This window comes from Mesorhizobium sp. WSM2240 (genome assembly GCF_040438645.1).
Classification (GTDB): domain Bacteria; phylum Pseudomonadota; class Alphaproteobacteria; order Rhizobiales; family Rhizobiaceae; genus Allomesorhizobium.
Map to the genome: position 1 here is coordinate 4,776,697 of NZ_CP159253.1, position 109,764 is coordinate 4,886,460.

116 protein-coding genes, 1 tRNA gene and 2 pseudogenes (2 of these 119 cut by a window edge) are annotated in these 109,764 nt (G+C 62.1%); 58 read left to right on the plus strand and 61 right to left on the minus strand.

The window, feature by feature from the left end; genetic code table 11:
• The 4 genes from ABVK50_RS23675 to obgE all read right to left on the minus strand — a co-directional run.
• Window positions 1-524, minus strand: partial view of a nicotinate-nucleotide adenylyltransferase gene (locus ABVK50_RS23675; protein WP_353644258.1) — the 5' portion only. 79 nt of this gene lie to the left of the window's left edge; only the first 524 of its 603 coding nucleotides appear in the window; the start codon lies at window positions 522-524; its stop codon lies off the left edge, out of view.
• A 121-nt stretch (window positions 525-645) separates the two neighbouring features.
• The gene (locus ABVK50_RS23680; protein ID WP_353644257.1) at window positions 646-1,932 is read right to left on the minus strand and encodes a glutamate-5-semialdehyde dehydrogenase; all 1,287 of its coding nucleotides are present in this window, start codon (window positions 1,930-1,932) and stop codon (window positions 646-648) included.
• Between the two features lie 3 nt (window positions 1,933-1,935).
• Window positions 1,936-3,081: a glutamate 5-kinase gene (gene proB, locus ABVK50_RS23685; protein ID WP_353644256.1), complete on the minus strand. Its 1,146-nt coding sequence runs from the start codon at window positions 3,079-3,081 to the stop codon at window positions 1,936-1,938.
• A 7-nt stretch (window positions 3,082-3,088) separates the two neighbouring features.
• Complete coding sequence (gene obgE, locus ABVK50_RS23690) at window positions 3,089-4,123, minus strand: GTPase ObgE (RefSeq protein WP_353644255.1); 1,035 nt, start codon at window positions 4,121-4,123, stop codon at window positions 3,089-3,091.
• Window positions 4,124-4,230: 107 nt separating this feature from the next.
• On the opposite strand from obgE, the gene ABVK50_RS23695 reads away from it, so the two are divergent.
• Complete coding sequence (locus ABVK50_RS23695; protein WP_353644254.1) at window positions 4,231-5,097, plus strand: endonuclease/exonuclease/phosphatase family protein; 867 nt, start codon at window positions 4,231-4,233, stop codon at window positions 5,095-5,097.
• A gap of 34 nt (window positions 5,098-5,131) precedes the next feature.
• Here the strand turns inward: ABVK50_RS23695 and ABVK50_RS23700 are convergent, their stop codons facing one another.
• From ABVK50_RS23700 to rplU, 3 genes are all read right to left on the minus strand, one after another.
• On the minus strand, window positions 5,132-5,719 hold the full coding sequence (locus tag ABVK50_RS23700) for a GNAT family N-acetyltransferase (RefSeq protein WP_353644253.1): 588 nt from the start codon (window positions 5,717-5,719) through the stop codon (window positions 5,132-5,134).
• A 123-nt stretch (window positions 5,720-5,842) separates the two neighbouring features.
• Window positions 5,843-6,112 carry a 50S ribosomal protein L27 gene (rpmA, locus tag ABVK50_RS23705; protein ID WP_165021958.1) on the minus strand — a complete coding sequence of 90 codons (270 nt, stop codon included), beginning with the start codon at window positions 6,110-6,112 and terminating at the stop codon, window positions 5,843-5,845.
• Between the two features lie 24 nt (window positions 6,113-6,136).
• Complete coding sequence (rplU, locus tag ABVK50_RS23710) at window positions 6,137-6,571, minus strand: 50S ribosomal protein L21 (RefSeq protein ID WP_353644252.1); 435 nt, start codon at window positions 6,569-6,571, stop codon at window positions 6,137-6,139.
• Between the two features lie 245 nt (window positions 6,572-6,816).
• Here rplU and ABVK50_RS23715 point away from each other — a divergent pair.
• Window positions 6,817-6,906 (plus strand) — tRNA-Ser (locus ABVK50_RS23715).
• Between the two features lie 797 nt (window positions 6,907-7,703).
• Here ABVK50_RS23715 and ABVK50_RS23720 read toward each other — a convergent pair.
• The 3 genes from ABVK50_RS23720 to ABVK50_RS23730 all read right to left on the minus strand — a co-directional run bounded on the left by ABVK50_RS23720 (window position 7,704) and on the right by ABVK50_RS23730 (window position 11,757).
• Window positions 7,704-8,525: a hypothetical protein gene (locus tag ABVK50_RS23720; RefSeq protein ID WP_353644251.1), complete on the minus strand. Its 822-nt coding sequence runs from the start codon at window positions 8,523-8,525 to the stop codon at window positions 7,704-7,706.
• Window positions 8,526-9,068: 543 nt separating this feature from the next.
• Window positions 9,069-11,147 carry an acyltransferase family protein gene (locus ABVK50_RS23725; protein ID WP_353644250.1) on the minus strand — a complete coding sequence of 693 codons (2,079 nt, stop codon included), beginning with the start codon at window positions 11,145-11,147 and terminating at the stop codon, window positions 9,069-9,071.
• Window positions 11,148-11,379: 232 nt separating this feature from the next.
• Window positions 11,380-11,757, minus strand: coding sequence for a DUF1515 family protein (locus ABVK50_RS23730; RefSeq protein WP_353644249.1), 378 nt, complete (start codon window positions 11,755-11,757; stop codon window positions 11,380-11,382).
• A 173-nt stretch (window positions 11,758-11,930) separates the two neighbouring features.
• Here ABVK50_RS23730 and ABVK50_RS23735 point away from each other — a divergent pair, with 173 nt between their 5' ends.
• The 4 genes from ABVK50_RS23735 (at window position 11,931) to ABVK50_RS23750 (ending at window position 14,068) form a co-directional block, all read left to right on the plus strand.
• A complete protein-coding gene (locus ABVK50_RS23735) occupies window positions 11,931-12,200 on the plus strand; it encodes an SPOR domain-containing protein (RefSeq protein WP_353645835.1) in 270 nt (89 codons plus the stop codon).
• 544 nt (window positions 12,201-12,744) lie between these two features.
• Window positions 12,745-13,224 (plus strand): DUF982 domain-containing protein, encoded by a 480-nt coding sequence (locus ABVK50_RS23740; RefSeq protein ID WP_353644248.1) that lies wholly within the window; start codon window positions 12,745-12,747, stop codon window positions 13,222-13,224.
• Between the two features lie 260 nt (window positions 13,225-13,484).
• Window positions 13,485-13,703 (plus strand): hypothetical protein, encoded by a 219-nt coding sequence (locus ABVK50_RS23745; RefSeq protein WP_353644247.1) that lies wholly within the window; start codon window positions 13,485-13,487, stop codon window positions 13,701-13,703.
• Window positions 13,704-13,831: 128 nt separating this feature from the next.
• On the plus strand, window positions 13,832-14,068 hold the full coding sequence (locus ABVK50_RS23750) for a hypothetical protein (protein WP_353644246.1): 237 nt from the start codon (window positions 13,832-13,834) through the stop codon (window positions 14,066-14,068).
• Between the two features lie 65 nt (window positions 14,069-14,133).
• On the opposite strand, the gene ABVK50_RS23755 is transcribed toward ABVK50_RS23750, so the two are convergent.
• On the minus strand, window positions 14,134-14,871 hold the full coding sequence (locus ABVK50_RS23755) for a hypothetical protein (protein WP_353644245.1): 738 nt from the start codon (window positions 14,869-14,871) through the stop codon (window positions 14,134-14,136).
• A 284-nt stretch (window positions 14,872-15,155) separates the two neighbouring features.
• Between ABVK50_RS23755 and ABVK50_RS23760 the strand changes: the two genes are divergently transcribed.
• From ABVK50_RS23760 to ABVK50_RS23775, 4 genes are all read left to right on the plus strand, one after another.
• Window positions 15,156-15,605: a hypothetical protein gene (locus ABVK50_RS23760; protein WP_353644244.1), complete on the plus strand. Its 450-nt coding sequence runs from the start codon at window positions 15,156-15,158 to the stop codon at window positions 15,603-15,605.
• An 18-nt stretch (window positions 15,606-15,623) separates the two neighbouring features.
• Window positions 15,624-15,809, plus strand: a complete 186-nt coding sequence (locus ABVK50_RS23765; RefSeq protein ID WP_353644243.1) for a hypothetical protein — start codon at window positions 15,624-15,626, stop codon at window positions 15,807-15,809.
• Window positions 15,810-15,812: 3 nt separating this feature from the next.
• Complete coding sequence (locus ABVK50_RS23770) at window positions 15,813-16,118, plus strand: hypothetical protein (RefSeq protein WP_353644242.1); 306 nt, start codon at window positions 15,813-15,815, stop codon at window positions 16,116-16,118.
• 1,059 nt (window positions 16,119-17,177) lie between these two features.
• Entirely contained in the window at window positions 17,178-17,495 is a 318-nt protein-coding gene (locus ABVK50_RS23775) for a hypothetical protein (protein ID WP_353644241.1), read from the plus strand.
• Window positions 17,496-17,597: 102 nt separating this feature from the next.
• On the opposite strand, the gene ABVK50_RS23780 is transcribed toward ABVK50_RS23775, so the two are convergent.
• From ABVK50_RS23780 to ABVK50_RS23795, 4 genes are all read right to left on the minus strand, one after another.
• Window positions 17,598-18,491 carry an ATP-dependent DNA ligase gene (locus ABVK50_RS23780; RefSeq protein ID WP_353644240.1) on the minus strand — a complete coding sequence of 298 codons (894 nt, stop codon included), beginning with the start codon at window positions 18,489-18,491 and terminating at the stop codon, window positions 17,598-17,600.
• A gap of 166 nt (window positions 18,492-18,657) precedes the next feature.
• Window positions 18,658-19,143, minus strand: coding sequence for a hypothetical protein (locus ABVK50_RS23785; protein WP_353644239.1), 486 nt, complete (start codon window positions 19,141-19,143; stop codon window positions 18,658-18,660).
• Between the two features lie 43 nt (window positions 19,144-19,186).
• Window positions 19,187-19,483 carry a DUF982 domain-containing protein gene (locus tag ABVK50_RS23790; RefSeq protein WP_353644238.1) on the minus strand — a complete coding sequence of 99 codons (297 nt, stop codon included), beginning with the start codon at window positions 19,481-19,483 and terminating at the stop codon, window positions 19,187-19,189.
• 154 nt (window positions 19,484-19,637) lie between these two features.
• Window positions 19,638-19,949: a DUF982 domain-containing protein gene (locus tag ABVK50_RS23795; protein ID WP_353644237.1), complete on the minus strand. Its 312-nt coding sequence runs from the start codon at window positions 19,947-19,949 to the stop codon at window positions 19,638-19,640.
• Window positions 19,950-20,273: 324 nt separating this feature from the next.
• Between ABVK50_RS23795 and ABVK50_RS23800 the strand changes: the two genes are divergently transcribed.
• A complete protein-coding gene (locus ABVK50_RS23800) occupies window positions 20,274-20,465 on the plus strand; it encodes a hypothetical protein (protein ID WP_353644236.1) in 192 nt (63 codons plus the stop codon).
• A 970-nt stretch (window positions 20,466-21,435) separates the two neighbouring features.
• Here ABVK50_RS23800 and ABVK50_RS23805 read toward each other — a convergent pair.
• The 5 genes from ABVK50_RS23805 to ABVK50_RS23825 all read right to left on the minus strand — a co-directional run bounded on the left by ABVK50_RS23805 (window position 21,436) and on the right by ABVK50_RS23825 (window position 23,311).
• Window positions 21,436-21,888, minus strand: a complete 453-nt coding sequence (locus ABVK50_RS23805) for a hypothetical protein (protein ID WP_353644235.1) — start codon at window positions 21,886-21,888, stop codon at window positions 21,436-21,438.
• A complete protein-coding gene (locus ABVK50_RS23810) occupies window positions 21,885-22,082 on the minus strand; it encodes a hypothetical protein (RefSeq protein ID WP_353644234.1) in 198 nt (65 codons plus the stop codon). Before ABVK50_RS23810 ends, ABVK50_RS23805 begins: the two co-directional genes overlap by 4 nt.
• A gap of 71 nt (window positions 22,083-22,153) precedes the next feature.
• The gene (locus ABVK50_RS23815; protein WP_353646973.1) at window positions 22,154-22,414 is read right to left on the minus strand and encodes a hypothetical protein; all 261 of its coding nucleotides are present in this window, start codon (window positions 22,412-22,414) and stop codon (window positions 22,154-22,156) included.
• Window positions 22,395-23,018 carry a hypothetical protein gene (locus ABVK50_RS23820; RefSeq protein WP_353644233.1) on the minus strand — a complete coding sequence of 208 codons (624 nt, stop codon included), beginning with the start codon at window positions 23,016-23,018 and terminating at the stop codon, window positions 22,395-22,397. Before ABVK50_RS23820 ends, ABVK50_RS23815 begins: the two co-directional genes overlap by 20 nt.
• Window positions 23,018-23,311, minus strand: a complete 294-nt coding sequence (locus ABVK50_RS23825; protein ID WP_353644232.1) for a hypothetical protein — start codon at window positions 23,309-23,311, stop codon at window positions 23,018-23,020. Before ABVK50_RS23825 ends, ABVK50_RS23820 begins: the two co-directional genes overlap by 1 nt.
• Window positions 23,312-23,487: 176 nt before the next feature.
• Between ABVK50_RS23825 and ABVK50_RS23830 the strand changes: the two genes are divergently transcribed.
• Complete coding sequence (locus tag ABVK50_RS23830) at window positions 23,488-23,637, plus strand: hypothetical protein (RefSeq protein WP_353644231.1); 150 nt, start codon at window positions 23,488-23,490, stop codon at window positions 23,635-23,637.
• Here ABVK50_RS23830 and ABVK50_RS23835 read toward each other — a convergent pair.
• From ABVK50_RS23835 to ABVK50_RS23915, 17 genes and pseudogenes are all read right to left on the minus strand, one after another.
• Window positions 23,634-25,838 (minus strand): hypothetical protein, encoded by a 2,205-nt coding sequence (locus tag ABVK50_RS23835; protein WP_353644230.1) that lies wholly within the window; start codon window positions 25,836-25,838, stop codon window positions 23,634-23,636. The genes ABVK50_RS23830 and ABVK50_RS23835 overlap by 4 nt on opposite strands.
• A complete protein-coding gene (locus ABVK50_RS23840; protein WP_353644229.1) occupies window positions 25,805-27,214 on the minus strand; it encodes a hypothetical protein in 1,410 nt (469 codons plus the stop codon). Before ABVK50_RS23840 ends, ABVK50_RS23835 begins: the two co-directional genes overlap by 34 nt.
• A 14-nt stretch (window positions 27,215-27,228) precedes the next feature.
• The gene (locus ABVK50_RS23845) at window positions 27,229-27,468 is read right to left on the minus strand and encodes a hypothetical protein (protein ID WP_353644228.1); all 240 of its coding nucleotides are present in this window, start codon (window positions 27,466-27,468) and stop codon (window positions 27,229-27,231) included.
• 196 nt (window positions 27,469-27,664) lie between these two features.
• A complete protein-coding gene (locus ABVK50_RS23850) occupies window positions 27,665-27,820 on the minus strand; it encodes a DUF1778 domain-containing protein (protein WP_353644227.1) in 156 nt (51 codons plus the stop codon).
• Between the two features lie 501 nt (window positions 27,821-28,321).
• Window positions 28,322-29,932, minus strand: a complete 1,611-nt coding sequence (locus tag ABVK50_RS23855; RefSeq protein ID WP_353644226.1) for a hypothetical protein — start codon at window positions 29,930-29,932, stop codon at window positions 28,322-28,324.
• 45 nt (window positions 29,933-29,977) lie between these two features.
• The gene (locus ABVK50_RS23860; protein WP_353644225.1) at window positions 29,978-30,151 is read right to left on the minus strand and encodes a hypothetical protein; all 174 of its coding nucleotides are present in this window, start codon (window positions 30,149-30,151) and stop codon (window positions 29,978-29,980) included.
• A gap of 203 nt (window positions 30,152-30,354) precedes the next feature.
• Window positions 30,355-30,465, minus strand: a pseudogene (locus tag ABVK50_RS23865) (SAM-dependent methyltransferase); the annotation flags it as partial.
• A 405-nt stretch (window positions 30,466-30,870) separates the two neighbouring features.
• Window positions 30,871-31,353 carry a hypothetical protein gene (locus ABVK50_RS23870; protein ID WP_353644224.1) on the minus strand — a complete coding sequence of 161 codons (483 nt, stop codon included), beginning with the start codon at window positions 31,351-31,353 and terminating at the stop codon, window positions 30,871-30,873.
• Window positions 31,350-31,874 carry an HNH endonuclease signature motif containing protein gene (locus tag ABVK50_RS23875; RefSeq protein ID WP_353644223.1) on the minus strand — a complete coding sequence of 175 codons (525 nt, stop codon included), beginning with the start codon at window positions 31,872-31,874 and terminating at the stop codon, window positions 31,350-31,352. Before ABVK50_RS23875 ends, ABVK50_RS23870 begins: the two co-directional genes overlap by 4 nt.
• A complete protein-coding gene (locus ABVK50_RS23880; RefSeq protein WP_353644222.1) occupies window positions 31,871-32,086 on the minus strand; it encodes a hypothetical protein in 216 nt (71 codons plus the stop codon). The genes ABVK50_RS23875 and ABVK50_RS23880 overlap by 4 nt, the downstream gene beginning before the upstream one ends.
• Window positions 32,087-32,089: 3 nt before the next feature.
• Window positions 32,090-32,278, minus strand: a complete 189-nt coding sequence (locus ABVK50_RS23885) for a helix-turn-helix domain-containing protein (protein WP_353644221.1) — start codon at window positions 32,276-32,278, stop codon at window positions 32,090-32,092.
• A gap of 110 nt (window positions 32,279-32,388) precedes the next feature.
• Window positions 32,389-33,066 carry a hypothetical protein gene (locus tag ABVK50_RS23890; protein WP_353644220.1) on the minus strand — a complete coding sequence of 226 codons (678 nt, stop codon included), beginning with the start codon at window positions 33,064-33,066 and terminating at the stop codon, window positions 32,389-32,391.
• 93 nt (window positions 33,067-33,159) lie between these two features.
• Complete coding sequence (locus ABVK50_RS23895) at window positions 33,160-34,365, minus strand: integrase arm-type DNA-binding domain-containing protein (RefSeq protein ID WP_353644219.1); 1,206 nt, start codon at window positions 34,363-34,365, stop codon at window positions 33,160-33,162.
• Window positions 34,366-34,573: 208 nt separating this feature from the next.
• The gene (locus tag ABVK50_RS23900; protein WP_353644218.1) at window positions 34,574-35,536 is read right to left on the minus strand and encodes an ABC transporter permease; all 963 of its coding nucleotides are present in this window, start codon (window positions 35,534-35,536) and stop codon (window positions 34,574-34,576) included.
• Window positions 35,533-37,086 (minus strand): sugar ABC transporter ATP-binding protein, encoded by a 1,554-nt coding sequence (locus tag ABVK50_RS23905; protein WP_353644217.1) that lies wholly within the window; start codon window positions 37,084-37,086, stop codon window positions 35,533-35,535. The genes ABVK50_RS23900 and ABVK50_RS23905 overlap by 4 nt, the downstream gene beginning before the upstream one ends.
• Window positions 37,087-37,143: 57 nt before the next feature.
• Window positions 37,144-38,094: a sugar-binding protein gene (locus tag ABVK50_RS23910; protein ID WP_353644216.1), complete on the minus strand. Its 951-nt coding sequence runs from the start codon at window positions 38,092-38,094 to the stop codon at window positions 37,144-37,146.
• Between the two features lie 77 nt (window positions 38,095-38,171).
• The gene (locus ABVK50_RS23915) at window positions 38,172-39,164 is read right to left on the minus strand and encodes a substrate-binding domain-containing protein (protein WP_353644215.1); all 993 of its coding nucleotides are present in this window, start codon (window positions 39,162-39,164) and stop codon (window positions 38,172-38,174) included.
• Between the two features lie 351 nt (window positions 39,165-39,515).
• Here ABVK50_RS23915 and ABVK50_RS23920 point away from each other — a divergent pair, with 351 nt between their 5' ends.
• The 3 genes from ABVK50_RS23920 to ABVK50_RS23930 are packed head-to-tail and all read left to right on the plus strand — an operon-like array spanning window position 39,516 to window position 42,087.
• Window positions 39,516-40,256 carry an ATP-binding cassette domain-containing protein gene (locus ABVK50_RS23920; RefSeq protein ID WP_353644214.1) on the plus strand — a complete coding sequence of 247 codons (741 nt, stop codon included), beginning with the start codon at window positions 39,516-39,518 and terminating at the stop codon, window positions 40,254-40,256.
• Window positions 40,257-40,286: 30 nt separating this feature from the next.
• Window positions 40,287-41,285 carry an ABC transporter permease gene (locus ABVK50_RS23925; protein WP_353644213.1) on the plus strand — a complete coding sequence of 333 codons (999 nt, stop codon included), beginning with the start codon at window positions 40,287-40,289 and terminating at the stop codon, window positions 41,283-41,285.
• A gap of 40 nt (window positions 41,286-41,325) precedes the next feature.
• Window positions 41,326-42,087 (plus strand): FadR/GntR family transcriptional regulator, encoded by a 762-nt coding sequence (locus ABVK50_RS23930; protein WP_353645834.1) that lies wholly within the window; start codon window positions 41,326-41,328, stop codon window positions 42,085-42,087.
• A gap of 36 nt (window positions 42,088-42,123) precedes the next feature.
• Here the strand turns inward: ABVK50_RS23930 and ABVK50_RS23935 are convergent, their stop codons facing one another.
• The 6 genes from ABVK50_RS23935 to chvE form a co-directional block, all read right to left on the minus strand.
• Entirely contained in the window at window positions 42,124-43,560 is a 1,437-nt protein-coding gene (locus ABVK50_RS23935) for an aldehyde dehydrogenase family protein (protein WP_353644212.1), read from the minus strand.
• Between the two features lie 139 nt (window positions 43,561-43,699).
• Complete coding sequence (locus tag ABVK50_RS23940; protein WP_353644211.1) at window positions 43,700-44,476, minus strand: SDR family oxidoreductase; 777 nt, start codon at window positions 44,474-44,476, stop codon at window positions 43,700-43,702.
• Between the two features lie 10 nt (window positions 44,477-44,486).
• Complete coding sequence (gene araD1 / locus ABVK50_RS23945) at window positions 44,487-45,473, minus strand: AraD1 family protein (protein ID WP_353644210.1); 987 nt, start codon at window positions 45,471-45,473, stop codon at window positions 44,487-44,489.
• A gap of 185 nt (window positions 45,474-45,658) precedes the next feature.
• The gene (gene mmsB / locus ABVK50_RS23950; RefSeq protein ID WP_353644209.1) at window positions 45,659-46,873 is read right to left on the minus strand and encodes a multiple monosaccharide ABC transporter permease; all 1,215 of its coding nucleotides are present in this window, start codon (window positions 46,871-46,873) and stop codon (window positions 45,659-45,661) included.
• Window positions 46,870-48,402, minus strand: coding sequence for a multiple monosaccharide ABC transporter ATP-binding protein (mmsA, locus tag ABVK50_RS23955; protein WP_353644208.1), 1,533 nt, complete (start codon window positions 48,400-48,402; stop codon window positions 46,870-46,872). The genes mmsB and mmsA overlap by 4 nt, the downstream gene beginning before the upstream one ends.
• A 224-nt stretch (window positions 48,403-48,626) precedes the next feature.
• Entirely contained in the window at window positions 48,627-49,643 is a 1,017-nt protein-coding gene (gene chvE / locus ABVK50_RS23960; protein WP_353645833.1) for a multiple monosaccharide ABC transporter substrate-binding protein, read from the minus strand.
• Between the two features lie 312 nt (window positions 49,644-49,955).
• On the opposite strand from chvE, the gene ABVK50_RS23965 reads away from it, so the two are divergent.
• Window positions 49,956-50,945: a LysR family transcriptional regulator gene (locus ABVK50_RS23965; protein WP_353644207.1), complete on the plus strand. Its 990-nt coding sequence runs from the start codon at window positions 49,956-49,958 to the stop codon at window positions 50,943-50,945.
• Window positions 50,946-51,077: 132 nt separating this feature from the next.
• On the plus strand, window positions 51,078-52,385 hold the full coding sequence (locus tag ABVK50_RS23970; RefSeq protein ID WP_353644206.1) for an adenylate/guanylate cyclase domain-containing protein: 1,308 nt from the start codon (window positions 51,078-51,080) through the stop codon (window positions 52,383-52,385).
• 6 nt (window positions 52,386-52,391) lie between these two features.
• On the opposite strand, the gene lepB is transcribed toward ABVK50_RS23970, so the two are convergent.
• The 3 genes from lepB to htpX all read right to left on the minus strand — a co-directional run bounded on the left by lepB (window position 52,392) and on the right by htpX (window position 55,893).
• Window positions 52,392-53,072 (minus strand): signal peptidase I, encoded by a 681-nt coding sequence (gene lepB / locus ABVK50_RS23975; RefSeq protein WP_353645832.1) that lies wholly within the window; start codon window positions 53,070-53,072, stop codon window positions 52,392-52,394.
• A 455-nt stretch (window positions 53,073-53,527) separates the two neighbouring features.
• Window positions 53,528-54,898, minus strand: coding sequence for an RsmB/NOP family class I SAM-dependent RNA methyltransferase (locus ABVK50_RS23980; protein WP_353645831.1), 1,371 nt, complete (start codon window positions 54,896-54,898; stop codon window positions 53,528-53,530).
• A gap of 14 nt (window positions 54,899-54,912) precedes the next feature.
• Window positions 54,913-55,893 (minus strand): zinc metalloprotease HtpX, encoded by a 981-nt coding sequence (gene htpX / locus ABVK50_RS23985; protein WP_353644205.1) that lies wholly within the window; start codon window positions 55,891-55,893, stop codon window positions 54,913-54,915.
• Between the two features lie 112 nt (window positions 55,894-56,005).
• Here htpX and ABVK50_RS23990 point away from each other — a divergent pair, with 112 nt between their 5' ends.
• The 5 genes from ABVK50_RS23990 to ABVK50_RS24010 all read left to right on the plus strand — a co-directional run bounded on the left by ABVK50_RS23990 (window position 56,006) and on the right by ABVK50_RS24010 (window position 61,062).
• A complete protein-coding gene (locus tag ABVK50_RS23990; protein WP_353645830.1) occupies window positions 56,006-56,236 on the plus strand; it encodes a DUF1674 domain-containing protein in 231 nt (76 codons plus the stop codon).
• Window positions 56,237-56,360: 124 nt separating this feature from the next.
• Window positions 56,361-57,230, plus strand: coding sequence for a transglutaminase family protein (locus tag ABVK50_RS23995; RefSeq protein ID WP_353644204.1), 870 nt, complete (start codon window positions 56,361-56,363; stop codon window positions 57,228-57,230).
• Window positions 57,231-57,329: 99 nt separating this feature from the next.
• A complete protein-coding gene (locus ABVK50_RS24000) occupies window positions 57,330-57,749 on the plus strand; it encodes a thermonuclease family protein (protein WP_353644203.1) in 420 nt (139 codons plus the stop codon).
• The gene (locus tag ABVK50_RS24005; RefSeq protein WP_353646974.1) at window positions 57,697-59,367 is read left to right on the plus strand and encodes a TadE/TadG family type IV pilus assembly protein; all 1,671 of its coding nucleotides are present in this window, start codon (window positions 57,697-57,699) and stop codon (window positions 59,365-59,367) included. Before ABVK50_RS24000 ends, ABVK50_RS24005 begins: the two co-directional genes overlap by 53 nt.
• Before the next feature lie 426 nt (window positions 59,368-59,793).
• The gene (locus tag ABVK50_RS24010) at window positions 59,794-61,062 is read left to right on the plus strand and encodes a cyclopropane-fatty-acyl-phospholipid synthase family protein (protein ID WP_353644201.1); all 1,269 of its coding nucleotides are present in this window, start codon (window positions 59,794-59,796) and stop codon (window positions 61,060-61,062) included.
• A gap of 18 nt (window positions 61,063-61,080) precedes the next feature.
• On the opposite strand, the gene ABVK50_RS24015 is transcribed toward ABVK50_RS24010, so the two are convergent.
• Together ABVK50_RS24015 and acs are read right to left on the minus strand one after the other, a co-directional pair.
• The gene (locus tag ABVK50_RS24015; protein WP_353644200.1) at window positions 61,081-61,248 is read right to left on the minus strand and encodes a hypothetical protein; all 168 of its coding nucleotides are present in this window, start codon (window positions 61,246-61,248) and stop codon (window positions 61,081-61,083) included.
• Window positions 61,249-61,360: 112 nt separating this feature from the next.
• Window positions 61,361-63,328, minus strand: coding sequence for an acetate--CoA ligase (gene acs / locus ABVK50_RS24020; RefSeq protein ID WP_353644199.1), 1,968 nt, complete (start codon window positions 63,326-63,328; stop codon window positions 61,361-61,363).
• Between the two features lie 301 nt (window positions 63,329-63,629).
• Here acs and ABVK50_RS24025 point away from each other — a divergent pair, with 301 nt between their 5' ends.
• The gene (locus tag ABVK50_RS24025) at window positions 63,630-63,902 is read left to right on the plus strand and encodes an aspartate-semialdehyde dehydrogenase (protein WP_353644198.1); all 273 of its coding nucleotides are present in this window, start codon (window positions 63,630-63,632) and stop codon (window positions 63,900-63,902) included.
• 10 nt (window positions 63,903-63,912) lie between these two features.
• On the opposite strand, the gene ABVK50_RS24030 is transcribed toward ABVK50_RS24025, so the two are convergent.
• Window positions 63,913-64,575 carry a YggS family pyridoxal phosphate-dependent enzyme gene (locus ABVK50_RS24030; protein ID WP_353644197.1) on the minus strand — a complete coding sequence of 221 codons (663 nt, stop codon included), beginning with the start codon at window positions 64,573-64,575 and terminating at the stop codon, window positions 63,913-63,915.
• A 115-nt stretch (window positions 64,576-64,690) separates the two neighbouring features.
• Here ABVK50_RS24030 and leuS point away from each other — a divergent pair, with 115 nt between their 5' ends.
• Window positions 64,691-67,318, plus strand: a complete 2,628-nt coding sequence (gene leuS / locus ABVK50_RS24035; RefSeq protein WP_353644196.1) for a leucine--tRNA ligase — start codon at window positions 64,691-64,693, stop codon at window positions 67,316-67,318.
• Window positions 67,305-67,865 carry an LPS assembly lipoprotein LptE gene (gene lptE, locus ABVK50_RS24040; RefSeq protein ID WP_353644195.1) on the plus strand — a complete coding sequence of 187 codons (561 nt, stop codon included), beginning with the start codon at window positions 67,305-67,307 and terminating at the stop codon, window positions 67,863-67,865. Before leuS ends, lptE begins: the two co-directional genes overlap by 14 nt.
• A gap of 12 nt (window positions 67,866-67,877) precedes the next feature.
• Here the strand turns inward: lptE and fsa are convergent, their stop codons facing one another.
• Window positions 67,878-68,531: a fructose-6-phosphate aldolase gene (gene fsa / locus ABVK50_RS24045; RefSeq protein WP_353644194.1), complete on the minus strand. Its 654-nt coding sequence runs from the start codon at window positions 68,529-68,531 to the stop codon at window positions 67,878-67,880.
• 93 nt (window positions 68,532-68,624) lie between these two features.
• Here fsa and ABVK50_RS24050 point away from each other — a divergent pair, with 93 nt between their 5' ends.
• On the plus strand, window positions 68,625-70,808 hold the full coding sequence (locus ABVK50_RS24050) for a primosomal protein N' (protein WP_353644193.1): 2,184 nt from the start codon (window positions 68,625-68,627) through the stop codon (window positions 70,806-70,808).
• A 1-nt stretch (window position 70,809) separates the two neighbouring features.
• Here ABVK50_RS24050 and ABVK50_RS24055 read toward each other — a convergent pair whose 3' ends face one another.
• Window positions 70,810-71,343 (minus strand): class I SAM-dependent methyltransferase, encoded by a 534-nt coding sequence (locus ABVK50_RS24055; protein ID WP_353644192.1) that lies wholly within the window; start codon window positions 71,341-71,343, stop codon window positions 70,810-70,812.
• Window positions 71,344-71,431: 88 nt separating this feature from the next.
• Here ABVK50_RS24055 and ABVK50_RS24060 point away from each other — a divergent pair, with 88 nt between their 5' ends.
• The 7 genes from ABVK50_RS24060 to ABVK50_RS24090 all read left to right on the plus strand — a co-directional run bounded on the left by ABVK50_RS24060 (window position 71,432) and on the right by ABVK50_RS24090 (window position 79,181).
• Complete coding sequence (locus ABVK50_RS24060; protein ID WP_353644191.1) at window positions 71,432-71,830, plus strand: DUF4345 family protein; 399 nt, start codon at window positions 71,432-71,434, stop codon at window positions 71,828-71,830.
• A 224-nt stretch (window positions 71,831-72,054) separates the two neighbouring features.
• Entirely contained in the window at window positions 72,055-72,615 is a 561-nt protein-coding gene (locus tag ABVK50_RS24065) for a F0F1 ATP synthase subunit delta (RefSeq protein ID WP_353644190.1), read from the plus strand.
• Complete coding sequence (gene atpA, locus ABVK50_RS24070; RefSeq protein ID WP_353644189.1) at window positions 72,615-74,144, plus strand: F0F1 ATP synthase subunit alpha; 1,530 nt, start codon at window positions 72,615-72,617, stop codon at window positions 74,142-74,144. Before ABVK50_RS24065 ends, atpA begins: the two co-directional genes overlap by 1 nt.
• A 15-nt stretch (window positions 74,145-74,159) precedes the next feature.
• Window positions 74,160-75,053, plus strand: a complete 894-nt coding sequence (locus ABVK50_RS24075; protein WP_353644188.1) for a F0F1 ATP synthase subunit gamma — start codon at window positions 74,160-74,162, stop codon at window positions 75,051-75,053.
• 77 nt (window positions 75,054-75,130) lie between these two features.
• Entirely contained in the window at window positions 75,131-76,744 is a 1,614-nt protein-coding gene (gene atpD, locus ABVK50_RS24080; RefSeq protein ID WP_353644187.1) for a F0F1 ATP synthase subunit beta, read from the plus strand.
• 102 nt (window positions 76,745-76,846) lie between these two features.
• Entirely contained in the window at window positions 76,847-77,245 is a 399-nt protein-coding gene (locus ABVK50_RS24085) for a F0F1 ATP synthase subunit epsilon (protein WP_353644186.1), read from the plus strand.
• Between the two features lie 226 nt (window positions 77,246-77,471).
• Complete coding sequence (locus ABVK50_RS24090; RefSeq protein ID WP_353644185.1) at window positions 77,472-79,181, plus strand: heparinase II/III family protein; 1,710 nt, start codon at window positions 77,472-77,474, stop codon at window positions 79,179-79,181.
• Between the two features lie 9 nt (window positions 79,182-79,190).
• Here ABVK50_RS24090 and ABVK50_RS24095 read toward each other — a convergent pair whose 3' ends face one another.
• Window positions 79,191-80,675 (minus strand): carboxypeptidase M32, encoded by a 1,485-nt coding sequence (locus tag ABVK50_RS24095; protein ID WP_353644184.1) that lies wholly within the window; start codon window positions 80,673-80,675, stop codon window positions 79,191-79,193.
• Between the two features lie 834 nt (window positions 80,676-81,509).
• Between ABVK50_RS24095 and ABVK50_RS24100 the strand changes: the two genes are divergently transcribed.
• Window positions 81,510-81,863 carry a DUF1304 domain-containing protein gene (locus ABVK50_RS24100; RefSeq protein WP_353644183.1) on the plus strand — a complete coding sequence of 118 codons (354 nt, stop codon included), beginning with the start codon at window positions 81,510-81,512 and terminating at the stop codon, window positions 81,861-81,863.
• Between the two features lie 67 nt (window positions 81,864-81,930).
• Here the strand turns inward: ABVK50_RS24100 and ABVK50_RS24105 are convergent, their stop codons facing one another.
• From ABVK50_RS24105 to ABVK50_RS24135, 7 genes are all read right to left on the minus strand, one after another.
• The gene (locus tag ABVK50_RS24105) at window positions 81,931-82,959 is read right to left on the minus strand and encodes a peptidoglycan -binding protein (protein WP_353644182.1); all 1,029 of its coding nucleotides are present in this window, start codon (window positions 82,957-82,959) and stop codon (window positions 81,931-81,933) included.
• Window position 82,960: 1 nt separating this feature from the next.
• Window positions 82,961-83,983, minus strand: a complete 1,023-nt coding sequence (locus ABVK50_RS24110) for a MotA/TolQ/ExbB proton channel family protein (RefSeq protein ID WP_353644181.1) — start codon at window positions 83,981-83,983, stop codon at window positions 82,961-82,963.
• 131 nt (window positions 83,984-84,114) lie between these two features.
• Window positions 84,115-84,804, minus strand: coding sequence for a hemolysin III family protein (locus tag ABVK50_RS24115; RefSeq protein ID WP_353644180.1), 690 nt, complete (start codon window positions 84,802-84,804; stop codon window positions 84,115-84,117).
• 64 nt (window positions 84,805-84,868) lie between these two features.
• Window positions 84,869-85,669, minus strand: a complete 801-nt coding sequence (locus tag ABVK50_RS24120) for an inositol monophosphatase family protein (protein WP_353644179.1) — start codon at window positions 85,667-85,669, stop codon at window positions 84,869-84,871.
• Between the two features lie 109 nt (window positions 85,670-85,778).
• The gene (efp, locus tag ABVK50_RS24125; protein ID WP_008834647.1) at window positions 85,779-86,345 is read right to left on the minus strand and encodes an elongation factor P; all 567 of its coding nucleotides are present in this window, start codon (window positions 86,343-86,345) and stop codon (window positions 85,779-85,781) included.
• Window positions 86,346-86,453: 108 nt separating this feature from the next.
• Window positions 86,454-87,620: a sel1 repeat family protein gene (locus ABVK50_RS24130; protein WP_353647052.1), complete on the minus strand. Its 1,167-nt coding sequence runs from the start codon at window positions 87,618-87,620 to the stop codon at window positions 86,454-86,456.
• Between the two features lie 12 nt (window positions 87,621-87,632).
• Window positions 87,633-88,289 (minus strand): thiamine phosphate synthase, encoded by a 657-nt coding sequence (locus tag ABVK50_RS24135; RefSeq protein ID WP_353644178.1) that lies wholly within the window; start codon window positions 88,287-88,289, stop codon window positions 87,633-87,635.
• 140 nt (window positions 88,290-88,429) lie between these two features.
• Between ABVK50_RS24135 and ABVK50_RS24140 the strand changes: the two genes are divergently transcribed.
• The 5 genes and pseudogenes from ABVK50_RS24140 to ABVK50_RS24160 all read left to right on the plus strand — a co-directional run bounded on the left by ABVK50_RS24140 (window position 88,430) and on the right by ABVK50_RS24160 (window position 93,629).
• The gene (locus tag ABVK50_RS24140; RefSeq protein ID WP_353644177.1) at window positions 88,430-89,200 is read left to right on the plus strand and encodes a sulfite exporter TauE/SafE family protein; all 771 of its coding nucleotides are present in this window, start codon (window positions 88,430-88,432) and stop codon (window positions 89,198-89,200) included.
• A gap of 131 nt (window positions 89,201-89,331) precedes the next feature.
• Window positions 89,332-90,435 (plus strand): annotated as a pseudogene (gene opgC / locus ABVK50_RS24145) (OpgC domain-containing protein); the annotation flags it as partial.
• Between the two features lie 122 nt (window positions 90,436-90,557).
• Window positions 90,558-92,198, plus strand: coding sequence for an acyl-CoA synthetase (locus tag ABVK50_RS24150; RefSeq protein ID WP_353644176.1), 1,641 nt, complete (start codon window positions 90,558-90,560; stop codon window positions 92,196-92,198).
• 133 nt (window positions 92,199-92,331) lie between these two features.
• Window positions 92,332-92,745: a hypothetical protein gene (locus tag ABVK50_RS24155; protein ID WP_353644175.1), complete on the plus strand. Its 414-nt coding sequence runs from the start codon at window positions 92,332-92,334 to the stop codon at window positions 92,743-92,745.
• Between the two features lie 347 nt (window positions 92,746-93,092).
• On the plus strand, window positions 93,093-93,629 hold the full coding sequence (locus ABVK50_RS24160) for a DUF1465 family protein (RefSeq protein ID WP_353644174.1): 537 nt from the start codon (window positions 93,093-93,095) through the stop codon (window positions 93,627-93,629).
• A gap of 52 nt (window positions 93,630-93,681) precedes the next feature.
• Here ABVK50_RS24160 and ABVK50_RS24165 read toward each other — a convergent pair whose 3' ends face one another.
• Complete coding sequence (locus ABVK50_RS24165) at window positions 93,682-93,960, minus strand: hypothetical protein (RefSeq protein ID WP_353644173.1); 279 nt, start codon at window positions 93,958-93,960, stop codon at window positions 93,682-93,684.
• 264 nt (window positions 93,961-94,224) lie between these two features.
• Here ABVK50_RS24165 and ruvC point away from each other — a divergent pair, with 264 nt between their 5' ends.
• The 9 genes from ruvC (at window position 94,225) to ABVK50_RS24210 (ending at window position 98,421) form a co-directional block, all read left to right on the plus strand.
• A complete protein-coding gene (ruvC, locus tag ABVK50_RS24170) occupies window positions 94,225-94,737 on the plus strand; it encodes a crossover junction endodeoxyribonuclease RuvC (protein WP_353644172.1) in 513 nt (170 codons plus the stop codon).
• A 73-nt stretch (window positions 94,738-94,810) separates the two neighbouring features.
• The gene (locus ABVK50_RS24175; RefSeq protein WP_353644171.1) at window positions 94,811-95,062 is read left to right on the plus strand and encodes an AbrB/MazE/SpoVT family DNA-binding domain-containing protein; all 252 of its coding nucleotides are present in this window, start codon (window positions 94,811-94,813) and stop codon (window positions 95,060-95,062) included.
• A 2-nt stretch (window positions 95,063-95,064) separates the two neighbouring features.
• Window positions 95,065-95,478, plus strand: coding sequence for a type II toxin-antitoxin system VapC family toxin (locus ABVK50_RS24180; protein WP_353644170.1), 414 nt, complete (start codon window positions 95,065-95,067; stop codon window positions 95,476-95,478).
• Window positions 95,479-95,491: 13 nt separating this feature from the next.
• Window positions 95,492-96,112: a Holliday junction branch migration protein RuvA gene (gene ruvA, locus ABVK50_RS24185; RefSeq protein ID WP_353644169.1), complete on the plus strand. Its 621-nt coding sequence runs from the start codon at window positions 95,492-95,494 to the stop codon at window positions 96,110-96,112.
• 67 nt (window positions 96,113-96,179) lie between these two features.
• Window positions 96,180-96,464 (plus strand): AbrB/MazE/SpoVT family DNA-binding domain-containing protein, encoded by a 285-nt coding sequence (locus tag ABVK50_RS24190; RefSeq protein ID WP_353644168.1) that lies wholly within the window; start codon window positions 96,180-96,182, stop codon window positions 96,462-96,464.
• Entirely contained in the window at window positions 96,461-96,868 is a 408-nt protein-coding gene (locus ABVK50_RS24195) for a type II toxin-antitoxin system VapC family toxin (RefSeq protein ID WP_353644167.1), read from the plus strand. The genes ABVK50_RS24190 and ABVK50_RS24195 overlap by 4 nt, the downstream gene beginning before the upstream one ends.
• The gene (ruvB, locus tag ABVK50_RS24200) at window positions 96,865-97,902 is read left to right on the plus strand and encodes a Holliday junction branch migration DNA helicase RuvB (protein WP_353644166.1); all 1,038 of its coding nucleotides are present in this window, start codon (window positions 96,865-96,867) and stop codon (window positions 97,900-97,902) included. Before ABVK50_RS24195 ends, ruvB begins: the two co-directional genes overlap by 4 nt.
• A 19-nt stretch (window positions 97,903-97,921) precedes the next feature.
• Window positions 97,922-98,122: a hypothetical protein gene (locus tag ABVK50_RS24205; protein ID WP_353644165.1), complete on the plus strand. Its 201-nt coding sequence runs from the start codon at window positions 97,922-97,924 to the stop codon at window positions 98,120-98,122.
• Window positions 98,101-98,421, plus strand: coding sequence for a hypothetical protein (locus tag ABVK50_RS24210; protein WP_353644164.1), 321 nt, complete (start codon window positions 98,101-98,103; stop codon window positions 98,419-98,421). The genes ABVK50_RS24205 and ABVK50_RS24210 overlap by 22 nt, the downstream gene beginning before the upstream one ends.
• On the opposite strand, the gene ABVK50_RS24215 is transcribed toward ABVK50_RS24210, so the two are convergent.
• The gene (locus ABVK50_RS24215) at window positions 98,405-99,655 is read right to left on the minus strand and encodes a cellulase family glycosylhydrolase (protein WP_353644163.1); all 1,251 of its coding nucleotides are present in this window, start codon (window positions 99,653-99,655) and stop codon (window positions 98,405-98,407) included. The two genes, ABVK50_RS24210 and ABVK50_RS24215, sit on opposite strands and share 17 nt — an antisense overlap.
• A 229-nt stretch (window positions 99,656-99,884) precedes the next feature.
• On the opposite strand from ABVK50_RS24215, the gene ABVK50_RS24220 reads away from it, so the two are divergent.
• The 10 genes from ABVK50_RS24220 to ftsH form a co-directional block, all read left to right on the plus strand.
• Window positions 99,885-100,622 carry a methyltransferase domain-containing protein gene (locus ABVK50_RS24220; RefSeq protein ID WP_353644162.1) on the plus strand — a complete coding sequence of 246 codons (738 nt, stop codon included), beginning with the start codon at window positions 99,885-99,887 and terminating at the stop codon, window positions 100,620-100,622.
• Between the two features lie 204 nt (window positions 100,623-100,826).
• Entirely contained in the window at window positions 100,827-101,297 is a 471-nt protein-coding gene (ybgC, locus tag ABVK50_RS24225) for a tol-pal system-associated acyl-CoA thioesterase (protein WP_353644161.1), read from the plus strand.
• Window positions 101,298-101,522: 225 nt separating this feature from the next.
• On the plus strand, window positions 101,523-102,233 hold the full coding sequence (tolQ, locus tag ABVK50_RS24230; protein WP_353644160.1) for a protein TolQ: 711 nt from the start codon (window positions 101,523-101,525) through the stop codon (window positions 102,231-102,233).
• A 13-nt stretch (window positions 102,234-102,246) separates the two neighbouring features.
• Window positions 102,247-102,705: a protein TolR gene (gene tolR / locus ABVK50_RS24235; protein ID WP_353644159.1), complete on the plus strand. Its 459-nt coding sequence runs from the start codon at window positions 102,247-102,249 to the stop codon at window positions 102,703-102,705.
• A 6-nt stretch (window positions 102,706-102,711) separates the two neighbouring features.
• On the plus strand, window positions 102,712-103,779 hold the full coding sequence (locus ABVK50_RS24240; RefSeq protein ID WP_353644158.1) for a hypothetical protein: 1,068 nt from the start codon (window positions 102,712-102,714) through the stop codon (window positions 103,777-103,779).
• A 68-nt stretch (window positions 103,780-103,847) separates the two neighbouring features.
• Window positions 103,848-105,134, plus strand: a complete 1,287-nt coding sequence (gene tolB, locus ABVK50_RS24245; RefSeq protein ID WP_353645828.1) for a Tol-Pal system beta propeller repeat protein TolB — start codon at window positions 103,848-103,850, stop codon at window positions 105,132-105,134.
• A gap of 211 nt (window positions 105,135-105,345) precedes the next feature.
• Complete coding sequence (gene pal / locus ABVK50_RS24250; RefSeq protein ID WP_353644157.1) at window positions 105,346-105,849, plus strand: peptidoglycan-associated lipoprotein Pal; 504 nt, start codon at window positions 105,346-105,348, stop codon at window positions 105,847-105,849.
• Window positions 105,850-106,167: 318 nt separating this feature from the next.
• The gene (gene ybgF, locus ABVK50_RS24255) at window positions 106,168-107,034 is read left to right on the plus strand and encodes a tol-pal system protein YbgF (RefSeq protein ID WP_353646975.1); all 867 of its coding nucleotides are present in this window, start codon (window positions 106,168-106,170) and stop codon (window positions 107,032-107,034) included.
• Window positions 107,035-107,072: 38 nt separating this feature from the next.
• Window positions 107,073-108,380 carry a tRNA lysidine(34) synthetase TilS gene (gene tilS / locus ABVK50_RS24260; protein ID WP_353644155.1) on the plus strand — a complete coding sequence of 436 codons (1,308 nt, stop codon included), beginning with the start codon at window positions 107,073-107,075 and terminating at the stop codon, window positions 108,378-108,380.
• A gap of 105 nt (window positions 108,381-108,485) precedes the next feature.
• Window positions 108,486-109,764 carry the 5' portion of an ATP-dependent zinc metalloprotease FtsH gene (gene ftsH / locus ABVK50_RS24265; RefSeq protein WP_353644154.1) on the plus strand. Its footprint extends 668 nt past the window's final position, so the window shows 1,279 of its 1,947 coding nt (coding positions 1-1,279); its start codon is at window positions 108,486-108,488; the stop codon falls past the right edge of the window.

Sequence of the window (109,764 nt, forward strand, 5' to 3'; positions counted from 1 at the left end):
GTCCAGGCAGGCGCTTTCATGCGCGCAAGCCGCGGCGCGTCCGCCTCGTCGATGCGGGCATAGTCGAACGTTTTGGCCACCACGGATGACAAAAATGACAGGGTCGAGCCTGGCCGATCGATGACTGCGATCGGAAAAGTTAGCGCGATCTGCCGCCAGCGCTGCCAATGATGGAAATCGCGCAGATTGTCCGCGCCCATGATCCAGACGAAATCGACGCCGGGATTGCGCGCCTTGATCAGCGCCAGCGTATCGGCTGTGTAGCGGACATTGTGGCGCGCCTCGAAGGCTGTGACCTTGACGCGCGGATCCCGGGCGACCGCTTCGGAAAGCTTCAGGCGCTCGGAGAGCGCCGAAAGCTCGCTGGTTTTCTTCAGCGGGTTGCCGGGTGTGACGATCCACCAGAGCTGGTTGAGGCGCAACCGCCTGAGCGCGATTTCGGCGACCAGCGCATGGCCGCGATGCGGCGGGTTGAACGAGCCGCCGAACAGGCCGACCGCCATGCCCTTTTCGGCATGCGGCATCTTTAGATGCCAGTGCGCGACGCCGGGGTAGAGTGGAGCGTCCCGGTTCAAAGCAGGCAGGTAATGTTGAGATGGGAGTGCTGCCCCTCATCCGCCTGCCGGAAAGGAAGAGCGCCGGATATCACGCCCGCACCTGCCCCGAACCGCGCACCCGGTACTTGAACGAGGTCAGCTGCTCAACGCCGACGGGCCCGCGCGCGTGCATCTTGCCGGTGGCGATGCCGATCTCCGCGCCCATGCCGAATTCTCCGCCGTCGGCGAATTGCGTCGAGGCATTATGCAGCAGGATAGCCGAGTCGATCTCGTTGAAGAACCGTTCGACGGCTCGCTCGTCCTCCGCGATAATCGCCTCGGTGTGGTGCGAGGAATATGTTTCTATATGCTCGATTGCGCCTGAAACGCCGTCGACGAGCTTCACCGCGATGATGGCATCGAGATATTCGGTGAACCAGTCGGCCTCTGTCGCCGGCCTAGCATCCCCAAAGGCAGCAAGCACATCCGTGTCGGCATGGATCTCACAGCCTGCCGCTCTCAGCGCTTCCAGCACCGGAACGAGATGCGTCGACGCGGCTGCCCGGTCGACGAGCAGCGTCTCGGCCGCGCCGCAGATTCCGGTGCGCCGCATCTTGGCGTTGACCGCAATGGCGACCGCCATGTCGAGCTTGGCCGATTTGTCGATGTAGAGGTGACAAATGCCTTCGAGATGAGCGAAGACCGGCACGCGCGCCTCGTTCTGCACGCGCTCGACCAGGCTCCGGCCGCCGCGCGGGACGATCACGTCGAGATTGCCGGAAAGCCCCTTCAGCATCTCGCCGACCGCGGCGCGATCGGTGGTCGGCACAAGCTGGATCGCGTCGGCCGGCAGCCTCGCGGCCTTCAGACCCTCCACTAGACAGGCGTGGATCGCCGCCGACGAGTTCAGCGAATCCGAGCCGCCGCGCAGTATCACCGGATTGCCGGCCTTGAGGCAGAGCGCGCCCGCATCGGCTGTCACATTGGGCCGGCTTTCATAGATCACGCCGACGACACCGAGCGGCGTGCGCACCCGCTCAATGTGCAGACCGTTCGGCCGGTCCCATTCGGCGATAACTTCGCCGACCGGGTCGCGGAGTTCGGCGATAGCCCTTATTCCGTCAGCCATGTCGCGAATGCGGGCCGGCGTCAGCGTCAGCCGATCCATGAACGATGCGCCGAGACGGGCCTTTTCGCCATTTTTCAGATCGATTGCGTTGGCGGCCAGAATCTTGTCCTCGCCGCGCAGAATGGCATCGGCCATTCCGATCAACGCCGCATGCTTGCGCTCCGCACTTGCGATGGCCAATGGCCGCGCTGCCGCTCGCGCCCGGCGGCCGATATCGGCCATCAGGGCGGCGGTGTCCTCGCGAGATTTATCATGCGTCGTCAGCATGGCTCATCCTTCCGCTCGGGCTGCTTCCACCGGTTCGCGCAGGCTCACCACCAGATCGTCGCGATGGATCATCGCCGAGCGCGCCTCGTAGCCCAGCACGGCCTCGATCTCGGCCGTCTTCAACCCGGCAATCCTTACGGCATCGGCGGCGTCGTACGCAACAAGCCCGCGCGCCATCTCGCGGCCTTCGGGCGTGAGGATCGCCACCGTGTCGCCACGCGAAAAATTGCCGCTGACCAGTTTCACGCCGGCCGGCAGCAGCGATTTGCCCGAGAGCAGCGCTCCGACCGCGCCGGCGTCGACCGTCAGCCTTCCCGCCGGCTCGAGCTGCCCCGCGATCCAGCTCTTGTAGCCTTTGACCGGATTGGCGCTCGGCCTGAACCAGGTCGCCCGCTCGCCGCGCTCGATCGCCATCAGCGGCGAGAGCCTTGTGCCCGAGGTGATGATCATCGCGGTGCCCGCGGCCGTCGCGATCTTGCCGGCGTCGAGTTTCGTGCGCATGCCGCCGCGCGACAGCTCAGAGGCCGCCGCGCCCGCCATCGCCTCGATTTCGGGAGTGATGCGCTCGACGACCGGAATGAATTCTGCCGACGGGTCCTGTGCAGGCGGCGCGGTGTAGAGGCCATCGATGTCGGACAGGAGCACCAGAAGGTCAGCGCCCATCATGGTCGCCACGCGCGCCGCCAGCCGGTCATTGTCGCCGTAGCGGATCTCGGACGTCGCAACCGTGTCGTTCTCGTTGATGACCGGCACCGCCTTCATCTTGAGCAGCGTCGAGATCGTCGCGCGCGCGTTCAGATAGCGGCGGCGCTCCTCGGTATCGCCGAGCGTCACCAGCACCTGGCCGGATCTCAGGCCGCAGCGCGCCAGCGCCTCCGACCACGCGCCGGCAAGTTCGATCTGCCCGACAGCGGCCGCCGCCTGGCTTTCCTCCAGTTTCAGCGCCCGCTTGCCGAGGCCGAGTACGGTGCGCCCGAGCGCGATGGCGCCGGAGGAGACGACCAGCACGTCTACCCCGCCTGCGGCGAGTGTGGAAACATCTTCGGCCAGCGAGGCAAGCCACTCGCGCTTCACCCCGGCGGTGCGATCGACGAGCAGCGCCGAGCCGATCTTGACGGTTATGCGCCGGTATTTTTTCAGAGACTGCATTGCCGACCTATTTCTGCCAGCGGGTATCGACTTCGGCGGGAGCTTCCGCTTCGCGGGCACCATGGACTTCGGCCATGAGCGCGCGCAGCACCGGCTCCACACTCTCACCTGTCACCGCTGACATGATGAACGGCGTCTGCCCGCTTGCCCGCTTCAGCGCCGCAAGCTTCTTCTTGCGCGCGTCCGCGTCCAGCGTGTCGGCCTGGCTCAGCGCCACGATCTCCGGCTTGTCGGCCAAGCCTCCGCCATACGCTTCGAGCTCCGCGCGCACCGTCTTGTATGCCCTTGCCGGGCTTTCTTCCTGCGCCGAGACCAGGTGCAGCAGCACCCGCGTTCGCTCGACATGGCCGAGGAAGCGGTCGCCGATGCCGACGCCCTCATGCGCGCCCTCGATCAGGCCGGGGATGTCGGCGATGACGAATTCGCGGGCGTCGACGCGCGCCACGCCGAGATTGGGGTGCAGCGTCGTGAACGGATAGTCGGCGATTTTGGGCTTGGCCGCGGTGACCGCCGCCAGGAAAGTCGACTTGCCGGCATTGGGCAGGCCGACGACGCCGGCATCGGCGATCAGCTTCAGCCTCAGCCAGATGGTCTTTTCCTCGCCCGGCAGGCCAGGGTTGGCGCGGCGCGGCGCCTGGTTGGTCGAGGTCTTGAAGTGCTGGTTGCCGAAGCCGCCATTGCCGCCGGCTGCGAGGCGATAGCGCTGGCCGACCTCGGTCAGGTCGCAGATCAGCGTCTCATTGTCTTCCTCATAGACCTGCGTGCCAGCCGGCACCTTCAGCACCACGTCGGCTCCCTTTGCGCCCGTGCGGTTGCGGCCCATGCCATGCACGCCGGTCTTGGCGCGGAAATGCTGCTGGTAGCGGTAGTCGATCAGCGTGTTCAGCCCGTCGACGGCCTCGATCCAGACGTCGCCGCCGCGGCCGCCATCGCCGCCGTCCGGTCCGCCGAACTCGATGAACTTCTCGCGCCGGAACGAGACGCTGCCCGCGCCGCCGTCGCCGGAGCGTATGTAAACCTTGGCCTGATCGAGAAATTTCATCGGATTGACAGCTTGCGCCTGTTTCTGGTCTTGGAACGGACTGCTCTAGCGCAAGCGGCACCCGAGCGCGAGAGCGGAATTATGGGGAGCGGGCCGAGGAACATGCCATGAAATGCGTGAGCTACAATATCCAGTACGGCATCGGGCTCGACGACCGCTACGACATCGCGCGCATCGCCGACGCCGTGCGCGGCGCCGATGTGATCGCGCTGCAGGAGGTGTCGCGCAACAATCCCAAGAACCAGGGCCACGACATGGTGTTGGAGATCCGCGCCGCCCTGCCCGGCTATTTTTCCGTCTACGGTCCCAATTTCGAGGCCGATATCGGCTCGCATGTGAAGGACGGACAGGCGGTGAACGTCATGTTCCAGTTCGGCAATATGGTGCTGTCGAAATCGCCGATCCGCCTTTCGCGCAATCTGCTCCTGCCGCGCACCCGCTCCTACGGATATACGAACTTCCAACGCGGCGCGCTGGAGGCGCTGATCGACACGCCGCTCGGGCCGGTCCGCTTCTATTCCACCCATCTCGACCACCGCAGCCCCGAAGAACGGCTGGCGCAAACTCGTTTCCTGCGCGAGCGGCTGCTTAGTTACCCGCTGGAAGGCGGAGCGCTGAGCGGGCTCTCGGAAATGGGGTTCCCCGAGCCGCCACATGCCGAAGCCTTTGTCGTCATGGGCGACTTCAACATGCTTGCGGGCTCTTCCGAATATCTGGAGATGACCGGCCGGGCAGATCATGAATTCGGCATGCCGTTGATCGCCACCCGCCCGGCCGACGCGGCCGCCCGGGTCTCGGCGGGCGAGCCGGCGACGACCTGGGTCGACCCGAAATGCCCGGAGGACAAGAGCCGCTGGAAGCGCATAGACTATGCCTTCGTCAGCGCCGGCCTGGTGGGCGGCATGCGCCGCAGCTGGGTGGACCACACTGCGACCGGCTCCGATCATCAGCCGCTGTGGATCGAACTGGAGTGAGCGGCCGGCGCGATCACGCCGGCCGTAACGCCGCTCACCGTCCCCAGGTCCGCAGGCTGACCCAGGTCTTGCGGTCGAGCCGGTAGCGCTCCACCGGTACCTGGCCAGCGACGATCGAGTTCAGCATGCCCTGGCCGGAATACTGGAAGCCGCATTTGTGGATGACGCGGCGCGACGCCGGGTTGATGACCCGGCACGAGACGTGCAGCACGTTGATGCCGGTGGCGCGGAAGGCGAGGTCGACCAGCGCATGCGCGGCCTCTGTCGCATAGCCGCGCTTCCAGTAGGGTTCGCCGATCCAGTAGCCGAGTTCGAGACCGCGCTCGGTGCTGTTCAGGCCGGCGCAGCCGATGAATGCGCCACTGTCGGCGAGCGTCACCGCATAAACGGCTCCCGCCGCCTGCTTTTCGGCCGATCTGGCGATGAAGGCGTGCGCCTCCGCCTCGCCGTAAGGGTGCGGCATGCGCCCCAGCATCTCGGCGACGCGGCGGTTGTCGGCCAGCACGGCGAGTTCGGCCGCGTCGTCGGCGTGCGGCGGGCGCAGCACCAGCCGCTCGGTGACCAGAACCGGGCAGTCTATCGACAGACTTTCGCCTTCGAAGTCTTCACTTTCGGCAACCATTTTAGTCCTCCAGAAAAAACAAAGAAAAAGGGAGATGGCGGCCCATCTCCCCTGATCCTTTTTCTGGACTGTCCAGACACCGGTCCCCGAGATGGGTCGCCGGTGTTCTAGTCGCGGAACCGGCTACTCCGCTGCCTTCGTCATCGGGTTCACCGATACGTACGTGCGGCCATTGGCTTTCTTTCGGAACGCGACTGCGCCGGCTTCGAGCGCAAAAAGGGTGTGGTCCGTGCCAATGCCGACATTCGTGCCGGGATGCCACTTGGTGCCGCGTTGACGAATAATAATGTTGCCCGGAACGACGGCTTCGCCGCCGAACTTCTTCACGCCGAGGCGCTTGGATTCCGAATCGCGACCGTTGCGCGACGAACCGCCAGCTTTCTTATGTGCCATTGCTGTTCTCCTTCAGTCCCGAGCTTATTCTTTTTCCGCCGAAGCTGCAGCCTTTTTCGGCGCAGCCTTCTTGGCGGGCTTTTCGGCGGCTTCCGCTTCCGGAGCCGCTTCCTTCTTGGCGGCGGCCTTCTTGGCCGGCTTGGCGCCACCGGTCAGGATCTCTGCGATCCGGATGGTGGTTTCATGCTGGCGATGGCCGTGCTTGCGGCGCGAATTCTGGCGGCGGCGCTTCTTGAAGGCAATGACGGTCTTGGCGCGGCCCTGCTGGACCACTTCCGCCGTGACGGTCGCGCCTTCGACGAACGGCGCGCCGAACGTCGCATTCTCGCCTTCGCCGAAAGCCAGGACTTCGCCGAATTCGATGATATCGCCGGCTTCGCCGGCAAGTTTCTCGACCTTGATCAGGTCGTTGGCGGCGACGCGATACTGCTTGCCGCCCGTTTTGATGACTGCGAACATTTTTTGCCTTTCGCTGTTCGGTCCGGCTTTCAAACGCGCAAAGGCGATCTGGCCGTCTTTTTGTCAGTCTGCGGGGTTCAAAGTACAACCGGCGCGGAGAGGCCCCCACGCCGGAATGCTGCGTGCGTAGCCGATGGCTTTGGCGAAGTCAAGGCGAACGGCAAATTTGCAGCCGATTGGGCCTTGTATCGGCGGCCTCCAGCCGTTATCTAGTGCGCCGCGCCGGCAACGGCCGACCATCACCCGGAGAGGTGGCAGAGTGGTCGAATGCACCGCACTCGAAATGCGGCATGGGTGCAAGCCCATCGGGGGTTCGAATCCCTCCCTCTCCGCCAGATGAGCGAGCTAAGCAGCTAAAAAACAACCATAAATTTCAGCACGGCTATTATCTCCCCACTTTCAACCCCACTAACGCCTTTCGCTCAGAAGCTTTGAGCGGCTTTGCACGGCAATGTCGGCTAAGAATACAGGGGCCCGTAATCCTCCCCTCACCATTACTTCGCGGCACGATCCGACAGCGCCAAAAGAGGACGCTAACCTTTGCCAGGGGTGAGAGGGCGATACTGCGTCTATCTACGGTGCTCGGGTTGCGTTGGCCGTGTGGATTACCGCCATGGCGGCGGCCAACACATTCTGTTCCGGCGTCTTGGAGAGCGACCGCAGAGGTGAGGCCTACGCCTGACCGCACTTCACAAAGCAGAAGCGTTAATCGATGGTTTAAGAATGAATGTAGCCGCACACGAAATACGTAGAGGTTGCCTGTGAAGCTCGGACTCACAGTTGAACAGCCATCCGCACCGAAACGGGCTCGAACTGGATGCTGCCAGCCGCTAGAAACGTCAGCCGCCCCGTATCAGGGGTGCCGCTTAAGACCGGATTCGGGCAGTGACTTAAAACGGACGACGGTCCGCATTCGGTCGTGCGCAGCAGCGCGTGGAAACGCCGGATGGCCTCCCGGGGGGCAGGCCAGACGCAAGAAACCCGCCGGAGGCATTGCCTGGTGCAACCGGCGGGTTTCATTCCCAAGAGAGGGGGACCCTTGGAGAACTCACGGAACTGCCCAGGCAACAGCTTGTTCCAGCTCAATTGCCGCGGCGACCGAAAGCTTGTTCCCGTGGTTGCTAGTCTCGATTCACCACTTTGCGCCGGCTTCATTCCAAACGCCGAAACGAGAGCAGCCGAGCACGTCGCGGGCTCGAACCGGGTCTACGAGGTCCGGTCTGGCGTACTGCACCGTGGCACAGAGCGGCCAGTTAAAAAGGATCTTATAGCCGGTGGCATCCGCCCGGAGTATCACCGCAGAACCTTTTGGCAGCGTCTTGGGTGATTGTGCCGCCAGTTCTGGCATAGCAGCATTCAGCTTGACAAATTTGGCCCCTGCAAGAGCGGTTAGTTCAGCAGCATCATTCTGCTGCCGGGTTATTACCTCTTCTCGGACTCGCTCCAGGAACGTGGCGGCGGCGGCCACCTGAGGGAGGTGCGCCTCATAGGAAGCTATTAGTGCAGCGGCGGTCTCGTCGTCAGCTGGTGAGGTTGTGATGAGACCAATATCTGGCAAGGCCAACCAGGTTGCAATGGTAAGCGCGACACCCAAAAACGCGCCAATGATGCCGATGATCAGATTGTTCTTCGAGCCCAGACCGCCGGCGCCTACGTCCTGATGGAGCGACCCAATGACAGTTGGCGACGCCGTCTCGCTTGTCTCGACGGGGCGGGGATCGCTCGTTTCCGACTCAGCATTCGCGTGACGCTGGTGATCGGCGATCATTTCCTCAAGCGCTGCGGTCACTTGCGCCGCGGCTTCGGGCCCAAACGAATCCCTATGCTTTTCTAGGAAACGTCCATTCGCGTTGCGGAGCTTGTCGTACGACTTCTCTATATTGTCGGACTCTGGGTCTTCAATCGAAGATACCGCGCGGCGGAGAGTTTCCGTGTATTTTTGTATATCTAACATTTTGGGACAACGTTGAGGGGCCAGTCGATCTCAGGGCTATGCCCCGGCGCTACCTCAGTAGCCTAGCTCTCCCCCAAAGAGAAGCTCGTGGGCTTGGTCCAGTTCGCCATGTGTTCAAGTCTGAAAAGCGCAACACGTTCCGACGCGCTTCGGCCTTTGGATCGCCGTGATGCCGCGTGCACCATACCATTTCCTCCGACCCAATGTCGCCACAACAAGGGAGCACGCGGCGCATTCAATGTCCGACCTTGGCTGGCGCTATCGTAGGACATTTTCGGCCTTTGCGAGCGAATGATGGCATGAATTTCCGGAGAGAACAGTGCCCCGACGAATCAGAGTGGCAGGAATTCACGCCATCGCTAAAGCCGGTTGTCACAATCGAAGGTCAGCGGACCTATGATCCCGTGATGCGCCGCAAAAAGGCTGACGGAACATGGGAGTACCGGCGAATGACCGAAGAGGAAGCCAAGGAATATGCGGCCAGGGAAATTTGGTGATCGGCACTGGGCCTTCGGGAGAATGGAACTACGCCGGGATAGCTGTTCACAGACGCTTAGCAGTCTCGTCAAAAACCACCGGCGTGGCCGACTCTACAGGCCGGATGAATGGAGCTATCTTTTCCAAAGCCGTTGCGAACAATCGTGCGGCACCGTGGCGATTGATATGGTTGTTGTCCACGTAGAGAAGTTGGCCTTCCGGGCTGCTGTGGCCGCACGTGGTGACGTTGCAAAAGGCGTCAGTCGGATCAACGAATAGAACTTGATCGGGAAACTTCAGGGCGATCCCATTAAGCACTGTGTTGGTGAACCGTAAATCGCTATCCACCTGCTCACGCGAGCGGGGTTCGCATTCCGGTAAGAACGGGCCAATGGGTGAGAGCAAGCACCGTTGCAGGTCAAAGCCCACATTCGGCACCTGTCCGATCAGAACGACCTTCTTACCCGCATCAACCAACCTCTTCACGGTGCCGAGCATACGGTATCTGAACACCGTCTCGGAACGTTTGTTGCTTCTCTCGTCATCTGCCGTCGTGCCCAAGAACAAACGGCCTTTGGACGCGCTCTCGCCGAGGCGGATGTTACTGGCATAGAGCGACCATCGTGCAGCCAGTACCACTACCTTCGCATCCTGATCCTCGACAGCAAACTTTAAGGCCCGCGATACTCGCTGGGTGCAGGATTGGAACCATTTGCTGTTTCTTTCGTGGATGACACTGCCACCTAGCATCGGAATGCAGCCATTGATCGAGCGAGCCAACCCCTTTTCTTTGATAGGGTCCAGCATTCGCCAAAGGGGCGTCCTCAGTCTTGTGGAATGGCTGTCGCCGATCAGGAGGAGGTACGGTGTCGCGCGGTTCACATCGCCAAATGCGCAATCGTATCCGCGCGGCAATCCTGACGTCACACATTTTGACCCGACGCCATTGCCGTCAAGGACTTCGCGATGAAGGGCAACGGACTCGCTTTGCAAACGCCACGTCATCCCCCCTGAAGCATACGCTGCGACAGATGGAATCATGGCCGCGCAAAACAATGCTGCAATGGCCGCGTATGGGCGCCGTTTTGAAGTGACGGTTTGGTTTTTCCATCCCGGCCGGCGAAAAGGCACTTCCACGAAGTACCAGAGCAGCCATGCCAGGCAGACAGACGCCAGCAACAAACCGCCTTGCTCGACCGGGGAAAGTTCTTCTCCCGCCACGTATTTGTAGTAAACAACCACTGGCCAGTGCACGAGGTAGAGCGAATAGGAAATTCGCCCGACGAAGCGCATCCCGTTATTCGCCAGAATGACCCGAAAGCGGCTTTCTTTCCCTGCAAAGATCAGCGCACCAGTCGCAGCCGTGACAGGCAATGCCAGTACGCCCGGAAAGCGAAGCGTCTCCGAATACAACAGAACCGACGCAGCCACCCCGGCGAGGCCGAGGAGAAAGATGACGTCGACAGCGGCCCTCGGCAACTTTGGGGCAAACGGCATAAATACGAGGATCAACGCTCCGACGAGAAACTCGAAGAATCGTGGTGGTGATTGATAGTACGCTTCGTTCCGATCGTAGCTGATCCATGCCTCGCTAAGGCCAATGAGCAAAACGAGCACGACAATCAAAACGAAAGGCCATCGACGAAGACCGAAAAGCGCCACGCTGGCAACGATTACGGCTGGCCAGACAAAATAGAACTGCTCCTCGACCGCCAGCGACCAGTAGTGCAGCAGCGGGCGCTCAAGCGCGCTCGGATCGAAATAACCCGCAGCGCCGCTAAAAAAGATGTTGGCCGCAAACAGCAGCGACCAGACAGCCGATTTCCCAAGCTCCTCAAAAAGTGTGGGTGGGAAGATAATTGCGCCGAAAAAAACCGTCACGAGGATAGTGATCAACGATGCCGGCAGAATGCGTCGTACCCGAGCTTTGTAGAATTCAAGGAAGCTGAAATTTCCGGCGCGAAGGTCGCCGATTATCTTTCCGGTGATCAGATAACCGGAGATCACGAAGAAGATATCGACTCCAACAAACCCGCCTTCGAAGATCAGGAAATCGAAATGAAACAGCGTGACAGAGAGAACCGCTACCGCGCGCAGGCCCTCAATATCGCCACGGAAAGGTCCGTCCGGACCACCAGAAATCATTTGGACCCGTCCCCGTTCTCCTCGAAGAATGCGTTATGGGGGAAACATCCCTTTCTCTCAACAATCGGATCTGATCTGCCTGTCGATTATTTGCGGTTGTGGCCAAATTTCATCACACGCCAGACGCACCAAAGCTTTGTTCCGGCTATACACAACAAAGCCCGCAGCCCCTTTCGAAGCAGCGGGCCAGTCGCGGAGTACCGGGGGAACCGCCCATCGGCTTGGAAACGCGCTAAGGCGGTGGCCGCCCGGTGATGTAAGTGTACAACCCGATGACCCACCCGGCCAGACTGACAACGCCGATACCGATCTTGATCAGCCAATGGCCGAGCGTGCCGGCACCCTCGGCCTTGTTCTTCATCGCCTTCACGTCGTCTGTGATCTCGCTGACACTCTCGACTTTGCTTTTGACGCCCGTCAGGTTGGTTTCGATATTGTTGGTGCGCAGCACTACCTCATCGAGCCTGCGGTGCATGTTCGCCCGGCTCTTGGTCGAGGATTCCTCTGAAACCGCGATGTCCTCCTTTAGATCGTCGACCTTTTCATTGACTGCTTTCACCGTTGCCGTGAGTTCGCCGAGAAGGCGATAAATGTCATTTAGTCCCGCCACACCGCCATTCCCCTGCTGCTGTCCAACATTGAGGTACCGCGATCGTGCTGGGCACATTCCGAGGCCGTCCATGCCTTGGCCCCACACATGCCGGCCGCCGTGTCGTCAATCCCAAAAAGAGCTTCAAGAGAGCCTGCCGCGATCTGCCGGTGCTAAGAGCCGCGGTCGTACCGATGGCCAGGGTCCAGGCGAAACCGTGGGGCGTGCAAATAGCCGGCAACTTCAATCGCTCCGCAGCGATCAAACAGTACCAACGGATGCGGTCTCAGTTTTCTCGATTGCTCTCGAATTATGAGCCGATGGTGAGCCACGTCCGTTCCCCCATCGGTCGGCGTGGCATCTATGCAGTGCGCATTGGCGCCGATTCCCGGGCCGACGCGAACAGCATTTGCTCGAAGCTCCGGAATGCCGGTGCGGCCTGTATCGTGATGCGGAATCGCTGACCCACTTAGCCGCAAAAAGCTCGCCGCCCGGTAAATGACGGCGAGCAGTTGCGGCGTTGCCTGATTTGCCTTGGGAGCGCCCCGAAGTCCCTGCGCTGCGACTTTGTTCCTGCAGAAATGGGAAAATCGCCGACGCGGCTCTCGTCAATCGCTGCGAACGATTTTTACCCTGCCAATATGGCTGTGCCACCGCGCCCAAAGACATCTTTTACGGCCTATATGGCGCAACGCTAATATAGATATTGGCCAATGCGATCCCCACCTACCCAATCGCATTGGCTAGGCCCGTTCAAGGAGGGGCACTTGGACGGGCCGCCTGCAAACAAAACAAAAAAGTAAGAGGCCCGCCAGCCCTTTCGAAGCAGCGGGCCAGTCGCGGAGCATCAGGGGACGCTTCTTGGCCTAGTGCACCCCGAAGTCGCTGCGCTGAGCGCCCGGGCCTATCCCTGGGGTCGTCGCGACCGCATCTCGTTTGCAAGCAAATGTTTCAGCTTTGAAACGAAAACGCTTTTCGCTGAAATCGTCCTGAAACATCGGTGGCGCATTGATCCGCCGCCACCGTGCGAAAGGTTCCATGTCGGTGAGTATTCGAGCGAGATTTGCCATGCCAATATTCGATGGAATCGGACGCTTCGGCGCGGCGCCCGGGAAAGCTGGCCGCAACAGCCAGGCGATCCTCGAGATGAATGCGCTGTCGCCGGAACTGCAGAAGATGAAGCTGACCGACGACAAGTCTTTCGGCCAAGCGGTTGCGGTATATGGACATCGAGCCGGTGATGTCTTCAATATCGGCAGTGCGCGCGAGGCCTTGGATTGGATGCTCTACGAATGGTCGGAGGGCACGATTGACAGCCTCAAGGCGCGGCAGGCCTGCGTCGTGGCCCTGGACGGCGGCGATGCGGAGATTGCTCGCCTGGCATTCCGCCGGGCCGTTGAGGAAGCGGGTAACCTCATCGGCGACGTCGACCGCGTCCACAAGCCGGGCTCAAAAGCCGCGCCCAAACCTCTACCCCTTTCAGCGTAGAGCCAGATGCTAGAAACCCGCCGGAAGATGCCGGGGGAAGCATTTACGGCGGGTTTCTCTGTTCCAAAGGGTGGGACCCCATTGGAGAACTCAATACCGCCAAGACAAAGCTTGTTCCAGCCCAAACGCAAAAAGCTTACCGCCCGGTCAGCAATACGGTCAATTCAGCCCGCCTCAAAGAACGGCGGCCACGGACCTTTGTGAAGTGTTCGCAGTTTGGATGCGACAGGTGTTGTCCGACTGCGGGGAAAGGGATCGGATTGGCTGTTCGCTGGATATACGACACTGAGGGGAAGCCCGCTTATTACCAAGAGGGCCAGTACGTCTACACACAGACCGGGACTTGCGAGTTCTTCGAAAACGGCGGCTGGTGGTACCGGATGCACGGCGGCGGGGCCGCTGCTTATTACGTCAGCAATGGTTGGGTTTATACGCCGGATGGCAAGGCAGTCTTCCACTATGGCGACCGCGACGACTAGACGGCCTATTCCACCGCCTCTCACCTAAACCGCTCTTTCAGCCGCTCGGGTTTCCTGCGACAATCCGCAAATCCGTGCGACATTCGCGCGACATGGAGCGAGCGATGGGCGTCTATAGAATATTCGTAATGGCAATCGGCATATCCTCGGTGACGACCATCGGAATTTCCCACGCCGAAGAGAAATATCGCCTGATCCACGCGATTGGCACCGAGGAAGCGCTGATCAAGGCTGACCTCACCGTTGAGGAGTGTCAAAAGCTCAAATCGGATTTGATCGAACAAAACGTTATCGCCGTCGAAAGCGGCGAGGAAGAACTCAACCTCGGAACGCTGGCTTGTCTGCCCGAGAGTGCGTTCCAGTAAAACGACATTTGCCCGCCAGGGCGAACCGAGGCGGGCTCCAAAAACGACACCCAAATTTCCACCCCTTAATTCATCGTGGCGAGCGCCTTGGTAGCCGTCCCAATTGCCCGCCACGGCCACGCCGCAACCGTGTCGTCCTTTATGTCCTTGACAGCATAGTTTATGAGCGCGACTGCCCCGGCGACGGTAGCGGGAACAGTCAGTGACATCCGGTCATGAGCCGCCTTGGACGCCTTGTGGGCATTGTTGACTTTCGCCTTCAGCGAGACGAGGCCCGCCCGTTGGTCCCAATCCCCGCCGGCCGCGATCTGACTCCGATAGCGGGCTTTCGCGTCGAGGTATTCCCGCTCGACTTGCTCCTGATCAAAACCAAGATCCAGGAGGCTCTCCCGACGCTGATCAATCTCGGAACCCCCGATATAATAGTTCCGCCAATGGATGAGGGCTGCCGGACGACTTCCGAACTCTTTTCGCGCCTCCATCTCCGCGTCGTCTTCTTCACGGCAGAGGGCAATCCATCTGCGGTCGAGGCGCTTTGCCTCACGTATTGCGGCAAACACAGGGTCTTTCCACTGGCCGCCGAGTTCCGTCTCACGAAATTGAGAGTGATTGGCGATCATGTTCATCTGGGATTCCTTTCCTACTGAGGAAGCCCCCGCTTCATTCAGTCCACTTGATTCGGCTTTACGGAAAGTAACTGCGGTGACGGCCGCAGTTACACCGAACCCCGCCAGCATGGAGCGGCGGTTGATTTTTTTATTAGGCATGCCTTCGGCGGCTGCCCGAATAGAGGTGTTCGGCATTGGATATCTCCCAAGCAGTGTGTTACAACGTTAGTAGATTGCGCACATTTGCAGTGCATGGTCAACTATCATCTGCTAACATTTGCTAACGGAGGGGCGTTTGGCTAGGACGGCTGCGCTCGGGCTTAGGATTGAACCGATTGTGAAGGACGCTCTGGAGAGTGCCGCGAAGGCTGACCGCAGGACCGTTGCGTCCTATGTGGAAAAGCTTATCGTCGCTGACTTGGAGGCCAAGGGATTTCTTCCGAAGGGCGCTGCCGAATAGATGGGCAATGGGGGGGATAATGAAGAAGAAGATTGCAACATCATGCCTTATGGCACTAGCGCTGGCCGCTTGCGCCACGACTAGCGAGATGCCACTGGCACCAAATATTGTCAGGCTCGACACACAGGCCAGCGGTTTGCTGTTCGTCGGTAGCGCACCTGCTATCACGATGAAGCGGGCGGCAGAAACCACCCTCGCGCGGGGCTACACCCATTTTCGCCTTGAGCAAGCGTCCATGGCACAAGGCCGCCGGTTAGCGGGCATGCAGACCCATGGGAGTGGCTTCGGCACCGCTAATACGTTCGGCGGCACCACGACCGGCACCTTTTCCGGCAGCTCTTTCTCGACGCCCGTTTACGCGCCCACTGCGAGTGTCGGCGTTACGGTAGTGATGTTCCGGGCAGGTGAAGCCGGGGCAAAAGGCGCTTGGGATGCAGCCGATGTGCTTAAGAAACAGGGCAAGGTCTAGGACAGATAAAGGGCCGTCATGAACGACGAACGCCCCACCCCACCGACTACAGACAAGCGCGTGGTCAACGCCCAGGCCACGGTTCGTAAGCTGAAGCGCCTTGGAGTGGAGACGCGCGGCCTTCCCTCCGGCATCGTCAGACAGCGGCAAAAACTGCGTGAGATTTGCAAGTTGCACGGTGTCGAGCCCGAATACGAGGTTTGATAAATGTCCGCCCTGATAGCGATTTTCATTGCGCAACTTCTCGACCCCGTTCGAATCGGGGTTCTGGCGCTCGCCACTTGGCTGTGTAGAAGAACCGGCAGTTCCGTCATTTCATGGATCGGTATCGCCGTTGCCGTCGTGGGCTTGGCATTCTTCATCCCATTCGGCCTCATGGGGCGGAATGACAGCCTTGCAGCGATGTCTGCATTTGTGGGCATCGCCTCACACACGGCCATCGTTGCAATCGTGCTGTTTGTGGCACGGCTGGTAGACCGCAGGAAAAACAGGGACGTTGCACCCACGGGATAGCTGCGCTCAAAGCGGCGGGCTGCGATTTTGTGCTGTACAATCGTGGAATCGAGGCCGCCACCGGCGACAAAGCACCGCTCGGATGAAAACGCCGCCGCATTTCTTACATTCGGGTATCAAGCGGGCTGTCAACGCCCCTCCTCGCAGCAAACGCAGCCGTGGCCACCGCATTATCTGCATTCAGGACCGCATAAAGTAAGACCCGCCGTGCCGTCCCCGCGCCGTCACCCAAGCGACACGGCGAGCCACGCCTCAACTGCCAAGCCAGTGAGACGATTACCGGCGTCAGCCAGCATAATCTGTGACGCAATTCGGGGGCCAGTTGGTGGTGTTTCGAAATGGAAGGGATCGGGCCGCCGCATTCGCGATCACCTCAACCAACGTGCAGTATCGCTTCGATTCCAGCGCGCGCGAATGGGGGCGCAACGTCCCGGATTGCCTGTGGGCGAAAGGGGTGGGTGATCGCCCCCGGGACGCGCGCCGGGGCCATAAAGCTCCCCGTCCCCGACAGTCACGACGCTGCGCCCCAAAAGTTAAACAAGGGTTGCTTCTGTCCCAAAATGAGACAATTTCTGGACCTCGTTTTCGATCTGGCGTATTCTAGGATTTCGATGGTGGCGGAGTTGTCCTCCGTCTGCTCCGTTCTGTCCATTGGTAGAAAGTGCAATGCGAAAACGCCCGCCTCCCCCGGACGGGCTTTTTCGTGCGAACGATGGAAAGCCCGCCGTGAAGGGGCGTAAGCGGCGGGCTTTCTTCGCATCGGACGCTGCGACCGTGGAAGTGGCTACAATAGCGTAGCTGTTGCGTCGGCGGCACGGGTTAGCGGCCGACTGGAGCTGCCGGCATGGGGGATTAAACCCGCGATCATGGGTGTGCGGCTGCGGCGTCATACCGATCCGCTTGCCGCCGCATCCTGAACTCTGGCTAGAGCCGAATTCTACTGAGTTTTGACGTGCCCAGACCGAGCTGTTTTGCAGTGCAATTAGGAACATTCCGCCGGCACGGCTGTTGGACAAGCCGTGAGCGAATGCCCTCGAATCCAGACGGGAAGGAAACGTCATGAAACTTCTTCTAGCTACAGCATTCTCCGTGGTTCTGGCCATCTCAGGAGCCGCGTACGCCCAGACACAACCGGATGCAGGCGGAACCGATAACGACCCGGGCGGCGGCGGAAGCGACGCTTCGAACTATCTCGCCGGTCCCAACATCCATCAGTTTTATACTGACGAATCCATGGCCACGATGCGCCCCGAAGCGGAGATCCGGACCACATATGAAGCCTTGACTGAAGCCGACAGGGCCAACCTGAAGGCGTCATGCGAGACAAATACGGACGTCAAGTTCACCGATCTGTGCCGTGCGGTGAACGCAATGTGACTGTCCGTTACATCAAGCGGACAAGGGCCCGCCTGACTTAACGAGGCGGGCTCTTTGCAGCGGGTGATCGTTCCGATGCCTCTCATGCTGTGCGAAAGCGGATCACTCCTCGTGCACCTCTTCAAGGGTGGCATGCCGGAGCACTTCTTCGCCCCGCATGTAGCGCACCCGGCCGACCAGGCCGGGCTTCACCCACTCCACTCCGGTCTTGTCGACAGCGATCCCCTTCGGCGCCGGTGCGGCCTTCTGCTTCACCCGGTCCCATAGCCGCTGCCGGAAATCGCGGTTCACCTTCACGAAAGCGCTGCCGGCGTACTGCCGTTTGCCGTTCCGCTCTGCCATCAGCGCAGTTGCTGGCTTGCCGCGCTCCCGGCGAACGCCTAGCAGGTCGAATTCCGATTCCTCGTAGCACTTCGCCTTCAGCCATTCCCGCGAGGGCCCGCTGTGATAGCGGCTGTCGATCCGCTTCGACACTGTACCTTCCAGCCCCATTTTTTCCACGGCGCGGAATACAGCGCTGGCGGAGGCGTCCAGTGTATGGCTGAACTGGATCGGGCCTTCTGCAGGCTCCACAATTTCCTCGAGCATGTGCCTGCGCTCCATCAGCGTCATCTGGCGGAGGTCGTGACCATTGAGGTGGAGGAGATCGAACGTGACGAAAACCAGCCGCTCCGGAGCATTCACGATTGCAGAGCGCAGCGCCGAGAAATCGGAGATCCCGTCATCATTGGTGACGATGACCTCGCCGTCGATGATGGCGGTGTCGGTCGGCAGCTCGGCCGCCGCCTTGGCGAGCGGGCCATACTTGGCCGTCCAGTCATGGCCGCGGCGCGTGAAGATGCGAGCTCGGCCGTGCTTGAGGATGATTTGCGAGCGGTACCCGTCGAACTTGACCTCGTGAATCCATCCGTCACCCTCGGGCGGCTGATCAACCAGGGTCGGTACTTGCGGGGGAATGAATTCAAGCCGGGGCCCGGCGACAGGAAACTTACTCATTCGGTGCCGAATCTAGTAAATGATCCGGCATTTTAGGAGTCCCTGAAATGTGCGATTTTTCCCGGACGATCGCCAGACGCAAGAAACCCGCCGCGAGCTTCGGAAGCAACGGTGGGTTTCGTTCCAAGGGTGGCGTCGAGAGGGGACCCCTTGGGAAGCCCATTAACTAGCAAGACAAAAGCTTGTTCCAGCTAAAACGCAAAAATGGCCCGCCACCCATTTCGGAGCAGCGGCCAAGTTGGGCAGATCCCTGTTCGGTCGGCATATACGGCAGCAGCGGCTCTCCGCGGGCCGCCCGGCCCTTGTTGAGCCAATCCTTCATCTCACGGTCAATCTCGACAGGATCGCGTCTGGGTGGCACGTAGCCGGCGGGCGGACGCTTCATGCGCCACCAATGCTCGAGCTGGCGCCACCGGATCTCACCGACCAGATCGCCGGCCTCATTGAATAGCTCGGTGCTGTTGCGCCTGAGATTGTGGACTTGGCGGAGCTTGCAGCCCCAGGCCGCCATGATCCGGCTCTCGGGCGAGCATGCTGTCTGCCAGGAGGTCCAGCCCTTGCGGCGATCGGCGTTCGCGCCTCGATCGACCAGACCGAACATTTCGATCGTCGAGAGCTTCTTGATCGATGATTTGACGCGCGGATCGGTCATTTACGCGCGCAAATGTGCACGAAATGCCTTTTCGGCGCAATATCTACCGCTTGCGTTTCTTCGGCTTTGGCGCCGGTCGCCGGTCATTACCGATCAGAATGCCGGCTTCCTCGGCCGCCACGCGGAAAGCCTGATGACAGGCGGCGGTCTCGACTTTGCCCTGCAGGGCTTCATGGCAGGCCTTGCGCGCCCGCCAGGCCTTGTCCGTATCTTCCTCGGTCGGCCATTTGTAGAGCAGCCACTCTGCAGCCTGGCGGGCGCTGGAGATGTTCTGGCGTTGACCCCGCCCAGCCTTGATCGTCACGTACTCGTCGAAAGGCCTGTCCTCAAGCCTGGCCATACTCAAAACCACAAACTCGCACCGCGCCGTGATGCCACAGCGTCTGGGAGGCTCGCGGCAAGGGAGGCGTTGCGTTTGCGGTAAGCCGATCCACCGGCACGAAGACAACGTTTGCGACCTTGCCCCGGCATCGCCTTCACCGTCCCGGCTGGCTCTATGACTGGAAGTTAGGAAGATATATTTTGCCCTCAACACCGGCGGTTTGCGCGGTTTGGGCCAGCGCGTCGTAGGCCAGAATGCCGCGAGAGCGAGCGAATACCTCCACTTTGCCACGCGCCGTTTCAGCGTCGCATTCGTCTGCCATGGCATCTCGGCAGGCATCGAGCGCCGCCACGTGAGCCGGACCGCGACCGCAAGCCGGCCATTCTGTCAAGACCTTAAAGGCTTCCCACAGGCTTCCGATGTCGTGCGGATATCCGAGCCCGACTAAGATCGGTACGGGCTGGGCAAATTGCTTGTTGTCCATCGGGACCTCCAAATGGCCGGCCTGAGAGCGCGCGATAGGGCAGCGTAACCGACTTGGCACTGCACCGCAGTGCCCTCAGTCACAGGCGACGAGGCATCGACGATGTGGCGAGCAGCCTCTCTTCGCGGACGCGCGAAAGACTGCAACGTCGATCTTGCTCCATGTCAGAGCGTCAGGAATAATGTCCTAGTGCGGCAATTCTCGAACCCTCGGAGATAGCGCAATATCTCAACAACTAGGCGCACATACGCGATGCCCTACTAGGGAACGGTTTCCAGCCTCGCGGGTTTGAATCGCGGGCGAACGCGTGAAGGCGGCATCATCATGCTACAGATCAACGACACCAAAAAGCTGGTTGAACAGTTCGAGGAGAGGGAGCGGCAAAGCCTCATCCGCATCAAAGCAACTCAGGAACTCATCGAGCAGAACCGCCGGCTGATAAGGAGGTCCCGTGAAATCCGTGCGCGCGCATCCGAACTGGCCGCCGCGCTTGGCAGGACTAACGACCGGACTTAAGAAAGCTCCACATGTGCAGGGTTTCATGGGCAAGGCGTCTCGTCCTTGCGACCGACGTCGAGTTCATCCCTGAGAATGGCGGCGGCGCGCCGTGGATGAAAACCCACCGGCTTACCTGCATCCGGGTATAAAGCGGTCAAGTGCGCAATCGACGGAGTGACCCTCTCCAATTAGCCAAGCTGACTTCAGTGCCTCACAGTTCTATACTCTGATCATTGCCATATCCCCATATGGTCACAGGCCGGAGTCTGCCTCTCTCTCCTCCGAGATCCCACAAGGACGCCGGCCCTTTTTTCTCATCAAGTCCCAATGTTACCCGAAAAAAAGGAACCCGATCTCAAAAAGAGCGATTGCCGTGCCCAGACACATCAACCCAAAGGCGGCAAACGCGAGCCCTCTAACCAGCCTAAAAGTCGCGCCCATCCACGCCTCGAAGCCTGGCCATACCCATCCTCAAACTCGCACCGCGCCCTGACGCTACAGCGTCTGGGAGGTTTGCGGCAAGGGAGCCAACGCCCCTCCGAAAGGATAACTCTATTCTCTTGGCCAAGGTGAAATGAGCGCCTTGCCGCTGTATACTCTGATCATTGCCATTAGCATGGGCTGAGCCGGCGTCCTCCCTATCTCTGACCTCGGTGGACGCTGGCCCCTTTTTTCTCATCAAAACCTATGCATAGCTTCGCCGGGCGCGGCGCCAGCCGGTTCAGGGAACCACGTCACGGAAGAACTGTTCGCTCGACGGTCTTGTAAACCCCGAGCCGCCCACACCACCCCTCTTTGAAAATCCCGCAAAGTCGCTCTCTGGACCTCCGCCGTGGCGCTTTGGATGCTGAACATTGGCGGCGGATTCGCTGGGTTGCTGCTCTCCCTATAGTGCTACCCGGAGCCTGCCGATTTGACGCCGCCGGCCGTTCTGTCGCATTGCCAGATGCCGCCCAATATACCCCCCTCAAAGGCGGCAGGCCGTCCGCTAAACGAGGCGCGGACGGGCCATCTGCGGGGACGTTACAAACTGCTTGCGAGGGGATTGCAGTTGTTGGCTGAAATCAGCTTTGTAAGAAAAAAGCGTTGGAACTCTGGTCATGGCAGCCCCGCCCAAGGTGAGGGCAGTGTCGGTAGGAACACTCCCGTTGTCCTCCGCGCCATTCATATAAGCGATGATGATCAGCCGCCCGGATGCCGCAGCGCCCAGGGATATGGATGCCGGCAAGGTGCTTATAGCTTTATGGTCAACAAGGCTGACCGCAATCTCTGGGTTATAGGACTTCCCGTAGAAGTCTGTCGGGATCACAATCGGCCCAGACGCCACCCCTGTAAGCGCCCGCGTCTCGGGGGATGGAATCGTCAATGGCGCACCCGGTGCCATTCCGAGTTCCGCCCGGATATCGGCAAACGACATGGGGCCGGAAGACTGTAGTGTCATTTGGAAGCCCCTTGAAATTCTATTAGCCCCTGCACCATCAGCGAGCCCTCGACGAAAACTCCGCACTCTGGTCTGGCGCTCTCCAATGGCCGGAAGTCTCCAATTACCCGGATGTTGATGGGAAGCCCGTCCGAGACGCCGATCCCCACTTCGCCTGTGACGTGCAGGTCGCCTTCAATGATTAGGGTTTGCATGCTCTTGCACTCCATTTCCAAGGTCCCGGCTGTCGTCCTTCAGCGATTGCGCTGCTGGCGCATGATGGGAACTAGATTAATGCGTCGATCGTCCTGCGTGCTTCCTGGATCAGCTCTGCTAACTGCCGGCGGCTCGCAATGGCCTCGCAGGTGTAGCGCCCGTGTCGATACTGGCCGTGGGCAGTTCCCCTTGGAGCCCCTGAAAATGCGCCGTGCATGCGGCAGATATGCTTGCCGCGCACCGCAGGTGCCTGGCAGCGCTTCCCGCTCCGCTTGCTCTTGGCCGAGCAGCGAGGCGCACGTTGCATGGGGTTATCTTGCGTTTTCTTCATCAACCCCTCCCCCATGCGTGACGTTGCCGACGATGGCCTGGCCACCCTTTTCAACCGTGACACGCTCGACTATGACGCGTTGCACGCCCTTGCTGCGGTACCGCTTCAGGGCCTCGATTTGGGCAGCGAAGGTCCTGGCGAGTTTGTTGAAGCTGCGGTCGAATGCTTCGTACCTCGCCAGATCGCCTGACGTTGCCATACGGCGCGCGGTGTCCATTGTGGCCAGATGCACGGCTGCCATCTGCGTCGCGAGCATGGATTCGAGTTGGTCCCGTGGTTCAATTCCCGCCACCATTGCAACGGCATAGTTCAGGGTGGGGGCATCGACCTGGCCGCCCTTCTGGCAGACGCTAGCCAATGCGCTCGTGCAGCCGGTGAAATAGTCGAGACTGTTCGATTTGATGGCTTCGGCAACGAGCGTATATCCTGTCATAAGGTCAGGATGATCCAGATCGAGGCGTACGCTGCCGTCGGTCGTTGTCGCTACAAAAGCCGGGAGAGGCGCAACTTTTTTCTCACGGGATTTATACGAAGCGACGGCCTTCCTTTCGAGCGGCGTCGGCTCGTATGGCTTGGCTACCGCCTTTGACTTTCGGTTGGCCATCAGTGCCTCGCAATGCCGCTCAGATGCACGTCGAGCACCATCAGCCCCGCAAGGGTATCCACCGCCTGGGAAAGCAGATGCTGGCCCATTGAATGCAGGAAGTCGGCGGCTTGCGTGTTGCCCTCCTGCCGGTTCGCTTTTGCTGCGGCATGGCATCCCCGAGCGAGGGCCAGGAAAGGGAACAGATCGCCATTCGTGCCATTGACCATCGCTTCCGAGATGCTTGCGGCAAGGTCCTCGTGCATCGCGCCTTTGGCTACGCCGTCGAGAAACCGCCGCTCGATATCGTCCATGATGTCGGGCAACGCAGGGATCAGGCTGCCTTCCGGTATCGCCCCGCATTCCGCCATTTGCCCGTGCCCTTCCGTTTTCATTGGTTCCCACTTATCTTCCGCAAATGAGCTACGACCATTTCCGGCCACCCGGACATTTTTCCCCGACCGGGAAACTTGCCTTCCGGGCTTTGTGCTTGGTGACGTTCATTGTCGCCATGGTGCTGTTTTCCTATTTCGTGCTGCCGCTGGTTTACCGATATGTTTCCCTGCCGCTCGGGGATTGGGGCTATGAAACGGTTCGCCAATGGACAGGCGAACCTCCACGTGCGCCGCGAACCTATTAGCGTCGTGGCGTCACAGTAATCTCCAAAGGGTTCCGCCTCTCCTGACCCAGCACAAGCGGGACACTTCCGCCACGCAATGTCGCGCCGCCGGTTCCTGATGGATTCACCGGAATCGGAGCCCGCGTTGCGGTTGCCGCCCTAGACGCCTGTGCCGCCGCTCCAGCGCCCCGCAGCGTGCCTGTAGCGAGCGCTGCCGTTCCGATCGCCTCCAGTGGCCCCAGACCGCTCGCCATGCCTCCGCCGCCCGCCAGCGCCCCGACAATGGCCGTCCCGTAGCGCGCCAGGGCAGGCATGAGCCGATTGGCGGTGTTGGAGTTGTTGAAGCCTTCCTTTGCTGGCGACAGGTTGCGCATGACGCCGGCATATTTCCTCATCAAATCGCGCTCCGCTTCCGAAAACAGCGTCTTCGCCACGCCGCTGCCCTGGCCGTTCAGCAGGCTATCGAGGTTGTTGGCAATCTTGACGGGGCTCAAGGCTTCGTCGCCTGCCCTTGTCGCCCGCAGCCAGAAGGACTGGCGAATGCCGTTCCATTCCGAGCTATCGGGTCCAAGCGTCTTGCGAAGCAGCTGCGCCGTCATGAAGGACGTGTTCTTCGGATTGGCAACCGACGAGCCCCAGAGATACTGGCCGATTTCTTCCGGGCTCAAATCCTTGTCCATGACGTTGCGGATCGCGCGCTGAGCCTCGTACTGCGGATTGATCTTGCCGCCGGTCTTTGATCGAGGATCGGCCATTGAACGATATTCCGACCATTTCGCCCGCGCCGTCTTCAACTGCTCCAGGACATCATCATCCGCACTGACCAGCCCGCGTTCGAACACCTCGTCGGTCCAGTCGTCGATTGCCGAACTGATCGCCTTCAGGGCCGGTGCGTCCTGCCCAACCGGCGGGTAGTTCTTGCGCAAACCCGCGCGAAGGTTCTCGACCCAGCGCAACTGCGCCTGCACATCGCGGATGTCACCCCCAGGTTTCGGCATGCGCAATATATAATCGTCTATGAACGACATCGCCCGGCTCGCGCCCTGGTGATACATCGGATCGATGAGTATCTGGCGTTCATCGAGACTGCCCCGTATGAAGCCGGGGATGGCGGCCACCGCTTCGCCCGACACAAGCACGTCAGGATTGTTCACCGATGCCTCGTAGGCGTCCTGGCTGGCTGCCTTCAGCGCATCGCGCTTGCCACGCAGTGCAGCGGGAACTGTCTCATAGGCTGCTGACTGCCCAGGGATGACGGGAGCATTACCGGCGATGCGGGATTGCACGTTTCCAACCGATGATCCGACTGCCTCCCGCTGGGCCTGGTCAAAGGCTGACATTGAACCCTGGCTGCGAAGCTGGTTTTCGATATTCGACTGCGGGATCGATCGAGTCGCCTGAGCGCGGGAGAGCGGGATTCCGAACTGATCGGCATCCGCAACATTTGCAGCAGGGTTGACGCCGGGAGCGGCATCGCTGGCCCCCTGAAACGCGCGCCGATATGCAGCGCCGCCTGCCGTCGCAAGGGTCTCGCCGGCAGAACCGAACGCGATGCCAAGTGGGATTGCATCTAATCCCTTTTGGGTCCTGTCAGCCGCGCTCTCGCCTGATCCGGCTCCATACGCCCCGGCCATAAGCCCGCCATCGGCAGCACCGCCAAGCATGCGGGCAAACCAGCCCTTTCCGCTCTTGGCCGCATTGGCGGCGAGGGAAAAGCCGCGTTGGGCAAGCGCTACACCCCCACCGACGCCGCCGGCCACCTGTCCGCCAAGCCGATAGCCAAAGCGCTCCTGTTCGTCCCTCTGATCGGTTGCGCGCTGTTCAGGAAGGTTGGCGTTGTATCGCTCCGAAAAGCTGCCTCCGTCATTTCCGGTGCCGAAGATCGGGTTGAGCGCCGCGTCGCCAGCCGCAGCCAATTCATCAGCCATGCCGAAGGTCGCAACATCGGCCGCGCCCCTGACTACCGTATCCAGCTTGCCGCCGATGGTGTTGCGGCTCGGAGCCGGCCTGTTCGCCATTCCGGTTTGCGGATCGTAGCCGGGGATGTGTGAGCCGTCGAACTCGGGATGCGAGGGAGCGCCCTCAATTACAAAACCCGGCGGGGGCGGCGGCATCGCCGACTGTGCACGGCGGGGCAATTCCTCCAGCTCAAAGCCGGGAGGCGGCGGCGGAACTTTCGCCTGGGTGTTCATCGTGCCGGGCTCCACCTCGTTCCATCCCATTCAAGGACTTCGCCTGTCTTGGGATTGCGGGCCCGCTGGCGGCCGGTATCGGTCCCGGCTCCCCGGCTTGCACCCGAGCCTTGGGGCTGCTGTGGGAAGAGCGGGTTCTGTTCGGCCCACTTGGCGAGATAATCATCGAATCCGGCATCGATCCGCCCGCCATTCTGTTGGGCGTACTCACGCGAAAGGCCGGCGATTTCCTGCTTTCGTTTGGCTAGCTTGCGCTGAATGCCGATCAGCGTCCGATTGCCCTCGGGCGTATTGCCAAGGTGCGGAACCTGCTCGACCACGAAACTGCGGTCGGCGTTGGAAAAGCCGGTTCCGAGCGAGCCTCCCATAGTATCGAGCGCCGCCTGCTTGGACATGGCGTTGAACGTCTCGATCGAGGAAATGCCATTAGGGTCCATGCCGAGAGCCGAGCCGAACCGCTTCAATGCTGCGACGGTCTCTCCACCCGAGCCCGAATAGAAGCCGGGATCCGCCATCATCTGGTCCATGACATCGAAGGAATTCAGAGCGCGCTGCGCTGTCTGCGCCTCAGTCTGAATGTCGAGAAACCGCTTGCCGTAGCCCTCGCCAACGGTCTTGTCGTAGCCCTTTTCGCCCGTGATGTCGTTGGTGATACTGGCTGCTCCAGCACGGCTGGTTTCCAGTATCCAATCACGCAATTCGCCCTGATAGCCTTCCTTTTTGGCCTGCTGATATTCCCGGATATCGGTTGTCATATCCGCATTGGAACGGTCGAACTCCAGCCGAGCCGCTGCGATCTGGTCCGAGAATGAAGGCCTGGGGTTGCGCTTTTCGTCGACTTCGAGCCGAAGTTTTTCCATTTCCAGCGCAGTCTTCGGGTCGCCGCCGCGCGCATGATCCCGCAGGACTTGCTGCAAGAACGTCTTGTCTCGAACGATTACGGATGCCGCGCTCTCGTCGTAACCCTTCTCATTTACCAGCCAGTTGAAAGTGGTGCTTCGGGCTTTGGCCTCTGGATCAAACAGGGTTTGCAGGAAGCCGCCGCCACTCTCCTGCCCCGTGTTTCTGCCCCCGCCGGTATAGACTGGCGGCTGCCGCGAGTTGCGCGAAGGAATGAGCGTCCCTTCGGGATATCCGCCAGCCTTCGTGATCGGCCCCTCGTAACCAAGGTTTGCTGCCGTCCCGCCATTGGATGCGCGCTGCGGGGCCTGCTGGGGCACCGGAGAGGGGGCGGGCATGGAAGCGCCCTGTGGAGCCGCCTGCGGGGGCATTTGAGGCATAGCCATCCCAGCCGAAGGCTGCGTCAGATAGTTGGCTTCCTCTGCCCTCGGGCTGTGCGTCAGCCGGTTCATCGGCTGCGCGCCCTGCGGGTTCAGGATTTGGGCCAGAACTTGCATCAGGTCCATTGTTGAATCCTTGCTCATCTCATCGGGGGAGTGATTTGACCCACGACCCCGGCGAACGGGCCTCGCCGCCAGTTGTCGGGACTAGGCGCGAGTGTCGCCGCCTGTTTCGGATCTTCCATCTGCCCCGGATGCCGCTCGAAATCCGGGATCTCAGCCTGCGGCTGGAACGGGGCCAGCAATCCGCTCAAACCAGGAAACTGGCCCTGCACAGGCTGGTAACTCTGCCCACCACCTTTATTCATCATGCCGAGCATCAGTCTGCCCTCCGCATGGCAGCCAGTGCCGTTTGCGGATTGGTGACAGCAAATCCGAAGCCGCTTGGCGTTTCGACTCCAGGCAGAATGCCGGCTCTCGCATCGGCGACAATGCCGCCAATCGCGCGGCAATCGTGCTTATGCAGCCGCCAGAGCTGCATGAGTGTGATCGGAGGAGCAGCGAGGTAGGACATTGCTATGCAGCAACCTGGCGCGCCGCTTCCGTGGCAGTGTCACGAAGAAACGCTGAGAGCGTCATCCCGCGCCTGCGGGCGGTCTCGAAGAGCCGGCGCTTTTCGTCGGTCGGAATCCGGATGTGGATCACGCCGTCCTTGGCATTCGATACCAGCATAACTGCCTCCATTTTGCTGAAGGCAGTGTACCACCAAAGCCGCGTCTACACAACGTCTGGAAGCCAAAAATATAGCAATATCAAATAGTTATCACCTGTGTCCCGGAGTGTCCAAGGGTGTCCGGGGCTGTCCTCCTGTGTTGCCGACGCGGCAGCGCCCTCGAAGAAAAATAGTGCTGGAATTCACCCCAAGCGGCGATTTGCAACCGCCGAATCTGGGGTCAGCCGTTTGGAAAAATGAACGCCCGGTGAACTGCCCCTTCGAACTGTGTTCAGGCAGCGGCTGATAAATTGCGCCACCCATCAAGGACAAGGTGCGGTCGAGCGCACACGACGAGGCCGAGCTGGGTGTAACGTCCCTTCCGCCCGGCTCGACGGAGGCCGGAAGTTTGCCGGACGGCAGCTTCCGGTCTTTTCCCTTCCGCATCATCGGCAATGTGCCGCATAATCCGCGCAGAGCGGTCGGTCAGATGATCTTGCTTTGTGTGTTGCCAGTCGGGTTTAATAGCCAGCGAAATCGATATTTCCACGGAGCTTTGGGTAGTAACTCTGGTCATCAGCGATGACATGAACCGCCTGCTTATATGGTCCGTTGGGATCTGCCGGGTCGTGAGAGCGACGAATTGCCAATCCTGGGGCGTGGAAAAAGAGGCGACTATCCTCACCCATATTCTTCGCGGTAGCATCCACGACGCAATGGGCGAAAATCCTGCGATCGAACATTAGGGGCGCGCCGAATGAGGTTAACGTGCCAAACTCGGTGACCCAAACAAAGCGAGGCAATTCAGTTGATCGCGCAAGCGCGTGCGTGGCATCGGTAAGGCGATTGCGCAGCAGGCGGTGCTTATATTTCCAGCCATACGTGAGATAGGTCCTCGCCACGACGGCGTTGTTTCCCAACTCGGCAACAAACTCATCGCCCAAAGCCTCCGAAGCTCCGAGGTTTGCGGCGTAGTTCTGCTTCATACCAGGCCACGAAGCAGAATAAGTGCTTAGGAGGTCCCAGGCAAAAAGCTCCGCCTTTTCCGCGGGAAGAAACACCTTGTCGGGGAGGGGTATGATCAGGAACTGAACGTTCGTGTCGACGCTATACGTTGTCTCACCAATAACATCTCCAGCGCGGACTGGCATGCGCAGGTTCGGTCCTTGTTGGTCATCGTTCACATAAAACGCTGAGCAAAAGGACGCGCGCGTCGGTTGATTCGGCAAATTTGCGACAACAGGCTGTTGATGTGAAAAAACCTGACCCGAAGCGATGACAGCGTGCCCTACGTCAGCACCCAGATTCCCAAGACCCACAATCACGGGAATGCCGGAATCGACGTATCGGTTGATGACATCCGCAGGTCGAATCCCTTGCCACACCGGTGGGTTGGAATTCATGCTACCCATATACATCAGTGGTTTGCGGCCACATGTGCGCAGCGCCGATACCATCCCGTTCAAGCTCAAAAACTCCGAGCCGTTTGGAATGGTCGAACTGACGCTGGCAAATTCCTGCATCATCGCGGCTTCGGTGATCCCCACGGTGGAAATCCACGGACCTTTGTGGCGGGCATGGAAGTGGCGGCCCGCAGACCAAATGGTCGCCTGGGCACAGGCACCAATCCTCTGGTCTTGCTGAGTCATCGGTAACGCTCTAACCGAAAGCTCCGCACCAAGGACGTGGGCTTCGTATTTCCCTTTTACCAACGCATGGCTCTCATGTCCTGCCGGTGGGAGTGGCGTCAGTAGAGTGGCCTGAGCAAGTGGGGCTTCGTGGATCGGGCGCAGGACCAAGAAGCCTAGGTAGTCCGCTTGACAACCTTCAAGCCGAGCGGCCATCTCGGACGGAGAGGCGAGGTTCACGATGTCGGTGAGGTCTCGCTTGAAGAAGTGGGCGCGCTTGCACAATTTGGTATGGCGTTTGAACAGCCGAGAGTAATATGCCGCGAAAGCCTCAGTGAAGTCGCGGTCGAGATATTCATCCTCAACCAAAACTGTTTCCGCACCCAGCTCCCTGAGATGGCGAATAATATTGCCAACGATATGCCCGTTGGCCTGACCTAACTCCAAGGCTTGGGTCAGTTGCGTCCAACCGGCCACGTCCAGCAGAATTGCTGAAACAGCCATTTGAAGTTTATCCGAACGTTAGAGGAGCAAACGCTCCGGCCAGTGTCAGGCGACCAAGAGGTATCCGCTCTTTTGCTCGGCGGTGCGGATGTTGGCATCAATAAGTTTGAGCGCCTCGGCCGTCTCCCGCGAAATCTTCGTGTCCAGCGGGGCTATTTCCCTCTGGCCTCTGCGGTCACGGTCTACTTGGGGCGAATCATCTATGCGCTTGAGTTCCATGCTCGACTCCTGCTCTTCCCCCGGTGAGTTAAGCCATTGATCTGACTCTAAAATCCCCATGCCGAAACTGCCGGATGTCTTTACAATCAATGAGTTAGCTGTCAGATCGTTCCCGCAGTATGCACACAAAAGGTTGATAATCCAGAAAAACTTGACTCTTGGGGAAATGATCGAGGGGATTCGCGTACGCGTTCTTCCTTGCCAATCACATGCTCGATCAACGCCCTTGTTGCCCAAGGTGGCGTTGGAAAATCATCGGCGCTGTCGGCAGCCTCATGCCGTTGAGCCATGACAGCATGCGAAGTGTTCTGCATTACGGCCTCCTACCTGCACCTGAGACGATGCGCCCAATGGAGCTGCTTGCCGATGCCGTATCGTTTGACCAACGGGCTATCGTGTCTGGTGAGACGCCTGCAATGCCGGCTGCCTGCTGAAGCGTAAGAGGTTTGTTGCTATTCATGGGAGCGCCTCCATAAAGTGCGCTGCCGCTACCGGGGAAACTCTTTCCCTCCAGAGCCCAATAGCGCCGAAGAGAGACGCTTCCCTGCCGTTTCCGATTACCTTTATTGCGAAAACGGATTTGACGGTCTCAAGGTCTTTTTCTTTGTTTCTTTCTCGGTCTCCTCTCGGTCTGGGTCTCTGTCTGTGTCTCAGGTCTCTGTCTCTATATATCGATAGGGTCTCGATACGGCTTCGATAGGGGTATGAGAGGGCTATCATTATGCAGCCCTCCCGCGCACTAGCCGGGTGTTGGCCAAACCCGAATGATTGAACGGCGTATCGAGCGGATTGACCTTCGATAATCTGGCTTCATCGGCCGCCTGGAAATCAGCCTCCACTTTTTCCCGGATCACGTCACTTTCGATTGCTTCGATGATCCGCCGCGTTCCCATTGCGTGCTTCTCGTTGGTAGGCGGATTGTGCCTGAACCAGCGATCGACATAGATCTCCGCCGTCATCGGATCGAAGCTGATTAATTCCGCCGCAATCAGCCTGTCGCGGGCCGCAGCGTAGTTCGCCGGCTCCCATCGGAGATCGGAACATGCATAGCCGTCAGGCAGCCGGAAGCAGCCGGCGCTGTTCTGGTGTTCACAGGTGAGGAAATAGAGATACAGCACCTGGGCGGTGCTGCACTCCAATCCGGTGAATCTCCCCGACCGCCATACGGCCGGGGAAACTTTCGAGAACTCACGCTTGCTCATCGCGACAACTCCGCGTCGGGAGCGAATTCCCCGAAATGATGGCGCTCGGCCTCGGCCCTTGCGGCAATCGCGTCCTCAACTTTGTCGAAGCAGCCGAGGTGGATCGTGCGGTTGTTCAGGCCGATATATGCCGACCATTTCGCTTGGTCTTTGATGTAGCCGACGCCGATCCGGCCGCTGGTGTTGCTTGCACCTGGACGCCTGTTGCGGGCGTTCTGGAGTGGCGTTGCATCACGCAGATTGCGCCACCGGTTGTCAGCCCGCATGCCGTTCCGGTGATCGACCTGATGCTTTGGCCACTTGCCGGTCATTATTAGCCAGATGACGCGGTGCGCCCGGTAGAGCCGGTAATCGATCTCGACCTGAGTGTAGCCTTCGCTGGTCCTGGTTCCGGCGAGAGCCCCGGCCCGTAGGCCAGGACGAGAAACCCGCCAGTGCAACGCGCCGGTTTCGGGATCGTAGATCAGCAACTCGCGGGCGCGCTCGGCTGTGAGGGCGGGAGACTGGGGGCGGACAGTCAAATCACACCCCCTATCCCTGCCATGCGACAGACTTCCCGGGCGGTCGAAACTGTCAGCCGGAAGCGGCTGGCGACGACAAGGACCGTATAGTCAGAGGTTGCAGTTTCGTTGGGGTTGCGGTAAATCTGAGCAGCTACAGCTTTTGAAATACCGTTTCCGCCGTTCCCGATGATTGAGCCCATCGGGGCGGCGGTTTCGATATGTAGGTTCATCGTTCACCCCCGGGCCGCAGGAGCAGTTGGGAGCGACTCCACGTAGCGACGTAGCTCATCAACCAATATGAGCGACCGCTTACCCTGCTTGCGCCGGGTGATCTTGCCTTCTCTGAACAGTGCGTACAGCGACGAACGCCCGATGCCGGTCATCTCGACTGCCTCGGGTATGCTTACTGCCAGTTTCGTCATGGTATGTTTCTCCGCGATGAACGCACCGGAACGTTGGTGCATGCGAAGAAAGTTGGCTCGAATCGTCTCGAAAGTCGGACAGGAAAGGGTAGAAAGGGGCAGAAAGTCGGTTACTGCCCTCGCGCTCGGGACATAAACTCACGGGCACGGTTCTTAAGGGTGGTCTCGGAAACTTCGGTGCCTTCGCGGGCGAGCACGTCCGCAATCCACCGTTCAACGTCGGCTTGGCGCTGCCAACCGTCCTCATTCAACGGTTCGGGCAATCCGCGTTCCTGGACCTTGCGGCGGAAGGCTTCCTCGATGGCAGGCCAGTCCCCTTTAGTTGGAGCACCGCCCCTATTGATTTGGGCTTCCACGCGATTGGGCGGCCAGTGCTTCAGCACGAAGCTTGTCGGCAACCTTACTCCGTCCCATCTGAGGTCGCCCACGTACAGACTGCCGCCGTCCTCGCGCTCCTCGCTGTCGTCTACAGGAGAGAACCATGGATCGTCAGAATTGCCTTTGTTCATCCGAGCCCAGATTCCTCGTGGCAGAGTTTCATGAATCCGGGGGCGATTGGGCGCAGGGTAACCCTGCACATCTACTGATTCAGCATCGAGAAAATCGAATAGCTCGCGCTCCGCGGCATCCCATCGCTCGGCGACCACCGCTGATCTACTTGGTTTACCCCGGCTGATGATCCATTCGATCGCCTCACCGAGAAAGAGGAATCGCTGAGCCTTGATTTCCGCTAGATCCAATTCGCGCGGATAATCGGTGGGGACAGTCGGATATGTTTCGTTGGTCATCGCTGCACCTTCGCGATTGCACCTTTGGGACCGCAGGGAAACCGGGGGTGCTGTCCCAGCTTGTCGGATGGCCGTCCTATCCCTGCGGATTCTTCATCTCTTCCTGATCGGAACCACGTTATCCGACACAGTTCGACCCAAATAGTCCGCCCACGCCTGCATCAGCTTTCGACGTTTTTCTAATGCATCAGCGCGACGGTAGGCTCGTTCCGTCTCATCGCCGACGCGGTGAGCTAGAGCAGCCTCAGCAACCTCACGCGGAAAGCTTGTTTCGTCACCAGCCCAATCCCGAAAGGCGGAACGGAAGCCGTGGACCGTGTACTTATCCTTCTTGAGCCGCCGCATCAGCATTTCCATTGCGGATGACGAGAGCGGCTTTTTCGGCTTCTGACCAGGGAATACGAAATCCGAGACGCGCGTCTCGTGGAGTTCTCTGACGATCTGCACAGCGCGCTTTGACAGGGGCACCCGATGCTCCTTCCCGACCTTCATTCGATCGGGTGGGACTACCCAAACCGCTGCTTTCAGATCGAACTCCGGCCAGCTGGCTCCCGTGACCTCACTGGATCGCGACGCAGTCAAAATCAGGAACTCCAGCGCCCGCGCCGCCATGGCTTCTGCCCCTTGCAACGCCTTGCTAAACGCCGGAACATCTCTGTACGGCATGGCCGCGTGGTGGCCTCTGGTGAGCTTCTGGCGAGCCGGAAGGACGTTCTTGAGATGACCACGCCACAATGCCGGATTTTCGCCGCTACGCCATCCGCGTGCCTTCGCAAAATCCAGCACCCGTTCCATTCGGCCACGAAGCCGTGATGCGGTCTCTGGCTTCTCCTGCCAGACAGGATTCAGCACCTTAAGCACGTCGTCTGTGGCGATGTCCGAGACCTTCTTCGCCCGGATCGGCTTGCAGTAGACCTCCAGGGTCATCTTCCACTGGGCGCGGTGTTTGTCGTTGCGCCACGACGATTGCATGGAGGCGAGGAACTTGTCGGCGCACTCGCCAAAGGTCGGCTCTGCTTCCTTCTGGCGCTCGGCAATTGGGTCGCGACCCTCTTCAACAGCGGTCCGGCATTCAGCCGCCTTGCCCCTCGCTTTTGCTAACGTGACGACAGGATAGGCTCCCAAGCCCATCTCACGGCGCTTTCCCTCGCGGGCCCACATGAAAAGCCAAGACTTGGAGCCAGATGGTGAGACGTTCAGGTACAGGCCGCCGCCGTCACTGTGCCGGCCGGGTTTAAGCCGGTCGGACTTCGCAGCAACATCAGACAGCTTATGTAGTGTGCGAGCCGCTTTCCCCACTGTGTTCCCCATTTTCGAGTGGGGATAGTAGCGCACAATGACGAACGGTCCAAGACATCACGCCAATTAAATCGCTGGTCTGTATGGGATATGCTGGACAGTGGCGGACGATGGAATACGCTAGTATGGCGGACTCCCTCTCCGCCAGTTCCACCCTGACCTTTGAAAACGACGCTTCGCGCCACCGCCTAGGGGGTCGTTGTTCGCTTCAGGCGGCTGCCCGCGCAACGCTCTTGCGGGTTCTGTGGAACTGCTGGTCGGCCAGCACGCCGAGCAGGATCACCGATCCCATCACGGCGAAATTCAACGAGCTTGGAATGCCGAGCAGATTGACCAGATTCTGCAGGACCTGAAGCAGGACGGTGCCGAGCACCACGCCTATGATCGAGCCTTCCCCGCCGCGCAGCGAACAGCCGCCCAGCACCGCCGCGGCGATGGCGTAGAGTTCGTAGAAATTGCCGTGCGAGGATGGCGAGATCGACCGCGTGTACATGGCGATGAACACCGCCGCGACCGCGGTCAGGCCGCAGCAGATCACATAGGCCGCCGTGATGATACGGGTCGTGTGTATGCCGCTGTAGCGAGCCGCCTCCTCGTTCTTGCCGACGGCGAACAGATAGCGGCCGAACACCGAGCGGTGCAGCACAACGGCCATGATCACGGTGATGATGAGGAAGGCGATCAGGCTGTGCGGAATGCCGTAGAAACGGCCCGCCACAAGCCATTCGAGCGTCGGAAAGCTCGCGCCGAAGGGAAAGCCGGCGGTGGCGTCGTCTGTGTAGTAGCGCGCCACGCCGCGATAGATGAGCAGTCCGCAAAGGGTGACGACGAAGGGCTGCAGGCGCGCCTTGGTTATGAGCAGCCCGTGCACCAGCCCGATCAGGCAGCCGAGCGCCAAAACGACGGCGAAGGCGACGCTCCAGTTGACGGTGCCCAGCGAAACAAGGTCGACAAAGATCACTCCGAGCAGGGCTATGATGGAGCCGACGGAAAGCTCGATACCGCCGGAGATGATGACGAAAGCCTGGCCGAGCGCGAAAATGCCGAACAGGCCGATGAGGTTGGCGGTGTTGGAAAGGTTGACCGGCGACAGGAAGCGCGGATTGATGATGGCGACGACCGTGCCGACCACGAGGATCAGGATGAGCAGGCCCAAATCCTTGCGGTTCATTCTGCGGCTTCCCGGATTGCAGCGCGGCCAACGGCCAGCGAAAGGACATTTTCTTCTGTGAACTGGCTGCGGTCGAGAAAGCCGGCAATCGCGCCTTCATGCATCACCGCGATGCGGTCGCTGACGCCGATCACCTCCTCCATGTCGCTGGAAATCATCAATATCCCCACGCCCCGATCCGAAAGCTCGCGCATCAGCCGGTAGATCTCGTTCTTGGCGCCCACATCGATGCCGCGCGTCGGTTCATCGAAGATTAGCACCCTCGGCCGCAGCGACAGCCATTTGGCGAGCACGACCTTCTGCTGGTTGCCGCCGGAAAGCGAGCCGGCCTCGGCAGTCGTGTCCGGGCAACGTATGTCGAGATTTTTCTTCTGAGCCTCGGCTTCGCGGCGTTCGGTGACGCGGTCGACGATGCCGCGGCGCGACAGGCTTTTAAGGCTGGCCAGGCTGATATTGTGACTGATCCTGAAGGACAGGATAAGGCCGGAGCGCTTGCGGTCTTCCGGCACGAGATAGATGCCCTGCCGGATGGCTTCGCGCGGCGATCGAAGCGCGATCTTGCGGCCGTCGATCCTGATCTCGCCGCCGCGCACGGGATCGAGGCCGAAGACGGCGCGGGCAAGCTCGGTCCTGCCCGAGCCGACAAGCCCGGCGAGGCCGAGGATTTCGCCCGCCCGCAGGGAAAAGCTGACCCCCTGTTCCGGGCTGTAGCTCGTCCTTACATCGGCAAGTTCCAGAATGGCGCTGCCCGGCGGCGCGGCCGGCGGCCGATAGAGCGTCTTCAGGTCGCGGCCGATCATGTATCGGATCATCGTGCCGGTTTCAATTTCGCTGCGCGCCAGTTCGGCGACCAGCTTGCCGTCGCGCAAGACCGCCACGCGGTCGGCGATCTGCTTCACCTCGCCCAGCCGGTGCGAGATGAAGATGACCGCCACTCGCTCCGCCTTGAGGCGGCCTATGACGGCGAGCAGACGGTTGGTTTCGGTCACCGTCAGGCTCGAAGTCGGTTCGTCCATGATGACTAGCCGGGCCTTCAGCGACAGCGCTTTGGCGATCTCGACCAGTTGCATTTGCGCAAGCGAGAGGTCGGAGACCCTCGTGTCGGGCCCGAAGTCGGCGCCCAACTGGTCGAGCAGGGGCTTGGCCTGCCGGTTCAGCGCCTCAGTGTCGATCAGGCCCAGCAGCCCGCCTTTGAGCGGTTCACGGCCGATGAATATGTTGGCGGCAGCGGTCAGGTTGTCGAAGAGATTGAGTTCCTGATGGACAAAGGCGATGCCTGCCCGCATCGAACCGTTCACGGAAAGCCGGTCGACCCTGTCGCCGTCAATTTCGATCTCACCGCCGGAGGGCTCAACCACGCCGCCGAGAATCTTCATCAATGTCGACTTGCCGGCGCCGTTCTCGCCGACCAGCCCGATCACCTCTCCCGGGCTGACACGCAGACTGACATCATCCAGCGCGGTGACCCCTGGATAAAGCTTGGAGATCCCCGTCAGTGCCAGAAAGGAATGGGGCATGCCGCCGATTATGGGAGTGAGTGTCGCCACCATGCAAGAGCGCCGAAGCAGGCCGGCAGGGAGTGGGGCCGGCCTGCTCCATTCGAGGCGTCAGCCGCCGATACGCGCCTTGAGTTCGGCCTCGAAAGCATCGACATTCCCCTTGTCGATGATCTTGGTGGGCACGATGACGAGCTTATTGTCGGGAACTACAGACTTGTCGCCCTCGAGATACTTCGCCATCAGTTTCATGCCCTGGTAGCCCCATTCGTAAGGCTGCTGCACCACGGTCGCGGCGATCGTGCCCTCCTTGACCCCGCCCAGAGTGATCGGATCCTCGTCGAAGGCGACGATGGCGATCTCGCCGAGCTTACCCGATTCCTTCAGCACTTCGTAAATGCGCGGCGGGTTGTACGAATAGAAGCCGACCATGCAGTCAATGTCGGGGTTTGCCGCCAGCGCGTCCTCGACATTGCGCTTGGCACGCGTCATGTCGATGTCGTCGCCGCGCACGTCGACCAGTTCGACCTTGGAACCTGCGATCACCGACTTCATGCCCTCGATGCGCTCGCGCGCATTATCGGCGCCGGGGAGCCCCACGAAGCCGATGCATTTGCCGCCATCCGGCAGCGCCTTCAGCGCAATCTCGCCGGCTTGCTTGCCGGCATCGGTGTTGGACGAACCGATATAGGCGATGCGGTTGGTGTCGGGCGCGTCGCTGTCGGTGGTGAACAGCGGCACCTGCCCGCCGACCTTGTTGAGCGCGTCGGTTGACGATTTCGGGTCGACGGCGCTCACCATGACGGCGGAGACGCCGGCGGCGACCAGATCGTCCATCAGGCGCTGCTGCACGGCGGCGGCGGCCTGCTCGGGATATTTGAACTGCAGATCGTAATTCGGCAGTTCTTCCTGGGCCTTCTTCACGCCGGCTTCGGCGAGTTTCCAGAAATCCGAAGCGCCGTTGACGACGAAGGCGAGCGCCTTCTTGTCCTGGGCATTCGCGCCGGTTGCCGCAAATGCGGCCGTGATCATCAATGCGCATGTCGCAAGGCGGAGTTTCATGTCGTTCTCCTTGAGATCTTATGAGTGCGTGCAGGCAAGCGGAGGCCGACGCCAAGCCGGCCTCCATCATTGCGCTTTCAGTTGGCGATGCAGGTGTCGGCGGTTTCCTGCGTGCATTCGTCGAGCCCGGTATAGATGACCGGCTCGACCGGCTTACCGGCTATGAGGTCCATCATCACCGACGGAGCGCGATAGCCCATCTCGAACGGCCGCTGGCCGACCTGGACATGGCTGCGCCCGGCTTTGAGCGCGTCCATCTGCGGCGGCAGCGTGTCGCCGGCGACGATGATCAGTTCCTTCGAGTCCAACTTGGCCTTCACCTGGTCGGTTACCTGCGCATAGGCCTGCGGCGCGAACTGCGCCCAGCCGCCTTCCAGCACGAATGCATCGAGATCCGGATTTGCGGTGAAGGTGTCCGCCATCTGCCGATTGGCCAGATCGATCTGGTCGTTGGTGAAGACCGGGCAGCCGTCGATCTCGGTCCAGCCATTCTGGCCTGTAAGGCGCTCGATGTCCTTTTCGCCGGAAAGCGTGTCGCGGGTGCCGGCGGCGCGCGCGTTGATGTTATCCGCGGCGACGTTGCCGAGTTGCAGGCAGATCGTGCCACCTTCGGGTTTCAGCCTCTGCAGGTGCTCCGCGAACTTGACGCCCATCAGGTAGTTGTCGGTACCGAGATAGGTCTTGCGCAGCGCCGCGTCGGCCGCGGCGAGATCGGCGTCGATCGTCATGACCGGGATTTTCGGCGCGACTTTCTTCAGAAGATTGGCCATCAGCGGCGCATTGGACGGTGAAATCGCGATCGCCGCCACGTCCGGCCGCGTCAGCAGATCCTCGACGATCTGGATCTCGCCGGCCTCGTCGGCGCTGGAGGCCGGGCCGGTGTAGAGGCATTTGTATCCGGACGAGGCGTTCTCGCTGTTCCATTTCTGGCATCCGAGATTGATCTGCTCGAAGAACGGATTGTCGAGGCCTTTGACCACGATGGCCAGGGTCTTTTCCTGGGCCAGAGCCGAACCGGCCATTGCCGCAAGGGCGGTGCCGGCAACAATGCCGGTAAGCAGTTTGTGCATGTCATCCTCCCAATGATTATGTCGTTGTATTCCAAACACTCTCATCCGGCGGGCGAGCCGCCGGCTGTTCAGCCGTGATCGCACGGCGCGGCCTGCCAAGCCGTTCGTCCATATGGAATTGTCGGGATTGCGAGCCGCCGGCGCGTGTCGGAACACGCCGCGTGGCGATGCCTGCCCGATGCGCCTGTAATCAGAACGAACATGCCGGACCTCCCGGCAGGCAACTAAGCGCAAGCCGAAGCAGGAGTCAATAATTGTCCTACAAATCATATGATAAGTTTTTTCATTCTATTGACCAATGCAGGCAAACCGATGCTAATAGCTGGGGGAAGCAGGTGACGGGAGGTGTCGATGGCTGTCCTACGGCTGGAGGGGATATCCAAGCATTTCGGCGCGATTCACGCTCTGAACGACGTCTCGCTATCGCTGGAGGCCGGCGAGGTGATTGGCCTGATGGGCGATAACGGCGCCGGCAAATCGACGCTGGTGAAGATCATCGCCGGCAATTTCCAGCCGACTCACGGCAAGATTTCCATTCGCGACCGGCAGATGAATTTCCATCGCCCGGTCGATGCGCGCGACAATGGCGTCGAAATCGTCTACCAGGATCTGGCGCTCTGCAACAATCTGACGGCGGCGGTGAACGTGTTCCTCGGACGCGAGCTGACGCGCTCTTTCGGCCCTCTGAAGATCCTCGACTACTCCGCCATGAACGCGGCGGCGGCGAAGCTGTTTCGCGAACTCAAATCGGAGACCAGGCCGAAGGATATGGTGCGCGACATGTCGGGCGGCCAGCGCCAGGCAGTGGCCATCGCCAGGACGCGACTGTCGTCGGCCAGCATCGTGCTGATGGACGAGCCGACGGCGGCGATCTCGGTGCGTCAGGTCGCCGAAGTCCTGAACCTGATCCGGGGGTTGAAGCGCCAGGGCGTCGCGGTGATCCTGATCAGCCACCGCATGCCCGACGTATTCGCCGTGGCGGACCGCATCGTCGTCCTGCGCCGCGGCAACAAGGTAGCCGACAAGCCTATCGCCGGCTCTTCACCCGAAGAGGTGACCGGCCTGATCACCGGGGCCATCGAGGCGGCGTGAAACATCTGAACGGATAGCTGGGGCGGACACATGGTTTCAAGCATCGACGACGCAATAGCCCGGCAGACCCACACGCCGATCTCCTGGATGCTTTCGAAGCAGGCCTTCTGGGTCTTCCTCGCGGCGCTGATCGCCTGCGTGACGCTGACATTCGTCACCGACACTTTCGCCACGCCGCAGAACCTCTTCAACGTCACACGCAATTTCGCCTTTGTCGCCATCATCGCGCTCGGCATGACGGTCGTCATCATATCGGGCGGTATCGACCTGTCGGTCGGCTCGATCCTGTGCCTGTCGGCGATGGTTCTGGCCATTGTCATGAATGCCGGCTACCCGCTTTGGGCCGGAGCAGGCGCGGCGCTGGCAGTTTCGCTGGCGATCGGCGCAATCAACGGCATGCTGATCGCCTATCTCCGTATCCCGCCCTTCGTGGTCACACTCGGCATGCTGTCGGTGGCGCGCAGCGCCGCCATGGTGCTTTCCAACAACAAGATGATTTATCAGTTCGGGCCGGACGAGAAGCAACTCTTCTGGCTCGGCGGCGGTTCGACTTTCGGCATCGCCAATCCGGTCATCGCGCTCGTAATACTGGCGGTTATCACCGCGCTTCTGTTGAAATGGACACGCTGGGGCTGCCACGTCTTCGCCATCGGCAGCAACGAGAAAGCGGCGGTGCTGACCGGCATCGCGGTCCGGCGGCTGAAGGTCAGCGTCTATATGTTCTCGGCGCTGTTTGCGGGCATTGCAGGCGTGCTGGAGGCCGGCTGGCTCGGCGGCGTCACCACCAATCTCGGCCAGTCCATGGAACTGAGCGTGATCGCCGCGGCGGTTATCGGCGGCGCCAATCTGATGGGCGGCGCGGGCACCGTGTTCGGATCGGTGGTCGGCGCAGCGCTCATCGAGATCATTCGCAACAGCTTGACCCTTTTGGGAATCAGTACCTTCTGGCAAGGAACCTTTGTCGGCACGTTCATTGTGCTTGCCGTTGCGTTCGATCGCATCCGGGCACGCCGCGAAGCCGACAATTGAGGATCGGGCAGGGGAAGTTTCAATGCGTACCGGAAAATCGATGAAGGCCGAAGCGGTGGAGGCGGAAGCGCTCCTGCCTGCACCGAAGGCCGGCGGCGGGCGAGCCAACAGCTCGCGGATCGTCGGCACCAGCGTGCATGCGTCAGTGGCCAACGAGATCGGCATGCGTATCGTGCGCGGCGATTATCCGCCCGGCGCCATCCTGCCCAACGAGGCGAAATGGGCCCAAACCTTCGAGGTCAGCCGTTCGGCGGTGCGCGAGGCGATAAAGATGCTGATGGCCAAGAGTCTGCTCAGTTCGCGGCCCAAGGTGGGCAGCTGGGTGGAGCCGCGCGAGCGCTGGAATCTGCTCGATCGCGATGTGCTGACCTGGTACGCGACCTCGCCCAACCGTGAGAGCTTCCTGAAATCGGTCCAGGAATTCCGCCACATCATCGAGCCGGAAGCCACCGCACTCGCGGCCTTGCGGCGTACCGACGAGCAGATGGCCGAAATCAGCGCCGCCTGCCGCGAGATGGGCGAGGCGACATCGCTGCCGCAGCGCACGCAGGCCGACACACGCTTTCACCTCGCCATTCTGCGGGCTTCCGGCAACGAACTGCTGGTGCCGCTCGGCGCGCTCATCGAATCGGCGCTCGCGCATCTGTTCGTCTTCGTCACACGTGAAGCCGACGATCTGCGCCATGCGCAGGGGCTGCATGAGAGCATCGAGAAGGCGATCCGGCTGCGTCGTCCCGAAGCCGCCCGCAATGCGGTGCGCAAGCTCCTGGCCAACACCGACGAGGTTATTGCGCGGGTATGAGAACGGCGGCGCGGCCGGGCCGCACCGCCTCCCCTATCAAGCGGCCGTATAGGCCGTCTTTACGCTCGTATAGAATTCGGCGGCGTAGCGACCTTGTTCCTTCGGGCCGTAGCTCGAACCTTTGGATCCGCCGAACGGCACGTGGAAGTCGACGCCGGCCGTCGGCACGTTGACCATCACCATGCCTGCCTGAGCGTTGCGCTTGTAATGCGTCGCGTGCTTCAAGCTGGTGGTGACGATGCCCGAGGAAAGGCCGAAAGGCGTGTCGTTGGCGGTGTGCAGCGCCTCCTCGTAGTCTTTGACCCGGATCACCGAAGCCACCGGTCCGAATATCTCCTCACGAGAAATCCGCATCTGGTTCGTCGCTTCGGTGAACAGCGCCGGCTGCAAATAGAAGCCCGGCGTCTCGCGGTCGAGCCGCTCGCCGCCAAAAGCGAGCTTGGCGCCCTCTTCGCGACCGATCGCGATATACTTCTCGTCCTGGCCCATCTGGCTTTCGTCGATCACAGGGCCGATGTGCGTGCCCGCCTTCAGCGCATTGTCGACGACGAGGCCCTTCAGCCGCGCCGTCACCGCTTCAACGAAGCGGTCGTGGATGCCTTCGGTCACGATCAGCCGCGACGACGCAGTGCAGCGCTGCCCGGTCGAGAAGTAGGCTCCGTTGACAGCGCAATCCACCGCTATGTCGAGATTGGCGTCATCAAGCACCACCAACGGATTCTTGCCGCCCATTTCGAGCTGGAACTTGCGCATATGCTCGACGCTCGCCGCTGCGACCCGCTTGCCAGTCGCAACCGAGCCGGTGAAGGTGACCGCATCGATATCGGGGCTGTCGAGCAGCGCCTGTCCGACCACCGAGCCCTTGCCCATGACTAGGTTCATAACGCCCTTCGGCAAGCCGGCGCGATGCAGAATGTCGACGATCGCCCAGGAGCAGCCGGGCACCAGGTCGGCCGGCTTGAACACGATGGTATTGCCGTAGCAGAGCGCTGGCGCGATCTTCCAGGCAGGAATGGCAATCGGAAAATTCCACGGCGTGATGATGCCGACCACGCCGACGGCCTCGCGCGTGACCTCGACGCTGACGCCCGGCCTGACACTCGGCAGAATTTCCCCGGCCAGCCTCAGCGCCTCGCCGGCGAAGAAATCGAAGATCTGCGCGGCGCGTACGGTCTCGCCGATGCCCTCGGCCAGCGTCTTGCCTTCCTCGCGCGACAAAAGCCGCCCCAACTCTTCCTTGCGCGCCGTGATCTCGTCCGCGGTCTTGCGCAGTACGGCGTGCCGCTCCAGAAGGCCCGAGCGCGACCAGGCCGGAAAGGCGGCCCTGGCCGCCGCTATCGCCGCCTGTGCGTCATCTTTGCTGGCGCGCGCATATTCGCCAACCACATCGTTGGTGTCGGACGGGTTGATGTTGGGGATGGCCTCGCCGTCGACCCATTCGCCTCCGATCAGGTTTCTGAACAATTCGCTCATATCGATTTCCTTGCTTGCTGATGGCCGCGCGTGGACCGGACTGTCAGCCGATCCGTCGATGCAGGCTGGTACCGAGTTTCGCGCGGCAAGTCACCCCACATGCGTGACGCGGGATCGGAAGACTGGGTTGATTACACTCTTAAACCCAGCCGCCGTCGACGATGAAATTCTGGGCGGAGCACATTTTGGCATCGTCCGAACCCAGGAACAGCGCCATGCGCGCAATGTCCTCGGGCAGCACCCGGCCGGCCAGGCACTGGCTTTTGTCGATCAGTTCGTTGGCCGCGTCGTCGACCCAAAGATCGAGCTGGCGCTTTGTCATCACCCAGCCGGGAACCAGCGTATTGACGCGTATGCCATGCCGGCCGAGGTCGCGGGCAAACGATCGCGTCATGCCGTGAACCGCAGCCTTGGACGCGGCATAGACCGGATAGCCGCCGGTCGCCATCATCCAGCCGATCGAGCCGAAATTGACGATCGACCCGCCGCCCGCCGCAATCATGCCCGGCGCGACGGCCTGGATTGCGAAGAACATGTGCTTCAGATTGACGGCGATGCGGCTGTCGAAATAGGCGGGCGTGACCTCGTCCCATTTGTGCCTTGTGTCGTTGGCGGCGTTGTTGAGCAGCACCCGCGTCGGACCCTGGACAGCCTCTATCTCGCGCAGCGCTTCCCTGTAGGCGTCGGTGTCGGTGATGTCGCAGCGCCGGAACGTTGCCGAACCGCCGCCGGAATTCAGCTCGGCGGCGAGCGCCTCGCCTTCAGTCTCGGCGAGATCGACGAAGCCGACCTTGGCGCCCTCGGCTGCGTAGGCGCGCACGATCGCCTCGCCTATGCCGCTTGCGCCGCCGGAGACGATGACCGGGACGCCGGAGAGGCCGGGGTAACGGGCGAAATTGACAGCTTGCATGCTCATATCAGATCCCTCACAGCGCCCGCACCCGGACGGAAACCGGCCGGTCCACCGCCAGCGGGTTGCGCAGCGGCAGGCCGAATTCCGGCGCTTCGATTTCGAACACGTCGCCCGGCTCCGTTTTGACGCCATCTGCGAAAGACAGCGTCGCCGTGCCGAACATGTGCACATGGATGTCGCCCGGCTGGCGGAAAGCCGGGTACTTGAAGTGGTGGTGCTCCAGATTGGCGATCGAATGCGACATGTTGCTCTCACCCGACAGGAACGGCTTTTCCCAAAAAATACTGCCGTTGCGGATTATACGCGACGAGCCGCGTGTGTCGGCCGGAAGTTCGCCGACCAGGATCTCCGGTCCGAACGACGCGTTGCGGAGCTTGGAATGGGCAAGGTAGAGATAGTTCACCCGCTCCGTGACATGATCAGAGAATTCGTTCGACAGGGCAAAGCCGACACGGAACGGCGTGCCATCGTCGCCGATGACATATATGCCGGCGATCTCAGGCTCCTCGCCGGCGTCGCTGGCGAAATGCGGCGAGATCAGCGGCGCGCCGGGCGCGACCGCCATGGTGCCGTTGCCCTTGTAGAACCATTCCGGCTGCACGCCGATCTGGCCGCTGGCCGGCTTGCCGCTTTCGATGCCCATGCGGAACATCTTCATCGAATCGGTCAGCGTCTCCTCGCCGTTCAGCTTCTGGTGCATGGCGTCGCGCGCCGCCGCCGAGCCGAGATGGGTTAGTCCGGTGCCGGTGAGATGCAGATGCGCCGGGTCGGCATGACTGATCGGAGAACGCAGCAAACCCTTCCGGTAGGCGGCTTCGAGGTCGATCGTCTCGCCCAGCCCCCGCGCCTCGATCAGCGCCGCCAGGCTCGAGCCGGAGCGCGCCGCTTCCAGAGCCAGCGAATAGACACTCTTGGCGCTTCGCACGATCCGCGCCGGCCCGCCATTGCGAACGGCGACCTTTATAATCCCAGCTTCGTCCATCACTTCGGAAATCAGCATCTCAGCCTCCTTGCAATCCGCCATAGGCCAATAGCTGGCCCAAAATTCCGCAGCCATTCCCGTCCGGACGTCGTTCCGCCCGGCGCGTGAAAAACATAGTCCCGATGTCGATCACGATCGTTCCGCTGGAACTTCGGCGAGCTTCAGCGCGCCGTCGATGATCTTATTCCGCTTGTTCCCGGTCTTCAGGCCTTGTTCTTGTTGTAGACGTCGAAGACCACCGCGCCGAGCAGCACCAGACCCTTGATGACCTGCTGCCAGTCGATGTTGACGCCCATGATCGACATGCCGTTGTTCATAACGCCCATGATGAAGGCGCCGATGACAGCGCCCGCGACCTGGCCAACGCCGCCCATGGCCGACGCGCCGCCGATGAACACCGCCGCGATCACGTCGAGTTCGAAGCCGAGCCCGGCCTTGGGCGTCGCCGTATTCAGCCGCGCCGCAAAGATGAGGCCGGCGAGCGCCGACAACACGCCCATGATGATGAAGATGTAGAAGGTGAGCCGCTCCGTCTTGATGCCGGAGAGAGCGGCCGCCTTTACGTTGCCGCCCATCGCGTAGACGCGCCGCCCGAACGTCATGCGCTTGGTGATGAAGACGAACAGCGCGATCAGCACGCCCATGACGATGAGAACGTTGGGCAGGCCGCGATAGGAGGCCATCATGTAGATCAGGAAGAGCACGATCGCCGAAATTATCGCGTTCTTGACGACGAACAGCACGAACGGCTCGGCTTCGTAGCCGTGGCTTTCACGGTTCCTGCGGCTCTTCAGGGCGAAATAGAGCATGGCGGCGACGATCGCCACGCCGATAAGCAGCGTGGTCGCGTGGAGCTTGACGCCGAAAAGCGTGATCGGGCCGATCACGTCGGGGATGAAGCCGGCGGAGAGAAGCTGGAACTCCGGCGGGAACGGCCCGACCGACATGCCGCCCAGGAGCGCCAGCGACAGGCCCTTGAAGATCAGCATGCCCGCCAGGGTGACGATGAAGGCGGGAATCTTCATGTAAGCGATCCAGTAGCCTTGACTGGCCCCTATCAGGCCGCCGACGCAAAGGCAGATCAGCGTCGCAAGGATGGGATCGAGCTTGTACTGCACCATCAGAACCGCAGCGACTGCGCCGACGAAACCGGAAACCGACCCGACAGAGAGATCGATATGCCCGGCCACGATGACCAGGAGCATGCCGAGCGCCATGATGATGATGTAGCTGTTCTGCAGCACGAGATTGGTCAAGTTGACCGGCTTAAACAGCGTGCCGTTGGTGGTGAACTGGAAGAACACCATGATAGCGATGAGCGCCAGAACCAGGCCGTAATCGCGCAGATTGTCCTTGAGCGCCATCTGCGCCGAAGCCTTGGCGTTGCGTTCGGCATTGGTGAGCGTTTCGATGCTCATGACGCTTTTCCTTCCCCGCGCACGATGGCGCGCATTATCTTCTCCTGGGATGCATCGCTGCCAGCCATTTCACCGACGATGCGACCCTCGTTCATGACATAGATGCGGTCGCAGATGCCGAGCAGTTCCGGCATCTCGGAGGAGATGACGAGAATGGCTTTGCCTTCATCCGCGAGCTTGTTGATGATGGTGTAGACCTCGTACTTGGCGCCGACATCGATGCCGCGCGTCGGCTCGTCCAGGATGAGGACTTCCGGATCCGAGAAAAGCCACTTCGACAGCACCACCTTCTGCTGGTTGCCGCCGGAAAGGTTGCCGGTAGTCTGATAGACGCTCGACGAGCGGATGTTGGTCCGTTTGCGATAGTCATTGGCGACGTTCAACTCGCGCATGTCGTCGATGACGCCGTTGTTGGCCACGCCCTTCAGATTGGCGATCGTGATGTTATGCTTGATGTGGTCGATCAGGTTGAGGCCGAAGGTCTTGCGGTCCTCCGTCGCGTAGGCCAGGCCATGGGCAACCGCCTTGCCGACGGTCGAGGCGTCGATCTTCTGGCCGCGCAGATAGACGTCGCCGCTGATACGCTGGCCATAGCTCTTGCCGAATACGCTCATGGCGAATTCCGTTCTGCCGGCGCCCATCAGGCCGGCGATGCCGACCACTTCGCCCTTGCGCAGGCTGATGTCGACACCCTTGATGACCTGCCGGTCGGCATGCAGCGGGTGGTAGACGACCCAGTTCTTCACCTCGAAGATCGTCTCGCCTATGTTCGGTGTGCGCGCCGGATAGCGGTCTTCCAGCGTGCGCCCCACCATAGACGTGATGATGCGATCCTCGTTTATGTCGCCGCGGTCGAGCGTCTCGATCGTGCGGCCGTCACGCAGGATGGTGATGCGGTCAGCTACTTTGCCCACTTCATTGAGCTTATGGGAAATGAGGATGGAGGCGATGCCCTGCTTCTTGAATTCAACGAGCAGGTTGAGAAGCGCGTCGCTGTCTTTTTCGCTCAAGGACGCGGTCGGCTCGTCGAGGATGAGCAACTTCACTTCCTTCGACAGCGCCTTGGCGATCTCGACGAGCTGCTGCTTACCGACGCCGATATTGGTGATCAGCGTGTCGGGGTCTTCCTTGAGGCCGACCTTGGCGAGCAACCCGGCCGCGCCGCGGCGCACCGCGTTCCAGTCAATGACGCCGTAAGAGGCCTGCTCGTTGCCGAGATAGATATTCTCGGCGATCGACAGCAGCGGAACCAGCGCCAGTTCCTGATGGATGATGACGATGCCCTGCCGCTCGCTGTCGTGAATGCCCTTGAAGTGGCATTCCTGACCTTCGTAGTGGATTTCGCCGGTATAGCTGCCTTGCGGATAAACCCCGGATAGCACCTTCATCAGCGTCGATTTTCCGGCGCCGTTCTCGCCGACGATGGCGTGTATTTCGCCGGCGCGCACATTCAGGTTGACATCCTGCAGCGCCTTGACGCCGGGAAAGGTCTTGGTGATGCCGCGCATCTCCAGAATGGTTTTTTCCATCACCGCTCTTTTATCGCTTGGACCGTTCGCCCGTTGAACAGGGGCGAGGATAGCCCAATCACCCAATTCGGCCATCGCTGGCTCGGAGGTTGCAGCAGGTCCTCTCCATATTTGACGGGAGAAGAAGCCAGGCAGGCGGACGGGCGCGGTCAAGTACCGATGCCGCCCCGTCCAGCCTCTTTTTGGGCCGCCTTCGCCCGTGAAAGGGAGAAGGCGGGACTGCCTTACTGCAGATCTTCGGCTTTGATGTAGCCGGAGCCGACCACGATTTCCTCGTAGTTCGACTTGTCGACCGAGACCGGAACCAGGAGATAGGACGGAACCACCTTGACGCCGTTCTCATAGGTTTTGGTGTCGTTGATTTCCGGTTCCTTGCCCGAAAGCACGGCGTCCACGAGGTTCGCCGTCACCTTGGCCAGTTCGCGCGTGTCCTTGAACACGGTCGAATACTGCTCGCCGGCGATGATGCCCTTGACGGACGGGGTCTCGGCATCCTGACCGGTGACGATCGGCCAAGGCTGGTCGGCCGTGCCGTAGCCGACGCCGCGCAGCGACGAGATGATGCCGCGGGAGAGGCCGTCATAGGGCGCCAGAACACCATCGACGCGGCTGCCGTCGGAATAGTTGGCCGACAGGATGTTGTCCATGCGGGCCTGCGCGACCGCGCCGTCCCAGCGCAGCGTGCCGACTTTTTCCATACCCATCTGGCCCGACTTGACGACGAGGTCGCCCTTGTCGATCAGCGGCTGCAGGACGGACATTGCGCCGTCGTAGAAGAAGAAGGCGTTGTTGTCGTCCGGCGAACCGCCGAAAAGCTCGATGTTGAACGGACCCTTATTCTCGGGATAGCCGAGGCCCTTGAGCAGCGACTCGGCCTGCAGCACGCCGACCTTGAAGTTGTCGAAGGTGGTGTAATAGTCGACATTGCCGCTGTCGCGGATCAGGCGGTCATAGGCGATGACCTTGACGCCCTTGTCGGCGGCCTGCTGCAGGACTGCCGAAAGCGTCGTGCCGTCGATCGAGGCAATGACCAGGGCCTTGACGTCCTTGGTCACCATATTCTCGATCTGCGCGAGCTGGTTCGGGATGTCGTCCTCGGCGTATTGCAGGTCGGTCCCGTAGCCCTTTTCCTTCAGCGCGGCGACGAGCGCATCGCCGTCGCTGATCCAGCGCAGCGACGATTTCGTCGGCATTGCGATGCCGACGGTGCCCTTGTCCTGGGCCTGTACGGTGAACGTCATGGCGGCAAGCGCCAGCGCGCCGACCAACGTCTTGATAATTTTCACTGTGATCTCCCTTATGATGATGGCGGCCGGCTATTCCGGCGGCACGCAAGTCTCCCGGTCGCGCAAGGCGGTCCGGCTCATATGATAATTTGGCAGTCCTCCCATTGTCGTCCGCGGGCCGATGCACCTCCCTCGATGCACGGCGGGACGCCGCCACCGGGCGTGCCCGTGACCTCACCACGTTGGATTCGATTGGTATAACTGTCAAATGCGTTGTATGCGCAATGACATGCTGCTTTTGATATACCAGCCGGAGGAGAGGCGGAAATGGCGAACGATGCGACCGGGTCGCTCATGGCCGTGCGGAATGCTGCCCTGTCCGAAGAGGGCGACAGGCTGCTGCGAAGCGGCCTCAAGCTCCAGCATATGCGCATGATCGTGGCGCTCGACGAGCATGGCCAGATCAGCGCCGCAGCCCATGTGCTCAACATCTCGCAGCCCGCCGCCTCGCGTATGATCGCGGAGATGGAGGACATACTCGCCGTGCCGCTCTGCGAAAGACTGCCGCGTGGCGTCCGGCTTACCCCCTACGGTAACGCATTAGCGCGGCGGGCTCGCGCGGTGCTGCTTGAAATGCGCGAGGTCGACCGAGAAATCTCCGACCTGAAATCCGGCAAGGGCGGTTCGGTGTTCCTCGGCGCGGTCACCGCGCCCGCGATCGAGCTTGCGGTGCCGGCGATCCGTAAGGTCCGCGCGCTCTACCCCCGTATCGAGATCAATGTGCAGATCGAGACCAGCAATATATTGGCGCGCGAACTGCTCGCCTCGCGCCATGATTTCATCATCTCGCGCATTCCCGACGATTTGAACCCGCGCCTGTTCGAAAGCCGCGTCATCGGCATCGAGAAGGCGTGCCTGATGGTGCGGCGCGGCCATCCGCTGGCGGGAGCGGCAAGCGTGCGCCTCGAGCAGATGACCAAGTACGAATGGGTGTTCCAGCCGAGCGGCTCGCTGCTTCGCCGGACCATCGAAAGCATCTTTATGGCCCACAATGTCGCATTGCCCGATCGCGTGCTGAACACGAGCTCGGTGCTGCTCACCCTCATTATGATCGCGCAATCCGACGCCATCGCGCCGATAGCGCTTGAAGTGGCGAAATTCATCAAGAGCGACGAAGGCTTGAGCGGCGCCATCGAGATCCTGCCCGTCCCCTTCGAGATCAACGTCCAGCCCTACAGCATGATCCGAACGCGCAACCGGGCGCTCTCTGCTACGGCGCAATTGCTGTATGATTATATTTTGCGCGAGATTCGCTGACCCGTTTAGCGGGTGGCCTCGCGTTCAGCGCCGGAATCCCGCATGCAAATCCAGCCGCCTCCCGAGTTTTTCGTGGCCACGACCGCGCCTCTGAATCTGGAACAGAGACGCCGCCTGAGGCTGGGGTCGCTCATGGCAAAAGCCGAGCGCGAAGGTGCCCGCCTGCAATTCTGGGCGCGCACAGCGGCACTGCTGGCGGTGGAGCTGTTCTTCGCCGTGTTCGCAAAATGGGATCCGGCGTCCGGCTTCATGTTCTCGGCCGTCTTCGTCTTCTTCCTGATCGGGCTCGTCCACTACCGACTCGTGAAGAAAGGCTACAGCCCGGTGTGGGTGGGCGCGGTCTTCGGCACGCTCGACATGATTCTGCTGACGCTTCTGTTGGTCGGACCGAATCCCTTTGCCGAGATTGTCATGCCGCCGGCCATGAGTCTGCGGGAGGCCGGTTTCCAATATCTGCTGATCTTCGTCTGTCTCGGCGCACTGACGCTTTCGCCGCGTCTGGCGGCTTGGCTCGGCCTGGCGGCGGCGATCTGCTGGACCGCGGCTGTCGTCTGGGTCATCACGCGTCCGGGCACGATAATTGCGCTTATACAGGCCGAGAACATGCGGTTCGAAGAGCATGTGAGGCTCTACTTCAATCCGAATTTCGTCGACGTGATCGATCAGCTCACGCATGTCGTGGTGATCCTGATTATCACCGGAATTCTCGCCACCGTCGTTTCGCGCTCGCGCAAGATGGCGGACGATTACACGACCGCCGAGCGCGCGCGTTCCAACCTCGCCCGCCATTTCTCGCCCAACGTGGTCGATGAACTGGCCTCGAACGACGAGCCGTTCGGCCCGGTTCGCCGTCAGGACGTCGCGGTACTGTTTGCCGACATCGTTGGCTTTACCGCCTATTCGGAGGACCACCCGGCCGAGCAGGTGTTCGAATTGCTGCGCACCTTCCACCGCCGCATGGAACAGGTGGTGTTCGACCATGGCGGCACCGTCGACAATTACATCGGCGACTGCATCATGGCGACTTTCGGCGTCCCGGCTTCGGCTAGGGACGATGCCACGCGTGCACTGCGCTGCGCCCGAGCCATGGCGGCGGCCGTGGAAGAGTGGAACGGCGAGCGCCGCGCCAGGGGCAGCGCGCCGGTCGATGTCCGCATCGGCTGCCAGTACGGCCCGGTGGTGCTCGGCGCTATCGGCAGCGAACGCAATCTCTCCTTCGCAGTGGTTGGCGACACCTGCAATGTGGCGAGCCGGCTGCAGACAATGTGCCGCGAACTCAATGCCGAGGTCTGCGTCGGCGCCGATCTCATCGAGGCGGTGAAGCGGGCGGGGGACGAAGACGCACTCGCCGGAATGGTCGAGCACGGCCCCATCCATGTCCGCGGCCGCGATCACGAGGTCGAGGTCTGGCTTTCACGGAAGCCGACAACGGCCAACTAGACCAAACTAGTCGCGAGTTGCGCCACCGGAGAGAGATTGCCGAGCCGAATAGTCAATCCCGTTGGAGTTCCAGAAAAGACGCACAGCCCTACCAACCAGGTTCTCATATGGAACCAACCCAATATTGAAGCGGCTGTCTAGGGAATTGTCCCGGTTATCGCCGAGCATGAAGTAATGGCCTGCTGGTACGGTGAAGAGCCGGGTGTCGTCGCCAAGAGACCTGTCCATGAGGTTTATGACCGCATATGAGACGCCATTTGGCAGGGTTTCCCGCTGCAATCTTGCGGAGTTTTCTCCAATTTCTACCGCTGTGTAGGGGCCGATCTCCTCAAGCAGAACAGGCACATCATCGATGCGGAGTACGCCGCCGATCATCTGAATTTTCTCGCCCGGAAGGCCGACGATCCTCTTGACGTAGTCGACGTTCAAATTCTGAGGGGATTTGAAAACGACAATATCGCCCCTCTCCGGCTCGTTGCCAAAGATGCGCCCTTGGATCGGCATTAGTCCGAAAGGCACGCTGTAGCGGCTATAGCCGTATGCGGTTTTGGAGACGAAGAAGTGATCGCCCTCCAGGAGCGTCGGTTGCATGCTGCCGGCCGGTAACGAAAAGGGCTGAAACAGGAATGATCGAATGACAAACGCCACTCCCCAGGACAGAACGCCGGCTAAAAGAAGAACGAACAGCCCATGGGAATACCATCTGTTCGGCTTCGACCGCGCCGCCAGTGGAACGACGAGAAGTGACGATAGAATACCAGCGCCAATATTAAATAGTCCCGCGGCGGATTGGATATCCAAGTCCAGACCGGGGAGTATCGGAAAGCCAAAATAGGACAGATACAGGCCTGCCAAGGTGATCGCTGCCAGGCTGATAACGGCCAGTAGGCCCCGCCCAATCCACAGAAATCCGCCAAATGGACCGGCAAAAAACGAGACATGCGCGGTTGTCCACCACGACCGTGACTTTGTTCCATCCGGCATTCGTCAAACCCCCGCGCATCAGGAACCAAGTTCTTTCACCGGCCCAACAAAAAAGCGAGGCCCAGCCTCGCTCTTTTCCCACAAGCCCTGGCCAGGAAATGCATGGTGGGGAGCCAGTGGTGAATCATCGGAACCCCTCGACTCCGATGTTCGATGCGTTAGCCAACGCGGCGCAGGCGCGCGGCGAAGAAGCCGTCCATGCCCGAAATGGCGGGGTCGCCGAGCGCCATGTCGGCGGGAGTGGTGCGGAGCGCGCCATCAGGAGTCAGATACTGGCCAAGAACGGGAAACTCGCTGGGCAGTATGGGATCGGCGGCGACGCCGGGCTGCGCTTCGAGGAATGCGGCGAGAAGCGCCTCGCCCTCCAGCGGATCGAGCGAGCAATTGGAGAACACGATGCGGCCGCCGGGCTTCACGAAGCCGATCGCCCGTTCGAGCATGCGGCGCTGCAGGTCCGCGAGCTTTTCGATGTCGGCCGGCGACTTTGTCCATAGCACATCCGGATGGTGGCGCACCGTGCCGGTCGAGGAGCACGGCGCGTCGAGCAGCACGGCGTCGAAAAGCCGTTCCGGCTTGAATTGCAGGATATCTGCCTGGATAGTCGTTGCGGCCAGACCGAGACGCTGGAGATTTGATTCGAGTCGGGCGAGGCGGTTCTTCGAGCTGTCGATGGCGGTGACATGCGCGCCCGCGGCCGCAAGTTGCGCGGTCTTGCCGCCGGGCGCGGCACAGAGGTCGGCGACGCGCAAGCCGGCGATATTGCCGAACAGACGGGCCGGCAGGCTCGCGGCGGCATCCTGAACCCACCATGCGCCCTCGGAAAAGCCGGGCAGTTCGGCGACCGGCGCTGCAAGCCGGGCAACACGAACCGAGCCGGTGGGCAGGACGACGCCGCCGAACTCGGCAGCCCAGCGTTCAGGATCGGATTTGACGGTGAAGTCGACCGGCGCCTCAACGCGGTGCGCGGCGAGGATTTTCTTCGTGGTGTCGGCACCATAGGCGGAAGCGAGCCGGCTGCGGAACCATTCAGGCGCGTCCTGCGTGTCGGCCAGCATGGCCGGCAGTTCCGAAGCCTTGCCGCGCGCTAGCGAGCGGAGCACGCCGTTGACCAGTCCGGAAAAGCGCGCGGTGCGCGGATCGGACTTGGCGTGGGTGACAGCGAGGTCGACCGCGGCGCTGTCGGGAATGTCGAGGAACAGGATTTGGGCGGCGGCCACATGTAACAGGTGCGAGAGCGCCGTGGCGTTGGCGGGCAGCGGCTTTTCCAGCCGGGCCGAGATGAGATTGTCGATGGTACGGCGAAAGCGCAGCGCCGTCACGAGGATCGCCCGCACCAGCGCCCGGTCGCGCATATCGAGCGCTCTGTATTGCGGATGGCCGTGTTCATGGTCAGTCAGCCCGTCGGCCGAAGTCTTCGCATCGACGACGGCTGCGAGCAGCTTGGCCGCCGCCTTACGCGCGGCGAGGCCCGGGACGTTCGGATCGCGGGCTGGTGCTGCTCTTTCGGGCGATCTGCGGCTGCGGTGCAGGCTTTTCTCAGCCGTCACGACCACGGGCCCTTCGGCCCGGTCGGGTTGCGGCCCCAGGGATTGGCCTTCGGAGCTTCAGCTTTCGGCTCGGCCGGGCGTTCCGCCGCTGGCGCGCCCCAAGGCTGCTGCTCGTGGCGAGTCTGAGGGCCGCCGCCCGCTTGCGACATAGCTTGGAGCGCGGCGATGCGATTCTCGGTGTTGGGGTGGGTCGAGAAGAGATTGTCCATGCGCTCGCCGGAAAGAGGATTGATGATGAAAAGATGTGCCGTGGCCGGGTTGCGTTCGGCATCCGGATTGTGGATGCGTTCGGCGTTGCGGGCGATCTTGTCAAGGGCGGATGCGAGCCAGAGCGGGTTGCCGCAGATCTCGGCGCCGCGGCGGTCGGCGGAATATTCGCGGGTACGGCTGATCGCCATCTGCACCAGAGCTGCAGCCAGGGGCGCGACGATCATGGCCACAAGTATGCCGACAATGCCGAGCGGGTTGTTGCTGTCGCGGTTGCCGCCGAAGAAGAAGGCGAAGTTGCCGAGCATGGAGATGGCGCCGGCAAGGGTCGCGGTGATCGTCATGGTCAGCGTGTCGCGGTTCTGCACGTGGGCCAGCTCGTGCGCCATGACGGCGGCGACTTCTTCATAGGAAAGGCACTGCAGCAGGCCGGTTGTGGCAGCCACGGCGGCATTTTGCGGGTTGCGGCCGGTGGCGAAGGCGTTGGGCTGCGGATTGTCGATCAGGTAGACCTTCGGCATAGGCAGCCCGGCGCTCGCGGCTAGGTCGCGCACGATACCGTAATATTCGGGCGCGTTGCGTTCGTCGACCTCGACGGCGTGATGCATCCTGAGCACCATCTTGTCGGCGTTCCAGTAGCTGAAGAGGTTCATGCCCGCGGCGATGAGGAAGGCGATCATCATGCCGCCGCCGCCGCCAATCAGGTAGCCGACGCCCATGAAGAGCGCGGTCATGAAGGCCAGAAGCATCGCGGTGCGTATCATGTTCATCGTCGACTCCATGATGGCCGGCTGCTCAGGGAAAAGGCTCGAACCGCAGCGTCGGTCCGACTATATGATGGTAAACCAACCGCCCAGTTTCAATCATCTTCCAGGAGCGTCGATGTCCGATAGCAATCCGAACAAGCCCGGCGACCCCCCCGTCCAGCAGGGCCTAACGGCTACAAAGCGCATCAGTTCGGCGGCGGAACGCGCGCTCAAGGAGGCGGAAGCTCGGCGCAAGGCTTACCGCGACCGCGAAGCGGCCCTGCCCAAGGAGATCGGCGGGCGTGGAGGCCATGAGCCGGGACGCTATGGCGATTGGGAAATAAAAGGCCTGACCAGCGATTTTTGAGGCTGCATCGACCCCCTGGCGGGCGCTTCTCCCGACCGTACCGACCCGAAGCATTAGCGGAACAAGAAATGGGGCAACGCGTTGAGCGCCGAACGTCCTTTCTCCTCTGCGCGGGGTTACACAGATGCTCATCAGGCTCGGCTACGAAATCGCTATCGAATGCCCCCAGCCGACGCCAGTCATCTCGGTATTGGAAATCCATAAGGACCGCCAGAAGGACATAAAGCGGCAGACCCGCGTGCTGACCTCGCCGTCGACGCCGAGCCATGTCTACGAGGATCGCTACGGCAACAGCTGCCGCCGCTTCCTGGCCCCGGCGGGTGGCTTTCGCATTCTCTATGATGCGGTGATCGAGGACAGCGGCGAGCCCGACGAGACCAACCTGCTGGCCGGCGAGACGCCCATCGAGGAACTTCCGGACGACGTGATCGGCTACCTGCTCGGCAGCCGCTATTGCGAGACCGACCATCTGGGCAATCTCGCGTGGAACCTGTTCGGCCAGACCCCGAGGGGTTGGGCGCGGGTGCAGGCGATCGTCGATTACGTGCACGACCGGCTGTCCTTCGGCTACGGCTATGCGCGATGCACGCGTACGGCCGCCCAGGCGCATGAGGAACGTGTCGGCGTCTGCCGCGATTTCGCGCATCTGGCGATCACGCTCTGCCGCTGCATGAATATTCCCGCCCGCTACGTGAACGGCTATCTCGGTGACATCGGCGTGCCGCCGGACCCGGCGCCGATGGATTTCAATGCCTGGTTCGAGGCGTTCCTCGGCGGCAAATGGTACGCGTTCGACGCCCGTCACAACATGCCGCGCATCGGCCGCGTGGTGGTGGCGCGCGGCCGCGACGCAACCGACGTACCGCTGCTGCACAGTTTCGGACCGCACAGCCTGACCACGTTCAAGGTCTGGACCTACGAGCAGGAGAGCCACCCGGCCAAGCCGCCTTATCACGGCGTCGACCGCACTGTCGGCGCGCATATGATCGCCTGATCCTCCGCTAGGCATTGCATTGTTCCCGAAAATAGGAATAAATGCCTTGCTATGGATTCGCCGACGCCATTCCCATCTCTGACGCGGTTCTTACGGGCCATGCTCGCTGCTGCATCCCTCCTTTCGCCCGCTGCTCCGGCCGAAGCCGCCAAACGCTTCAAGGGTCCGGTCGAAGCCACCGTCATCGAGATCATCGACGGCGACACGTTCCTTGCCGAGGCGCATGTCTGGCCGGGGCACTCGGTGCGCGTGAACATCCGTGTGCGGGGCATAGACGCGCCCGAGATGAAGAGCCGTTGCCAGCGCGAGCGCCTCGCCGCCCTTCACGCACGCGCTGTTCTGGCGGAACTGCTGGGAGACGGCGCTGTGTCAATCTCCAACATCGGCGGGGCGAAATATTACGGCCGCGTGCTGGCGGATGTTGCGACACCGGACGGTTCCGCCGTCTCCGAGATCATGCTCGAACGTGACATCGTGCGCCCGTACCGGGGCGGCAAGCGGCGAAGCTGGTGCGGCTGATCCAGTATGGCACAGGATGCCGTCCCGCTGTGGCACATGTCTTCCGGTGTGTTTCCGCGTCCGTCTCGCAAGGCGGCACCAGGACGAAACCCCAAGCTTAACGTTAACCTCCGGTTTACCACCTCGACCGGAAAAGCGCGGTGAAAACAATCGATTAGTCCCCGCGATCGATGATGTTCGGGTCGCACAAGGTTCCCGGCCGGATTCCTGCACTGTGTTGGGCCAAGCGGCTTATCCGCTGAGCGTGGAGGCAGGAACGATGCGGATCCTCAAAAAAACGAAACAGCTTGCCGGCGATCTGGCCAACGACCGAAGCGGCAATTTCGCGGTGCTTACGGGTGTGATCGCCTCGATGCTGATGCTGTCGGTGGGCTATGGCGTCAACGTCGCGCAGTCCTATCAGCTCAAATCCAGCCTGCGCAACGCACTCGATTCGGCGGTGACCTCGACGGCGCGCGACCTCACGACTGGCGCTATCGAAGAAGAAGACGCGCGCAAGGTGGTAGAGGCGTTCCTCCACGCCAACGGCGACGCCAAATTCGCTACGACGGACCAATTCGTGCTGGACAAACTGGTGATCGACCGCACAGCGAAAACAATCGAAGCGACGGCTTACGCCAATGTGAACCTGGCGTTTCCGCTCTTTTCGACCAAGGATCCCCGTGTTTCGATCAGCTCGGCCGCCGTCTATTCCGACAGGGCGATCGAAGTGGCGATGATGCTGGATGTGACGGGCTCGATGGAGGGCCAAAAGATCAAGGATCTGAAAACGGCAGCGGAGAACGCCGTCGACGCGTTCCTTGCCGGTCAGGACCCGAAGAAGCCGCGGGTCCGAGTGGCTATCGTGCCCTATGCCAATTCAGTCAATGCCGGCAGCCTGGCCAGCACCAGCGTCTTTGTCGAGCGCAAAGCCTCCGATCGCAAGCAGGCGCCCGGGTCGGATGACCCGATCGCCGTTTCCGGTGGGTCTCGTCCGGACAATTGCGCGACCGAGCGCAAAGGCGCCGAGCAGTACACGGATGCGGGTCCGGATGTCGCGATGGTCAACCGGGATTTGCTTCTGACTGAGTTTTCCGAGCGCACCCGAACCCGCGCCTGCCCGTCAGCGGCGCTGGCTCCGCTGACAGCCAACGCGGATGCGCTCAAATCCACGATCAAGAGCTTCGTGGCCGAGGGCGGCACTGCCGGTCATATCGGCATCCAGTGGGCGTGGTATTTGCTTTCGGAAAGGTGGTCGGGCGTTCTCGAAAAAAGCGCGCAACCGGCGAAGTTCGACCCCAAGAAGGTTGCCAAATACGCCATCCTCATGACCGACGGCGAATTTAACCTGTCTTACTTCGACGTAAACGAATCGTCGAAGGTCTACAACGACGCGGGTAAGGAACCGACCCGAACCGCTGCGAAAAAGCTCTGCGCGGCCATGCGTGCGCAGAAGATCGAAATCTTCAGCGTGGGCTTCAAGCTCGAAAACAGCTACGCAAAAGACGTAATGAAGGATTGCGCCACCCCCGATAGCGGCAGCGTCAAGCACTACTACCAGACTTCGACTGGCGCCGAACTCGACGCCGCGTTCAAGGAGATCGCGCGCAACATCGAAAGGCTGGCGTTGACCAAGTAGGAACCAACAAAAGGAAAAGGCCGCCGCTTCTCTCGAAGCAGGCGGCCTTCCGTGTTTCCGTCCGTGGCGCGGCCCCTTGGCCGTGATCCTCATTTTTAGCGCATGATCTTATCCGAAAACCGGTATCCACGCTTGAAGACCACCAGCCGCGCATCTTGCGCCGTTAACGGGAAGGCTGCTTCCCGAAAGGACAATCCGCTGAGGCCACGTTCTGGAAAACGAAATCACTCGACATCGGATCACCTCCTTTCGATTTGTTGAACACGCGCTAAGGATGGGGTGTTCGTTTGGAAATGGCAAGTGCGAGGGGAAAATTCGCCGGAGGCGTAGCCCGGATGCAACAAAGCCGTTGTGGCGGCGCGCCGTAGCAGCCATCATGCCCCTGCCAAGGGGACGCCGGACTTCCGATCCGGCGGCATGCAGAGAATGGACAGCGCAGACAGGGCAGCCCGGATCATCCGGACCTTGATCGACGAGGTGAAGCCGGATTTCGCGGTGCGGCTGTGGAACGGCGAGCGCATCGGGCCTGCCGGCGGGCCGGTGGTGGCCATTAACGATAGCGGCATTGTCGGCCGCGTCTTGCGGCGTCCGGTCTTCAATACCCTGATCGAACTCTGGATTTCCAAAGCCATCGATGTCGAGAACGGGTCTCTGTTCGACATCGTGGAGCGGCGGCCACAGGGGAAATTCAAGGCCAGGCTGCGCCAGCTTCCAAAACTGCAATTGCTGCGCGATCTGCCGGCGCTGATGCTTTCGAGCGGGCGCGACGCGGCGCTCGACCGGCTTGCCGGGCGCAATCCGTTCGTCAGCGGCTCCAACAAGGAGGCGATCACCCACCATTACGATATTTCGAACGCCTTCTACCGGCTCTTCCTCGACGAGCGCATGGTCTACAGTTGCGGCTACTTCAAAGATTTCGCCAACGGCATCGATCAGGCCCAGGCCGACAAGCTCGACCATATATGCCGCAAGCTGCGGCTGAAGCCCGGCGAGACGCTGCTCGATATAGGCTGCGGCTGGGGCGCCATGCTGATCCATGCCGCCAAGCATTATGGCGCCATCGGCCACGGCGTTTCGCTGTCGGAAGCGCAGACCGCGCTCGCCCGCGAGCGCATCCGCGCCGAAGGGCTGGAGGACCGGATCACCATAGAGGTGAAGCCCTATTCCGAACTGACCGGAAAATTCGACAAGATCTCGTCAATCGGCATGTTCGAGCATCTCGGGCTCGCCAATCACGAGGCCTATTTCCTGGACGTCCACCGGCTGCTGAAACCCGGCGGAATCTACCTGCACCACGCGATTACAAGGCGAATGAAGCGTGACCGGAAGGCCTGGAAGCGCAAGGCTCCAAGCTATAAAGCTCTGATCAAATATATCTTTCCGGGCGGCGAGGTCGACCATATCGGCATGACGGTGGAAAACCTGGAGGCTTACGGTTTCGAAGTCCACGACGTCGAGAATCTGCGCGAGCACTACGCCCGCACGTGCCGGTTGTGGGCTGAGCGGTTGCACGCCCGGTTCGATGAGGCTATCGCCGAGGTCGGCGAGGCGAAGGCGCGGCTGTGGCTGCTCTACCTCACCGGCTGCTCGCTCGGTTTCGACGGCGGCTCGGTGCTGATTTACCAGACGGTGGCGACGAGGCGGGCTCGCGGTCCGAGCGGGCTGCCACCGACCCGGGCCGATTTGTACAGATGACGCATTAACGGCGCGGGGTTACTGCTTTTTGGTGCAGGTGCCGTTTTTGTCTTTGGCCATACACTCGTTGTCCAACTCGCCTGTCGTAGGCTTGGTGTCGCGCTCGACATAGTCGCTGGTAGGCCGTTTGCTGCAGTTCGTGCAGAAATGCCATGTGTCGCTGCCATTCTTCCAACGATACTTCATTGCTTGCTCCCCGCACAGTTTGTGGCCGCCGATCGAGTCGGCTCCCACAGATTGTAATGTAGCAATCTAAAGTTTCAATATTGATACTACACTCTCTTTGGTTGTGTCCGACTTATGCTTTCGCCTCGGCCCTCTTATTCTGCCGGTTGGCGATAAGGTCATCGACGACGGCGGGGTCGGCCAGCGTCGAGGTGTCGCCCAGCGCTGCGAAATCGTCCTCGGCGATCTTGCGCAGGATGCGCCGCATGATCTTGCCCGAGCGGGTTTTCGGCAGGCCGGGCGCGAACTGGATCTTGTCGGGCGAGGCGATAGCGCCGATCTCCTTGCGGACATGGGCGATAAGCTCCTTGCGGAGATCGTCCGACCATTGTTCGCCGGCCATAAGCGTGACATAGCAATAAATGCCCTGGCCCTTGATGTCGTGCGGGTAGCCTACGACGGCGGCCTCCGAAACCTTGTCATGGCTGACCAGCGCGGACTCCACTTCGGCGGTGCCCATGCGATGGCCCGAGACGTTGATCACATCGTCAACGCGGCCGGTGATCCAGTAATAGCCGTCCTCGTCACGCCGACAGCCGTCGCCGGTGAAGTATTTGCCCTTGTAGGTCGAGAAATAGGTCTGCACGAAACGATCGTGGTCGCCGTAGACGGTTCGCATCTGGCCCGGCCAGGAATCAGTGATGCAGAGATTTCCGTCTGCCGCGCCTTCGATGATCTTGCCTTCATTGTCGACGAGCTGCGGCTGGACCCCGAAAAAGGGGCGCGTCGCCGAGCCGGCCTTCAGGTCGGTCGCGCCGGGCAGCGGAGTGATCATGATGCCGCCGGTCTCGGTCTGCCACCAGGTGTCGACGATCGGCACCTTCTTGTCGCCGACAACCTGGAAATACCACTCCCAGGCTTCCGGATTTATCGGCTCGCCGACCGTGCCAAGCACCCGCAGCGACTTGCGCGAAGTCTTCTTCACATGGCTGTCGCCCGCGCCCATCAGCGCGCGGATGGCGGTCGGTGCGGTGTAGAAGATGTTGACCTTGTGCTTGTCGATGACCTCCCAGAAACGCGAGGCCGAGGGATAGTTGGGCACGCCCTCGAACATCAGCGTCGTGGCGCCGTTGGCGAGCGGACCATAGACGATATAACTGTGCCCCGTGACCCAGCCGACATCGGCGGTGCACCAGTAGATGTCGCCGTCATGGTAGTCGAAAACATATTGGTGCGTCATCGAAACATAGACGAGATAGCCGCCGGTGGTGTGCAGAACGCCCTTGGGCTTACCGGTCGAACCCGAAGTGTAAAGGATGAACAGCGGATCCTCGGCCTTCATCTTCTCGGGCTTGCAGTCCGGTTTCACCGAGGCGACCTCGTCGTGATACCAGAGGTCGCGGCCCGAAACCCAGCCGGTCTTGCCGCCGGTGCGTCGCACCACCAGCACCTTGTCGACCTCCACCTTGCTCTTAGCGGCGATTTCGATCGCCTTGTCGGTGTTGTCCTTGAGCGGGATGGGCTTGCCGCCGCGCAGACCCTCATCGGCGGTGATCACGAAGTTCGATTCGCAGTCGACGATGCGGCCCGCCAGCGAATCCGGGGAAAAGCCTCCGAAGACGACGGAATGGACAGCGCCGACGCGGGTGCATGCGAGCATCGCATAGGCTGCTTCGGGGATCATCGGCATGTAAATGGTGACGCGATCGCCCTTTTTGACGCCATGCTTCTTCAACACATTGGCGAGGCGGCAGACGTGTTCGTGCAACTCGTTATAGGTGATCTTCCGGTCATCGTAGGGATTGTCGCCCTCCCAGATGATCGCGGTCTGGTTACCGCGCTTCTTCAAATGGCGGTCGATGCAATTATACGAGACGTTGGTCAGCCCGTCCTCGAACCATTTGATCGACACCTTGCCGGTGAAGGAGGTGTTCTTGACCTTGGTGAAGGGCTTGAACCAGTCGATGCGCTTGCCGTGCTTGCCCCAGAATTTGTCCGGATTCTTGATGCTCTCGGCGTACCATTTCAGGTAGGTGTCGTTGTCGATGAGCGCGTTCTTCTTCCACTCCGGCTTGACGCGGTGGATTTTTACCTCGGACATTCTGTCTCTCCCTCCCGAATTGAAGCCGGCAGCGACACGGCCGGGATTTCCGCTGCGAAGGCGGATTCGCGGGCATTTATTATCATTTGGCCGCCTGCCACAATATTAGACCTTGGATTTGCGTGGCGGCATGCCGCACCCGCACCGCCGCAACGCTGTCAGCACTCACCGCCAGATGCTGCCAAGCATTTGATTTTGCGCATGAAACCCGATCGGCTAGATTTGCGTTGTCAATAGACGGTTAACCATCTCGCCGCACACTCTGGCGGTGGAGGATTGTCTGAAAGGCTCAAAGCACACCATGCGCGACATTTCGGAAATGGAACTGATGCTGAAGGGATATGGGCTGACCACAGCGCAGTTTCTCTACCACCTGCCCGACCACCCGCATCTGCTGCAGACCTTCATCTGGCAGGAATACGACATCGCGCCGAAATTTCCGGTGCTGGTGAAGTTCATCGATTTCTGGCGGACGAAACTCGACGGCCCGCTGCATTCAGTGACCTATACCCACCAGAAGCTGATAGCGCCGAACGAATGGCGCATGGTCGACGGGGAATTCGTGCTGCACTGACAGCGGGGACTCACCGAGCTCCGAAGATAGCGCTTCCCACCCGAACATTGGTCGCGCCGAAGGCAATGGCGAGTTCATAGTCGCCGGACATGCCCATGGAAAGCTTCTCCAATCCTGCCTCGCCTGCGAGTTTTTCAAGCAGCGCGAAATGCGGGCCGGGATTTTCCTCGAGCGGCGGGATGCACATCAGCCCTTCAATGGCAAGGCCGTGGACATCGCGGCAGCGCTTGACGAAAGCGACCGCATCGCGCGGCTCGATGCCGGCCTTCTGCGGCTCCGAGCCGGTGTTGACCTGGACGTAGAGACGCGGCGCCTTGCCCTGCTTGCGGATTTCAGTAGTGAGTGCCCCCGCTATCTTCTCGCGGTCGACAGATTCGATCACGTCGAACAGCGCCACCGCCTCCTTCGCCTTGTTCGACTGGAGCGGTCCGATCAGGTGAAGCTCGACATCGGGAAACTCGGTCTTCAGCGCAGGCCATTTGCCTTGCGCTTCCTGGACGCGGTTCTCGCCAAAGACGCGCTGGCCGGCCGCAAGCACGGGACGGACTGCGGCGGCGTCGAAGGTTTTCGACACCGCCACCAGAGTGACCGAACCCGGCTCGCGCCCTGCCTCGCTTTCGGCTGCTGCGATTTTCGTCCGTACCGCGGCAAGCTGTTCGACCGCTTCCGTCATTGCTATATCCCGGTCTTCGGCCGCAGCAGCGGCCTTGGTGTTGACGGTTCCGGCAAACCGTGGTGAAGGTCCGCCCGTCCATCAATCCGCACGTCTTTTAAGTGAAAAACGCCTCATGGCAACCGAACGATATAATCCGCGCGCGTCCGAGCCCAAATGGCAAAAGGCCTGGGACGGCGAAAAGCTGTTCGAGACGCAGAACGACGATCCGCGCCCGAAATACTACGTGCTTGAGATGTTCCCCTATCCGTCCGGGCGCATCCATATGGGCCATGTGCGCAACTACGCCATAGGCGACGTGATCGCGCGCTTCCGCCGCGCCAAGGGCGACAATGTCCTGCATCCGATAGGCTGGGACGCGTTCGGGCTGCCGGCGGAGAACGCGGCGCGCGACAACAAGGTCAATCCGCGCGACTGGACCTACGCCAACATCGAGACAATGAAGGGCCAGTTGAAGACGATGGGCCTGTCGTGGGACTGGGCGCGTGAGTTCGCCACTTGCGACCCATCCTATTACAAGCACCAGCAGCGCATGTTCCTGGATTTCTGGAAGGCCGGGCTGGCGGAACGCCGCTCTGCCAAGGTCAACTGGGATCCGGTCGACATGACCGTGCTCGCCAACGAGCAGGTGATCGACGGTCGCGGCTGGCGCTCCGGCGCCTTGGTCGAGCAGCGCGACCTGACGCAATGGTTCTTCAAGATCACGTCGATGTCGCAGGAACTGCTCGAAGGCCTCGATACGCTCGACAAATGGCCTGACAAGGTCAAATTGATGCAGGCGAACTGGATCGGCCGCTCCGAGGGCCTGCTGATCCGCTGGAAGCTGGCGAAGGAAACCGCGCCGGAAGGCGAGAACGAGCTGGAAGTCTTCACGACCCGTCCCGACACGATCTTCGGCGCCTCCTTCATGGCGATCGCTGCCGACCATCCGCTGGCGAAAAAGGCCGCGGAGGGCAACCCGGCACTGGCGGACTTTATCAAGGAGATCAAGCGCGGCGGCACCTCCACGGTCGAGATCGAGACGGCCGAAAAGAAGGGCTTCGACACCGGCATCCGCGTCGTCCATCCGTTCGACGAAACCTGGGCGCTGCCCGTCTATGTCGCAAATTTCGTGCTGATGGATTACGGCACCGGCGCCATATTCGGCTGTCCGTCGGGCGACCAGCGCGACCTCGACTTCGCCAACAAATACGGCCTGCCGGTCGTGCCGGTGGTCATGCCGGAGGGTGCGGACGCGGCGTCCTTCCAGATCATCGACGAAGCCTATGTCGACGACGGCGTGATGATCAACTCGCGCTTCCTTGACGGCATGACGCCGCAGGGGGCCTTTGCCGAGGTGGCGACGCGCCTGTCAGGCGTCGGCATCGGCAACCGGCCGCAGGCCGAGCGCAAGGTGCAGTTCCGTCTGCGCGACTGGCTGATCTCGCGCCAACGCTGCTGGGGGGCGCCAATCCCGGTGGTTTATTGCGACGACTGCGGCGCGGTGCCGGAGAGAGACCTGCCAGTCGAGTTGCCGGACGATCTGTCGTTCGACAAGCCGGGCAACCCGCTCGACCACCATCCGACGTGGAAGCACGTCGACTGCCCGAACTGCTGCAAGCCGGCGCGGCGCGACACCGACACGATGGACACTTTCGTCGATTCGTCCTGGTATTTCGCACGCTTCACCGATCCGTGGAACGAAGAGAGCCCGACGACGCCGAACGATGCCGACGGCCCGCAGGGCTGGATGCCGGTGAACCAGTATATTGGCGGCGTAGAGCACGCGATCCTGCATTTGCTCTACTCGCGCTTCTTCACACGGGCGATGCGGATCACCGGCCATCTGAACCAGGTGAACGAGCCGTTCGAGGGCATGTTCACCCAGGGCATGGTGGTGCACGAAACCTACAGGGGTCCGAAGGGCTGGGTGCAGCCGTCCGAGGTCAAGATCGAAGAGGCGGACGGAAAGCGCCGAGCGACGCTGCTTGCGACGGGCGAAGAGATCGAGATCGGCTCGATCGAGAAAATGTCGAAGTCGAAGAAGAACGTCGTCGATCCCGACGACATCATCGCCAGCTACGGCGCCGATACCGCGCGCTGGTTCATGCTGTCGGATTCGCCGCCGGAACGCGACGTGATCTGGACGGAAGCCGGCGTGGAGGGGGCGCATCGCTTCGTGCAGCGCGTCTGGCGGCTGATTTCCGAGGCGGCTCCTCACCTTGGCGGCGTCGCGCCGCAAGCAGCCTACGAAGGCGAGGCCGGCGCATTGTCGAAGGCGGCGCACAAGGCGCTGAAGGCGGTGGGCGAAGATATCGGCAAGCTCTCTTTCAACAAAGCGGTGGCGCGGATCTACGAGCTCGTGAACGCGATGCAGGCGCCGTTTGCAGCGATCGCTTCGGGCAAGGCGGAGCCCGCCCTCTCAGCGGCCGCCCGCGAGGCCGCCGACATCCTGATCATCATGATCGCGCCGATGATGCCGCATCTGGCCGAGGAGTGCTGGGCAGCGCTTGGCAGCGAGGGCTTTGTGGCGAATCGCCGCTGGCCGGAGTTTGATCCCGCTCTCGTCGTCGACAGCGACGTCACCTATCCGGTGCAGGTCAACGGCAAGAAGCGCGGCGATTTGACAATCGCCCGCGACGCAGATCAAGGTGCCGTCGAAAAGGCAGCGCTCGCACTCGATTTCGTGCAGAAGGCGCTCGAGGGGAAGAGCCCGCGAAAAGTGATCGTCGTGCCGCAGAGGATCGTCAATGTCGTCGCCTGAACGCAAAGCCCCGGCCCGTCTCCTGCGCGGCATGGTTCTATCCGCCTGTGTCGCGGCGATGGCCATTGCATCGGCGTGCACGGTGCGGCCGCTTTATTCGAACGCAGTGGCGCCTGGAGGAACGGTGACGAGCGCGGCTGCATATCCGTCGATCGACATAAAGCCGGTCCAGACGCGATATGCCCAGGAAGTGCGCAATCATCTGATCTTCATGCTGAACGGTGGCGCGGGGCAGCCGGCCAAGGCGCAGTATTCGCTCGACCTCGGCGTCACCGAGGTCGACCGCCGTTCATTGCTGGCGCCTACGACCACGGGGGAGGACCGGCCCTCGGCCGGAACGATCGTGATGACCTCGTCCTACAGGCTGACTAGAGTCGGCACTGGCGAGGTCGTTGCGCGGGGTACGCGCCGGATTTCCTCGTCCTACGACCGGCCGCGGCAGGAATTCGCCGCTCTACGGGCCCAGCGCGACGCCGAAAACCGTGCCGCCCGCGAGCTGGCCGAACTGCTGAAACTCGCGATCGGCCAGGATCTTTCGCGGCTATAGCTGCCCGCCGGGTTAGCCGATCTTCTGGCCGGTTTTGGACCAGTCGGCGAGAAACGCTTCCAGACCCTTGTCGGTGAGCGGGTGCTTGACCAGCGCCTTCAACGTGACGGGCGGAACGGTCGCGACGTCGGCGCCGATGATCGCAGCCTGCTTGACGTGGTTTACGGTGCGGATCGAGGCAGCGAGTATCTCAGTGCGGAAATCGTAATTGTCGTAGATGGTGCGAATCTCGGCGATCAGTTCCATGCCGTCGACCCCCATATCGTCTATGCGGCCGATGAAGGGCGAGATGAAGGTGGCGCCGGCCTTGGCCGCGAGCAGCGCCTGGGTCGCCGAAAAGCAGAGCGTGACGTTGACCTTGCGGCCGTCTGACGTGATCGACTTGCAGGCCTTCAGGCCGTCCAGCGTCAGCGGCACCTTGATGCAGATATTGTCGGCGATCTTCGACAGCACCTCGGCTTCGCGCATCATCTCCTTGTACTCGGTGGCGACGACTTCAGCCGAGACCGGACCTTCGACAATGCCGCAAATCTCCCTGGTGACTTCGGCGATGTTGCCGCCGGATTTCAGGATCAGCGATGGATTGGTGGTTACGCCGTCGAGAAGTCCCAGATCGTTGAGTTCGCGGATTTCCTTCACGTCGGCGGTGTCGACGAAGAATTTCATGGCAGTCTCCCTGGCAAATTGAAATGCGCCGCATGAGGGCGCCGGGCGGGTTGGACTTTGCTCTAGCCGAAAGTCCGGGCAAGGTCACGCCTCATGAAACAAGATTCGCCACCGCTGCTTGCCGTACCCGTGCTCGTGCCGATGCCGGCCGAGCGGCCCTACACCTATGCGGTTCCGGCCGGGATGCATGTCGAGCCTGGGTCAATCGTGCGCGTGCCGCTCGGGCCGCGCCAGGTGGCGGGCATTGTGTGGGATTCCGTGTGCGAGACGGTCGACGCAAAGAAGCTCAGGTCGATCGAGCAGGTGTTCGACTGCCCGCCGATCGGCAAGGAGATGCGCCGTTTCGTCGACTGGCTGGCCGGCTACACGCTGTCGCCACCGGGCATGGTGGCGCGGATGATCCTGCGCGCGCCGGAGGCGTTGGACCCGGAGCCGTGGATCGAAGGCCTGATGCGCACGGGTGCTGAGCCTGACCGGATGACCGCCGCCCGTGCACGCGTTCTGGATATGGCTTCCGACGGACTGGCCTGGACCCGCTCGGGGCTCGCTCATGCGGCCGGCGTCTCGTCGACTGTGATCGACGGGCTGAAGGGTCAAGGCGTGTTCGAGACGGCGATGATACCGCCGCGGCCGGTCGTCGCGGCGCCCGACCCGAGCTTTGTGACGGCGACATTGACCGGGGACCAGGAGCAGGCTGCCGCGCCATTGCGCGAATCCGTCGCGACAGGCGCATTCGGCGTGACGCTGATCGACGGCGTGACCGGTTCGGGCAAGACCGAAGTCTATTTCGAGGCGGTGGCCGCGGCGCTGGAAAAAGGAAGACAGGTGCTGATCCTGCTGCCGGAAATCGCGCTGACCCAGGCTTTTCTCGAACGGTTCCAGGACAGGTTCGGCGCAAAGCCAGCCGAGTGGCACTCCGACCTTGCGCCGCGCATGCGCGAGAAGGTCTGGCGGCAGGTGGCCGAAGGCGGCGTCCGGGTGGTTGCCGGCGCGCGCTCGGCGCTGTTCCTGCCGTTCAGGGATCTCGGGCTTATCGTCGTCGACGAGGAGCACGACCCCGCCTACAAGCAGGAGGACCGCGTCTTCTACAATGCCCGCGACATGGCGGTGGTGCGGGCGCGCATCGGCGATTTTCCTGTGGTTCTGGCTTCGGCGACGCCGTCTGTCGAAAGCCGGGTCAATGCGAGCCAGGGCCGCTACGCCCGCGTCGCGCTGCCGGCGCGCTTTGCCGAAGCAGCGCTTCCCGACATCAAGGCAATCGACATGCGCCGCTCTCCGCCGGCGCGCGGTGGATTCCTGTCGCCGGTGCTGATCGGGCATGTGCGCGAGACGCTTGGCCGCGGCGAGCAGTCGCTGCTGTTCCTCAACCGTCGGGGGTATGCGCCGCTGACGCTCTGCCGCGTCTGCGGCCATCGCTTCCAGTGCCCGGACTGCTCGGCCTGGCTGGTCGAGCATCGTTTTCGCGGACAGCTCGTCTGTCACCATTGCGGCCATAACGAAAAGCGGCCCGAAGCCTGCCCGGAATGTGGCGCGCTCGACCATCTGGTAGCCTGCGGGCCGGGCGTGGAGCGCATCGCCGAGGAGGTGGTCGGGCATTTTCCCGATGCGCGAACGATCGTGCTGTCATCCGACATTATGGGCGGGGTGAAGCGGCTCCGGCTCGAACTGGAAGCGATCGCCAAGGGCGAGGCCGACATCGTCATCGGCACGCAATTGGTGGCCAAGGGGCACAATTTTCCCAACATGACGCTGGTCGGGGTAGTCGACGCCGATCTCGGCCTGGCCAATGGCGACCCGCGCGCCGCCGAGCGGACCTTTCAGTTGCTGAGCCAGGTCACCGGGCGGGCGGGCCGCACCGGCAAGAAGAGCCTCGGCCTGTTGCAGACGTTCCAGCCCGACCATCCGGTGATGCGGGCAATCGTGTCGGGCGATTCCGAGGCGTTCTACGAGCGCGAGATTGCAGAGCGCGAAAAGGCGGGATTGCCGCCCTTCGGTCGCTTGGCCGGCATCATCGTCAGCGCGGCCACGCGCGCCGAGGCTGAAGCGCATGCGAGGCAATTGAGGCGGGCAGCGCCCGCAGCAACCGACATCCATGTGCTGGGACCGGCGGAGGCGCCGCTGGCGCTGATAGGCGGACGCCATCGCATCCGGCTTCTGGTGCAGGGCGAGCGCCGCTCGGACATGCAGGGATTCCTGCGCGCCATGCTGGCGAACGGGCCGAAGCTACGCGGCTCGGTGCGGGTGCAGGTGGATATCGACCCGCAGAGCTTTTTGTAGGCTATGCACGGTTTCCCATCGGCTTTGCCAACATGCCAAACAGGCAGGAGCGGCTGGCATCCGCCTCGATCGTCTCCAGCACCTCGAAATGATTAACCTCGAGATTGGCGAGAAGCTTCGCCTCCGCCTGCTTGCGCCTCGCCCGCGCTGGCGGCTCGTAGAACAGGAAGAGCATACCATCAGGTGCGAGCATCTCCCTCACGGCGTCGAGACCGAGGGCGGCGTCGAGCCAGAACAAATTGACGTTGATGGCGAATACCTTGTCGAAGGATCGCGCCGGCCCCGCCAGATCTTCCAGCGCGGCGTGGCGGAACGATACCTTGCCGGCAGCCAAGTGAGCTTTATTTCTATGCCGGGCGGCGCTAATGGCAATCTCCGACCGGTCGATCGCGGTTATCGTCCCGGTGGTCAGCAGAGGGCAAATGAGCGAAACGGCCACGCCGCGGCCGCAGCCGATTTCCAGCAGCCGCTCGTCACCGGCGATCTTCAGTTGATCGACCGCCCAGCTCAGCCTCTCCGGGATCTTTTGAGCCATCACAATTCTCCTGGCGTTCAACTATCTGGCGAAGTCGCCGCCGATCGATAGTATGGCAGCGGTGCGAGCGATTCTGGAGGGGACGACAATGGAATTCGCGTTTCCGTGGCCGGTTACACAAGGCGAGTGGCTGGCCTGGTCGTCGGCCGCCATCACCGTGCTATTTGGCCTGATGTTCTTCTTCGCACCGCGTCTGTCGTTCAAGGCCCTGCGGCTGCAGCCCACCGAGAACCATCCGGAAGCGGTGGCGGAAGGGCGCGCGACCATGTCGGGCTTCTATCTGGGTCTCGGCCTCTGCTGCATCCTGCTGACGCCGCAGCCGTTCCTCTATCTGGCGCTCGGCTTCTCCTGGCTGTTCACAGCGTTTGGCCGGCTTGTGTCTATTCTGTCCGACCGCGGAAATACGCTCTACAACTGGGTTTTCGTGCTGGTCGACCTTGTGCTTGCACTGCTGCCGCTGGGGTTCGCGTTCGGCTTCCTTCAGTGAATCCGCAGCGTCTCCGCCGGGCTGCGACAAAACTGCCCAAACGCCCGTCCGGCAACGTGTTGCGGTCGGTAAATGCCTGTGCTAGACGGCAGTCGACTTTCGTTCGGGGGACGCGTCACGCGCAGGCTCTCCGTCGAGAAAATGCAGCAAGGTCAAAGATTTAGCAGAGTTCCACACTCGCGCCAACAATCTTGCGGCCTGTCAGACAAGAGAAAAGACGGTCCGTGGCACAGTCTAGCTCGCCAATCTCTGGAGTCGCGGAACGCTATGCGGGTTCGCTCTACGAACTCGCCGCCCAGGCAAAGGCGGTTTCCGCCGTGGAATCCGATCTCGGCCGCTTCGAGGCACTGCTTGCGGGCAGCGAAGACCTAACTCGGATGATCCGCAGCCCGGTATTCTCGTCGGACGAGCAATTCAAGGCGATCTCCGCCATCGCGGCCAAGGCCAAAATCGGCGGCCTCGTCGGCAATTTCCTGCGGGTGGTCGCGCAGAACCGTCGCCTTTTCGCGGTGCCGGCAATGATCAAGGCATTCCGCCAGATCGCCGCCGCAGAGCGCGGCGAAGTCTCGGCCGAAGTGACCTCGGCCCATGCACTGACCCCGGCGCAGGAAAAGGAACTCAAGACCGCACTGAAAGGCGTCGCCGGCAAGGACGTGTCGATCGCCGTCACAGTCGATCCCTCGCTGCTCGGCGGCCTCATCGTCAAGATCGGCTCGCGCCAGATCGATACTTCGCTCAAAACCAAACTCAATTCGCTCAAGCTCGCACTGAAAGAGGTCGGCTGATGGACATCCGCGCCGCGGAAATTTCCGCAATTCTGAAAGACCAGATCAAGAATTTCGGCAAGGAGGCTGAAGTCTCCGAAGTCGGCCAGGTTCTCTCCGTCGGCGACGGTATTGCCCGCGTCTATGGCCTCGATAATGTCCAGGCCGGCGAGATGGTCGAGTTTCCGGGCGGCATCCGCGGCATGGCGCTGAACCTCGAAGAGGATAATGTCGGCGTCGTCATCTTCGGCAATGACCGCGACATCAAGGAAGGCGACACCGTCAAGCGCACCGGCTCGATCGTCGACGTGCCGGTCGGCAAGGGCCTGCTCGGACGCGTCGTCGATGCGCTCGGCAATCCGATCGATGGCAAAGGCCCGATCGTCGCCGCCGAGCGCCGCCGCGTCGACGTCAAGGCGCCCGGCATCATCCCGCGCAAGTCGGTGCATGAGCCGATGTCGACGGGCCTCAAGGCCATCGACGCGCTGATCCCGATCGGCCGCGGCCAGCGCGAACTGGTCATCGGCGACCGCCAGACCGGCAAGACCGCGATCATTCTCGACACCTTCCTCAACCAGCGGCCGCTGAACCAGGGCGACGACGAGAGCCAGAAGCTCTACTGCGTCTATGTCGCCGTCGGTCAGAAGCGCTCGACCGTCGCGCAGTTCGTCAAGGTGCTGGAGGAGCGCGGCGCGCTCGAATATTCAATCATCATCGCCGCGACCGCTTCGGACCCCGCTCCGATGCAGTTCCTGGCTCCGTTCGCCGGCTGCGCCATGGGCGAGTATTTCCGCGACAACGCCATGCATGCGGTGATCGCCTATGACGACCTGTCGAAGCAGGCCGTCGCCTACCGCCAGATGTCGCTGCTGCTGCGCCGCCCGCCCGGCCGCGAAGCCTATCCGGGCGACGTTTTCTACCTGCATTCGCGCTTGCTCGAACGCGCCGCCAAGCTGAACGATGAGAATGGCAACGGTTCGCTGACGGCTCTGCCGGTCATCGAAACCCAGGCCAACGACGTTTCGGCCTACATCCCGACCAACGTGATCTCGATTACCGACGGCCAGATCTTCCTCGAGACCAACCTGTTCTTCCAGGGTATTCGCCCGGCGGTGAACGTTGGCCTCTCGGTGTCGCGCGTCGGTTCGTCGGCGCAGATCAAGGCGATGAAGCAGGTCGCCGGCTCGATTAAGGGCGAACTCGCGCAGTACCGTGAAATGGCGGCCTTCGCGCAGTTCGGTTCCGACCTTGACGCCGCTACGCAGCGCCTGCTGAACCGCGGCGCACGCCTGACCGAATTGCTCAAGCAGCCGCAATTCTCGCCGCTGAAGACGGAAGAGCAGGTCGCGGTGATCTTCGCCGGCGTCAACGGCTATCTCGACAAGCTGACCTTGCCCCAGGTCGGCAAGTTCGAGCAGGGCCTGCTGGCGCATATGCGCTCGGAGGGCAAGGAAGTGCTCGACGGCATCCGCAAGGAAAAGGCGCTGTCGGACGATCTGCGCGCCCAGCTGAAGAGCCATATCGACGCCTACGCGAAAAACTTCGCCTGATTGCACGGATAGGGCATGGCTTCCTTAAAAGACCTTCGCAACCGTATCGCCTCGGTCAAGGCGACGCAGAAGATCACCAAGGCGATGCAGATGGTCGCCGCGGCGAAACTGCGCCGCGCGCAGGAAGCAGCGGAAGCCGCCCGCCCCTACTCGCAGCGCATGGGCGCCGTGCTGGCAAACATCGCGCAGGCCGTCGGCAATGCCGGCGGCAGCGATGCGCCGCAGCTGATGAGCGGCACCGGCAGGGACGATACGCATCTGCTGGTCGTCTGCACCGCCGAGCGCGGCCTTTGCGGCGGCTTCAACTCGCAGATCGCGCGTTTTGCCCGCGAGCACATCCGCAAGCTGCTGGCCGACGGCAAGACGGTGAAGATCATTACCGTCGGCAAGAAGGGCTACGACATCCTTCGCCGGGAATATGGTTCGCTGATCATCGAGCGCGTCGACCTGCGCGAGGTCAAGACGCTCGGCTTCGTCAATGCGGACGCGATCGCCAAGAAGGTGATAGCGCTGTTCAACGAGGGCGCCTTCGACATCTGCACGCTATTCTATTCCGAATTCAAGTCGGTGATCAGCCAGGTCCCGACGTTGCAGCAGATCATCCCCGCCGGGGCGATCGTCGCGGCCGTGGAGCCGGAGACGGCCGGCGGCAACGCCGTTTATGAGTACGAGCCGGAGCCGGGCGAAATACTTGCCGATCTCATCCCCCGCAACATTTCGGTGCAGATCTTCCGTGCGCTGCTCGAAAACGCGGCCGGCGAGATGGGCGCCAAGATGAGCGCCATGGACAATGCAACGCGCAATGCCGGCGACATGATCAACAAGCTTACGATCACCTACAACCGCCAGCGGCAGGCGCAGATCACCAAGGAACTGATCGAAATCATTTCGGGCGCGGAAGCGCTCTAGCCACATGATGCTGGGACGCCGCAAGTGTTTGCGGACGGGATCGTGTGAAACAAGGAACGGACACAGAGGTTATCACCATGGCTAAAGCAGCTACTCCGAAAGCGGCTCCGGCGGCGAAGGCCCCCGCGGCAAAGAAGGCGGCGCCCGCCAAGGCAGCGGCCGTGAAGGCTCCTGCCGCGGCCGCCAAGGCAGCGCCGGCAAAGGCCGCAGCAGCAAAGCCGGAGGCGGCCAAGTCTCCCGCAGCGGTGCTGACTGCCAAGGGCCCGGCCGGCCGCGTTTCGCAGGTCATCGGCGCCGTTGTCGACGTGCAGTTCGACGCCGAGCTGCCGCCGATCCTGAACGCGCTGGAGACGCTGAACGGCGGCAACCGCCTCGTACTCGAAGTGGCGCAGCATCTCGGCGAAAACACCGTCCGCTGCATCGCCATGGACACGTCCGAAGGCCTCGTGCGCGGCCAGGCCGTGTACGACACGGGTTCGCCGATCACCGTTCCGGTGGGCGACGAGACGCTCGGCCGCATCATGAACGTCATCGGCGAGCCGGTCGACGAAGCAGGCCCGGTTAAGACCGCCAGCCGCCGCGCCATCCACCAGGACGCGCCGGCCTATGTCGACCAGTCGACCGAAGCGCAGATTCTCGTCACCGGTATCAAGGTCGTCGACCTGCTTGCGCCCTATGCCCGCGGCGGCAAGATCGGCCTGTTCGGCGGCGCCGGCGTCGGCAAGACCGTTCTGATCCAGGAACTCATCAACAACGTCGCCAAGGCGCATGGCGGATACTCGGTGTTCGCCGGCGTCGGCGAGCGCACCCGCGAGGGCAACGACCTCTATCACGAGATGATCGAGTCGGGCGTCAACAAGGACCCGCACGAGAACAACGGCTCGACCGAAGGCTCCAAATGCGCCCTGGTGTTCGGCCAGATGAACGAGCCGCCCGGCGCGCGCGCCCGCGTCGCGCTGTCCGGCCTGACCATCGCCGAGCATTTCCGCGACCAGGGCCAGGACGTGCTGTTCTTCGTCGACAACATCTTCCGCTTCACCCAGGCCGGTTCGGAAGTGTCGGCTCTGCTCGGTCGCATTCCCTCGGCCGTGGGCTATCAGCCGACGCTGTCGACCGACATGGGCTCGATGCAGGAACGCATCACCACCACCAACAAGGGCTCGATCACCTCGGTGCAGGCGATCTACGTGCCGGCCGACGATTTGACCGACCCGGCGCCGGCGACTTCGTTCGCCCACCTCGATGCGACGACCGTGCTCAACCGCGCCATCTCGGAAAAGGGCATCTACCCGGCCGTCGACCCGCTCGACTCGACCTCGCGCATGCTCGACCCGCTGATCGTCGGCGAGGAGCACTACCAGGTCGCCCGCCGCGTGCAGGAAATCCTGCAGCGCTACAAGTCGCTGCAGGACATCATCGCCATCCTGGGCATGGACGAGCTGTCGGAAGAGGACAAGATCACGGTCGCCCGCGCCCGCAAGATCGAACGCTTCCTGTCGCAGCCCTTCTTCGTTGCCGAGGTGTTCACCGGCTCGCCGGGCCAGCTCGTGCCGCTCGAAGAGACGATCAAGAGCTTCAAGGGTCTGGTTGACGGCGAATACGATCACCTGCCGGAAGCGGCGTTCTACATGGTCGGCGGCATCGACATGGCAGTCGAGAAGGCCCGTCGTCTCGCGGCCGAAGCGGCTTGAACGAGGCAGTAGGCAACAGGGAGTAGGCAATAGGGGTAAGAAGGAAAGTCGCGGGCGCCTTTCGCCATTGCCGACTGCCTATTGCCTACTGCCTGATTGAACATGGCTGAAGCTTTCAAATTCGAACTGGTCTCCCCCGAACGCCTGCTCGTTTCGGAACAAGTCGAGCATGTCGTCATTCCGGGCGCGGAAGGCGAGATGACGGTTCTGGCCAATCACTCCCCGGTGATGACCACGGTCAAGCCCGGCGTCGTGACGGTCAAACCGGTAGGTGGCGGCGAGGAGCGCTACGTGGTGTTCGGCGGCTTCGCCGACATCCTGCCCTCGGGTTGCACGCTGCTTGCTGAATCGGCCATGCTGGTTTCCGAGATCGATCGCGACGACCTTGCCCGCCGCATCCAGGAAGCCAGGGAAGATCTCGCCGACGCCAAGAACGACGAGGACCGCACCAGGGCCGAGGCTTTCCTCGGGCAGTTGGCGACGCTGCAAGACGCCGTATAGCCAAACCGGCGTTGAAGCACCGCTACGGGACAAAAGAGCGAGGCTAGGCTTCGCTTTTTTATTGGGCGGATGAAAGATCCTGGCTCTGACCCACGAAGTTGGAAGCGCGACGCCCTGGAGCAGCCGTTCTACGGGGGACATCCGCCTGGCGGGGCAATTTCGCCTTCGCGCAACAGCGTGAATCATCTAGACTCTTTTCGGACGGGGGCGTCCGGAGGGTGACTTTTTGGCAGTGGCTGCAGGCAATACGACGCGTCTCTGGGCGCTCGTTGCCAGGGAGTATTGGCGCAGGGCCCGCCGCCGCCTGCGTGCGGGGCCGGTCTATCGCTGGCGCTATACCGGCCGCACGCCCGAGCGGGTTCTGATTGCGCCGCCGGATTTGCGCCTGGCCGATCCGCAGATCGCGCTCGAAATCTACTATGGCCGCTTCCCGTTTTCCGGCCACATGGTCGAGACCGCCGGCCGCTCCCCCTTCCAGCTCGAGGTGGCCAATCGCGGCTGGCAGAAATCGCTGCACGGCTTCCGCTGGCTGCGCCATATGCGCGCCGCCGGCACCGAGCTCGCCGCCGCCAACGCCCGCGCGCTGGTTTCCGACTGGATTGCCATGCATGGCGGCCGCATTTCCGGCGTCGCCTGGGAGCCGGCGACGACCGCCAAGCGCATCATCGCCTGGCTGCAGCATTCCTCGGTGGTGCTGCAGGGCGCGGAACTGCCCTTCTACCGCGCTTTTTTGAAATCGCTGGCGCTGCAAATCCGCTACCTGCGCTCTATGGCGCGTGAATTGCCCGACGGCAAGGCGCGGCTGCGGACCCGCATAGCGCTCGCCTTCGCCGCACTGTCGCTGCCTGCCTCGGCTTCGACCCTGCGCAGCGCCACGCGCAACCTCGCCGAAGAGCTGGAGCGCCAGATCCTTCCGGACGGCGGCCATATTTCGCGCAACCCGATTGTCGTGCTGGAACTCCTGTCGGACCTCCTCCCGCTGCGCCAGACCTACGCCAACCAGGCCGAACAGCCGCCCGAGGCCCTTATCGGAGCGGTCGAGCGCATGCTGCCGGCGCTGCGCTTCTTTCGCCATCAGGACGGCAGCATCGCACGCTTCAACGGCATGGGCGCCACCATCCAGGACCGCATCGCCGCGATTCTGCGCCACGACGACACGGTCGGCGCGCCGCTGTTGCATGCGCCGCATTCGGGCTATGAGCGGCTCTCGATGGGCGAAACCACGGTCATTGCCGATACCGGCCTGCCGCCGCCGATCGACGTATCGGGCGCGGCCCATGCCGGCTGCCTGTCCTTCGAGATGTCGTCCGGCCGGCACAATTTCATCGTCAATGCCGGCGTCGACACCTATGGGGCCGAGGATTTTCGGCCGCTGGCGCGCGCCACCGCAGCGCATTCGACCGCCTCGATCAACGACACCTCCTCGGCGCGCTTCACCCATTCGCCGCGCTTCGCTTTGCTCGGTTCGCCGCTGATCGGCGGGCCGCGGCACGTGCCCTGCGAGCGCATGGATTCGAAGGGCATACAGGGGTTCGTCGCCAGCCATGACGGCTATGTGCCGGCCTTCGGCATCTATCACGAGCGCGAGCTTTCGCTGTCCAGCCAGGGCGATGTGCTGAGCGGCGTCGACCGCTTCCTGCGCGCAGGCGGCGCGCCGGTGCGCGACAATGGCCACGACCTGGTGGCGGTCCGCTTCCACATCCACCCGGACATCGAGCTTTTCCGCGACCGGAACGGCCATTTCGTTCTGGCCGCGCCGCGCGCCGACCGCTGGACGTTTACCTGCAACAAGGTCGAGCCGCAGGTCGAGGAATCGATCTTCTTCGCCGGCCTCGGCGGCCCGCGCCGCAGCCGCCAGATCGTGCTCGCCTTCAAGGCCTCCGAATTCGGCGAGGTGCACTGGCAGATGACCCGCATGCGTCCGGCCGGTCCCTAGCGGCCTCCCCTAAGCGCCGTAGCGCTTCTTCAGATGCGCTGTGAAGTGCGCGGCGTTGAGCTTCTCGCCGGTGGCGCGCTCCATCAGTTCCGGCGTCGACCAGCGCGAGCCTTGCGACCAGATCTTTTCGTGCCGCCAGGCGGTGACCGTGTCGAACTTTCCTTTCGCAATCTCGTCGTCGACCGCCGGGTGCAGTGTCTCCAGTGCCGCCCATTGCTGCGCCGCCATCATCGCGCCCAGCGTGTAAGAGGGGAAATAGCCGAACGCGCCGCTCGGCCAATGCACGTCCTGCATCGGCCCGTCCTGCGGCGTGTCGACGGTGGAGAGGCCGAGATAATCGCGCATCTTGGCGTCCCAGGCTTCCGGCAGGTCGGCGGCTTTCAGCCGTCCGCTGACCAGCTCCTGCTCCAGCTCGAAGCGCAGGATAACATGCAGCGGATAGGTGACCTCGTCGGCGTCGACGCGGATCAGGCCCCGCTCGACCCAATGCACATGGGCTAAAATCTCGTCCTTCGCCCAGCGCTCGCCGAGATATTGCTCGACCAGCGGCAGCGCCCATTCCCAGAAGGCGGGGTTGCGGCCGAGCTGCTTTTCGACGAACAGGCTCTGGCTCTCGTGCATGGCCATGCCGCGCGCCTTGCCGAGCGGCCAGTGCGACCATGGCTTGGGCAGGTTCTGCTCGTACATGGCATGGCCGGTCTCGTGCAGCACGCCCATCAGCGCCGAGAGGAAATCGGAGGTCTTGTAGCGCGTTGTTATACGCACGTCGGTCGGCACGCCGCCGCAGAACGGATGGTGCGACACGGACAGGCTGCCATGGGTGAAGTCGAAGCCGACGGCCGCCATCATGGCGAGGCCGAGTTCGCGCTGCTTGTCGATCGGATAGATGCCCGACAGCGGCCGCAGCGGATTTTTGGCCAGCCGTTCCTCCTGCACCGCCAGCGCTTCAGGCACGAAGCCTTTCAGAAAAGCCTTCAGCTCGGAAAACACCGGAGCGATGTCGATCGCGCGATGGCCGGGATCGTACTGCTCCATCAGCGCATCATATGGTTGGAGGCCGAGGGCTGCGGCGCGCAGTTCCGCCTCCTCGCGCACCAGCGCGACAATGTTGTCCAGCGCCGGCAGGAAGCCAAACCAGTCGTTCTTGGCGCGCAGGTCGCGCCAGAGCTGCTCGGAGCGCAGCCGGGCCGTGGTCTGGCGCTCGACGAACTCCGTCGGCAGGCAGGTCATGTTGGTGTAGTGGCGGCGAAATTCCCGTAGTGCGGCTTGCTGATCCTCGTTGAGCGCTTCCTCTTCAGCCGCCGCGATCCAGTCGGCGATCTCAGGGGCGGTCGCGCGGGCGTGGTGCATGCCGGCGAGCGCCGACATCGCTTCCGCCCGCTTCTCGCCGCCGCCGACGGCCATATGCGTCGCCTCGTCTGCGCCGAGTATGGCGAGCGAATGCTCCAGCGCTTCGAGCTTGCGGCAAAGCTGGTCGATTTTTTCGAAGGACATGATGATTCCGATCGTTTGGGACGGAAGCGAAGGAACAGCAAGGGAAGGGCAATGGCAAGCCGCAACACCTCCTTCTCTTTGAGGGGAAGGGTCGATCCGCGCAGCGGATCGAATGGGGTTTCTGCGGCATGTGGAATGCGATTCTTCCTTCTCCCCTTGTGGGAGAAGGGAGAGGCGCACCTCATCGTCGCCACGCCCGCTTTTGCGTCTGGCCATTGGAGGTAGTCGGGAAGCGGGGCGCGAGGCCGTGCCTCCTAACTATAAGTAACGTGGCGCGAACCTCGCGCCCCGCCGGCGTTCTTGCCCTGGGAAGGAGGGTGCATTGGCGCACGCTGTCCTTCCCGTCGGGCCCGGACCTGGGGGCTCATCACCCAGCCGCGTCACCGATTCACGCGGCCGGCCCGGACGCCGCCTCCCGCCTCGCTCATCCGGTTCATGACCCGAGTTCCCGCGCGGGAGGTGGGCACAGGATAAGAGCGCTGCGAGGGGGTGTGGATGAGGGCAAGGAAAACATTCCTGACAGATGCTGACAGGGGGGCCCGGTTCTGGACCGCCGGAGCACCGCGTCGACCGGTACGGCAAGGATCCTGGGGTCTCCGCTACGTCGCTTCGCTCCTGCTCCGCCCCAGGATGACGAACGGAGGGGAGGCACCTCCCATCGCCGGCGTCACGACTGCCTAATCCGTAACATGGGAGTGACCACAGGACCCGAGCCATGCCCGTTCGGACGAAGCGACCTTTGAGAACGGGCGGTGTATATACTTGTGATATGTCGAACGGCGTATCGCCGAGCACTTGGAAACGTTTGAACTTCGCATAAAACGGGGGAGAAAAATGCTGGGCAACATCCTGATCGCCTTGGTGGCGGCGCTACACCTCTATTTCATGTATCTGGAAATGGTGGCGTGGGACACGCCAAGGGGTCACAAGGCGTTCGGCCTGACGCCGGAATTCGCCAAGGCCTCCAAGGTGCTGGCCGCCAATCAAGGCCTCTATAACGGCTTCCTGGCCGCCGGGCTGATCTGGGGGCTCTACCTCGGTGAGGCCGGCTTTGCCGTGACTATCTTCTTCCTGTTGTGCGTGATCATGGCAGGTGTATTCGGTGCCGCGACCGTCAGCCGCAAGATTCTATACGTGCAGGCGCTGCCGGCGGCGCTGGCGCTGTTGGCGCTTTTGATTGGGTGGTAGGCCGCGCCGCCCCTCATCCGGCCCTTCGGGTAACCTTCTCCCCGTAAACGGGGAGCAGGGAAGAGAGCTACCGTTCCGTCAGCTTCAGCTCGATGCGGCGGTTGCGGCTGCGCGCCTCCGCGGTGTCGGCGGTGTCGAGCGGCTGGAACTCGCCGAAACCGGCCGCGACCAGACGATTGGCCGGCACGCCGTTGTCGATCAGATATTTGACGACGGAGGTCGCGCGCGCCGTGGAAAGCTCCCAATTATCACGGTAGCGCCCGGTACCCGACAGCGGGCGGTTGTCGGTGTGGCCGTCGACCCGCAGCACCCAGTTGATCTCCGGCGGGATCTCCTTCTGCAGCTCGATGATCGCGCCGGCGAGCTTCTGCATCTCGGCTCGCCCCGCCTCGTTGATGACTTCCGAGCCGACCGGGAACAGCACCTCCGACTGGAAGACAAAGCGGTCGCCCACGATGCGGATGTTTTCGCGGTCCGACAGGATCTCGCGCAGCCGGCCGAAGAAATCCGAGCGGTAGCGATTCAGTTCCTGGACGCGCTGGGCCAGCGCGACGTTCAGCCGGCGGCCGAGATCGGCGATCTTGGTGTTGGATTCGCGATCGCGCTGCTCCGACACATCCAGCGCCTGTTCGAGCGCGCCGATCTGCTTGCGCAACGCCGCGATCTGCTGGTTGAGGAGTTCCACCTGCGACAGCGCCCGCTGGCTGAGCTGGCGCTCGCTGTCGAGCTCGCCGGTCAAGGCGCCGATCCGCTCTTCGGCCTGGGCACCGGCACCGGCGCCCTGGTCGAGAAGCTGCTGGAGCCTGCTGCGCTCTGCCTCCGCCACCGATAGCGAGGCCTGGAGATTAGCAAGCGCATCCTCGGCGTCCTGAGTGTTCGACTGCTCCAGCGCCAGTAGCTGCGTCAGCTCGTTGATCTGCGAGTTGAGGCGGGTGAGCACCTCGTCCTTGCCGGAGATTTCGCGGCTGAGCAGGAACTGCGCCAGCACGAACACCGAAAGCAGGAACATGATGGCCAGAAGCAGCGTCGACAGCGCGTCGACGAAGCCAGGCCAGTAGTCTACGCGGCGGTCGCGCCTCGCCCGTGCCAGCGCCATCCTAGCTCAGCTCCCGCTTCTTCAGCGCGTCGGCTATCTTTTCCAGCGTGTTGCGCATCGCCTTCTGCTCTTCCGACTGCGCCTCGACCCAGTCGCGCATGATCTGTTGCTCGGAGCGCATGTTCTTGACCAAGCCCGAAATGCCGTCGGCGAGGTTGGCCATCGCGGTGGCGACGCGGGGATTGGAGCCGCCGGCTTCCTGCAGGCTGCGCAGCCTTTCCGAAAGCGCCTTGATTTCGTCCGAGGAGCCGGCCTTGGCCGGATCGGCGACGATGATATCGGACGACAGATCGGTGACCGAGGACAGCCAGTTCTCCAGCTCGGTATAGAAGCGCGTCTGCGCCCGGCCGGCCTGCAGGTCGAGGAAGCCCAGCACAAGCGAGCCGGCGAGGCCGAACAGCGAGGACGAGAATGCCGTACCCATGCCGGCAAGCGGCGCGGCAAGGCCGGATTTCAAGGAATCGAGCACCGCCGCTGCATCGCCGGAGCCGGGATCGAGCGACTGGATCGTGTCGCCGATGGAGCCGATCGTCTGAAGCAGACCCCAGAAGGTGCCGAGCAGGCCGAGAAACACCAGGAGGCCGATCAGATAGCGCGAAATGTCGCGCGTCTCGTCGAGCCTGGTGGCGATGGAATCGAGCATGGTGCGCATCGAGCTCGTCGACAGCGCCATGGAGGTGGAGCGGCTGAGCAGCGCCTTCATCGGCGCAAGCAGTACCGGCTCGACCACCTCCGAGCCGGCGCGGAACGAGTTGACCCAGCGGATTTCGCGAAACAGCCGCAGCACCTGGATGAAGGCGAGCAGAATGCCGACCGCCAGCACGCCGAGGATCAGCCCGTTCAAACCGGGATTGGTGCCGAAAGCCGAGGAAATCTGCCGGGCAAGGATTGCCGCGATGAAGGCGACGATCGCCAGAAACACCAGCATTGAGAGGAGAAAGACCTGCGGACTCGACAGACGGTCGGGGTCGTACCCGCCGCTATCGGATGCCTCGCCCCCTCTGAATTTTCGCAAAAATGCCATGCGCCCCGAATCCCGTTCCGCGACCGAACTGATCGCAAGTCTGCCGCAATCAAACTGAGCGCGACTCTAAACGGAATTGTGACGAAATTGAAAGGCGCTGTGAGGCCGCGGCAGCAGCTGCGAGACGCGGATCAGAGGCGATCGATGACGAGAGTGTTGATCAGGGCCGCGAAATGCAGGCCGACGCCCGTCACCACGAAGCCGTGCCAGACCGCGTTCTGGAATCGCAGGCCTTTCCACACGAAAAAGATGACGCCGCAGGAATAGACGATGCCGCCGGCGACGATCAGAGCAATCGTCGTGGACGGAAGGATCTCCAGAATCGGCCGCAGGACAACGATGCCGCTCCAGCCGATCGCAAGATAGAAGATAATGGCGGCGCGATCGAAACGGCCGGGAAAGAGCATCTTGGCGGCCATGCCGAGGGCGGCGGCGGACCAGACGACCCCGAGCATCCCGCGCGCAAGCCAGACATCGTTCAATTGTGCGAGGAAGGGCGTGTAGGTCGCCGCGATCAGGAGATAGATCGCCGCATGGTCGAAGCGCCGCAATATCCATTTCGCAGGCGATATCGGCCAGAGATTGTAGGCGAGCGAGATCGACAGCACCGTCAGGACCGAGACGACGTAGAACGCCGCCGCAATGTATTCGCCCGGACCGGCACGAAAAGCCGACATCGCCAGCAGCGCCGAGCCGGCGGCGATCGCAAGCACGATCCCGACTGCGTGAACGATGCCGTCGGCGATCAGTTCGGCGCGCGAATAATGGAAGCGCCCCCTGAAGGGCACGTCGACTTGAACTGGTTTCGGCTCGCTCGTCATCTGCTCGATGGAGCTTATTTGACCGGTCGCCAGGCCGTTTTTCAAGCCTTGGGGGCGCGTCGGTTCAGCGCGGGGCGAGCGGCTTCTTGAGCGTCTTCAGGAGTGCGCGGTGGATGGTCTCGTTGCCGGCGACGATCGAACCGGTCTCGAACATGCCGTTGCCGCCGGCCGGGTCGCTGACGAAGCCGCCGGCCTCGCGGATCAGCAATATCCCCGCCGCCATGTCCCACGGCGACAGCGCGTGCTCCCAGAAACCGTCCATGCGGCCCGCCGCGACATAGGCGAGATCGAGCGCGGCTGAACCCAGCCGGCGAACGCCCGACACTTCGGCCATGACGTTGCGGAGCTCGATAAGGTAGTTGCCGTGATGGCCGCGCCCGAGATGCGGTACGCCGGTGCCGATGACAGTATCGGTGAGTTTGGTGCGGCTGGCCACGCGCAGCCTGCGGTCGTTCATGAAGGCGCCGCCGCCGCGTTCGGCGGTGTAGAGCTCGTCCATGGCCGGATTGTAGATCACGCCGGCGACGATCTGGCCCTGACGCTCAAGCGCCATCGAGATCGAGAAGATCGGCAGGCCGTGCAGGAAATTGGTGGTGCCGTCGAGCGGATCGACGATCCAGCGGTGCTGGTCATCCTCGCCTGCAACCACTCCGCGCTCCTCCATCAGGAAGGCGTAGCCTGGGCGGGCGCGGGACAGTTCGGCGTGGAGTATCTCTTCGGCCCTGTGGTCGGCCTGGCTGACGAAGTCGCCCGGCCCCTTCAGCGACACCTGCAGGTTCTGCACCTCGCCGAAATCGCGCGCCAGCGAGCGGCCGGCCTTCATGGCGGCCTGGACCATGACGTTGAGGATCGCTGAACGGGGCATGGCAGGGTCGCTTTTCGTTGGAAATGGGCAGGAGGCAATATAGGCAGTCGGCAGTCGGGATATGGAATTCTTCTACTGCCTATCGCCAGCTGCCTACTGCCTGATCTTTTCAGTCGGCGCGGCGGACGTAGGTGATCTCGTTGGTGTCGACGACGATCTTCTCGCCCGACGAGATGAAGGGCGGCACCAGCACGCGGATACCGTTTTCGAGCAGCGCCGGCTTGTAGGATGAAGCCGCCGTCTGGCCCTTCACGACCGGGTCTGCCTCGGTGATGGTCAGCGTAACCTGGTCGGGCAGCGAGATGCCGATCGGGCGTTCGTCATAGAGTTCGACGGTGACCATCATGCCGTCCTGCAGGAAAGCGGCGCGGTCGCCGACAAAATCCTTCTGCAGTTCGAGCTGTTCGTAGCTCTCTGTGTCCATGAACACCAGCGCATCGCCCTGCTCGTAGAGATAGGAAAAATCCTTCTGCTCGAGACGGATCTTTTCCACCGTCTCGGCGGAGCGGAAACGCTCGTTGAGTTTGGTGCCGTTGATCAGGTTTTTCAGCTCGACCTGGTTATAGGCGCCGCCCTTGCCGGGCTTCACATGATTGGTCCTGACCGCCACCCAGAGGCCGCCATCATGCTCGATGACGTTGCCGGGACGGATTTCGTTGCCGTTGATCTTGGCCATTTTTCGCTATTCCGGAGGTTTGTACGCCGACAGGCGGTTTCGGCGCCTCCAAGACCACAAATCGGCTAAAGAGGCAAGGGATCGAAGGAAATCCCGGGCGCGGGAGCGCTACCGCAGCCTGTTGGCGCGTTCCAGGCCCTTCTTGAGCTCTTCGTCGGTGAGACCGTCGAAGAAATCCTCCATTTCGGGATCGGTGAGCCCGGCGCGCCGGGCGAGAATGTACCAGGCTGCAGCCGCAATCGGGTCCGGATCGACACCGAGCCCTTTCATATAGAGCTTGGCGAGACGGTTCTGCGCCGCGACATTGCCGCCCGCGGCCGCCCGCCTCATCCAGCCGAACCCTTCCTGCATATTGCGCCCGCCGCCGCGCCCGTCGATCAGCCAGGTGCCGAGATCGAGCTGCGCGGTGTCGAAATTCTGCCGCGCCGCCAGAACCAGCCAGCGCCGCGCTTCCTTCTCGTTTCTGGCCTTGCCTCCGACGCCGTTGGCGCAAATCTGCGCCATGGCGTATTGCGCGTCGGCAAGACCGGACTTTGCCGCGTGCTCGTAATAGGAGACCGCCTTTTCCAGTCCTTTGGCCCCGGTCTCGCGATCGACCAGCATCTGCGCGAAATTGAACTGCGCCAGGCGGTTTCCGGCTTCGGCGGCGGCCTGCATGAGCGCATAGGCGCCTTGCGGATCCTTCTTCACGAAACGCCCGTCGAGGAGCATCAGCGCATACTGGAACTGCGCCTCCGGAACGCCCTGCTCGGTAGCGCGAGCGTACCATTTTGCGGCCTCGGCCTCGTTGCGCGCCATGCCAAGCCCGCGCGACAGGATCTCGGCGACCAGCGTCTGCGCGGCCGGGTCGCCGTTTTCGGCTCGCACCAGCGCCAGATTGTAGGCGGTCTTTGTGAGCCCGCGCTGGAATGCACCAAATGCTGCATCGGCAGGCTTGGCGCCGAAGCGCGCCGGATCAGGCTTGCCGTCGGCGGTGCGGGGGCCGCCGAACCGCGTTGGGTCGATGCCTAGCGGCTTTACTCCTGCGGGCAAGGGTCCGGATGCTGCCGGAGCGGCGGGGTCTTCGATCACCGTGGCGGGGGTGTTTGCCAATGGCTCTGGTGTGACGTCTTTCTGCGCCGGCTCCGCAGGAGCTTCCGCAGGCAATTTCGTTTCCGGCGCGGCCTTTTGTGCCGGTGCGGGATCGGCCGGCGCGGCGGTTTGCGCATGGACGCCGGAGGCAGTCGCCGAGAGCAGCGCCAGCGCCGTGAGCCATACCCGGACGGACGATTGCAGTACAGTCAAAACCTACTCCTCGAACCGTGGCGCCGTCTCGTCGAGAATGGCGTTGGCGCGCGTGACGGCCTGTTCGGGATCGACGCCTTCGCCGAATACGGCGCTGGACAGCGCAACGAACTCGCATCCGGTTTCCGCCACCGTTTCGACCGAAGCGATGTCCGAGCCGGCCATGACGATGCACGGTATCTCGATCATCTCGGCCCACCATTGTCCGAGCGCCAGGTTGCGGTTGTGCGGCTCGGGCTTATTGTCGTAGCCGAAGCGGCCGAAGAACATGTAATCGGGACGCGCCTCGCCCAAATCCAGCGCATCGTCGCGGGTCTTGGCCCCGCCCACGCCGACCGTCATCCGGTCCTGGAACCGCTCGATCGCCTCCTCGAGTGCTGCCCGCCCGGTTTCGAGATGCAGGCCGTCCGCCCCGACCCGGCCGGCAATGCGCGTATCTTCGGCGATGATGGCAGCGATGTTAGCCGCCTGCGCCACGGGCACTATCCGCTCGGCGAAGGCCTGGAACGAGGCTTCATCGAGTCCGTAGGCGGGCAATATGATCGAGGCGATGTCGCCGCCCGAAATCGCGGCGCGCAAGCGCTGCTCGAACGCCGCGGCGTCCTCGCCGGGCGGAGCGATCAGCACGATGCGGCAGCGGTTTGGCGGTGTGACGGGCATTCTTTGGCTTTCTGTCGGTTCCCATGCAGCGGGATCGTGGTTGGATTTGGGCATAGACCAAGGCAGGTCGCTTGAACAGGGTTTGCGCCTCTCGCCGAATCGCCGCCGTCGCGATATTGCGGGACCGCGAAAGGCCTTCCATGCACGCGCTGCTCACCGATCCGTGGTTCTACGCTGCCGCCATTCCGGCCGTCATCCTCGTCGGCCTGTCCAAGGGCGGCTTCGGCGGCGCGGTGGGCTTTGTCGGCGTGCCGCTGATGGCGCTGGTCATGCCGCCGGTTCAGGCCGCCGCGATCCTGCTGCCAATCCTGGTCTTGATGGACATGGTCTCGCTGTGGACCTGGCGCGGCGTGTTCGACCGGCTGACGCTGGCGACGATGCTGCCCGGCGCGATGGCCGGGATCGGCCTCGGCTGGCTGACGGCAGCGCTCGTCACCGCCGATATGGTGCGCTTCATCGTCGGCGCCGTCGCAATCGTGTTCGTCGCACGCTGGGTCTATCAGCAGTTCAGACACGGCTCCGCGTATGCCGCCTCTCCCAACCGGCTGGCCGCTGCCTTTTGGGGGGCAGTCGCCGGCTTCACCAGCTTCGTCGCCCATGTCGGCGGTCCGCCTTTTCAGGTCTATGCGCTGCCCCTCCGCATGGATCCGAAAGTGCTGACGGGCACCGGCGCGATCTTTTTTGCGGTCACCAATGCGGTCAAGCTGGTTCCCTATTTTGCGCTGGGGCAGTTCGACATGACCAATCTGACGGCATCGGCCGTGCTGATGCCGATGGCGCCGCTCGCTACGCTTGCCGGCGCATGGCTCGTGCGCCGCATGCGGCCGGAAGTGTTTTATCCCTTCACCTACGCCACGGTTGCGCTCATCGGGGTCAAGCTCATCTGGGACGGTGTCATCCAAATGTTTTGACGGTGAATTATTTTGTGAAGGGGGAGGCGCACAAATTCGCCCCTTTCGGGCAGCTTCTGCATGGTGGATTTCGTCGCGCCCGCCGATTCGGATTGCGAGAAGCCGCCCGAATGAATGTCACGGAAGAAGCCATGGCCGCGATGACTGTCAGCCCTCCGTCCCGGGACACCCGCATCGACGTTTTCCGTGCGCTGGCCCTGCTGACGATCTTCGTCAATCATGTGCCGGGCACCGTATTCGAACACTTAACCCTCAAGAATTTTGGCTTTTCCGACTCGGCCGAAGCCTTCGTCCTGATCTCCGGCATCGCCGTCGGCATGGCTTACGGACTGAAGTTCCAGCCGGGCAACAGGCTGCTGATCGCGCTCAAGGCGTGGCGCCGGGCAGGCGTGCTCTACGTGGCGCACGTCATGACGACGGTGGCGACGCTGGCGATCTTCTCGGCCGCTGCGCTCTACTTCACGCGGCCCGACCTTCTGAAGTTGATCAACATCCAGAGGATCATCGAGGACACGCCGGAAGCTTTGCTCGGCATCGCCACGCTCGGCCATCAGATCGGCTACAACAACATACTGTCCATGTATGCTGCGGTGCTCCTGATGATGCCGTTCTTCCTGCTGCTGGGCAGCGTCAATCTTGGCCTGATGGTGTTTGTTTCGGGAGTGGTCTGGCTGCTTGCCGGCATCTATCAGATAGCGCCCGCCAATTACCCTGCGGAAGGCCTATGGTTCCTCAACCCCCTGTCCTGGCAGTTTCTCTTTGTCATCGGCATCGCCGCGCTGGTGCATGTCCGGCGCGGCGGCGAAATCCGCTTCAACTGGTATCTGGTCTCCCTGGCCGTCGCTTATCTCATCTTTGCGCTGGTTTGGGTCCGGCTGCCGCTGTGGGGCGCGGAGAAGTCGGTGGCCCTGCCTGCTGTGCTGGCCGGCTTCGACAAGACATTCCTGTCGCTGTCGCGGCTTCTGCACATTCTCTCGCTCGCCTACCTGATCGCTGTGGTTCCGGCGCTATCGAACCTCGCGCGGACCGGCCCCGGCAATCCGCTGGCGGTTCTCGGCAAGCACTCCTTGCCGGTGTTCATTGCCGGGACCATTCTGGCGATGATCGGGCAGGTGATGAAGGCCGTCAGCCCTGGCGGCTTCGCCTACGACGCCGTCCTGATCTCGACCGGCATCGCGCTGCAATTCGCCTTCGCCTACTATCTCGAATGGCTGCCGAAGATCGGCTGGGGCCGAAGCCAGGCCGACCGGAAAACACCTCGCGCTCAATACGGCATGCTGACCATCGTATCGGATGACGGAGCCGAAAGCTCCCGCTATAAATCCCCCGAAACATCTGGTTTTCAGGGGAAATATCAGTGGCAAGCATCTATGACAGCGGACTGGACCGGAACAAAGCGAACTTCCAGCCGCTGACGCCGCTCACCTATCTCGAGCGTGCGGCCAAGACCTATCCCGACCAGACCGCCATCATTCATGGCAGCCTGCGCCTCTCCTACCGGGACTTCTGGCGCCGGTCGCTGCAACTCGCCTCCGCGCTGGCGCAGAAGGGTGTCGGCAAGGGCGATACGGTGACGGTGATGCTGTCCAACACGCCGGCCATGCTGGAGGCGCATTTCGGCGTGCCAATGGCCAAGGCAGTGCTGCATTCGCTGAACACAAGGCTCGACGCCGCGGTGATCGCCTTCCAGCTCGATCATGCCGAGACGAAGGTTCTGATCGTCGACCGCGAGTTTTCCGCGGTCGTGAAGGAGGCGCTGGCGCTCGCCAAGGTGCGGCCGCTGGTCATCGACTACGACGACCCGGAATACGCAGCCGACGCTCCATATCCCAAAGGCGAACGCATCGGCTCCCTGGACTACGAGGCGTTCGTTGCGGACGGCGATCCGGACTTTGCCTGGTCCATGCCGGATGAAGAATGGGACGCGATCTCGCTAAACTACACGTCCGGCACCACCGGCAATCCGAAGGGCGTAGTCTACCACCATCGGGGCGCGGCGCTGATGGCCTACGCCAACACCATCCATGCCGGCATGGGCAAGCACCCGGTCTATCTGTGGACGCTGCCGATGTTCCACTGCAACGGCTGGTGTTTTCCATGGACACTGGCAGTGCAGGCGGGCACGCATGTCTGCCTGCGATGGGTGCGGGCGAAGGCCATGTACGATGTCATCGCCGACCACAGCGTCACCCATCTCTGCGGCGCACCGATCGTAATGTCGACGCTTATCAATGCGCCGGATGCAGAGAAGCGGGAGTTTCCGCAGACGGTGACCTTCAACACCGCGGCTGCTCCGCCGCCGGAGGCTGTGCTTTCCGGCATGGCCGATGCGGGCTTCGCCGTAACGCATCTCTATGGGCTGACCGAGACCTACGGTCCCGCCGTCGTCAATGAGTGGCACGCCGATTGGGACAATCTCGACAAGGGCCCGCGCACCGCAAGAAAGGCACGCCAGGGCGTGCGTTACGCAGCACTTGAGGCGCTGACGGTGCTCGACCCCGAGACGATGGAGCCGACGCCGGCCGACGGCGAGACAATCGGCGAAGTCATGTTCCGCGGCAACATCGTCATGAAGGGCTATCTGAAGAACCGGCAGGCGACCGACGAAGCCTTCGCGGGAGGCTGGTTCCATTCCGGCGACCTCGGCGTGATGCACCCGGACGGCTACATCCAGCTCAAGGATCGGTCGAAGGACATCATCATTTCGGGCGGCGAGAACATTTCGTCGATTGAGGTCGAGGACGCACTCTACAAGCATCCGGCCATCGCCTCCTGCGGCGTGGTTGCGCGGCCGGACGACAAATGGGGCGAGACGCCGGTCGCCTATGTCGAGCTGAAGCCCGGCAGGACGGCGACCGAGGCGGAGATCATAGAGCATTGCCGCACACTTCTGGCGCGCTTCAAATGTCCGCGGACGGTGATCTTCGCGGAGATTCCCAAAACCTCGACCGGCAAGATCCAGAAATTCCGGCTGCGCGAACTGGCCAAGGCTCTGTAGCGGCTATGTAACCGCGCATACGCGGCGGCCCGCACGAGCGACATGGTCCCGAAACAATGCTGATGCAAAAGGCCAGTCGACGCAGTAAAATGCGACGCGGCCGCGGAGGAGGCTCAGTAAAAGGGGAACCACAATGCACGGGATAGCACGCAATTTCTTCACATTGGCTATCATCTATTCTGTTCTCGGAATGGTGCTTGGCCTGTCCATGGCCATGAGCCACGACCATGCGCAACTGCCGACGCATGCGCACATAATGGTTGTCGGGTGGTTGATGTCGGCTGTATTCGCTTTCTTCTATCATCTGGTGCCGGCAGCACGCATCTCCAGGCTGGCGACGATCCACTTCTGGCTGGCGGCGGTCAGCAGCATCGGAATGTTTGTAGGGCTTTTCGTGCTTTATGGCGGCAACCCCTCGATCGAGCCTCTGCTCGGCATCAGCGCGATGGCCTATTTTGTGGCGACGCTGCTCTTCGCCTTCATCGCTCTCTCCGCACTCTGGAGAAGCGAGGAGGCCAGAGCGGCAAGCCCCGTGGCGACGCATTGACGAAAATTTTTCGCTGATTTTCTGCGGGCTGTTAACCGCTCGTTAAGCTTTACGGGCGTTTACTATGGCATCCAGTGATCTGGATTCTTACCGAGTGGTTTGGAGCCACTTCGTTTGACGCCTCCCTGTTAAACTCCTGAGAGCCGCTTTTCAGCGGCTCTTTTTTTGGCGCGACGCTCCTTCTGTGGACAACCCGGCCGCGCTTGCCCGCGTTAACCTTCTGTTAAACATGTGCTTGCCTTCAATCATGCACGGGCGCATTTTCGCGCAACGGTATCGTATAGGTTCGGAACACGCCGGCGGGCTGCCAACAGGGCATGCGGCGGTTTCAGGAATGCAGGGGCGACATGATAATCGAGGCTTCGAAAGGCGGCGCGAAGACTGTCAGGCTGGCGGAACGCCGGATTTTTTCGCAATCCTTCAAGCCGCTCTACAATGAGGGCATGGGGCTGGTCGAACAGGCTGCCGAATATCTCGACGGCCAAGGCCGCGCCGAAGCCAAGAAGCTGTCGCGGCTGGCGGCGACGCTCTACGCCGCCGAATCGATGCGACTCACCACCCGCCTGATGCAGGTCGCCTCGTGGCTGCTGCTGCAGCGCGCCGCCAATTCAGGCGAGATGACCCGCGACCAGGTCGCCTCGGAGAAATCCAAGGTGCGGCTCGACACCGCTTCGGCTCACGGCGACGCGGCCGGCTGGAACGAACTGCCGGAAGCCTTTGTCGACCTGGTGAACCGTTCGCTGAGACTCCAGGCGCTGGTGCGCCGGATGGACGAAGAGATCTACGGAGCCGGGGCCAACCCTACCGCCACCCCCGCCAGCCGGCGCAGCAACCCGGTCTCGGACCAGATCACGCTTCTGAACACGGCTTTCGCCCGCGGCTGACCGGTTCGCCGCCAACCAAAACAGCCGGTTTCCTCACCGGCTGCCTCTCTCCTCACCTGAAATCCTCCGACGGCGGCTTTCTCCGGCGCTTGCGCGGCGCAGGAGGCCCGATGGAGCCTGCTGGCCTTTCGGGATTCACGCCCGGCCAGTTGCGGGCGCAGACCCGCCGCAGATCGTTTCGCACGAGCGGACTCTCCAGGATTTCGACGGCTTCCGGGTAGCCCTCCTTAATGAGCGCGGCGATGATGGTGATCGGCTCGAGGTGCAGCCCGCTCGCCGCAAGCTCGTAAGCCCGGCTGTAGATATAGTCTTCGCGCTCATCGCGAGTCACAACTGCCCCCTTGGCCTCGCATCCATACCAGGCTGAACGGCAGATGTAGGCGGTTCCGTCGCGTAAACATCGTATTAGACGAATGGCGGATGAACCGGCGGAGATGTCGACAGGGACAAGGGGCATTCCGCCGGTTCAACTGCAACCCGCCAGAGGCAAAGTGTCAGCCATCGCAAACGTGGCGGGCGGCAATCGGTTCCCTGTTCTCGGTCAGTCCACAGGGTTTTTCTGACAAGCGCGCCCGGCGCGGTTAGATTCGTCCGCATGAACGGCGCGATTCGCATCTTAGGCATCGATCCCGGGCTTCGGCGCACCGGCTGGGGCGTCGTCGAGACGCTCGGCAATTCGCTGCGTTTCGTTGCTTCGGGCACCGTGCGCTCCGATGAGAAGGCTTCGCTGGCGGTGCGGCTCTGTCAGCTGCATGAGGGTCTCTCCGAGATATTGCGCGCCCAACTGCCGCATGAAGCGGCGGTCGAGGCGACCTTCGTAAATCGGGACGCGGCCGCCACGCTGAAGCTCGGCCAGGCGCGCGGCGTTGCCATGCTGGTGCCGGCGCTCGCCGGCCTCGCTGTCGCCGAATATGCGCCGAATGCCGTCAAGAAGGCGGTGATCGGCGTCGGCCATGGCGACAAGAAGCAGATCGCCATGATGGTGAAGGTGCTGATGCCCAAGGCAATCTTCGACAGCGAGGATGCCGCCGACGCGCTGGCGATCGCCATCTGCCATGCGCATCATCGGCAAAGCGCGGTGTTCAAGCTGGCGGCGCTCGCGGGGTGACCATCTGGAGCATGTTCTTGACTTGTTCCGTAGGTCGGAATATTCCTTACTTGTAAGAGGATGGGAGCATTCTATGCGCGTGACGAGCAAGGGCCAGGTGACGATACCGCGGGATTTGCGCGAGACGTTCGGCATTCATCCCAACAGCGAGGTCATCTTCGGCGTCGAGGATGGAAAGATCACCATTGTTCCCAAGGATGACGAGCGGCGGCTGGCTGACCGTGGCCGGCTTGACCACTTCCTGGCGGCTCTGGATCGCCTTGAAGGAACCGGCGATCAGACAATGGATGCCCAAGACGTCATGGCGTTGACGCGGGACCGCTGAGCGTGGCGACTCTTGTCGATACCAACATCCTGATCGACATCGCCGTTCGCGACCCGATCTGGCTGAAATGGTCGCGCTCACAATTGGCTAGCATGCGCAGACGCGGCGGCGTCATCATCAACCAGATCATCTACTCCGAGTTTTCGATGCGCTATGACACGATCGACGAAGTCGACAGCATACTTCCCGAAGAAGAGTTTCTGCGCGAGGGGCTACCCTGGGAAGCCGCCTTCGCCGCCGCAAGGGCGTTTGCGCGCTACCGCCGGCTGGGCGGCTCCCGCGAAAGGGTATTGCCGGACTTCTGGATCGGAGCGCATGCCGCCATCCGTGGCTATGCCATCCTGACACGCGATCCAACCGGATACAGAACGTATTTTCCGGGCGTGGAACTCGTTGCCCCGGATACCCATCCATGAGCTTGAGGCATCCATGATCGGCAAGCTCAAAGGCACGCTCGACGAGATCGACGAGGACCACTGCATCGTCGACGTGCATGGCGTCGGCTATGTCGCCTTCTGCCCGGCGCGCACGCTTGCCGCCCTGCCCTCGCCCGGCGAGGCGGTGACGCTTTTCATCGAGACCTATGTGCGCGAGGACATGATCCGGCTCTACGGCTTCCGGACCGCGCTGGAGCGTGAGTGGTTCCGCATGCTGATGAACAATGTGCAGGGCGTTGGCGCCAAAGTGGCGCTGGCGATCCTGTCGACGCTCGCTCCTTCCGACCTCGCGAATGCGATCGCGCTGAGGGACATCGCCACGGTTTCCCGGGCGCCGGGCGTGGGGAAGAAGGTCGCCGAGCGCATCGTCACCGAACTGAAGAACAAGGCGCCGGTTTTTGCCGGAACGGCGTCGGGAACGATCGGGCTGAAGCAGGAGCTTGGCGAGGGCGTTGCACCGGCGCCGGTCGCCGACGCGGTCTCGGCGCTTACCAATCTCGGCTATTCACGCGATATCGCGGCGAATGCGGTCGCGGCAGCGATGAAAAGCGCAGGCGACGGCGCGGATTCGGCCAGGCTGATAAGGCTGGGGTTGAAGGAACTGGCGCGGTGAGCAATTGCCGGACTGAGGATTTCTTACTATTATCTGGTTGGTAAGAAATTTTCGTAGGAGTCGGAAAATGGGTGGGTATGCTACGTTATCGTCGAAAGGCCAACTCACAATTCCCAAGGACGTCCGGGATGAGTTGGCGCTTGCGCCTGGTGACAAGGTCGTCTGGACCGTGGTGGACGACCATCTCGTCGGGACGCCGAAGAACCTGAATTTTGCCGATCTTGCCGGATTTCTCGGTGATCCCCCAGGCGGACCGGCAACGCTCGAGGAAATAGATGCGGCTGTCAGGGAAGCCGTCGGGCGGCATGTTGCCGGCGACGATGATCGCAACGACCGCGAGGACGCCGCGTGACGCAGGTAGGAATCGACACCAACATTTTGCTGCGAATGGTGCTCAACGACGACCCGCAACAGCGCGCCAAGGCTCTTCAATTCGGCAATGGTTTAACGCCGGAAAGTCCAGGTTACATCAGTCTGATAGTTCTGGTTGAGTTCAACTGGTCACTCGTTTCGCGTTATCGGCAGCCAAGGAAGCAGGTGTTGGCCGCCATCCATAGGCTCATCAGGACGAGATCGCTTGTATTCGAGAGCCATAATGCCGTGGTTCGCGCCTTGGAGCGGTCGAACAACAACGCAGGTATAGATTTTGTCGACGCGCTGATCGCTGAGCATAATCGCGAACAGGGCTGCTCGCATACTGTTACATTCGACCGCGCGGCCGCTTCGAGAATCCCGGCTATGGAACTTCTCACATGAACACCGCCCCCCGCCTCGTCTCTTCCGACCCGCGCGGCGAAGACGCCGACGCGACGCTGCGCCCGCAGACACTCGACGAATTCGTCGGGCAGGCGGCGGCGCGGGCCAACCTGAAGGTCTTCGTGGAGGCGGCCAAGGGCCGCGGCGAGGCGCTCGACCATGTGCTGTTCGTCGGCCCCCCCGGCCTCGGCAAGACCACGCTCGCCCAGATCATGGCGCGCGAACTCGGCGTCAACTTCCGTTCGACCTCCGGCCCGGTCATTGCCAAGGCCGGCGATCTGGCCGCGCTGCTGACCAATCTCGAGGAGCGCGATGTCCTGTTCATCGACGAGATCCACCGGCTGAGCCCGGCAGTCGAGGAAATCCTCTATCCGGCAATGGAGGACTATCAGCTCGACCTGATCATCGGCGAAGGTCCTGCCGCGCGTTCGGTAAAGATCGACCTTGCCAAGTTCACGCTGGTCGCCGCCACGACGCGGCTCGGCCTGCTGACGAATCCGCTGCGCGACCGTTTCGGCATCCCGGTCAGGCTCAATTTCTATTCTATCAAGGAGCTGGAGATGATCGTGCGGCGCGGCGCGCGCATTTTGGGCATGCCGCTCGGCGACGACGGCGCGCTGGAGATCGCCCGGCGCGCGCGGGGGACGCCGCGCATCGCGGGGCGACTGTTGCGCCGGGTGCGAGATTTCGCCAGCGTCGCCGGCGCGGGCCATGTGTCCCGCAAGGTGGCCGACGAGGCACTGACCCGCCTCGAAGTCGACGCGCTCGGCCTCGACCAGCTCGACCGGCGCTATCTCTCCATGATCGCGCAGAATTTCGGCGGCGGACCGGTCGGCATCGAGACGATCGCGGCCGGGCTTTCCGAGCCGCGCGACGCCATCGAGGACATCATCGAGCCCTACCTGATCCAGCAGGGCTTCATCCAGCGCACGCCGCGCGGCCGGGTACTGACCGCCAATGCCTGGAAACATCTCGGGCTGGAAGCCCCGAAGGATCTCGCCATCCAGCAAATTAGTCTTTTTGAGGACGACTAATCTGATGGCGCAAAGGCGCATGATCACACTCGACGCCGGTCGCGACCATTTCAGTTATCGCGTCGCCGGGCTCGCAGTCGAGGATGGGCATGTCCTGCTGCACTCGGCCGCGCACGAATCCTTCTGGACGCTGCCTGGCGGTCATGCGGAACTTGGCGAGGACTCCGCTGCCACACTTTGCGGGAAATGGCCGAGGAAATGGGACTCGCCGTCGAGGTAGGCCGCCTGTTCTTCGTGATCGAGAATTTCTTCGTCTATCGCGGACGCGACTACCACGAGTTGCTCTTCATTCACCAAATGACTCTGCCTGCCGGATTTCCGAGAACCAGGGACCAAACTGTCCACCTTCTCAGGGAAGGAAACAACGAGCTCGAGTTCCGCTGGCTGATGGCGAACGAAGACAATCTGTCGAGGATCGGACTGCTTCCGGCGTTCTTGCGCCGGCAGATAGCCGCTTTGCCCTCAGGCACCGAACATATCGTTTGGCGTGAGAAGCCATTCGTCAGTCCAGCGTCCTGACCATCTCCATCACATCCGGCTCGGCTTTTCGTCCCTCGAACTCCTCTACGATGCCGAATGCCCCGCCATAGGACCAGAGCGCCCAGGCGAAGCCATGCTTTTCGGCGCGGGCGATCATGTCCCTTGCATAGGCGGCGCGTGAGGCGGCTGGCATGACGAAGGGGTTCTCCCACTCCTGGCGGATCATGCCGAACTCGCCGAGGAAGATGTTTTCCGGCTTCACATCGTGTTCCGACGCCCATTTGGCGACCGTGTCGAACGGCTCGTCCATAATCGCCGACAGTTCCTCCTCGGTATCCATCAAGGCGATCTGCTCGTCGAGATAGGCGAGCATGCCGCTACGGCGCGACCAGGGCGCTTCGGCCTCGATCGTTTTCCGAACCTTTTCCAATGCGGCGTCAAGTTCGGCGCGGGGCACAGCGTAAGGCGGGTAGGGCAGCCCGGTAACATAGCGGATGAAATCGCCGGCCCAAGTGGCGCCTTGCGTCGTCAGCAGGAAGGGCGAATAGGAATGAAAGGTCCAGATGATATTGCCGTTGGGAAAGTCCTTCGGGTCGATCTTGGCCAGGCCTTCGGCACCGGCCCAGCAGGCGCCGCTCAGCACCAGCGTCAGCCGTGTCGCGGACGAACGCGCCGCCGCGTAGAGCCGCTTCAGGCGCTCAGGCCAGAGGTTGGCGCCGTCCTCTTCGCAGTCGAGCACCGGCTCGTTCATCAGTTCGAAGGCGACCAGCGAAGGGTCTTCCTTCGACAGGGTGCGCGCCATGACTCGGATAAAGTCGACATAACCGTCGAACACTGCGGGATCGTTCATGACGGCGGTCATGTCGACTGCGCGATTGTCGCCGGCCGGGAAAAGATGCATGTCGACGACCGCCTTCAGGCCGGCCTGGTTGACCAGTCGGACTGATTCCAGGATCGAGGCAAAAAGCTTGTCCCGGAACCCGAGGGTCGTGTCGGAAAGGAAGGGCGAGGGGTCGACGGGGATGCGGGCGAAGTCGAAGCCGGCATCCTTCAATGCGATGAGGTCGCTCTCCCGGAGGCTTTTGCGCCATTCCGGAAAAGGCAGGATCGCAGCCTCCTCGCCCCATTTCGTCTCGTCGGGCCAAGTCGTCCAGATGTCGAGGTTGATGCCGCGCTTCATGGAAAAATCGGCCGCGCTCGCCGGCGCCCCCAGAAGGGCGACCAGCGCCAGCGTCAGAAGAAAGTTCCTGATCGTTGTCGCCAATAATGCCATCCGGGTCTGCCTTGTTGCCGGATTTTACCTGTCAGTTCGGCCCGAAAAAGGAAAGCGTCATGACGGATCATGGTGAATCGGATTTTTGCCTGCGGCTGAACAAGCAACCCAGTGGTGGGCATGTTCGTTGGCTCAATGGCCAGATTAACCTTCTTTATAATCCGTCGTTCTCACATCGTTAATATTCGGTTAACTGAGTTGAATACACGCAAAAGGATAGGTGGGTGCAATGACTGTAGTTGACCGGTGGCGGCCGGAGACAGCAGCCGGGGGATATACGCGGGACGATGAAGCCGTAGAATTCTATACGCGCATCAACGCGCTCGTGAAATCAGATATGGTTGTCGTCGATCTTGGCGCAGGACGCGGCTCTCGTTACGACGGCCAGAGCGCTGAGTTCCGCCAACGGTTCTGCAATTTTCATGGCCGCGTGAAACGGGTGATCGGGCTCGATGTCGACCCGGTTGTCCTGAACCATCCGCATCTCGACGAGGCGCATGTCATCAAGCCAGGCGGCCGTCTGCCGCTGGACGATGACAGCATCGACATTATCATCTGCGAATGGGTGATCGAACATATCCAACACCCGAAGGAGTTCGCACGGGAGATCAATCGCGTTCTGAAGCCTGGCGGTTGGCTCTGTGCACTTACGCCGAACCGCCTTGGCTATGTGGGAATAGGCAATATGATCGTGCCCGAGACGGTCAAGGATCGCTTGATGCGGCTGGTATGGCCCGAGCGGCCAAAGGAAGATGCGTTTCCGACATTCTACCGCATGAACTCCCTGGACAGCATTCGCCAGGCTTTCGAAGGAAAGAACTGGTCGCATCACGGCTACATTTCCAATGGCACCCCAAAATATCACGGCGGCAAGGCGGTTGGCTTTGCCTTCATCTCGCTGCTTCAATGGATGATGCCACCCCCGATGCGCACCAATCTGATGGTGTTTTCACGAAAGCGCCCATAGCCGGCAGGCGGACGGGTTGCTGGCGCCCGCGGCAGCGATATCCAGCAGAAACCAACAGTGTTTATCCAGCGACCTGAGTCTGGATGCGAAAGCGCGATTAGCCTCAGCCAGAAGACAGTTCTTGATCGCTGCAGCCAATAATGCCATCGGGGTCATGCATTTTGCCGGATTTCACCCGTCGGTTCGGCTGGAAAGGAAAGCCTGATGGCAGAGCATGGCGAATCGGATCTGCTGATGGCCGGCCTTTCCGGCGAACTGACGCCCTCCGGCCATCGCCTGATGGCGCGGGTCTACTATGCCGACACCGACTTTTCCGGCGTCGTCTATCACGCGCGTTATCTCGAATTCTTCGAGCGCGGCCGCTCCGATTTCCTGAGGCTTGCCGGCGTCCACCACACCGAACTTGCCGGCGGCAAGCATGGCGAAAGGATCGTCTGGGTGGTGCGGCGCATGGAGATCGATTTCCGCGGCTCCGCCCGCATTGACGACATACTGACGATCGAAACGCGGGCCGAAGAGATTTCGGGCGCGCGCATCTTCATGGCGCAGCAGCTGAAGCGCGGCCAGGAGGTGCTGGTCGAAGCGAGGGTGGAAGCCGCGATCATCGGCGAGAACGGCCGGCCAAGGCGCTTTCCGCACGAATGGATCGCGGCGTTCATGCCGGGCAAGGCCTGAATCGGCCGCCTCCACTAACCCATCCTTAACCTTAACGGTCCATGAAGAGACGAGGTGAAATCGGGCGGATTTGTGCGCCTTCGTTTCACCAAACTTTGCCCTGAAAAGGCCCGCAACGGCGCATTTTCAGGGCATTCCGGAAGCTTCGTGCGAACGGACCGAACGGGATGATGCGCATTGGGCTAAGCCGCGAGCCAAGCCCCGGGTATCTAAGGAATTGTTTGTATGGAAAACCTACCTCTCGCCGAGCCGGGCGTGCAATTATCGATCTGGGCGCTGTTCTGGCAGGCCGGATGGGTCGTGAAGCTGGTGATGATCGGCCTGCTTCTGGCCTCGATCTGGACCTGGGCGATCGTGGTCGACAAGCTGATCGCCTATGCCCGCATGCGCGGCGCGCTGAACCGCTTCGAGCAGATATTCTGGTCCGGGCAGTCGCTGGAGGAGCTTTACCGGACGCTCGCCGACCGCAAGACGGTTGGCATGGGCGCGATCTTCGTGGCGGCGATGCGCGAATGGAAGAAGAGTTTCGAGAAGGGCGCGAAATCGCCGCTCGGTCTGCAGACCCGCATCGACAAGGCGATGGATTTGGCGCTGACGCGCGAAATGGAGCGGCTCGAGGGCAAGCTCGGCTTCCTCGCCACCATTGGTTCGGCGGCGCCTTTCATCGGCCTGTTCGGCACGGTTGTCGGCATCATGACCTCATTCCAGGCCATCGCCGGCTCGAAGTCGACCAATCTGGCGGTCGTCGCGCCCGGCATCGCCGAGGCGCTGCTCGCCACCGCGATCGGCCTGCTCGCCGCCATCCCTGCCGTCATCGCCTACAACAAATTGTCGTCAGACGCCGGCAAGATCGCGGTCAGGATGGAAGGCTTCGCCGACGAGTTCTCCGCCATACTCTCGCGCCAAATTGATGAAAAAGTAGCCCCCAAGGGCTGAGGACAACAAAAGCATGGGAATGTCAGCGGGACAGATGGGCGGGCGCGGGTCGCGCGGCCACAGGCGGCGAGGCCGCCATCACGGCCTTATGTCGGAAATCAACGTCACGCCTTTCGTAGACGTGATGCTGGTGCTGCTCATCATCTTCATGGTGGCGGCGCCGCTCTTGACGGTCGGCGTGCCGATCGACCTGCCGGAAACGCAGGCCAAGGCTCTGAACTCGGACACGCAACCTATCACTGTTTCGGTCAACCAGGGTGGCCAGATCTACCTTCAGGAGACTGAAATTCCTCTCGAGGAAGTGGTGCCGAAACTCGAGGCGATCGCCCAGGCCGGCTATGAGGAACGCATCTATGTGCGCGGTGACAGGACCGCCGACTACGGCACGGTGATGAAGGTGATGGCCCGCATTTCGGCGGCCGGATACCGCAATCTCGGCCTTGTGACGCTACAGGAACAGGACGGCCAGTAGACGTCGATGAAAGCCGGTCTCACCACATCGGTCGTCATGCACGCAGCCCTGCTCGGCTTCGGCCTGTTCACGCTGTCGGCGCCGAGCGCACTCGAGGTCGCCGACGTCGAGGCGCTGCCGGTCGACATCGTTCCGATCGAGGAGATCACCCAGATTCAGCAGGGCGACAAGACCGCGACCGTCAACGAAACGCCGGCGCCCTTGCCGACGAAGAAGCCGGACATCGTTCCGGACGCGCAGAAGGTCGGCGAAAATACCGTTGACACCGACAAGCCGGCCACGCCGGAGCCGAAGCCCCGGCCCGTCGAGACGGCGGCTGCGCCTCCACCCTCCCCCGAGCCCGCGCCGCGGCCTGAACCAGTGGAGCAGCCCAAGCCCGAGCCCGTGAAGAAGCCCGAGCCCAAGCCGGCCGCCGCGCCGGCGACGGAAGTCGCTCCGGCCGCCGAGCCGAAGCAGGAGGTCACGCCCGACCCGGTCGCCGAGACGATCGTGGCCGAAAAAGCCGAGGCCGAGGCGGTGAAACTCCCTGAAAACGCTCCCGCGCCCGAGGCGCGGCCGAAGCCGCCGCAGGCGCAGACCGCCAAGACGCCGGACCGCAAGGAAGCCGACAAGCCGACGCAGCAAGCGGCGGCCAGGCCGAAATCGACGGAAAAGGAATTCAACGCCGACGAGGTGGCGGCCCTCCTCAACAAGGAGAAGGCCTCCGGCGGCGGCGCCAAGCGCTCGACGCAGCAGGCCGCGCTCGGCGGCGAGAAGACCACCAGCGGCTCGAAGCTGTCGCAAAGCGAGATGGACGCATTGCGCGGCCAGGTCCAGCGCTGCTGGAACATCCCCGCCGGTGCACTCGACGGCGAGGCGCTGAAGGTCTCAGTCCAATTCAAGCTTGATCCCAGCGGCGCTCTCGAAGGCACGCCCGAGATCATCGCAGGCGGCGGCTCTTCCGGTGTCGAGCGCGCGGCCGCAGAGGCCGCCCGCCGCGCGGTGTCGCGCTGCGCTCCCTACAATCTTCCCGCCGAAAAGTACGACGCGTGGGCCGATGTCATCGTCAATTTCGATCCGAGCGAGATGTTCTGAGGCATCCGCATGCCCGATACGGACCAAAGAGGCTGAACTTCATGAAGAACTTCCTGACGACACTCCTGATGATTGGCGCTCTCGCCGCCGGCATGAGCGCGGCTGTCCTGCCGGCGCAAGCGCTGGTCGAGATCGACGTCAACAAGGGCAATGTCGAACCGCTGCCGATCGCCATCACCGACTTCCTGTCGGCCGGCTCCCTGGGCGCCGAAATCGCCGGCATCGTCGCGGCGGACCTCAAGCGCTCCGGCCTGTTCGCGCCGATCGACAAGGGCGCTTTCATCGAGAAGATATCCAACCCCGACGCAGCCCCCCGCTTTGAGGACTGGAAGGTCATCAACGCCCAGGCGCTGGTCACCGGCCGCGTCAGCGAGGAGGCCGACGGCAGGCTGCGCGCCGAGTTCCGGCTGTGGGACACGTTCGCCAGCCAGCAACTCACCGGCGAGCAGTTCTTCTCCTCCAAGGCCAATTCGCGCCGCGTCGCCCACATAATCGCAGACGCCATCTATGAGCGGCTGACTGGCGAGAAGGGTTATTTCGACACCCGCGTCGTGTTCATCGATGAATCCGGCGCCAAGAACCAGCGCCGCAAGCGCCTGGCGATCATGGACCAGGACGGCGCCGGTGTGCGCTACCTGTCGGACGGCAAGTCGATCGCGATGACGCCGCGCTTCTCGCCGACCCGCCAGGAAATCACCTATATGTCCTATGAGAGCGGCGAGCCCAAGGTCTATCTCCTGCAGATCGAGACGGGGCAGCGCGAACTCGTCGGCAATTTCCCCGGCATGACATTTGCGCCGCGCTTCTCGCCCGATGGCCAGAAGGTGGTCATGAGCCTGCTGCGCGAAGACGGCAACTCCAACATTTTTTCCATGGATCTGCGCAGCCGCACGACGACGCGACTGACCAATTCCAACGCGATCGACACTTCGCCCTCATATTCGCCGGACGGCAGCAAGGTCGTCTTCACCTCTGACCGCGGCGGCCAGCCGCAGATCTATGTGATGGGGGCCGACGGCTCCGGCCAGACCCGCATCTCCTTCGGCGGCGGGAGCTACTCGACGCCGGTGTGGTCGCCGCGCGGCGACCTCATTGCATTCACCAAGCAGTCTGGCGGACAGTTCTCGATCGGCGTGATGAAGACCGACGGTTCCGGCGAGCGCATCCTGTCGACCGGCTTCCAGCAGGAAGGCCCTACCTGGGCGCCCAACGGACGCGTCATCATGTTCTTCAAGGAGGAAGCCGGTTCGGGCGGACCGCGTCTGCACTCGATCGACCTGACCGGCCGCAACGAGCAGCCTATCCCGACGGCGAACTTCGCCTCGGACCCGGCCTGGTCGCCGCTGCTCGAATAATCCGGTCCATGGAAACGCGGCGACTTTCTGAAGCCGCCGCGTTTGCGCCGCATTTCCGCCTAGGGTGCGCGCAAACTGGAACTTGGACGGCCCGGCATTGCGGACGGCGGTGGCGGAAACCGAAAATTAACCATGTTTCTTGAACCCCGGTTAACCGCAATGTGGTTACTGGAATTTCAACGATTTTACTCAAATGCTAAGGAGAGGCGGGATGCGCCGCATCGCAAGACTTACCACGAATCCCGTAATCATCGCCATGGTGGCGGCGCTGGCGATTGCCGGCTGCGCCTCCAAGAAGACGCCTAACAGCGCAGCCGATCTCGGCCTCGGCGCGGGCGCGGCGACACCCGGCTCGACGCAGGACTTCACGGTCAATGTCGGCGACCGCATCTTCTTCGACACGGATTCCTCGGCGATCCGCGCGGACGCTCAAGGGATTCTCGCCCGGCAGGCCCAGTGGCTGAACAAATACCCGCACTACGCCATCCAGATCGAAGGCCACGCCGACGAGCGCGGCACGCGTGAATACAATCTGGCGCTCGGCGCGCGCCGGGCCGCCGCGACCCGCGACTATCTCGCCGCCCGGGGCGTCGCCGCCAACCGCATGCGCACCATCTCCTTCGGCAAGGAAAAGCCGGTCGCGGTCTGCGACGACATTTCATGCTGGTCGCAGAACCGCCGCGCAGTAACCGCGCTGAGCGGCGCCGGCAGCTGATCAACCCTGACGCAGTGGCGTTCGAAGGCGGTCCTGGCGGGCCGCCTTTTTCGTTCCCATGGCCTGCAAACAAAATTTGGCCGAAGTCCTCGCGTCCTGATAAAAGCGAAAAAGCGCTGTTCCGCGCGACGCGATATCCACACACTGCGAGAGGCATATGTATTTTCGAGCGATCCTGAGCGGCACACTCGCCGCAATCCTTCTTTCCGGGACGGCCGCATTCGCCCAGCCGAGCGAGCAAGACCGCCCCGGCATCATCGACCTGCTGCCCAAATTTGGACTTCCCGGCGTGTTCGGCGCAAAAAAGCCGACGAGACCGTGCGGTATGCTCAGGCCAGCGATCCACGCCTGGTCGCGCTGGAAGAGCAGATCCGCTCGCTGTCGGGCACGATCGAGGAGCTCAACTTCCAGATCCTGCAAATGCAGGAGCAGATGCGAAAGATGCAGGAAGACAACGAGTTCCGCTTCCAGGAACTCGAGAAGCGCTCGGACGCCAAGGGCAAATCCAACCGCACCGTCGCCGAAGCCCCGCCGCCCGCCCAGCCACAGCCGCCTGCCGGCGGCGCCGCACAGGCGCCCGGTAGCGTTGAGGAAGTCATCACCGGCGACGCGGCAACCCAGAACCCGCCCGCGCCGGGCGCGCCACCGAAGACCTTCGGCACCATTACGTTCGACGAGAACGGCAACGTCACGGGCGGCAGCGTCGGCGACCAGGCGACCCAGGGCGTGATCACGCCGCCGCCGGCGAACGGAGCCGCTCCTGCCCCCAGCGGCGAAGTGGTGGCTGCGCTGCCCGCAACCGACGATCCGGAAGAGCTCTACCGCAATTCCTACGAATTCATTTTGTCGGGCGACTACAGCACCGCGGAAGCCGGCTTCCGCGACCACATTGCGCGCTTCCCCTCCGATCCCAAGACGGCGGACTCGCATTTCTGGCTCGGGGAATCGCTGCTCGGCCAGCAGAAATACCGCGACGCAGCCGAGGTTTTCCTCTCCGCCAACAAGAGCTACCCGGATTCCAAGAAGGCCCCCGACATGCTGCTCAAGCTTGGTGTATCGCTGGTCGGCCTCAACCAGCGCGATGTCGCTTGCGCCACCTTCGCCGAAATCGGCAAGCGTTATCCCAACGTTTCCGGAGCGCTCAAGGGCCGCGTCAAGCAGGAACAGGCACTGGCCGCGTGCTGATCCTTGGAGCGTTTCACGGCCAGCTTGAAGCGCTCTAGGTGGACAGCGACCTTATCCAGCCATTTTCGAACTTCGATTTCGCCGCGCGCGACGCGATAGTCGCCGCGGTCTCAGGCGGCAGCGACTCAACCGCCCTGCTCCTGCTGATGAAAGCCTATCTCGACGCGAAGGCGCCGGCAGTGCGGCTCGTTGCGGTGACGGTCGATCACGGTTTGCGGCCGGACTCCGCTGCGGAGGCGCTGGCGGTCGCGAATTTCGCCGAAAGCCGCGGCATTTCCCACCGTACCCTTTCCTGGGAGGGATCGAAACCTTCGACCGGCCTGCCGGCGGCGGCGCGCGAGGCGCGCTACGCATTGCTGGCTGGGGCCGCGGCCGAAGAAGGCACGGACCTGATCGTCACCGGCCATACCGCCGACGACCAGGCCGAGACCGTGATGATGCGCCAGGCCCGCAGCGATGGCCGCGGCCTTGCCGGAATGGCCCCTGCCACCCTGTTCGACGGAAAGGCCTGGATCGTCAGGCCGCTGCTCGAGACCCGACGCGAGGCGCTGCGCCACTATCTGCGAGCCAATGGCGTCGCATGGGTGGAAGACCCGACCAACGTCAACCAGGCATTCGAGCGTCCGCGCGCACGGGCTCGTTTGCGGGAGCAGGCCGATGTTTCGAAGTTGCTGCTCGCCGCCCGCGATGCTGCCCGGCTACGCGAATATCTCGGGCGCGAGGCGGCCGGCCTTATTTGGGCGCATGCGCGTCACATCGCGCCGGGCCTGTTCAGGCTCGATCCGGCCTTCGCAACCGCCGAGCCTCGCGACGGCGCGGTCTATGCGCTGCGCATCCTGCTGGCCGCAATAGGCGGCGCGCCGCATCTGCCCGACGAGGCGCGCGTAGCGCGACTTTTCGACCGGCTTTCGGCAAAACCCCTTTGCGCCACATTGTCGCGGATCCTGGTCGACGCGCGCCGCAACGGCATCTTCCTGCTGCGCGAAACGCGGGGTTTGCCCGAACCGTCGCCGGTTCGTGACGGCATGATCTGGGACGGCCGCTACCGCATTTCAGGCGAGGCCGAAGGTTTGTGGATCAGCACACGAGGTCCGGACGTCAAACCGGAAATCGTAACGGAGCTTGCAGATATTCCGCCGAGCCTTGTTCGCGCAGCACTTTCCGCCGAGCCGGTATTTTCAGGCGGAGACGAGCCAGCCGCAGCCGCTGCAATTCCGCTCCTCGCGCCCTGGATGCGATTCCTGCCTTCCTTCGATCTGGAGCCGGCGCGGGCTGCAGCCGAACTGCTGGGCGCCGCGCCGCCGCCGGCCCCGCCATACGCAAAACACAATATGACCGGAGCTTAACCGAGAAGAGCGGTTCCGCTTGGCAATGCACCGCGCCCTACCTATGTTAGGGGCACAAACTCACACAGGACTTGCGCCCGTTTTCGGTCGCAAACGGGACATTCGATGAATCCGAATTATCGCAACCTCGCGCTCTGGGCGATCATCGCCGTTCTCCTGATCGCACTGTTCAATCTTTTCCAGACGCCGCAGACGCGGGGCGCGACCAGCGAGATCGCCTATTCGGAGTTCCTGACCGATCTCTCTTCCGGCCGCGTCAAGACGGTGACGATCGCCGGCGACCGCATCAGCGGCACCTATACCGACAACAATGCCGGCTTCCAGACCTATTCGCCGGGTGATCCTTCGCTGGTTTCCAAGCTCGAGCAGAAGGGCGTGACGATCAACGCGCGGCCCGAGAATGACGGTTCGGGCTCGATCTTCAGCGCGCTGATCGGCTGGCTGCCCATGCTCTTGATCCTCGGCGTGTGGATTTTCTTCATGCGCCAGATGCAGTCGGGCTCCGGACGCGCGATGGGCTTCGGCAAGTCGAAGGCCAAGCTTCTGACCGAGGCGCATGGCCGCGTCACCTTCGGCGACGTCGCCGGCGTGGACGAGGCAAAGGAAGACCTGGTCGAGATCGTCGACTATCTGCGCGACCCCCAGAAATTCCAGCGCCTCGGCGGCAAGATCCCGCGCGGCGTGCTGCTCGTCGGCCCTCCCGGCACCGGCAAGACGCTGCTTGCGCGCTCGGTGGCAGGTGAAGCCAATGTGCCGTTCTTCACCATTTCCGGTTCCGACTTCGTCGAAATGTTCGTCGGCGTCGGCGCGAGCCGCGTTCGCGACATGTTTGACCAAGCCAAGAAAAATGCGCCCTGCATCATCTTCATCGACGAAATCGACGCCGTCGGCCGCCATCGCGGCGCGGGTCTCGGCGGCGGCAATGATGAGCGCGAGCAGACGCTGAACCAGTTGCTTGTCGAGATGGACGGCTTCGAATCCAACGAGTCGATCATCCTGATCGCCGCCACCAACCGTCCCGACGTGCTCGACCCGGCGCTGCTTCGGCCCGGCCGCTTCGACCGCCAGGTCGTTGTACCGAACCCCGATATCGTCGGCCGCGAGAAGATCCTCAAGGTCCATATCCGCAACGTGCCGTTGGCTCCGAATGTCGACCTCAAGGTCATCGCTCGCGGTACGCCGGGCTTCTCCGGCGCCGACCTGATGAACCTGGTCAACGAAGCCGCCCTGATGGCGGCGCGCCGCAACAAGCGCCTGGTCACCATGGCCGAGTTCGAGGACGCCAAGGACAAGATCATGATGGGCGCGGAGCGGCGCTCTTCGGCCATGACCCAGGCCGAGAAGGAGCTGACCGCCTATCATGAGGCCGGTCACGCGATCCTGG

Excerpts from the sequence above, each read along its gene's own strand:
- ABVK50_RS24140 (WP_353644177.1), top strand. The coding sequence starts at position 88,430 with ATGCACGCGCTGCTCACCGATCCGTGGTTCTACGCTGCCGCCATTCCG.
- chvE (WP_353645833.1), bottom strand. The coding sequence starts at position 49,643 with ATGACGTTCACCGTACAGGCCCAGGACAAGGGCACCGTCGGCATCGCA.
- tolR (WP_353644159.1), top strand. The coding sequence starts at position 102,247 with ATGGGAATGTCAGCGGGACAGATGGGCGGGCGCGGGTCGCGCGGCCAC.
- ABVK50_RS23815 (WP_353646973.1), bottom strand. The coding sequence starts at position 22,414 with ATGAAGAAAACGCAAGATAACCCCATGCAACGTGCGCCTCGCTGCTCG.
- ABVK50_RS24155 (WP_353644175.1), top strand. The coding sequence starts at position 92,332 with ATGCACGGGATAGCACGCAATTTCTTCACATTGGCTATCATCTATTCT.
- ABVK50_RS24210 (WP_353644164.1), top strand. The coding sequence starts at position 98,101 with ATGGGACTCGCCGTCGAGGTAGGCCGCCTGTTCTTCGTGATCGAGAAT.
- ABVK50_RS23700 (WP_353644253.1), bottom strand. The coding sequence starts at position 5,719 with ATGGTTGCCGAAAGTGAAGACTTCGAAGGCGAAAGTCTGTCGATAGAC.
- ABVK50_RS23750 (WP_353644246.1), top strand. The coding sequence starts at position 13,832 with ATGGCAATCGGCATATCCTCGGTGACGACCATCGGAATTTCCCACGCC.
- ABVK50_RS24100 (WP_353644183.1), top strand. The coding sequence starts at position 81,510 with ATGCTGGGCAACATCCTGATCGCCTTGGTGGCGGCGCTACACCTCTAT.
- ABVK50_RS24190 (WP_353644168.1), top strand. The coding sequence starts at position 96,180 with ATGGGTGGGTATGCTACGTTATCGTCGAAAGGCCAACTCACAATTCCC.
- obgE (WP_353644255.1), bottom strand. The coding sequence starts at position 4,123 with ATGAAATTTCTCGATCAGGCCAAGGTTTACATACGCTCCGGCGACGGC.
- ABVK50_RS23850 (WP_353644227.1), bottom strand. The coding sequence starts at position 27,820 with ATGCTGGTATCGAATGCCAAGGACGGCGTGATCCACATCCGGATTCCG.
- ruvA (WP_353644169.1), top strand. The coding sequence starts at position 95,492 with ATGATCGGCAAGCTCAAAGGCACGCTCGACGAGATCGACGAGGACCAC.
- fsa (WP_353644194.1), bottom strand. The coding sequence starts at position 68,531 with ATGAAATTCTTCGTCGACACCGCCGACGTGAAGGAAATCCGCGAACTC.
- ABVK50_RS24085 (WP_353644186.1), top strand. The coding sequence starts at position 76,847 with ATGGCTGAAGCTTTCAAATTCGAACTGGTCTCCCCCGAACGCCTGCTC.
- ABVK50_RS24205 (WP_353644165.1), top strand. The coding sequence starts at position 97,922 with ATGATCACACTCGACGCCGGTCGCGACCATTTCAGTTATCGCGTCGCC.
- ABVK50_RS23775 (WP_353644241.1), top strand. The coding sequence starts at position 17,178 with ATGAAACTTCTTCTAGCTACAGCATTCTCCGTGGTTCTGGCCATCTCA.
- ABVK50_RS23810 (WP_353644234.1), bottom strand. The coding sequence starts at position 22,082 with ATGCAAACCCTAATCATTGAAGGCGACCTGCACGTCACAGGCGAAGTG.
- rpmA (WP_165021958.1), bottom strand. The coding sequence starts at position 6,112 with ATGGCACATAAGAAAGCTGGCGGTTCGTCGCGCAACGGTCGCGATTCG.
- ABVK50_RS23770 (WP_353644242.1), top strand. The coding sequence starts at position 15,813 with ATGTCCGCCCTGATAGCGATTTTCATTGCGCAACTTCTCGACCCCGTT.
- ABVK50_RS24075 (WP_353644188.1), top strand. The coding sequence starts at position 74,160 with ATGGCTTCCTTAAAAGACCTTCGCAACCGTATCGCCTCGGTCAAGGCG.
- ABVK50_RS23915 (WP_353644215.1), bottom strand. The coding sequence starts at position 39,164 with ATGCACAAACTGCTTACCGGCATTGTTGCCGGCACCGCCCTTGCGGCA.
- ABVK50_RS23725 (WP_353644250.1), bottom strand. The coding sequence starts at position 11,147 with ATGATTTCTGGTGGTCCGGACGGACCTTTCCGTGGCGATATTGAGGGC.
- ABVK50_RS23790 (WP_353644238.1), bottom strand. The coding sequence starts at position 19,483 with ATGGCCAGGCTTGAGGACAGGCCTTTCGACGAGTACGTGACGATCAAG.
- mmsB (WP_353644209.1), bottom strand. The coding sequence starts at position 46,873 with ATGAGCATCGAAACGCTCACCAATGCCGAACGCAACGCCAAGGCTTCG.
- ABVK50_RS24105 (WP_353644182.1), bottom strand. The coding sequence starts at position 82,959 with ATGGCGCTGGCACGGGCGAGGCGCGACCGCCGCGTAGACTACTGGCCT.
- atpD (WP_353644187.1), top strand. The coding sequence starts at position 75,131 with ATGGCTAAAGCAGCTACTCCGAAAGCGGCTCCGGCGGCGAAGGCCCCC.
- atpA (WP_353644189.1), top strand. The coding sequence starts at position 72,615 with ATGGACATCCGCGCCGCGGAAATTTCCGCAATTCTGAAAGACCAGATC.
- ABVK50_RS23805 (WP_353644235.1), bottom strand. The coding sequence starts at position 21,888 with ATGACACTACAGTCTTCCGGCCCCATGTCGTTTGCCGATATCCGGGCG.
- ybgC (WP_353644161.1), top strand. The coding sequence starts at position 100,827 with ATGGCAGAGCATGGCGAATCGGATCTGCTGATGGCCGGCCTTTCCGGC.
- ABVK50_RS24030 (WP_353644197.1), bottom strand. The coding sequence starts at position 64,575 with ATGACGGAAGCGGTCGAACAGCTTGCCGCGGTACGGACGAAAATCGCA.
- ABVK50_RS23695 (WP_353644254.1), top strand. The coding sequence starts at position 4,231 with ATGAAATGCGTGAGCTACAATATCCAGTACGGCATCGGGCTCGACGAC.
- ABVK50_RS23870 (WP_353644224.1), bottom strand. The coding sequence starts at position 31,353 with ATGAGCAAGCGTGAGTTCTCGAAAGTTTCCCCGGCCGTATGGCGGTCG.
- ABVK50_RS23905 (WP_353644217.1), bottom strand. The coding sequence starts at position 37,086 with ATGGTGGCGACACTCACTCCCATAATCGGCGGCATGCCCCATTCCTTT.
- tolB (WP_353645828.1), top strand. The coding sequence starts at position 103,848 with ATGATTGGCGCTCTCGCCGCCGGCATGAGCGCGGCTGTCCTGCCGGCG.
- ABVK50_RS23765 (WP_353644243.1), top strand. The coding sequence starts at position 15,624 with ATGAACGACGAACGCCCCACCCCACCGACTACAGACAAGCGCGTGGTC.
- ruvB (WP_353644166.1), top strand. The coding sequence starts at position 96,865 with ATGAACACCGCCCCCCGCCTCGTCTCTTCCGACCCGCGCGGCGAAGAC.
- ABVK50_RS24135 (WP_353644178.1), bottom strand. The coding sequence starts at position 88,289 with ATGCCCGTCACACCGCCAAACCGCTGCCGCATCGTGCTGATCGCTCCG.
- ABVK50_RS23880 (WP_353644222.1), bottom strand. The coding sequence starts at position 32,086 with ATGAACCTACATATCGAAACCGCCGCCCCGATGGGCTCAATCATCGGG.
- araD1 (WP_353644210.1), bottom strand. The coding sequence starts at position 45,473 with ATGCTGATTTCCGAAGTGATGGACGAAGCTGGGATTATAAAGGTCGCC.
- ABVK50_RS24160 (WP_353644174.1), top strand. The coding sequence starts at position 93,093 with ATGATAATCGAGGCTTCGAAAGGCGGCGCGAAGACTGTCAGGCTGGCG.
- ABVK50_RS23925 (WP_353644213.1), top strand. The coding sequence starts at position 40,287 with ATGGTTTCAAGCATCGACGACGCAATAGCCCGGCAGACCCACACGCCG.
- ABVK50_RS23910 (WP_353644216.1), bottom strand. The coding sequence starts at position 38,094 with ATGAAACTCCGCCTTGCGACATGCGCATTGATGATCACGGCCGCATTT.
- ABVK50_RS23840 (WP_353644229.1), bottom strand. The coding sequence starts at position 27,214 with ATGGACCTGATGCAAGTTCTGGCCCAAATCCTGAACCCGCAGGGCGCG.
- ABVK50_RS24015 (WP_353644200.1), bottom strand. The coding sequence starts at position 61,248 with ATGAAGTATCGTTGGAAGAATGGCAGCGACACATGGCATTTCTGCACG.
- ABVK50_RS24050 (WP_353644193.1), top strand. The coding sequence starts at position 68,625 with ATGAAACAAGATTCGCCACCGCTGCTTGCCGTACCCGTGCTCGTGCCG.
- ABVK50_RS23755 (WP_353644245.1), bottom strand. The coding sequence starts at position 14,871 with ATGCCGAACACCTCTATTCGGGCAGCCGCCGAAGGCATGCCTAATAAA.
- ABVK50_RS23800 (WP_353644236.1), top strand. The coding sequence starts at position 20,274 with ATGCTACAGATCAACGACACCAAAAAGCTGGTTGAACAGTTCGAGGAG.
- ABVK50_RS24095 (WP_353644184.1), bottom strand. The coding sequence starts at position 80,675 with ATGTCCTTCGAAAAAATCGACCAGCTTTGCCGCAAGCTCGAAGCGCTG.
- ABVK50_RS23995 (WP_353644204.1), top strand. The coding sequence starts at position 56,361 with ATGCTCATCAGGCTCGGCTACGAAATCGCTATCGAATGCCCCCAGCCG.
- ABVK50_RS23680 (WP_353644257.1), bottom strand. The coding sequence starts at position 1,932 with ATGCTGACGACGCATGATAAATCTCGCGAGGACACCGCCGCCCTGATG.
- ABVK50_RS23835 (WP_353644230.1), bottom strand. The coding sequence starts at position 25,838 with ATGGGATGGAACGAGGTGGAGCCCGGCACGATGAACACCCAGGCGAAA.
- ABVK50_RS24120 (WP_353644179.1), bottom strand. The coding sequence starts at position 85,669 with ATGCCCCGTTCAGCGATCCTCAACGTCATGGTCCAGGCCGCCATGAAG.
- ABVK50_RS23900 (WP_353644218.1), bottom strand. The coding sequence starts at position 35,536 with ATGAACCGCAAGGATTTGGGCCTGCTCATCCTGATCCTCGTGGTCGGC.
- mmsA (WP_353644208.1), bottom strand. The coding sequence starts at position 48,402 with ATGGAAAAAACCATTCTGGAGATGCGCGGCATCACCAAGACCTTTCCC.
- pal (WP_353644157.1), top strand. The coding sequence starts at position 105,346 with ATGCGCCGCATCGCAAGACTTACCACGAATCCCGTAATCATCGCCATG.
- ABVK50_RS24115 (WP_353644180.1), bottom strand. The coding sequence starts at position 84,804 with ATGACGAGCGAGCCGAAACCAGTTCAAGTCGACGTGCCCTTCAGGGGG.
- ABVK50_RS24055 (WP_353644192.1), bottom strand. The coding sequence starts at position 71,343 with ATGGCTCAAAAGATCCCGGAGAGGCTGAGCTGGGCGGTCGATCAACTG.
- acs (WP_353644199.1), bottom strand. The coding sequence starts at position 63,328 with ATGTCCGAGGTAAAAATCCACCGCGTCAAGCCGGAGTGGAAGAAGAAC.
- ABVK50_RS23860 (WP_353644225.1), bottom strand. The coding sequence starts at position 30,151 with ATGGAACTCAAGCGCATAGATGATTCGCCCCAAGTAGACCGTGACCGC.
- ABVK50_RS23780 (WP_353644240.1), bottom strand. The coding sequence starts at position 18,491 with ATGAGTAAGTTTCCTGTCGCCGGGCCCCGGCTTGAATTCATTCCCCCG.
- ABVK50_RS24220 (WP_353644162.1), top strand. The coding sequence starts at position 99,885 with ATGACTGTAGTTGACCGGTGGCGGCCGGAGACAGCAGCCGGGGGATAT.
- ruvC (WP_353644172.1), top strand. The coding sequence starts at position 94,225 with ATGAACGGCGCGATTCGCATCTTAGGCATCGATCCCGGGCTTCGGCGC.
- ABVK50_RS23795 (WP_353644237.1), bottom strand. The coding sequence starts at position 19,949 with ATGGACAACAAGCAATTTGCCCAGCCCGTACCGATCTTAGTCGGGCTC.
- ABVK50_RS24175 (WP_353644171.1), top strand. The coding sequence starts at position 94,811 with ATGCGCGTGACGAGCAAGGGCCAGGTGACGATACCGCGGGATTTGCGC.
- ABVK50_RS23935 (WP_353644212.1), bottom strand. The coding sequence starts at position 43,560 with ATGAGCGAATTGTTCAGAAACCTGATCGGAGGCGAATGGGTCGACGGC.
- ABVK50_RS24010 (WP_353644201.1), top strand. The coding sequence starts at position 59,794 with ATGGACAGCGCAGACAGGGCAGCCCGGATCATCCGGACCTTGATCGAC.
- ABVK50_RS23735 (WP_353645835.1), top strand. The coding sequence starts at position 11,931 with ATGGCCAGGGTCCAGGCGAAACCGTGGGGCGTGCAAATAGCCGGCAAC.
- ABVK50_RS23940 (WP_353644211.1), bottom strand. The coding sequence starts at position 44,476 with ATGAGCATGCAAGCTGTCAATTTCGCCCGTTACCCCGGCCTCTCCGGC.
- ABVK50_RS23760 (WP_353644244.1), top strand. The coding sequence starts at position 15,156 with ATGAAGAAGAAGATTGCAACATCATGCCTTATGGCACTAGCGCTGGCC.
- leuS (WP_353644196.1), top strand. The coding sequence starts at position 64,691 with ATGGCAACCGAACGATATAATCCGCGCGCGTCCGAGCCCAAATGGCAA.
- rplU (WP_353644252.1), bottom strand. The coding sequence starts at position 6,571 with ATGTTCGCAGTCATCAAAACGGGCGGCAAGCAGTATCGCGTCGCCGCC.
- ABVK50_RS23820 (WP_353644233.1), bottom strand. The coding sequence starts at position 23,018 with ATGGCCAACCGAAAGTCAAAGGCGGTAGCCAAGCCATACGAGCCGACG.
- ABVK50_RS23970 (WP_353644206.1), top strand. The coding sequence starts at position 51,078 with ATGGCAAAAGCCGAGCGCGAAGGTGCCCGCCTGCAATTCTGGGCGCGC.
- proB (WP_353644256.1), bottom strand. The coding sequence starts at position 3,081 with ATGCAGTCTCTGAAAAAATACCGGCGCATAACCGTCAAGATCGGCTCG.
- ABVK50_RS23890 (WP_353644220.1), bottom strand. The coding sequence starts at position 33,066 with ATGACCAACGAAACATATCCGACTGTCCCCACCGATTATCCGCGCGAA.
- ABVK50_RS23855 (WP_353644226.1), bottom strand. The coding sequence starts at position 29,932 with ATGGCTGTTTCAGCAATTCTGCTGGACGTGGCCGGTTGGACGCAACTG.
- ABVK50_RS23885 (WP_353644221.1), bottom strand. The coding sequence starts at position 32,278 with ATGACGAAACTGGCAGTAAGCATACCCGAGGCAGTCGAGATGACCGGC.
- efp (WP_008834647.1), bottom strand. The coding sequence starts at position 86,345 with ATGGCCAAGATCAACGGCAACGAAATCCGTCCCGGCAACGTCATCGAG.
- tolQ (WP_353644160.1), top strand. The coding sequence starts at position 101,523 with ATGGAAAACCTACCTCTCGCCGAGCCGGGCGTGCAATTATCGATCTGG.
- ABVK50_RS23930 (WP_353645834.1), top strand. The coding sequence starts at position 41,326 with ATGAAGGCCGAAGCGGTGGAGGCGGAAGCGCTCCTGCCTGCACCGAAG.
- ABVK50_RS23990 (WP_353645830.1), top strand. The coding sequence starts at position 56,006 with ATGTCCGATAGCAATCCGAACAAGCCCGGCGACCCCCCCGTCCAGCAG.
- ABVK50_RS23965 (WP_353644207.1), top strand. The coding sequence starts at position 49,956 with ATGGCGAACGATGCGACCGGGTCGCTCATGGCCGTGCGGAATGCTGCC.
- ABVK50_RS23785 (WP_353644239.1), bottom strand. The coding sequence starts at position 19,143 with ATGACCGATCCGCGCGTCAAATCATCGATCAAGAAGCTCTCGACGATC.
- ABVK50_RS23920 (WP_353644214.1), top strand. The coding sequence starts at position 39,516 with ATGGCTGTCCTACGGCTGGAGGGGATATCCAAGCATTTCGGCGCGATT.
- ABVK50_RS24060 (WP_353644191.1), top strand. The coding sequence starts at position 71,432 with ATGGAATTCGCGTTTCCGTGGCCGGTTACACAAGGCGAGTGGCTGGCC.
- ABVK50_RS23825 (WP_353644232.1), bottom strand. The coding sequence starts at position 23,311 with ATGGACGATATCGAGCGGCGGTTTCTCGACGGCGTAGCCAAAGGCGCG.
- ABVK50_RS24025 (WP_353644198.1), top strand. The coding sequence starts at position 63,630 with ATGCGCGACATTTCGGAAATGGAACTGATGCTGAAGGGATATGGGCTG.
- ABVK50_RS23720 (WP_353644251.1), bottom strand. The coding sequence starts at position 8,525 with ATGTTAGATATACAAAAATACACGGAAACTCTCCGCCGCGCGGTATCT.
- htpX (WP_353644205.1), bottom strand. The coding sequence starts at position 55,893 with ATGAACATGATACGCACCGCGATGCTTCTGGCCTTCATGACCGCGCTC.
- ABVK50_RS24110 (WP_353644181.1), bottom strand. The coding sequence starts at position 83,983 with ATGGCATTTTTGCGAAAATTCAGAGGGGGCGAGGCATCCGATAGCGGC.
- ABVK50_RS24000 (WP_353644203.1), top strand. The coding sequence starts at position 57,330 with ATGCTCGCTGCTGCATCCCTCCTTTCGCCCGCTGCTCCGGCCGAAGCC.
- ABVK50_RS24215 (WP_353644163.1), bottom strand. The coding sequence starts at position 99,655 with ATGGCATTATTGGCGACAACGATCAGGAACTTTCTTCTGACGCTGGCG.
- lptE (WP_353644195.1), top strand. The coding sequence starts at position 67,305 with ATGTCGTCGCCTGAACGCAAAGCCCCGGCCCGTCTCCTGCGCGGCATG.
- ABVK50_RS23845 (WP_353644228.1), bottom strand. The coding sequence starts at position 27,468 with ATGCTCGGCATGATGAATAAAGGTGGTGGGCAGAGTTACCAGCCTGTG.
- ABVK50_RS24240 (WP_353644158.1), top strand. The coding sequence starts at position 102,712 with ATGAAAGCCGGTCTCACCACATCGGTCGTCATGCACGCAGCCCTGCTC.